Raw genomic sequence first — 85830 nt, forward strand, 5'->3', positions numbered from 1 at the left:
TATCTTGTTTCTTTTTCTTTAGAATAGGCAGCGTAGACCACAATCAAAGATGGAACGGGGGCATTACAATGTTCAAAAGATTTCTGGCACTGTCCGTCAGCTTAGTGCTGATTATCGGAATACTTGCTGCTTGCGGCAGCGACAAGAACAATACGACTGGCAACAACGAGGGCACGCCTGCCGAGGGCGGAGCATCCGATCAGCCGGTTACCATCAACATGTTTACCGCTTCTCCGGAATACACAGATGCTTTCAACGCATATATCGCAGAATACAAGAAGGTTAAACCTAACGTAACGATTAATCTTGAAATTATGCAAGCGGACTACAATACGGTCTTGAAATCGAAGATCGCATCAGGCAGCACGCCGGACGTGTTCCAGACGACAGCCGGCGGAGATATCGACACCTTCGCTGAATACAGCGCCGATCTGACAAACGAGCCGTTAGCGGCTGCGATGACCGATTCCGTCAAAATCAATATGAGCTCGAAAGACGGCAAGGTTCTGGGCTTCCCGGTCAAAGGCAACCTGATGAACATGGTTTATAACAAGAAGCTGCTTGCTGAAGCGGGCATTACAGAAGTGCCGAAAACAACTTCCCAAATGGCAGACGCTATTGCGAAGCTTGAAGCCAAAGGCATTACGTCATTCGCCAACGCTTATAAAGAGTGGTGGGTATGGAAGCATATTTTCCAAAACTTCGTGAATGCGGCTGCTGAGGATGCAGGAATTTCACCGAAGGAATTGGTTAATCAGTTTATCGCCGGCGAGACAACGTTCAAGGACCATCCTGTGCTGAATGACAACTTCTTCAGCTTTATCGACACAACGGTGAAGCATGGCACGAACAAGCCGCTTGAGCGCGACAGCAATGCAGAGGTAAGCGACTTCGCTACCGGCAAAGCAGCATTTATGACAGGCAAAGGCGCATGGGACGAAGAAGCGATCAAAAAAATTACCCCGGACTTTGAGCTTGGTATCGTAGGATATCCGGTAAGTGAAAAACCAGAGCAAACGCTGCTCGTAACAGGCGCTGACCAGGCGCTTCGCATCAACAAGGATTCCAAAGCGGCAAAGGAAACGATTGCATTTTTCAACTGGCTGTACACATCGGATTACGGTAAAGGCTGGTTCTCAAACGTAGCTAAGGTTATTCCTCCGATCAAGGATGCTCCGCTTCCTGAGCTGGATATGCCGAAGCAAATGGAAGAGATTTTGAAAACAGAAAAATCCGGTGATTTGTCGGTTAACTACTCCCTGGATACGTTCCACCAAAAGTTTGGTGAGTTGATGCAAGCTTACATCGGCGGCAGCAAAACGAAGGACCAAGCGATCGAAGAAATTCAGAAGGCTTGGGTTCAGTTCGGATCTGCAGAGTAAGCTTACCCATAAGCAATTTCTTAACTCAGCGCTTTTACAGTGCTGAGTTAAGTTTTTTTATAGACTAGAGAGCGCAAGCTCGTGATGCTGCCGCAAGAATAGCCGGGCTGCATTTAGGCAGCAATAAGGAGCAGTTAAAAACGAGATCATGTCGTTTTTTACTGCTCCTTTCCTTTTAAAGTTGCTGCCTCATCAAACGCTGCTTTAACAGTAAAGAAAGGAATCGTATTCGCCCGTTTGGCCTATCATAAGCAAGAAGATAGCAAAAACTTGGAGGAGGCCAATTTTATGAAAGTCATACAAACCTGTATCGTCTTCATTTGTGCTCTTGTCGGAATGATGTGCGGAGCAGCCCCCGCGGCGGCAATGAAGGAGAACAGCTCGCTCACGGCCGCTTTTGTGCGAAACGGCGACCTTTGGATGAAGACCGGAGAGCATGAGAAAAAACTGGCCGGCGGGCCGTTTGTCCGCAATCCTAAGTGGTCATCCGATGGAAAATGGATCGCGTATACGAAGGGTGAAGTGGAGCAGGAGCTATGGGCGCTGAATGTTCGCACGGGCCGAAGCAGCCTCGTATCCGCTCAAGGCGGGCGAAACTTTCAATGGGCGCCTAACGCAGAGATGCTGGCTTATCAAACGGCTGAGCTGCTGCAATATGCGGAGATGAGCAGGCCGGACAAGCCGCTCGGCGCTGCCAAAGGAATCGGCAATTATTCATGGCTGCCGGATGGGAAGGGCTTCTTTGCTTCATCACAATCGGAACTGCTGCCGGATGGCTGGACACCGGTAAGCCTATATCAAATCCCGCTCGAAGCGTTAGGCGATCCAAACAAATACGTAACCGTGCATGTGCTGCCGAAGCCGTCCGATGATTTTTTCGCAGTAGGCACAAGTCTATTCAAGTGGTCTGCCGACGGACGGTGGATCGCTTTCCTTGCTACGCCAACCGCTTCATTATCTGCAGATAGCAATACGCTATGCCTCTTAACGACAGATGGCGTCGTATTAAGAACCATTGATGAAATGGTCAATAATGATCAGTGGTTCGAATGGGCGGCGACCGGCGACCGGCTTGCGTACATTGCAGGCATTGGTCGCGAGGCTGGCCGCAATAAGCAGCTCAAGGTGATAGCCGCAGCCTCTGAAAAATCTGCCTCTTATACCCCTAAAGGTTATGCCGATCAAAGCTTTGCTTGGCAAGGGCTTGAGCATATTGCGGTATCTAGAGTGGCGGAATCAGAGCAGGGCAGCGACCAGGCTGCGCAACGGAAGCCCTTTTTGGCGAATGTGGAGCTGGGCAGCGGGAAGCAAACGAAACTGACAAAGCCGCCCGGCGCTTCCGGGGACTATAATCCGATTTCTCTTGTTTCCAAGCTGGCTTGGATTCGCTACGACCACAGGACGGCGAATGTAATCGTTGCAGATGTTAAAGGCCGTCATGCTGTGGAATGGATTAGAAATATCGATGCGGCCTCCAACTATTATGAGCAATGGAAGTGGGGCGAGGTGCTTCAGTTTTTTAAACAGGAACAATGAGCAGTTATTGGATCTGAATGAAATCATTTCCGTGAGGGATACTGGTAAGCAGGGGCATGCAAGGGAGTGTTTACGCACATGACATTCAATAAATCCGTACACGGTTCGGCAAATAGAAGCTCGCAAGCGACCTGCGTCTTGACAACAAATTTACGTGAAAATATAGAAATGATCAAAAAAGCGACGGGGAACAGCCCGGATATTATTATAAGAGAATGGCGTTTCGAGGGAGAAAACATACTCGAAGCGGTTGTTATTTACGCCTCGGGTCTGGCAGACGTTAAATTCATTAACCAGTTTATTATGGGACCCCTCTTGTCCAATCAGGATGAAGGGCATTTAAAAACAGAGAGGCTCCTGCTGGCAAATCCGTTGGATTTTTTCAAAAACAAGCTGCTGTCTGTCGGTGAGATTCAAGATGAAGCGAGCGCTGATACGCTTCTGAACGGTATTTTGTCCGGAGACACCGCTATCTTGTGTCAGGGCAACGACCTCGGATTGTTGATCGCATCGAAAGGCTGGGAGGAGCGCGGCGTGCAAGAGCCGACCTCTCAGACCGTTATTCGAGGCCCCAAAGAAGGCTTCTCCGAAAATATTGCAACCAATATTGCACTCGTACGGCGAAAAATCAAAGATCCTAATTTGTGGCTCGAGCATTTCCATGTAGGCCGGGTAACGAAAACAAGCGTCTCGATCATGTTCATTAACGGTATTGTAAAGGAAAATGTGATAAAAGAGGTTCGCGACCGAATCGAAGGCATTCAAATTGACGGGATATTGGAAAGCGGGTATATAGAAGAGCTTATTCAGGATAAAGGATTTACGATTTTCCCTACGATTGCTCATACCGAAAGACCTGATGTGATTGCTGCGGGACTGTTGGAGGGGCGAATCGCTATTCTTATCGATGGAACGCCGTTTACTCTCTTGGTGCCGGCATTGTTCACGCAGTTTATCCAATCGGCAGAAGATTATTACCAGCGTTCGGACATATCCACCCTTATACGCTTGCTTCGTTATGCAGCTTTGATAATCGCTTTATTAGCCCCATCCGTATACATTGCCGTGACTACTTATCATCAAGACATGCTGCCTTCGGGATTGTTGATAAGTTTAATCGCCCAGCGGGAAGGCATACCGTTTCCCGCTTTCGTCGAAGCGTTCTTAATGGAAGTGACCTTTGAGCTGCTGCGCGAGGCGGGCGTTCGCTTACCGAGAGCGGTCGGACAGTCGATCTCGATCGTAGGGGCGCTCGTTATCGGTCAGGCGGCCGTTCAAGCGGGCTTCGTTTCGGCGGCGATGGTTATTGTCGTTTCGATTACGGCGATCGCAAGCTTCGTCATTCCCGCCTACAATATGGGTATCCCCATTCGAATATTAAGATTCGGGATGATGGGGCTGGCTGCCTCCTTCGGATTGTTCGGCATTATCGCCGGAATCATATTAATTGTCCAGCACCTGTGTCATTTGCGTTCTTTCGGCGTTTATTACATGTCCCCCTACGCCCCCGTCATCGCGGATGATAAAAAAGATGCGGCCATACGCGTTCATTGGCGGAATATGATTTCACGTCCACAAAGCGTCAGCAGGCAAAATCCGATTCGAGAGAATCGTTCACCAGCTCAGTATCCAGAACCCGAAGAGAGGAATTAGTATGAAAAGAAAATGGTACGGAGTATTCATTTCCGTCCTTTGCATGGCGGTTGTCGCCGGCTGCTGGAATCGGCGAGAGTTGAATGATCTGGCCGTTTCCGTAGCCATTGGCGTAGATCAAAGAGCAGATAAAATATTGCTGTCCAATCAGATTCTTAATCCGGAAGCCATTTCGGGTGCCGCAGGAGGATCATCCTTTGCTCCCGTCACCATGTTTCAAGAAAAGGGCAGCGGATTTCAGGAGGCCGCCCGCAGGATGACAGCGCTCAGCACCAGAAAAATATATGTCGGTCAAATGCAGATGCTTGTTTTTGGGGAGGAATTTGCGAGAAAGGGTGTAGTCAATGTGCTGGACCACATTTCAAGAGACCATGAGTATCGTAAAGATTTTTATGTCGTGATCGCCCGGGGGGCCGAAGCGCAGGATATTCTCAAAGTGTACACACCTTTAGAAAAAACACCTGCTTCCAAAATGAATGCTTCCCTTGAAACCTCGTCAAAGGTATGGGGAGCAACCGCAGCGATAAAAATTAACGAGTTGATTTCCATGCTCACCAGTAAAGGGAAATCGGCGGTGTTAACGGGTATTGTAGTAAGCGGTGATACACAATTTGGCAATGATAAAAAAAATGCAGAGAAAATTTTTTCCCCTGCCCAGCTGAAATACTCCGGTTTAGCAGTTTTCAAGAAAGATAAGCTGCTGGGCTGGTTAACGGAGAAGGAAAGCAAGGGATACAACTATACGCAAGGAAAGATAAAGAGCACAGCCGTTCTTGCATCTTGTCCTAATGACAATAACAAAAAGATTACGGTTGAGCTGCTTGGCACTAAGAATAAAAAAAAGGTGAGCATAGTGGACGGTAAGCCTGTTATCGATCTCCAAATCAAAACGGAAGGGGTCGTTACCGATGCACAGTGCGAGTTGGATTTTACAAAAGCGGCAACGATATCTGAATTGGAGCATCTAATCGAAAGCGAAATTAAGGATACTATGATTTCCGTCATAAAAAAAATGCAAACTAAATACAAATCGGATATATTCGGATTCGGCGAGGAAGTCGAACGAGAGAACCCCCGTTACTGGGAATCGGCAAAAAATGATTGGAATCAGGTATTTTCAACGATGAAGGTGAATGTTCGGGTGAAAGTCAAAATTAAAAAAATGTTTAAAACGATAAAATCTCTAACCGAAAGAATGGAGGAGTAACTTTCCAATGTGGCCCGTGGCAGCTGTTTTGGCAGTCGGTACCCTCATATTTGCAATTGAAGCTCCAACTCTAATGAAAACGAGCAAGCGGAAGGAGCTTTGGGTTTTTTCTGTTCTGCTCCTTGCCGGGATTGCACTTTGTATAGCGGTGAATGCGGGGGTTAAAGTAATAAGCCCGCTTGAATGGATAAGATTCGTTTACGAACCAATAAGTAAATCGATTTTAGGCAAATAGAAGGGAGCGTTACCTGGGTGAAGGAAAATGACCATATCCAAGCGAATCAATTTAGAAAATTGGTATCCCTTTTCATCATTGGCCCATCCATCATATTGCTTCCGGGAGTACTTGCTTCAGAAGCCAAACAAGATGCATGGATCTCCTCTATTGTCGGTGTGATCGCCGCTCTTTTGCTCGTATGGTTGTACAACACATTAGCCAGTCGCTTCCCCGGCAAAACCTTGGTGGAGATCAGTAAGGAAATTTGCGGCAGATGGCTGGGTACTATCGTTTCTTTTCTATGGTTTGGCTACGTCTTTATCCTATCATCACTCGTCTTGCGAAACCTGGGCGACTTTCTTACCTCATCCATGCTGGTAGAAACGCCAATTAATGCGATACATTTCGTATATCTTAGCATAGTGGCAGTTGGGGTTTACTATGGCGTTTCCAATATAGCACGTACTGCGGACATTTTTTTTCCGTTCGTTATTGCTTTATTATGCGTATTCATCCTATTGCTTGTTCCTGATTTTGAATTCAAACGTGTTGAACCGGTGCTGGGGAAAGGAATAAAGCCTGTACTGAGTGCCGCATTGCCGTATATCGGTTTTCCTTTTCTGGAGCTTGTTTTATTGCTCATGATTTTTCCGAATGTTAAACAGCCCAAACAAGCTAAGAAAGCATTTTTATCGGGAACGCTGATAGGGGGGGCTGTCTTGTTCGTGATCACGCTGATGAACATTTTAGTGATGGGGGCGGGAAATACGGCCAGCGAGCTTTATTCCAGCTTTGAATTAGCCAAAATAATAGAAATCGGCGAATTTATTCAAAGGGTTGAGGTCATCATCACCGCAGTCTGGTTTATAACCATTTTCTTTAAGCTGATCCTCTGTTTTCATATATCGGTTTTAAGCCTTTCCCAGACTTTGAACCTTAATGATCATCGACCACTAACGCTGCCTCTAGGCATGATCCTTTACGCAGTGTCTTATATAATCATTCCTAATAGAGCCTACGTCATATCGTTCGATACAAGCGTACGGCCGTTTTACGCCCTAACGTTCGGGTTCCTGCTCCCCTTATTACTTCTGGGCATCGCGGCAGTTAGAAAAAAACGATAACAGCCTCACCTGGATAACACGAAATGACTATTCCCCCCGTTTTTCAGAATGCCTCCGGCTACTATCATATTAAAGGTTTTTATGCGCGGCGATCCTCTCGGGAAGCATCCTTCCTCGGATAAATGAATAAAGATAAGCAATCATTTTTTTTAATAACAGATATGATAGACATTTATTATATAGAGTAAAGGAGTGATAGATTTGAGGCTGGATTGTGCCATTATCGGGGGCGGGCCGGCGGGCTTAAATGCTGCGCTGGTGCTTGGAAGATCGCGGAGAGACGTTATTTTATTCGATCATAACAAGCCCAGAAACGCGGTGACGCATGAGTCGCACGGCTTCATCACGCGAGACGGCATCCCGCCGCGCGATTTCCGCAGACTTGCCCATGAGGATATTGCCAAATACCCTTCGGTGACGATCAAACCGGACAAGGTCACGGAGGTGGAGTCGAAGGGAGAAGGCTTTCAGCTGACGACGGGCAATGGCGTCATGTATCAGGCCCGCACCATTATTTTGGCTGCCGGGCTGAAGGAAGCATTGCCGGCAGTTCCTGGCATTCATGACTATTATGGCAAAAGCTTGTTCAGCTGTCCCTATTGTGACGGCTGGGAGCTGCGGGATAAACCGCTGGTCGTCATTTCAGAGGGCTCGAACATATTTCACCTGGTGAAAATTGTCTATAACTGGAGCAAGGATATGCTCGTATGCACGAATGGAGCGAATAGCTTGAGCGTGGAGCAAATAGGACAGCTGAGGCAGAAGGGCATTCAGATAAACCTGCACCGGATTAAAGCACTGCACGGGGAGAATGGACAGCTAAGCCGCATTGTTTTTGCAAATAACGCAGCGGTAAAGCGCGCAGGCGGCTTCATTACTCCGTCCTGGGATCAGGCGGTCCCCTTCGGCGAAGCGCTCGGCTGCGCGATGACGCAAGCAGGCGGTTTCATTACAGATGATTATGGCAGAACGAGTGTTAGAGGCGTGTATGCTGCCGGCGACTCCTCGATTATTGCACCCGCGCAGCTAATCATTGCCGCCGGCGAGGGCAGCAAGGCCGCAATTGGCGTTAATACCGATTTGACGGTTCAGGATTTTGGTTAATAGCGGGAGAGCGGCACATACTTTGCTCGATTTTGGAGGAAGAGAATAGAGAACCGATGCTGTATGCAGATACCAAAAATCCGGCCTCCAATAAAGTATATAAAAATGTAGGCTTCGTAGAGAGCGGACAGGTTGCCGAGATCCGATTTAGATAAACTAGAGCGTTCTATTTCATTATGTTTGTTAGACGAATGGATCAAGAAACAAAAAAACTCAGTCAGGGACTGAGTTGGTAAAATTGTCGACGACATCAACGACTGTTGAAAAAGCGTGCGAGATAGCTGCCTCCGGCAGCTATTCTTCGCGGTAATCCTGAATGAGAACCTCCAGCGCGCCCGTATTCGGGTCGATAATAAAACCGTGAACCGGGATATCCTTAGGGAAGAGCGGGTGCTTCCGAATTAACTTAACGCTCTGCATGACGCCTTCCGCTGGGCTTGAGAAGCCCCGCAAAAACTTCTCCATACGAATGCCTGAATTTTCGAGAGTCTCAATGGCGAGCGGATCGATGCCATGATCAATGAACTTGCTAACCATGCCCTCCGTATCAAGGTTCGTCATGCCGCAGCCATGATGGCCAATAACAAGCACCTCGCGCGCGCCAAGCTCATAGACAGCGACAAGAATGCTGCGCATCGCGCTGCCGAACGGTTGGGTCAGAATCGCGCCGGCATTTTTGATGAATTTAGCATCGCCATTTCTTAAATTTAATGCTTTAGGCAGCAGCTCCACGAGCCGTGTATCCATACACGTAAGGATGGCTACTTTTTTATCAGGATATTTGTCAGTCAAGTAGGCCTCGTATTGCTTCTCTTCGACAAACTGCTTATTAAACTCTAATAGACCTGGAACAATGGACATATGATTTCCTCCTAGCCAAAGTACTAGCTATCTATCTATTTACTTATATTATTCATAGAAAGAGGGAGCGAGTCAAATGATCATCTCATGAATGAACCCGCTATCCGTCGCTTTTTCCAGCATTTTGTCGTATAAGGGGTCAAAGCTGAGGAGATCTTTGGCGTAAATGGAAAATGCTTGTCTTAGTATAGCTTAATTAGCTCAAATCTGCACCACGGGTCGCGTACATAGAAAAAGGCAGCGGCTTAGGTGTTTTCCCTTGAGCGGCTGCCTCTTGTTTGTAAATCTTATTATTGCGGATTTGTCGTCCAAATGCCTGCAGTTCTGATAAATACGCGATCTGGAAGCTTTAAGGCCGCTATGACCAGCTCCGCTACATCTTCGGCCTGCATCATACGATCCTCGTCGCCGATTTTTAGGCCCGCATTCGATGCCAGCTCCGTGTTAACGGTGCTTGGCGTAAGGGCTGTGACGCGAATGTTCGATTTGCGAACCTCCTGCATAAGCGCCTCTGTCATGCCGATAACGGCGAACTTGGATGCGCAGTAAGCCGAGCCGGTTGCAAAACCGCGCTCGCCAGCCGTAGAAGCGATGTTAATGATGCTTCCGCTGCTTTGCTCAAGCATAGTTGGAAGCACGGCGCGGGTGGCATAGTAGGTTCCCATAACATTCGTTTGGATGATTCGCTTCCATTGCTCGGGGTCCATCTCCAGCAGCGTGCCGAATGTTCCAATCCCCGCATTGTTAATCAGAATATCAATGGAGCCAAGGCTTTCCTTCAGAGCTGATACAGCTTGATCGACATCTGATTTTACAGACACATCAGCTTTTGCAATCACAACTTTTACGCCGTATTTGTTCGCAAGCTCTGCTTGCAGTGCTTCCAGATCGGAGCTTGTCCGGGCGACTAAGCCGAGGTTTACGCCCTCTGCGGCCAGTGCGGCTGCGATCGCCTTGCCGATCCCTTTGCCGGCTCCTGTAATGATAGCTGATTTATTTTTTAATTCCATGCTGATCTCTCCTCTGCTAATTGCCGTTTTCTCGATTCGTAAGTAGCGACTCGGGTATGATATCCTTTTACTAAGGATCAAATACGTAATGTTAATTATTAGGCTAGACCATCCTTAATGCAAGAACCAACTTTTTAGTAGAATAGTATTATCTTTATGCAGTTACCCTGTAAGACTGCTGTTAAAGTAGTTTTTTTGGAAAAAAATAAGAAAAACGAGCCTTAGAAGTCTAGAGGCTCGTTTTTCTTTGGTTATGATCTTGTTTTGAAAAAGTAGATATTTGTAGGCGCTCCCTTGGGAATCTTCAAGGCATGGCGTCTGTTGTTAGTTGATAACTCGTCTTGCTGTAATAAATCTTTCCTTGTAGTAGCTGCTATTGATATTGGAAATGATAACATCGTTTTTGGAGCCGGCGTTATGAATCATTTTTCCTCCGCCAATGTAGATTCCTACATGGCCGACATTGGTCTTATCTTTAGCATTTAACCAAGTGAAAATCAAGTCGCCTTTTTCAAATTTACCCCAAGCGACCTTCTTGCCTACTTTAGCTTGATCGTCATCATCTTTATTGACTAGAAGGACACCAACTTTTGCAAGTCTGTACGCAAGGTACGTGAAGCCTGAGCAGTCCGTTTTATAGGGTGCGCGGGTTTCTTGTCTATTTTTCCAGTGAACATAATCGACCTTGTTTTTCAGAGATAGTGCCGTTTTTACAACCTTATTTCTTTTGGCTTCTACAGATGATGATGATGATGCAGGTTTAGGTGTAGGTTTAGGTGTAGATGTAGATGTAGATGTAGTCTGAACTGCCGCGCCAACAAGTTTTGTGTATTTGCTATTTGTCGTTATGTATCCTGTTTTTCCATTCAAACTAACCTTGTACCAATACTTGTTGTACTTAGAGACCAACTTTGCTCGTTGACCAAGCTGCAAACGCGACATGCTTCCTTGTGAAGTACTAGGTTTTTTGTAGATCGTAACCCATCCTTTGTTCGTCGCAACATACTGCCCGCTTGCTGCTGAAACCGAAGCCAAGGAACCTAACATCAACACAGCTACTACGATAAGTGAAATTATTTTTTTCATTTTTTCAACTCCTTTGGGTTAATTGTAGCCAGTGAGGAAATGAGTTTCAGCACATAAATAATGGAAGGAGCAAAATCTCCTGTAAAGATCTTCAAGTAAATCTGGACTCTGGCTTCGATCCCGGACTGTAGGAGGATCCGTTTTTCCCCCCAGCTTATGCATGTTTTGCATACTGCTAAGCGCGGCAAGCTGAATATAAGTTACTGGGATTATGTGGATTATCCACTCGTATATTAGGATTTTCTCAGACTGTTGATAATAGTCGGCTGGCTCTATGCAATTAAAGGAACAATTTCCATTTGGATGCGTTATTGCGAAGCGCGGAGCTTGCGCAATTCCCGGCATTTCAATATACAGCAGGTGCAATAGCATCGAGCTCGGGTAATAGGGAAGACTAGCGGATGCATCTGTTATTCCAATTGACTTGAAACCAAAGGGTGTCATATAATGACGATATGAAACCAAATGGTTTCATAATGGCGAAATAAACGGTGAGGCTATTCTTAATGGAGGTCATCAAATGGGAAACAACAATTCGCAAGGCACATTGCCGGATATTCGGCAAACGCTCGTACTTAACGCGCCGATTCAGAAGGTATGGGGCGCGGTTGCAACGTCGGATGGCATTGCCGCATGGTTTATGCCGAATGATTTTCGAGCCGAGCTTGGCTATGAGTTTCATTTAGAAGCGGGGCCCTTCGGAAAATCTCCTTGCAAGGTCACGGTGCTTGATCCGCCAAACCGCCTTTCTTTTGAATGGGGCAAGGACTGGTCATTGACATTTGAGCTTGTCGATCTGGAGGGCAAAACGGAATTTACGCTTGTTCATTCAGGCTGGGATGCGGATAAGGTTACCGAATTCGGTCAGCCGCATGAAGAGGTTCGCGACAGAATGTCGGGCGGTTGGATCGGTCTCGTGGCAAATTTGAGCAAGTATGTAGAGGCCTAAAATGGCTGAGTCCGCACCGAAGCATGATGTGTTTCAGGCGATTGCCGATCCAACGCGTCGTAAGCTGCTGCATTTGCTAGGCGACGAGGAAATGCCGGTCACCGTTATAAGCGGCCATTTTACGATGAGCCGTACGGCGGTTTCGAAGCATTTGCGTGTATTGGCGGATGCCGGACTTGTGAAGGATCGGAAGGTCGGACGGGAAACGCGCTATCGGCTGGACCCCGAGCCGCTCCTTGAGCTAAAGCGATGGCTGGCTTATTACGAACGCTATTGGGAAAATAAATTATCCGCGCTAAAACGTTTCGTCGAAGCCGATGATGATGACGCTGCTGCGGATGCGGATACTTTCGGTCCGCTTACGGTGGTGGAGCGGGAGCAAGGCAAATAAGCGGTTATCTTGAAGAAAGCCTCAAAAGTCTCAATTGAGGCTTTTTTCTTTGCTCATTTACTATAGGATGAATGGATGGGAATCCTCCCCATTTGTTCGATGTTTGTGTATATTTCCTGATGATAAAACAGGAAAAATGAAGAAGAAGCATAATCCGGCCGTTCGGGACTGTCGCCTAACCGCCCCCCACTGAATACATCTGAAGTATAAGATGATTCAGGAGAGGATGTTGGCCATGCAAGCTGTTCATCATGATCTCATTCATGGATGGATCGCCTACACGTCGGACCGCGTCGGAACGTTCGACATTTGGCTATACCGACCGCAGGACGGTCTTAATTTTCAACTTACAAAGGGGCTTGGTACGGAATTTTCCGTTCCCTATTGGTCTCCAGACAGCAGGAGAATCGCTTTCATCGGCATTGGAAATGTGGTCCACCTACTGGATACCGTTACACGCGCCATCGCCCGGATCGACCAAATCGATCCCTACACGCTGCTGGACTGGTCCCCGGACAGCCGGTTTCTCGCGTATGTCAAAAACGGGCGCATCGTCCTCTATGATACTTTCTCACATAGCAGCTATGCCATCCCGGAGCCGGGCGCCAGCGATGTCCAATGGTTCCCTTCGGGTACGGAGCTTCTGTTCGCGGCTCCGGATTCCACCGGCATTACCCAGCTCTTCCGCATCCGGACCGATGGCACAGACCGGAGACAAATCACTCAAAATACGGATGGGCCGCTCCATGACATTCGGCTTTCTCCGGACGGAACCTTCGCGCTTTATACGTTCCCCGGTGTCAGCATCTCCATCATTTCTACGGTGGATTTGGCCACCAGCACCATCTACACGCTGGAAGGAGGACCGCTCGCCAAAAACTATTTTCCGACATGGTCCCCGGACTCCCGGAGCATCGCATACAGCGCAACCGCCTATAAAGAGCCGAATTATTATTCTTTCATCCAAATCGACAGCCGCACCGGTCAGAATCAAAGGAGGTTGGCGGCGTCCGACTGTTTCGCCACTCCCGTCGGCTGGTCGCCAGACGGCGGCAAAATCGCGTATTTAACGGGATGCGCAGGTGTAGAAAGCGCAAGTCAGCTCTGGATTGTCGATATCAGGGATCCGAGGCCGATGAACGTCCTCAGCGGCGGCCGGATTACCGCCCTGCAGTGGTCTCCTCGCGTCAGAAGGGTTCCGGAAAATATCTACACAAGCTCCGTGTACCGGGTATCCTTTCCGTATCCCGCAAACTGGCGTTTGGTCAGCGAAGAGAGGTACGAAGGGCCCGGCGGTTTTTTCCAGGTATCCGCGATTTCAGCGGGCGACCGGATTGCTGATGTATGCAGCTCCGAAGCTTTTCATCCATTGATGCCTTACGGCTCTTCTCCTCGGATTGTCATGATGACGATACAAAACCGAGAGGCTTGCTTTATTTTTCCGTCGGCCGACCAACCAGCGGAGATGAACAAACAGGCCGCCCTCATCGTGAGATACCCCCGCCCTGTCCAAATCGGGGAAACGTTCTACAATTATTTTATCCTATGGGCCGACGTCAACCACATCCGTCAAATTGGCGGGCGGCTGTCGTTCCTTTAGCTTGTTTATTAAGCTATTGGCAGTAATGTTGAGCATAAGCGTTTTTTCGGTTGACCAAGTCTTTTCATAGCGATAGTCTTAATTTAATTCTGCTGAAAGCGAGTGAGTTTATGATTGCTCTAAGGTCAGAACGACAGACTGATGCGGATAGCGTGTTTCGTCTACATTTCGAAGCATTCGGAGGCAGGGAAGAGGAGTCCAAAATGGCAGAGCGTGTCCGCGCATCAGAGGGATATATAAGTTCCATACTCGTTCCAATCGAAAAAAATTTGTCTATCCTGCGATTTCAAACTTCATAGTAGAAAACAGCAGCGGCTGTCTAGGACTTTATTTTCTTGTCCTAGTTAGCCGCTGTTTCTTTTATCGTATCCGTCTAAAACTTTATTTTCTATGACAAGAAGCTTTTGCTCTGCCTTATCGCAGCAGGGAAAGGTCGAAGCCGGGCACGAGGCCTTCTTCGGCTGCGCGGCCAAGCAGAGCGGTTATCGCGGCGTAGCCATCCTCGCCTAAGTCGGCAGTAAATGCATTGACGTAAAGATCGATATGCGCCTCGGCGACATCCGGCGACAGCTCTTGGGCATGCGTCATAATATACGACTGGGATGCCTCCGGGTGAGTCCAAGCATAGTCGACGGATGCGCGAATCCAACCGGCAATAGCAGCTGTATCAAGTGAACGCTTGGCAATGATTGCCCCTAGCGGGATAGGAAGGCCCGTATCGGACTCCCACCAGCTGCCAAGATCAATCAGCATGCTGAGCCCGTAGGATGGATAAGTGAAGCGGGCTTCATGGATGACCAGCCCGGCATCGATATGACCGTCGCGAACGGCAGGCATGATTTCGTGGAAAGGCATAACGACGATTTCGCCAATTCCGCCGGGCACATTGCGGGCAGCCCACAACCGGAATAGAAGATAGGCGGTCGAACGCTCGCTTGGAACAGCCACTCGCTTGCCGGCGAGTGACGAGGGATTGCTCGTTTCTCCCCGGCTGCTGCCCGTTAATACGAGCGGACCGCAGCCTCTGCCAAGCGCGCCGCCGCAAGGCAGCAGCTTATAGTCGGATAATAACCAAGGTAGCGCCGCATAAGAAATTTTCATAACTTCGGGGCCTTCTGATTTTGCCGCCCAATTATTCGTAATATCGATGTCGGCATACGTCACATTCAATTCAGGCGCGCCGGGGATAAGCCCGTGCGTCCAAGCGTGGAAGACGAATGTATCGTTCGGGCATGGAGAGAAAGCGATATTCATGTTAATACCTCCCGTATAGCTTTGCTTGCTGCCTCTAAAGTGGCCAACGCCTCGCCAATGCGCCAGGCGGCGCGGTCACGCGGCCCGACCGCATTCGAGATGGCGCGTATTTCAGTAACCGGAATGCCGAGTCCGGAGGCGGCTACCGCAACGCCATGGCCTTCCATGCCTTCGGCCGCTGCGCCGCTAATCCGATCAGCTAGAACTGAGGTTGTCTCGGCGGTGCCGGTTGCCGTCGTGACCGTAAGAATAGGGCCGCTGCAAACCGGTAATCCAGCTGAATGAATGGCTTCAAACAGACGATTATTCCATTCGGCGCTAACGGCAATGCGAGCCGAGCCGAACCCGAGCTCGTCTAAGCTGAGAAAGCCGTCTTGCGTTTCTGCTCCTAGATCGGCAGCGACGATAAGATCGGCAACGACGAGCGAGCCGATTTCAGCTCTTCCGGCAAAACCGCCGCCAATGCCGGCGCTTATGACTAAGCGGTATGATGCAATCGCAGCGGCAAGCGCGGCCGCCGTACGAGCGGCCGCCGCCGCTGCGCCTACTCCCGCTGCGATGACGTCAACGCTCTTTATTCCTTGCAGGCCGCGAAGCACCGCATCGCGTTCGGCTTCGACAGCAGTTACGATCAGCACACGCTTCTTGGTTTTATGCAGCTCATCGTCAGATGCGTGAATAGTATCGGTATGTTGATGGGGTGTCATGAGGCAGTAATCTCCTTTAGTAAACCTATAGCTATCGTATCACTCGCTAGATTGCGGATGCAAACGGCTCCCTAGCCAATCGTGATTTTACCTTCAGGATAGCGGTACAGCTCCTTCTTCGAGCGCGTATTAAGCGCAAATGCCAGCGTGACCGGCCCTATCCGTCCTACAAACATAAGCAAAATGATGATGATCTTGCCGGGCTCGCTCAAATGGCTCGTTAATCCTGTCGACATGCCTACCGTACAATAAGCGGAAGTCGCTTCGAACAATATAGAGAGGAATGATCCGCTCTCCGTGATGGAGAGAAGCATCGATGCTCCGCAAATAATCGAGAACGCAATCATCGTAAACATAATGGCCTGATGAATTTGCTGCTTGGCAATGCGGTAACGGAACAGCACAACGTCGTCTCTTCCCCGTATCATCGTAACGATTGCCCCAATCAAGATCGCGAAGGTCGTCACTCGGATGCCGCCGCCTGTAGAGCCTGGGCCCGCGCCGATAAACATGAGCAGGATGAGGAAAAACTGTGTAACCTCCCTCAGCATGCTGGGATCGATGGTGCTCAGACCGGCAGAACGGGCTGTAATCGATTGAAATAATGCGCCAAGAAACTTGCCGAGGGCCGATAACGGCTGCAGAGTATGCGGATTGGAAAACTCAAGCGCAAAAATAACGATGGCTCCAATGATAGTGAGGATGCCTGTCACGGTTAAAACGACCTTGCTATGTAAGCTTAACTTTCTGTTTTTCGGATAGGTCACGAGCTCGGATATGACGATAAAGCCAATTCCGCCGAAAAAAATGAGCAGCATCGAGACGATATTGACGAATGGATCCTCAACATAATGGATGAGGCTGCTCGCCCTCTCCGGAAACTGGGAGAACAAATCAAAACCCGCATTATTGAAAAACGAAATACTATGGAATATGCCAAAATAAAGGGACTGCCCTACCGGCATTTCCAGCATGAAATAGCTGCTCAGCAATACCGCGCCCGACAATTCGATAACTAAGGCATAGAGCAACACTTTACGGATCATGCGCACGATGCCTTCCGTAGAGCCATAGTTCATTGATTCCTGAAGAACGAGCCGCTCGCGAAACGAAATGCGTTTGCGGAACAGCAAAGCGAATAATGTGGCCATCGTCATAAAGCCTAATCCGCCGATCTGGGCGAGCACTATAATGACCACCTGTCCGAATGTGGAAAAATGTGTGCCAGTGTTCAGGATGGTAAGTCCTGTAACGCAGATGGCGCTGGCAGACATAAATAAAGCATCAAGATAAGAAATCGATTTGTCGCTCGTGAAGGATACCGGTCTCGACAAGAGCTGTGCGCCAATCAATATGATTAAAATAAAGCCAGAGGCCATCACCTGCGGCGGACTGGGGCGAAAACGCAAAATTTTACGTAGGGCAGCTATTTTAAACATGGTGTCAACTCCACCTATCTCATCATGCTAATATCGTTATTTTACTTCATCGGTATGCACATATTCCGGGCTCGACAGATGGACCGCGTTCCGTCCGCTATGCTTGGAGCGGTAAAGGGCGATATCCGCCTCGCTGAGCAGCGCTTCCAGCGGCACGTCGGCCGTTCTCGCCTGCGTAACCCCGAAGCTGGCTGTGATTGTGATCGTTTTGGCTGCGCTATAAAGCGGATTGCCGACTATTTCATTACGGAGCCGCTCGGCAACTTGTCCGGCTTGCGCAAGCGGCGTATCCGGCAAGGCTATCGCAAATTCTTCGCCGCCATAACGTCCTAATAGTGCGTTATCGGGAAGGCATTGCTGACAAACCGCTATGACATGCTGAAGAGCAAAATCTCCCACGCTGTGGCCATAGCGGTCATTGATTTGCTTAAAATGATCGATATCGAACAATATAAACGAAATCGGCTGCTTCGTTTGATGGGCGGAGGTAAGCAGCCGTCTGCTTTTTTCCATAAAAAAAGTGCGGTTATAAATAGAGGTGAGCCCATCGATCTCGGCGAGATGGCGCAGCTTATTTTGAAGCAGCGTATGCTCCGTTACATCGATCATGACGATGGTTCTGCCTGCAAGCTGGCCATTCGGCTTAAATAGGCCGGAGGCTCTTATCCGGTAGTAGAACGTTTCTCCGCCGCGTATCCACTTGAGCTCCTGCTCATGCTCGCCTGAAGGGTCCACACCAAACGAGAAGGCACCGGATTCGGCGCCGCGCTTCCAGATGTGCTCCAGCTTCTGGCCGATCGCTGCAGGAGTGAGTGCCGGTATAATTTGCGAGGCCGCTCCATTAAAGTCCATAATTTGATTTTCCAGATTGAGCACGAGCACCCCGTCACGCATGCTCTCGAAAATATGGTCGCGCGCAATCGGGGCCACGGTGAGCAGTGACGTTGAGAAGATCGAAATGACATATAAGGCTGACGTTACGCACATGAGAATGGGAACGGGGTCCATCCCAAACGGAGTGAGCCCTAATACATACAAGAGCGCTCCCAGCATCGGGAGCGATATGCCGATAGCCATTGTCATCATTTGTTTGCGATAGATGGATTTTGTCTTCCTCCAATAGCGTGCCAAAATAAACAGGCTGGCAAACATAGACCCTGACGTGTAGATGCCGTGAATGTAATACCAAAGACCAGGCACAACATCAACCATTGTTGTAGGAACATGAGGCCGCAAATGTAGTGCTTTATAAAACAAATGATGATAATCATTTGTTTTGACCATCAGCAGAGTGATGGCTGGAATGACGAACAACCCCCAAGCTTTTTTGGGAGTGTTGAATTTCTCTAAGCCTATATAGTGCATCACCAGAAGAAGGCTGCAGGGAGCGATGAAAGGCATGCCAATGTACTCGATATTTAACCAGAAGCGAATTTCGCTCAGTGATTCGCTGGCAAGCTCGAAGGCAAAGGCAAAGGTGTACACGGCGGTTAAAATGGTCGACCACATAAATAATTTCATGCCTGTGAACTTTGACTTGTTGTAATAGGCATATATGGAAAGCAGCACGTTAAAAACACCGGAAATGATGACAATCATAATATACTGGGAAATAGGAGAATTCATAGGCATAGACAGCGGCTCCCAATGTTGCGGAATAGTAGATCGTTCTTAGCGTAACAATCGCTCGAAGCCTTGAAGGCTTGGACACATTTTACCATAGGAGTACTCTCTTCTTCAAAAAATAATATAAAAAAACGGACAGCCAGGGAATTTCCCTTAGCTATCCGTCGGTAACGAAATTTCAACGCAGGTTCCTTTGCCGAGCTCGCTATGGAATACAATGGATCCTTTGTGGGCGGTAATAATTTGCTGGCTGATCATAAGTCCCAGTCCGTTACCGTTCGCTTTTTTCGTAAAGAAGGGCTCTCCCAGCCGGAGCAGATCTTCCTCGGCAATACCACAGCCTTGATCGATAAACTGCAAAATGAGAGCATTATCGGCATTGCGCTCAAGCTTAATGGTGAGCACTCCTCCGCCAGGCATCGCTTCTATACCGTTTTTCATAATGTTCACGAAAACCTGTTTTAACTGGTTGGCTTCGCCGATAACCTCAGGAAGCTCGTCGTCAGCGAGCAAGGTAAGCTGAACGTTGCTCATTTTCGCTTCTGAATCAAGCAGCATCAAAATATTGCCGAAGAGATTGATTATAGTTATAGGCTGAAAACGGTTGGCCTGCGGCTTGGCAAACACGAGAAATTCGCTCACGATCATATTGATCTGATCGAGTTCTCCGAGCATAACCTCAAGATGAGCGGGAGACAACGAGCCGGTCTGCTGCTGCAGCTGCACGAAGCCCCGCAGCGTAGTCAGCGGATTACGGACCTCATGGGCGACGCCTGCCGCAATTTGGCCGACTACCGACAGCTTCTCTGACCGGCGGATCATTTCCTCCGATTGCTTCCGCGACGTAATGTTGCGGGAGATAGAAGCAATGGCAACAATTTCGCCAAGCTCATCACGGATAGAGGAGATCGTAATGCTTAAATCGATGAGCTCGCCTGACTTCGTAAACCGGACGGTCTCATAATCGGTTACAGAGCCACCCTCCAGCACAGTAGCCTCAAGCTGATGATGGATGCTTAAATATTCTTCAGGCACATTGTCTAACGGTTGGCCTAAAGCCTCTTGCTCGCTCCATCCGTACATCTTCTCGAAGGCTCTGTTAACCTGAATGACATTTCCCGTTAAATCTGCGACATGAATCGCATCGGACGTGTGGTTCACGAACGATTCTAAATACTGCTTCGTGCTTCGCAGCTCTTCGGCCGCATCCTTCAGCTGCGTTGTATAGCTGTACAAATTGCTGCCCATCGTATCGATGCGCGAAGCCAGCAATCCGAGCTCGTCCTTGCTGCGTATCGTTATGACTTCACCGAAATTGCCGTCTGCGATCGCATTTACTTTGTGTAAAATTTGATTCAAGCCGCGAATCATAAAGCCTGCAATGAAATAGCTCGCAATCATCGTTACGAGAACAAGCCCGAGTGAGATGAGAGATTGCATAAGAAGCTGCCGTTTGAGCGGGCTCAAAATAGAATTATGATCAAAGCTGATACAGATGACATACGTTTTGTCGATCGTAATTGGAATAAACGTTTTCATTACCCGCTTGCCCTTTAGGGTGCTTTTTGCGGTTACCGACTGGCCGCTTTTCAGTACATTTTGGATATGAATGGAATCATTGTCTTGATCAATATAGGTGTAATGTCCAAAAGGTATATCGCGAACATCCAAGTTGTACACCGGAATCCCTTTTTTCATCTTAATAATCGGACGTTTTCCGAAAAATTGCGGATCAAAGCCGGTAATTTCTAATATATCCTGCTGATCTGCAATGATTTTATTGACAATGGCATTCGTCCCGATCGAATAGTCGAAATCAAGCAGCACCTGAGCGTCAACGTAGGGATTGATCATATAGTTGGTCGTGCCGTCGTAATAGTCGCCCCACTTCTTAATTTGATTCGGGTCAGAGGTGGAGAAATTAAACGGCCCCGACCAAAAATTTTCAAGCTTTTGCCCTTGGGGAATGATGACATGGTGATGTTCAAAAAGCTGAAGGAACGCCCGGTGCCAATAATCCCATGTTTTGGAGCTCATATTAATTTCGTTCGGATCGGATGACTTTAGAGCGATGACGTCATCGCCGAACCTTTTCCACAGCGTAATATGATCGACGCCAAGCTTGTGGCTTAGCTCAACCAGCTGCTCGTTTTTGACTTTATCGATATCTGGATCAAGCTGCTGCTGCGCTGCAATGGCAGCGATTCGCAGCTTCTCGCCCATTGTATCCTCCATAGATTGTCTTGCACTCTCCGATGCTTCAATCGTCAGGCTGATTTGCTTTGCTATATTGTTAACCTGCTGCTCGAGATTAGCCTGTACCTCAGCTTTAGACGAAATATAATAAATGGTTAAGCTCAGCACCAAGATAATGGCTACAATAATTGAAATCGAAAAAGACAGTTTAGCTTTAATGGACAACAGATATCCCTCCAGAGTCTAAGGTGCACATACTACAATTAGACACGGGATGACAAAAATCCTGTAGGAAAGTTTATCTTCATTTCATAATTTTAATCTTTCCGATCACCGTCTAAACAAAAAAAGGGAGAAACAGGAATATGCTTCTCCACCAGTACGCGTATATCCGCTCACAGCTAAGCGGAAACGCGTCTTTTTATGCTGTTATGCTCGCGAGAACTGCTCTTCTTCCAAGTACTGCTCCGCTTCCTCATAGGTTTCGAAGGCGGATTCCAGATTCAGGCCGGCGTATAAATACCAGAGATCCTCTTCGAACAACAGCGTAAGTACGTCATTGTTAGGCCCGATCCAGCGCTCCTCCTGCGGAGGCTTGCGTTTTTTCTTTTTCCCCGTTTCCGGTTTCTCCGGCGGCGTGGTCGCAAGGGAGCTGATCGATTTCTCGATAAGCGAGCGAAGCTCTTCCTCGCTGTAGTCCCGAATATTGACTAGGCCCTTATTATCGGTAGCGATGCCGGGCACCAAACCGGCGAATACATAGCCGTTTCCGTTCGGATGCAGATGGTGCACGACCGTTTTTTTCTCATGCGCACTCTCTTCGTAATGGAAGTTTGTGCGGCCCAGAGAAACATCCTTTCGCTGCAATTCAGGAAAGCTTTCAATTATAGCCAGCTTTTGTTCAAAGGATAGCATCGGTTATTTTTTTCCTCCTAAAGGTTTGCGAAGCAAACCATCTTCGTAAGCGTGGACTTAGGTTTGCGAAGCAAACCATCTTCGTAAGCGTGGACTTAGGTTTGCGATGCAAACCATCTTCGTAAGTATGGGCTTAATTTTGCGAAGTAAACCATCTTCGTAAGCTGCTGTTGCGATGCTTGTGATTATACCATACAGAAGGAGGGAGCTGTTACATGTCTTTCTTCTTCATTAGAAGAATCATGGCGCCGGCTATAATGAATACGATGGCGAATATTGGCTGGCTAAGCACAAACTTGCTGTAGATGGAGCCAATCGAGAAGGCAACGAAGAAGAGAAGCGAGAGCGCGGTCAAAATGTTAATCGGAATAAGCAGCCATTTGTTACGGTTGCCAAACCAATAAAATTCGAACAGGCCAATGGCAACGGCGAGAATAAAACCCGGCCACATGTAAGCCCAGTTGTTGAAGAGCATGGCGATCTGACAAATGACGCCTGCGGTGAACAAGATGCCTCCGGGAATTAAGAGGCCAATCCCTTTTCTGCCGATCATAGCGAAGTACAGCCAGTGGAAAAACAGGCCAAGCGGGATCACGAATAACGATGGCCAGAAGTAGGTGAATATTTTGCCGGGACCAAATGCCTCGCCTTGGTTTAGAAATAAAAAAACGCCGAGCAGCAGGAGGACCAGTCCGCTAATTGTTCTTACATTCATTGTTTTGGAGCACCCCAATCCTTGTCATATTAGCTGGATTCAGCATAGCACACAAAGAAAATAGCTGTCCTCCTGCTGCAGGTAAAAAAGGGAACTAGACTAAAGTCCAGTTCCGCATGCGGGATACCATAATTTTATTGGTGTAAAAGAGCTATTCTAACGTGCAATAGACACCTTTATGTGCTAGGATACCTTGTGCTTTAATTTTCATATTTAGAAGAAGGTGACATGATGACAACGGCAGAGGCCGGTAATGGTCAAGGGCAGCAGGAGCAGAAAGGTTTGAATATATTTTTTCTGACTTGGCCTATATTTTTGGAGATTTTTTTGTTTATGCTCATGGGAATTGCAGATACGCTGATGTTGAGCGCGATTTCGGATAATGCGGTATCAGGCGTCGGGGCATCCAATCAATATTTGCATATTGCCATTTTGCTATTAGAGGTAATCGGCAACGGGGCATCGATTGTAGTCGCGCAGTATATCGGCTCCCGGAAGTTTATTGAAGCTGCGAAAATATCAGCGCTGGCGGTAACGCTCAATCTGCTCGTCGGGCTGATTATAAGCATGACGTTCGTGCTGTTCGGCGGCCAATTGCTGCAGACGTTGAATTTGCAGGGCGAGATACTGGCTTATGCCAAAAGCTATCTATCGATCGTAGGCGGGATGATCTTTTTGCAGGCGATTATTAATTCGATTGCCGCCATTATTCGCGTGCACGGCTTCACGAAGGAGGCGATGTACGTATCGCTTGGGATGAATGTCGTTCATATTATAGGTAATTACCTGTTTATTTTCGGGAAATTCGGCTTTCCGGAGATGGGCGTCCAAGGCGCGGCAATTTCATCGGTCATCAGCCGGGCGCTTGCGCTCGTTGTTTTCTTCTGGCTGCTGTACCGGATTATGTCGGTGAATGTAGAGCTTCGCTACTATTTCTCGATGTCCAAGGAATACATTTCCAAAATTTTAAAAATCGGCATCCCGTCTGCGCTTGAGCAGGTCATGTACCAATCATGCCAAATCGTGTTTTTGTATTATGCGACTTATCTTGGCGCAGCTTCCTTGGCCGCCAAAAATTATGCGAACAACATCTCGATGTTCACTTACTTATTTGCGTTCGCGATCGGCATGGGGACGTCGATTATCGTCGGCAGGCTGGTCGGTGCGGGAGATCAAACGTCAGCCTATTACCGGGTTTGGAAAAGCGTGCGCTGGGCAAGCGGCGTAACCTTGTTCGCGGTCTTACTCGTTATCGCTTTCCGGGAGCCGCTTATGGGCATGTTTACGGATGACGAGGAAATCATCCGGCTAGGGGTAAACGTCCTGCTGCTTAGTATCGTGCTGGAGACGGGTCGTACGATTAACATCGTGCTCGTCAACTCGCTACGGGCGTCAGGGGATGCCAAATTTCCGCTCTGGATCGGCATGGGCTCGATGGTGGCGATGAGCTTGCCGCTCGGTTACTTTTTTGTATTCCAGCTGAATTTAGGCTTGGCCGGCATTTGGCTGGCTATTGCGGCGGATGAATGGCTGCGCGCATTTATTATGTTTTTCCGCTGGAGAAGCAGAGCTTGGGAGAAGCATGCGCTGGTCAAGCGTGAGCATAAGGAGAAGGCAGCTGTTCTGCATACGTAATGCGGGGAGAACAGGCACCGGCATCATGGGTATGACGCATAATTGCAGCATGAAGTGAATACATTCATTAAAGCATTAGGGGTGTCCAAGAAGTAGTTAATTAAACTTCCAGGGCATCCCTTTTTAAAATAAAAAGCCGGCATTTTTACGCATAAAAACTTAAAAATACAATTGACAAAAATAGGAATGCACAATAAACTGTAATTGTACATAAGTTAAGTTAGTACATTGTAAAAAGTAAGTAAATGATGAATCAAGCACTATTAGGAGGGAATTTCATATGGCCAAATCACAATGGACGGTTGATCCCACGCACAGCAGCATTGATTTTTCAGTTAAGCATATGATGATCGCTAAGGTAAAAGGCACTTTCCATGCATTTGAAGCCAATATCGTGGCTGACGCGTTTGACCTGACATCGGCTGACATTCAGCTGACGGTTGACCTAAACAGCGTTGACACACGAAACAAGGACCGCGATGCGCATCTGCGCACCGCCGATTTCTTCGATATAGAGAAATTCCCATCCCTCGTATTCACTTCGACAGCCATTACGAAAACGGATGACGGCGAGTATTCTGTCGTTGGTGACGTGAACCTGCACGGCGTAACGCGTTCCGAGAAATTTACCGTGAGCTTCGAAGGCGCCGGCAAAGACCCTTGGGGCAATGAGAAGGTAGGCTTCAGCGCTGCCGGCAGTCTGAAACGCAGTGACTACGGCTTAACTTATAATGCTGTGCTCGAAACAGGCGGCGTTCTAATCAGCGACGAAGTGAAAATCTCGATCGAAATTGAAGCGATCCATCAAGGCTAATATGTATGATTAGCGTTTATATAAAGCGGCTTATCGGGCAATTGTCCCGGTGGGCCGTTTTTTGTTGCCGTTAAACGCTTTCAGAGTTACGATAAGGAAAGGAACAGCGGGTAAGGGAGACATGCGGGATGGAGCTTAACGATTCAAAACATATACGGAATATCGGAATTTTCGCTCATGTTGACGCGGGGAAGACGACAACGACTGAGCAAATTTTATACCATAGCGGGCGTATCCGGTCGCTTGGCAGCGTTGATGCAGGTACGGCGCAGACGGATTTTCTTGAAGTTGAACGCTCCAGAGGAATTTCGGTACGTGCGGCGGCGACGCGTTTTTCATGGCAGGGCGCGACGATTAACCTTGTAGATACTCCGGGACATGTCGATTTTCTTTCGGAGGTCGAGCGGTCGCTGCGCGTGATGGATGGAGCGGTGCTCATTATTTCGGCGGTCGAGGGCGTCCAGGCGCAGACGGAGGTCATTTGGCATGCCTTACGGGAACGAAGCATTCCAACGCTCATTTACGTGAACAAGATGGATAGAATTGGGGCCGATCCACTCGGAACGCTGCAGCAAATTCGGCGTTTGCTTTCGCCGCAGGCAGCACCGGTGCAGGCGCCGTTCGGTGTGGAGGACAGCTTTGGCGGCGCGGTGAGCTTACTGGGCGAGGAGGCAGGCGATTCGGAGGAGACGAAAGCCTACTTGCAGCTGCTGGAGGAAACGGTGGCTGAGCGGGAGTCGCTGCTGCTGCTTCACTATTTAGACTGCGGCGCGCTGCCGAAGGAGGAGCTGAAGCAAATGCTGCTTTCGCTAACGCGGGAGGGAGAGCTGTTTCCGGTCTTATTCGGCGCGTCGAACAGAGGAATCGGCATCGAGCCGCTCATGCAAGCGATGGTTACGCTGCTGCCTCCGCCGTCCACCGTCACGGATGGACCGGTGTCGGGCGTCGTCTTCCGCATTGAGCGTGATCCGGCGATGGGGCGGATCGCCTATGTGCGGCTATACAGCGGCGTTATCCGCAACCGTGATTCCGTTCGAAATGAGTCGCAGCAGATCGAGGAGAAGGTTACGCAAATCCGTAAAATCGACGGGCAGAAGGCCGAGGATGTCGGTCTGCTGGCGGCTGGCGATATTGCCGCCGTTTGCGGCTGGAATCAGGCGCGTATTGGCGATATTATCGGCTGCGCCAAATATGTTCCCGGAGAGACGCGGCTGGCCGTACCGCTCCTGACGGTCCAGGTGCGCTGGAACAATGAGGCCGAGTATCCGGCCGTCGTCGCGGCGCTGCATGAGCTGGCGGATGAGGATCCGCTGCTCGATTTGCAGTGGCTGCAGGAGCAGCGCGAGCTGCATCTTAAGGTGATGGGTCCGATTCAGATCGAGGTGCTGACGCATGTATTGCACAATCGCTATGGCTTGAAGGCTGAATTTGGCGAGCCGTCGGTTATTTATAAAGAGACACCTGCACAAACGGGCGAGGGCTTCATCGCGTATACGATGCCGAAGCCTTGCTGGGCGATTCTACGGTTTCATATCGAGCCCGGCGAACGCGGAAGCGGGATAACCTTTCGTTCCATCGTCCGCCCGGAGCGGCTGCTGGAACGCTATCAGAACGAGGTTGCTAGAAGTGTGCCTGAGGCGCTGCAGCAAGGTCTTTTTGGCTGGGAAGTAACGGATCTGAAGGTGACGCTTGTCGAAGGAGAGCATCATGTTTGGCATACACATCCGCTAGATTTTGCGGTGGCTGCGCCGATGGGGATTATGGATGGCTTATCCCGCATAGGGGTTAAATTGCTGGAACCGATGCTGTCATTCCGTCTCTCTGTTCCGGAGGAGACAGGCGGCAAGCTCATGAATGAGCTCATTCTGATGCGTGGAGAGTTCGATTCGCCGGTCGTCAGGCAGGAACGAATGGAAATCGAAGGGATGCTTCCGGTAGCGACGTCCCTCGCTTTTCCGGCGCGGTTTGGTTCACTCACGAAGGGGAGAGGGGTCTTATCGACCTTCTTCGCTGGCTATCGCGAATGTCCGCCGGATGTGAAGGCGGAACGGGTGCGCAGAGGCGTTAACCCGCTTGATCAATCCAGATATATTTTATCCGTTCGCAAAGCGCTTGCAGGCACGTAGCCGCAAGCGTTTTTTCTTGTGCGCCCATGCTTGCCGCACAAAAAGAGGACGCCAGTCGATGCTGGCGTCCTTTCTTTATCCATAGTAATCGGGAATACTCGGTAACACCGGGTGTGACGAGCTTATTGAAGAGCGGAACGCGGCTAAACTTGGCATACTAATTCCCTCTAACCAACGCAGCGAGCTCTATAAACGATAAGGCTGCGCGATGAATGCGGTCATTAATATCCTGTCCGCCGCCCTCATAGCCGGCATATCCTTCAACCAGCAGGCTGCGCTGGGCTCCTCCGATAGAGATCCATTCCGGCGAGTTGATCCCGTGCAGATTGCGCACAATGGCCTGAAGCTGCAGCAGCGAGCTTGTGCCGACGGCGCCTCCCGAGGAGCTCATGGACAGCACGGCTTTACCGCGAAAATGCTCCTGTCCCAGGTAGTCCAGCGCATTTTTGAGCACGCCCGAAATGCTGCCGTGGTACTCGGGCGATGCAAGCACGATCCCGTCGGCTTGCAGCATTGCTTGCCGCAATTGCTGGACTGACGCGTGATCCTGATCAACTCCATCGGGAGAGTAGAAGGGGAGCGGCGTTTGGAATAGATCAAACAGCTGTATGGTGTGCCCTTTTTGCGAAATCAGCTGCCCCACAATAGCTGCTAGACGCGTGCTGGTTGCAGACTTTCGGTTGCTTCCGGATAGGATTATGATTTTCATAGTATTCGTCCTTTCGTTTTACGTTTTGGATTGGTTATATCGTATCATTCCGGCTTGGATATGACGTCCGTAATTGGAATGATTTTAAACAAATAGAGCATTCAACCATTGGATGAATGCTCTACGACTTTAGTCTGATAAGCCCCTCTGCCAGCGGGCAGCCCCAGCCGTTACGCTTGATCGAGTCCATGCTTCACCGCATATATGGCAGCCTGTGTACGATCGGTCAAACCGAGCTTGCTTAAAATGCGGCTGACATGGCTTTTCACTGTTTTTTCCGAAATGAACAGCTCTTCCGCAATGGACCGGTTGCTCTTGCCCGATGCAATGAGCCTTAACACATCCTGCTCCCGAGCCGTTAACCCGGAAATGCCGTCATCGGCTATTACCGGCGAAGCTTGGTCTGACTCGGCATACTGGCTCATCAGCTGGCCGGCGACGTCGGGATGAAGCTCGACTTTGCCCTTATAGACGTTATGGATGGCGCGTACGAGCTCTTCCGGCTCGATATCCTTGAGCAAGTAGCCCTTGGCGCCGGCGCGGATGGCCGGAAGCACATGATCCTGATCGGAAAAGGAAGTAAGAATGATCACTTTTACATGAGGATGCAATTGCTTGATTCGTGCAGTCGCTTCAATGCCGCTCATTCCGGGCATGTTGATATCCATTAAAACGACATCAGGCTGCAGCGCCTCAACTTGGGCTAACGTTTCTTGCCCTGTAGCCGCTTCGCCAATAAGCCTGATCTCCGTTTGCGTCGATAAAAAAACCTGCAAGCCTCTCCGCACCACCCTGTGGTCATCGGCCAAAAGCAATTTAATCGTCATTTCTCCGGCCTCCCTCTTCGTTCAACTGAAAGAGGAAGCATAACCTCTATCGAGGTGCCTTTTCCAGTTTTGCTGTGCAGCCGAAAGCGGCCGCCAAGCATTTCGGCGCGCTCCCGCATATTGGACAAGCCGAATGATTCTTGACCCGCGGCTGCGCCTCTTCGCTTCATGCCGCGTCCAAAGTCAGTAATGGTTAGCAAAATATCGTCTGACTGCACGCCGAGCGTCACGTCGACCTTCGATGTGCCGGCATGCTTGGAGACGTTATTTAGCGCCTCTTGCCCAATGCGCCAGAGCGCCTCTTCAGCCGTATGCGTTAACGTCACCGTGCAGGTCATTTGTCCGTTAACCTGTAAGCCAAGCCGGGTGCCGTACTCGGCCAGAGCGGTAACGATCCCTCTTTCTACGCCCGCGGGCCGAAGCTGGACAATAAGCGCCCGCATTTCCTTTAAGGCGTCCCGGGACAAGGCTTGCATGTCCTTTACGGCGTTTTTGGCAGTATCCAGGTTTTGGCCCTCAAGTAAGGACTCAACGCCCTTGGCTGTCATGCTGATGGAAAATAGCATTTGGGATACGGAGTCGTGCAAGTCGCGTGCCAACCGGTTCCGTTCTTCAAGCCGGGCCAAATCGAGACGGACCTCCTCTAACCGGGCGTTCTCCATAGCGATTGCGATATGCTCCGCAACTGCCTCAAGTACCGCACCGTCCGCATGATTAAGCCCGCTGCTCTTGTGATGGCCAATGACTACTATACCGCATGCGGCGGTTCCGCCGAACGTGACGGGAGCGGCAATGACGGATTGAAGAGTCAATAGCCGAGCATGCTGCTCCGTGCTTCCGCTAAGCACGGAGGCGTGAGCGGACTCTATTCGTTGATGGCCGTGGGCGCGAATCGTTTGATCGAGCCAGGGCGCCTCAGCAATTGAAATGCGCGTATTAGGCGTTAGTAGTGTATCACCGTAATGCAGGCTGCGTACAAAAGAATATTCCCCTGAACGCTCCAGCAATGCGGCAAACGGCCAATCGAAGTGAGCTCCTATAAGCTGCATAGCACGCATATTCAATTGTCCGCGGGCATCCTCTCCGCTCAGGGCGATCGTTAAAGAACGGCTGAATCCGCCAAGCCGGGAAAAGAGCTCGGCTCTTCGCTGCTCGGTCTCATGAAGCCTCATTCTTTCGACGGCGACGCCAATCTGGAACGCGACCGCTTGCAGCAGCGCGAGCTCCTCGCCCGTAAAATGCTCTTTCCCGGGAGCCCCGACGTTCAATACGCCGAATTTCCGATCGCCGATGCGAAGGGGAACTGTGGCATGGTGAGTGAAGCCGCAGGTGTCCCCCGTATTTGCAGCCCGGGCATTTACGAGTCTTTTGCAGCTTAATATATTGACCGCGTTTTTTAGCCGTCCATCCTGATAACGGTCCAAGCACCAGCACGAACCGCACTGCATAAGCTTCTTCTCACCGTACAGCAAGGCGGGCGGCAAATTGCGGTCCGCAACGCATTCGTACTCATGATTGGATTCGACTAGAAAAATCCAACCGAAGGATAATCCGGTTACTTCAAGAAGCCTGCCCAGCACCGTATCCAGCATGTACGAAAGATCGTTGGATTGGTTTAAAGTTTCGGCTATTGCCTTGAGTGTAGTCAGCTCCTGTACATGAAGATCATCCGTCACGGTTTCCGTTCCTCCGATCTGTCCTTTTTCGTAACAGTACTATTCGTGAGCTGACGGACCAAAACCTTTTCACCTGGGAATGAATATACAAATGCACTTGTTTTCCTTATTATCAATATGTTATATTACTAAAAAATTAATGATCAGATCACGCCAGTGAAGAGAATCCAACTCGGAGGCGTTCTCGTCAAGGGGAGGGAAGCTCCTTCCCCCTAAGTTTACCGGACCCGCCCGTTACCGCGGAGCAAAGAGGATTGAACAGCCTGTCTGTTTGGTCAATTTGGGTGGCACCGCGAGTAAAAGCGCTCCTCGTCCCATAAGGGATGAGGAGCGTTTTTTGTATTTTCATAATGAAAAGGAGCGCGGTGGCATGTTAGACATGAGATGGATTAGGCAAAATCACGAGCAGGTTCAGACGGTGGCGAATCAGAAGGGAATTTCGGTTTCCATTGCCGACCTGCTGTCGCGGGATGAGAAGAAACGCCGGCTTTTGCAGGAGACCGAGGCTTTAAGGGAGAATCGCAACAAGCTGTCGCAGCACATCGGCACGCTTGTTATGCGCGGTGCCCGCGATGAAGCGGAACAAACCAAGCAAAAGGTAAAGGAAACGAACAAACAGCTGGCCGCTGCGGAAACGGAGCTTGCGAAGGCCGAGCGGCATACAGCAGAGCTGCTGGCTCTGGTACCCAATATCGTGTCGCCGGACACGCCGGACGGCCGTTCGGATGCAGACAATGTGGAGCTGAAACGGATCGGCGTTGCGCCGGACTTCACATTCGCGCAGAAGGATCATATGGCTCTGGGCGAGCTCCACGATATGATTGATGTGAAGCGGGGCGTTAAGGCGGCGGGCAGCCGCAACTACTACCTGAAGGGAGCGGGCGTGCTGCTCCACCGCGCCGTTCAGCAGCTGGCTATTGATTTGCTTTTGCGAAAAGGCTTTACGCTGCTTGAAGTCCCTTTAATGGTTCGTACCGATGCAATGAGCAATACCGGCTTTTTCCCGCTTGGCGAGGATCAAACCTATCGTATTGCAGGCGACGATAAATGGCTGGTCGGCACCTCGGAGGTGCCGCTGATTACCTGCTACGCCAATGAAATTGTAGATGCCGATGCTCCGATCAGGCTGGCCGCCGCATCGGTCTGCTTCCGCAGCGAGGTCGGCTCGGCAGGCAGAGACGTTCATGGGCTGTACCGCGTTCACCAGTTCGCCAAGGTCGAGCAGGTCATCCTGTGCAAAGCTGATCCCGAGCTGTCGGAGGCGCTGCTGCAGGAAATAACGGCGAATGCCGAGGAGCTGCTCCAATGCCTGGAGCTGCCTTACCGGGTCATGGCGGTTTGCACCGGCGACATGTCGCAAAAAACGTATAAGCAATACGATATCGAGACATGGATGCCGAGCCGCGAGGCTTATGGGGAGACGCATTCGTCGTCGAACCTGCATGATTTTCAAGCGCGCCGCTCGAATATACGTTACCGGGCCGAGGACGGCGAGTTAAGGTTCTGTCACACGCTCAACAACACGGCAGTGGCAAGCCCGCGCATACTCATTCCGCTCCTCGAGAATCACCAGGAAGAGGATGGCTCGATCCGGATACCGGCGGCGCTTCAACCTTATATGAATGGAATGGAACGTTTAAACATGAAGTAAACGCAATATGCGGCAAGGCGTTCATATTTCATTTGTAATATAATTAAAACATCACTTACTAAGGAACGGAATCCGTATGGCATATAAAAAAAGCTTATTTTTCAAATTGCTTGTCGGCATGCTTATTGCTGTGGTGGTGCCATTTACACTATCCAATCTGATCTCGTATAAAACCACATCGGATTCGGTAGAAGAGCAGGTTATCGCTCTCAACCAGAATACGCTGGATATCGGCATGGACAATGTGAAGCGTTACTTGCTTAACCTTACCCAATTGTCGGTTGCGTTCTATAATGATCAAACGCTGATGAGCCACTTGCGGTCCAGGGAAACGGCCCCCTTCCAAATGCTCTATATTACCGCTAAAATTTCAGACTTATTCAACAGCTATTCCGAATTAAAAGCGGTACGTTACGTCAGCGCGGCAAGCGGACGGACGTACATGAACTCGCATTCTACGCTGCTCGAGCCATCCCTTCAGCTGTCGCCTTCGGAAATTCCGAAGACGGAAGGGGAGAATTGGGATGTAACCCGGGGATATGAGGTGCTGATGCTCGGCGAGGAGCGGGTATTGGCTTTCCATAAGCCGCTCGTCGATTATCCGAGGCCTGACGTGCTCGGGCTCGTTTCCATTTATGCAGGACATACGGAAATTTCCGGCATCATTCGTCCGTTGTCCGATGCCCAAAGGGGAGAAGAGGTATTTCTTTATATTCAAAAGCAGTTCGCGCTGCTTTATGCATCCGGACGGGAACCGGGCGTGGAATTTGACGGACCGCAGTCTCAGCCGGAGCATTGGGGGGAACGCGGTTATGTAAATGGAAAGCTGGACGGGCGAAAAGGAGTGTTCGTGTACGTTCAGGACCGGTATCAGGATTTGCCGCTGTCTCTGGTCAAATTCGTGCCTGCCGAAGTCATCAATAAGGCGGCCGAGAAAACCTTGAACTTCACGCTGGTTCTTCAGCTCAGCTCACTCTTTTTTATAATCGTATTCGCTTCCATCTTGTCTTATCGCACGATCGTTCCAATCAAGCGGCTGCTGCGCAACATTGTGCAGCTGGAATCGGGAAATTTCCGCGTCAGGGAGACATCTGGGCGTACGGATGAGATCGGCGTGCTGGAGCAGCGATTCCAAACGATGGTCGGCAGGCTGGACGACTTGATCAACAACGAATACCGGAGCAGATTGGAGCTTACGACTGCAAGGCTCAAAATGCTGCAGGCGCAAATTAACCCGCATTTTCTATATAATGCATTGCAATCGATCGGAACGATGGCCCTTCGCCACCGTGCCGGCGAAATCAGCGATAAGATCGCCGAGCTCGGCGCAATTATGAGATACAGCATGGATTTGAAGTCGGAAACCGTGCTTCTGCAAAAGGAAATCGAGCATATCGAGCACTATTTGTCCCTACAAACGGGCAGGTTTAGAAACAAGCTCTCCTACACGCTTTCCTGCCCGAACGAGGCGCTGTCCATCAACGTTCCGAAGATGATCCTGCAGCCATTGGTGGAAAACAGCATTGTTCACGGCATAGAAAGGGGCAAGGGGACAGGCACGCTGCATATCGGCATTGAGCTTGGCCTTGGTCTCGTGATTCGGGTTATGGATACCGGGAAAGGAATCGAACCTAAAGTGCTGGAACGAATCAGAATGAGCTACGAAAAGCGTCAATTACAAGGATCGGATGAGGGCGGTATCGGGCTCCTCAATGTGCTGTACCGTTTGCATTTGTCCTACGGAGCGGATTTCGAATGGGACATTAGCAGCATTCCTTATGAAGCAACCGTTATTACGCTACGTTTTCCGGTTGAAGTTGGCATCGAAGGAGGGGAACGGCCTTGAAAGTATTGATCGTGGATGATGAAGAGCATGTGCGGGAAGGCATTGACCTAGCCGTTGAGTGGGAAAAATTCGGGATTTCCGAGCGGCTGCAGGCGGAGGATGGCCGGCAGGCGCTCGACTTACTGCGGCTGCATAAACCTGCCATTATGTTTTGCGACATGTGTATGCCGGGTATGGACGGTACGGAGCTTTTGCGCCAACTGCGGGAGGAAGCCTTTGATACACAAGTCATAGTAGTCAGCGGGCATGATGATTATCAGTACACGCGTGCTGCGATACGGGCGAATGGACTCGATTATTTGCTCAAACCTTTTTCCAAACGAGATCTGGAACAAGTTCTCGAACAAGCCGTAACGGCTTGGAAAAACCGGGAAATAAATCTGCTTGAAGAGCGGGAAACCGGCTTCAGGATCAAGCGGGCCGACGCCTTGGTCGATGAGCAGAAGCTGGCCGCTTATTTAAAAGGGGAATCCGCCTTTCATGAGGGGGTACGGGGACTGCTGTATAAAGTGGGTCTTTCCTCAGAACGGCTAAGAGTGGCGCTCATACTGCCTTGCAACCGCATGGATCTTGTGGACAGGCGTTTTAAGGGCGATAGGGAGCTGTTTGTTTTTGCGATCAACAATATTGCCCATGAAACGCTTAGAGCTTACGGCGCCCATTATTTATGCAGGTTCGATGACTATCAGTGGATTCTGCTAACGGACTTGGCCGGCAGCTACCGGTCAGCTTCAGAGCACCGGCGCTGCATGGAGAAGGTAACGAAAGCATGGCGGGACATTCTGGGGCTGGACACGCTTATAGGAATGAGCGATTCGGAAGCTGACCCTGCTGGTTTGCTTGGTGCGATTGGCGAAGCCCGCTCCGCCTTGTTAAAGTCCGATATAGGGGAAGTTTCCGCTGGAGCGGAAATCGCCCCGGGGGAGCTCCCGCGGCTGACGGATCAACAGTTTCTGCTGCAAACCACCCTTGATAACGGCAATAAGGCTTATGCGGCCGAGATTATTCGCTCTTTCGTACAAAGGCTCCGAAAGAGAGGAACGCTTCGGCTGAAGGATCTGCAGGCCTGCACGATCGAAGCCAATCTCCTTTTGGAGCGGGCAAGCCGGCTGATGCATTCAAGCAAGGTAGCGGCGGATCTTCTGATGCCGCTGTGGATTAGCAATTTGAACGAATGGGAGAGGACGTTCATCCAGCATTGGTGGACCCTCATGGAGGAACAAGGGCAGGGCGGCATGGGCAACCGCGGCATGGAGGCGATCCGGGAGTATATCGAACGGCATTTTCACGAGGATCTGTCGCTGTCGGTTCTGTCGGAACGATTCCATTTCAGTCCGCAGTATATCGCCAAAAAGTTCAAGGAGCTGTACAATACGACCGTGATGACTGCTTTAACCGAGCTTCGGATGGATAAGGCCAGGTCTTTGCTCCGATTTACGGACAAGCCGGTTTCGGAAATCGCCAATTCCCTCGGCTACGACGACGAGAATTACTTTGGTAAAGTGTTCAAGAAACAGCAAGGCGTCTCCCCTCTTCAGTTCCGGAAGCAGCACCGAGATTCATAGATTCCTTTTTTGGGCGAATATATTCCCTGCCCCTGAGTATGCGGAAAAGATACAATCGGAGTGTAAACAAGCTTCATTCTAATTCAAGGGGGATAAAACGAATGAAAAAGTTGATTTCTACGGTCTGCACCATGGCATTGCTTCTGATTTCCTTAGCGGGCTGCGCAGGCGGAGGGGATGCTCCGAAAAACAACGCCGCTTCTCCGAACAGCACGTCAAGTTCAGGCTCAGGGGAAAAAGTGACCCTTAAGCTGCTGCAGTTCAAAGCGGAAATCACAGATAAAGTAAAGGCGATGGCCGATGACTACATGAAGGAAAATCCGAATGTCGTCATTGAGTCTCAAGTGACAATGGATTACGACACGATTCTCAAAACCCGCTTTGCTTCCGGAGATGAACCGGATATCTTCATGACCAAAGCATTCACCGACATTACGGATTGGTCCGACAAGCTTGTCGACTTGTCTAACGAGCCTTGGATGAGCAAGGTATCCCCTTCCGCAGTGGCGGGTATGACGGTTGACGGCAAAAAACTGGGCTTCCCGATTGCCTTCGAAGGTTACGGATTCATCTACAACAAAGAACTCTTTGCCAAAGCGGGCATCGACAAGGTGCCGACAACGCTGACAGAGCTTAAGCAGCTGAACGAAAAACTGAAGGCGGCCGGCATATCGTCTTACGCTGAAGGCTACAAAGAATGGTGGATACTTGGACAGCATCTGTTTAATCTGCCGTTCGCCGCTGAAACAGACCCGGTAGCTTCCATTGAAAATATCAATAAAGGCCAGCTGAAAGTCAAAGATATCGCCAATATGAACGGGTTCTTCGATGTTCTTGACTTGACTGTAAAATACGGCAAAGGAGCGGAATCCGTCGGTGTCAGCTATGACAACCAGGTATCCGATTTCTCATCCGGCAAAACGGCCATGATGCAGCAGGGAGTATGGACTATTGATTCCATCATGAAAATCAATCCGGACATCCAAATGGGCATGTTCGCGATTCCGCTGAACGATAACGCCGCTGAAACGAAAATGCCGGTCGGCGTTCCAGGCTATTATGTCCTTAACAAAAATTCCAAGCACGTGGACGAAACGAAAAAATTCCTGACTTGGCTGCATCAAAACGGTCAAAAGTATCTGGTCGATTCCTTTAAGCTGATTCCTGCTTTCACCGATCTGAAGACGACGCCGGAGCTCGGACCTTTGGCGAACGATCTGAGCGCTTACGTAGAGAAAAATCAAACGCTTCCTTGGGCACACACGCTATGGCCGTCCGGTGCGAACCAAGAGTTCGCGAAGCCGCTGCAGGCATACGTCGGCGGTCAAATGACGAAAGGTCAGGCTATCAACGAAGTTCAGAACATGTGGAATGCCCGCATAAAACAGTAATCCATACTTCAACGTGACTATTCGATGTATGGTTTCCGTAGCAGGGGGTCATACATCGAATGGTTTATAGAAGATAAAGGAGACTTACAAGATGAAATCAGGAACTCGTAAGCTATGGACGTATGTGATATTTGTCGCGCCTGCTTTGTTCTTTTTCACGCTGATCATTCTGGTGCCGTTTCTGCGGGCCATTCTATATTCATTTCAGGATTGGAACGGAATAAGCAGCGATATCGCCTGGGCCGGCTCAGACAACTATGCGACGATTTTGAAGGACACCGGGTTCCACAAGTCGTTTGCTTTTACTCTTAAATTTGTGTTTGTCATTACCATTTTGTTAAATCTGTTCGGATTTTTACTTGCTTTGGTGCTGAACATGTCACTGAAAAGCCGTAATCTTCTCCGGACCGCTTTTTTCCTTCCGTACGTCATCGGACCTGTTATCATCGGCTTCATATGGCAGTTCATTTTCACGAATCTGTTCGCGGAAATCGGCAAAGCCACCGAATGGTCGATGTTTATGAAAAACTGGCTCAGCTTGCCAAGCTATGCTTTCTGGTCGTTAGTCATTGTCACCGTATGGCATTCCGTCGGATATTTCATGGTTATTTACCTGGCGGCGCTTCAGGGCGTTCCGACGGATTTGCTGGAGGCTGCGGAAATCGACGGGGCCGGAAGATGGAAGCGCATGCTGAACGTAGTGCTGCCGCTCATTCGTCCGGCGATGACGATCAACTTGTTTTTGGCGATTTCCTCCGGGTTCAAGGCTTTTGATTTGAACTTTGCCCTGACGAGAGGCGGACCGTTCGGATCGACGGAATCGATCGCGTATCACATTTACTTAGACGCATTTACGAAGAACTTGTTTACTCTTGCTTCGGCGAAAGCCGTCGTGTTCTTCCTGGTGCTGGCGGGTATCACTCTTGTGCAGGTGTCGGTAATGAAACGCAAGGAGGTAGAAATGTGAAAAACGGTCGCTACAACATAAGTACTCTCGGACTCGAACTGCTCATGATTGCGCTGGCGCTAATGTTCTTTTTTCCGCTGTACATGACGTTTATTAACGGGTTCAAATCCTATAACGAGGTCGTTACCTCCGTCGTAGCGCTTCCTGAGGTGTTCCAGCTTAAAAATTTCATCACGGTATGGAAGCAGCTCAATTTCTTCGGCGTGTTCATGAACTCTATCATCATCACTGTCATATCCGTAGTAGGCACTCTGCTTATCAGCTCGATGGCCGCTTACCAATTGGTCCGCCGTCCAGGTAAGGTAAGCAATGCGATATTTCTGGGTATTCTAGCGTCGTTGATCATTCCGTTCCAAACCCTGATGGTGCCGCTTGTGAAGGTAGCTAAGGATCTGGGCTTCATCAATTCGCTCCACGGAATTATCATTATGTACTGGGGCTTCGGCGTTCCGCTTGCGCTGTTCCTGTATCATGGCTTCATCAAAGGAATCCCGCGCGAATTAGAGGAAGCGGCTCACATTGACGGATGCGGCACGTTCGGTGTGTTTTTCAAGATCCTGCTTCCGCTGCTCAAGCCGATTACCACGACAATCGCCATTTTACATTCACTCTGGATCTGGAACGACTTCCTGCTTCCGCTAATTACGCTGAGCAGCAATAGCACCAGAACGATCCCGCTGGCGGCAAACATTTATTTCGGCCAATACACGAATGAATGGCATCTGGCGATGGCGGCTTTAACGATGGCAGTTGTGCCGATCATCTTGTTCTTCCTGTTTATGCAGCGGTACATTATCCAAGGTATTACGGCCGGTGCGGTGAAAGGCTAGAAGATCCTAATGTATGTGCAAAAAAAAGAGGTGTGATGAGTGGGTTATGTGCTGCTGTTCCTGGCGACGTTTTTATGGAGCTTCGTCGGTATTCTTGTAAAGAGTGCATCGGCTATGGCGGACAGCATGGTCATTACTTTCGCGCGCTTCGGTTTTGGCATCGTCTTTCTTGGTCTTTATATCAGATGGAAGGGTCCCGGCATAAAACTGCGGTTCAACTTAAATTGGATTTGGATAGGCGCGCTTGGGAAGAGCTGCAATTATTTTTTCGAAAATATGGCGATCTCCACCGGGTATTCTTACGGCAACATTCTTGTCAGTCCGATTACAACCATTCTGCTGTTGTTTATTTCGGCACTATTCCTTAAAGAGAAAATAGATTTTAGAGGATGGATTGCCGCTTTCTCATGCATACTCGGCGTGCTGCTGATCAGCTGGAACGGGATGTCCTTGTCCGATCTCCTGCAGGCCGGCGCCTTAACGACAGGGTTGTATGCCTTATCGGCTGTTGGTGTCGTGTTTCATGTGCTTAGCCAAAAGATGCTGATCAAGGAAATGGATGCCGGCAATATGAATTTTAACATTTTCATGCTGTGCACGATCATGATGGCTTTACCGCTTCCGATTGGTTCGTCGTGGCCGGAACTGGAACAAGTGAGCTTCTGGGCTATCGGCGCTCTGGTGGCACTCGGCTTGATCACCGGACTAAGCTTTTATTGGTTTTCACAAGCGCTTCAGACGGTTCCCTTTACTGTGGCGGTTCTAGTCAGCAATTGTTCCATACTTTTCACGGTATTGTGGTCACATTTGGTATACAAGGATCCGGTTACCGTTTATCTAATAGCGGGAGTGGCCATCTGCATGTCGGGTTTGTTGCTGTTAAATTTGCCGAGACGTCGAGAAAAAGTCAAAGTGATAGCAAATGTCATGACAGAGGCAGATGACAGCACTGTAACCCGATAGGGAAGCAGAGCTGTTTTTTAAAATATAAGAATTTATAAGTTTCACATTTATAAATAAGCTTTTATTTCACCGCGAAACGAGCTGTATCCGCCAAAGGACGGCGACAGCCGTTTACGCTTGTGGAATGATAGCTATTAGAATGGTCTTTCTCTCTTAAGCGCCTACCTTAGGCAGCGGCTTGCCCGCTTTAATCAGCCCTACACCATCCGCGCAAACGCCATACTTTTCCCAAGGACATGTCTGGCATAGATGACTGATGTCTTCGGGTACCATGGTTTCGGCAACTCGGCTGCAAAGAGACTGCCAGCTGCTCCTCTCGTTTACTTTAAGCCCGAGTTTCTTGAGTACCGCCTCATCCAAGCCGTAAACGGTTCCCTCGCAATGGTTGCTTTTGTCCTGCGGATAGGCTCTGCAAACGTCGTCTGGACCGGTTATAATCTCAACCTCGGTTTCGGGATTTGTGCGCAGCGTTTCATAGATGGCGGTCATATTTACGCAAAAATCAGCCGAATACCCCATACCCCGGTAGCCAAGCAAACAAAGCAGATGATGCCCGCGCAATCGAATCGTCATCGTTTTACCGCTCCTTATGCTTTAAACTTCCTTAAATACTTATTCTGAATCACCTGCAAATGATGCATCTCATGCCCTGCAATAATTCACCTTCTCATTTTGAAGATTATAGCATAGTGTCTTCTTCGAGTACTTCCTTTTTCTCATGTACAAACAAGAAAGCTCTACGGCTGTACCAGCCGCAGAGCTTTGTTTAGATGAAGGGAGAACACGCCGGGCTAAAGCACCTGCTCCAGAAACCGCGCCGCACGCTCACTCTGCGGCTTGGTGAAAAACTGCTCCGGCTTCGTCCGTTCGACAAGCTTGCCGTCGTCGAGGAAATAGATCGTATCCGCCGCTTCACGGGCGAATTTCATCTCATGCGTCACGATCAGCATCGTCATGCCGCTGTCCGCAAGACTGCGGATAACGGTCAGCACTTCCTTTACCATTTCGGGATCGAGAGCCGAGGTTGGCTCGTCGAAGAGCATAATGTCGGGCTCCATCGCAAGGCTTCGCGCGATAGCTACCCGCTGCTTCTGCCCGCCGGACAAGCGCGAGGGATAGCTGTCCGCTTTATCTGCGAGTCCCACGCGCGCTAGCAGCTCCTCCGCTTTGGCACGGGCTGCTGCAGCCGTCATTCCTTTAACCTGGGTCGGAGCGAACGTTATATTATCGATGACCGTCATATGCGGGAACAGGTGAAAATGCTGGAATACCATGCCGATCCGCTGCCGCACGCGGGCAATATCGGTTTTCGGATCGGTAATCGGCGTACCGTCAATCGTAATCGTGCCGGAAGTTGGCGTCTCCAGCATATTTAAGCAGCGAAGGAAGGTGGATTTGCCTGAGCCGGACGGTCCGATCAGTGCTACGACCTCCCCTCGTTCAACTGTGGTCGTAATGCCCTTCAGCACTTGATTTTTGCCGAAGGCTTTCGTTAAGTCGGTTACATTAATCACTGCGGCGCAGCCTCCTTTCAAGCTTACGGGCAAACGAGGTTAAGATAAGCACGAGAACATAATAAATAGCGGCAATAAACAATAATGCTTCTAACGAGCGGAACTCGATCGAGCGCACAACGTCTGCGCGGCGCATCAAATCGGTTACCCCGATGACGGATACGAGCGACGATTCCTTCAGCAAAGCAACGCATTCGTTCACGAGCGCCGGCAAAATATTGCGAAGCGCCTGCGGGAAAATGATGCGGATCATCATCGTCCGGTAAGGGATGCCGAGTGCGATTGCAGCCTCGCGCTGTCCTTTATCGACTGCCATGATGCCGCCGCGGATCGTTTCGGACAAATAAGCCGATGAATTAAGACCGAATGCCAGGCCGGCGGCCATCAGCGCAGGAATATCATAATGGAATATTTGCGGAGTTGCGTAATAAATAATAGTAAGCTGGACGAGCAGCGGCGTGCCGCGGAATACGGATGTATAGGCTGTGGCGAACCACTCCAGCGGCTTGACGCCGGATATTTTGAATAGCGACAAAACCGTACCCCACACCAGTCCGAACAGCGCCGAGACGAGCGTAAAGAGCAGCGTTACGTATACGCCTTTGAGAATATAGGGAATGTAGCCCTTGAGAACGCTAAAGTCGATGTTTAGGCCCAGCAGCGTATTCGACTTTTCCTTCTCGGAGGCAAACCATTTCTGCACGATTTTATCGAGCTCTCCGTTTTCTTTCATTTCCGCAAGAACGCCGTTAAATTCATTTACAATAGGGGATTGCTTAGGAAATGCAATCGCGTAGCCATTGTCCGCGGATTCGGCAGGAAGGAAATGCATGGCCAGCTCGGGGTTAGCGTTTGTCATCTCCACCGCCACAGCATCTTCCACGATAGCTGCATCGATGCGGCCGGAATTCAGCTCTTGAATGAGGTCGGGAATTTTATTCAGCTTTTTGAGCTCGGCGCCTTCAATTGTTTCTGCATAGAGATCCTGTGTGGAGCCCAGCTGAGTTCCGACTACTTTGCCGGAGAGTGAGGATTCCGTTTCCAGCGGTGCAGTCTTCTTGGATACAATCGTATTGCGGGCGGTGTAATAGTTATCGGAAAAATCAACGTTCTGCCTTCGCTCATCCGTAGCGGACATAGCGGACATAACGAAATCGACGCGGCCGGTTTGCAGCGCGGCAATGAGACCATTGAAATCCATGTTTGCGATTTCCAGTTCATAACCAAGCTGGCTGGTGATATACTTGGCTAAGTCGATGTCCATGCCTACGATTTCGCCGCTGTTTTTGGCATCTACGCTTTCATAGGGTGGATAATCGGCCGAAGTGCCCATCACAAGCTTCTTTTTCTGTCCGGCAGCCGGAGCGCCTGCTGCGCTTTCCGCACTTACGGAATATGAGCTGTCTTTGCCAGACGGAAAGACTTGTCCAAGCGCGAGAAACAGAACCGCAATAGTGATGAGCGATAAATAAATGACATTTAGCTTTTTTTGATTCATGGTATCCTCTTTCTTCAAAATTGATTGTCTTGGCGTTTTGCAACATTAGAAAGTATAGGGTGTTCGTTATCCATTTGTAAATAACCAACTAGTGGCGATTTGTAACAGATTTGTGATTTCGGCAGTCGAATCAAGGCGGGAATAACTGTTATAATATCCAGATAAGATAGAATGAAATCTATTTTTACGGTGGAAGAAGCTTTTGGGGTGAAACTGCACCCTGCGTAATCCGTATAGGAAGAATGCTTATGAGGAAGGGAGGTGAATACATTGTTTGAGCTTGAGCTGCATGACGTCATACCATATTTATTTTCAATCAGCCTGCTTTGTTCGTTGGCTTATGCTTACGCCTCGCATTTGCATTCGGGGGATTATGAGTATTGGGAACGAAATCGGGTTGTCACTACCTTGTACATTTCGCTGCCGCAGGTGCTTATTCGCGCCATCCCGCTGCATCACTGGCTAGCCAGGAAGGTGAAGCGCAAGGAATCGCCCGATGACGACATAGCAGACTGCTCCGCCTCGTTTGGTGCGCTATTTTCAAACAAACGAGGAGGATTTTTATGCAAAAGAGCAATGTATTCCCTTCATTAAAATATGGACGAGTGTTAATGGCCGGCATGCTGCTGGCAGGCTTGCTTCTGGTAAGCGGCTGCAGTACGGCAAGCGGAACGATTGACGGCAATACGCCAGGGGTATTCAACCACTATGTGATTTATCCGCTTTCTGCCGTTCTTCAATATTTAGCCGATATCTTTGGCGGCAATTACGGCTTTGCGATTATTGGCATTACGCTCATTATCAGGCTTGTTTTGCTGCCGCTCATGATGCGTCAATACCGCTCGCAAAATCAAATGAAACAGAAGATGGCGGTGCTTCAGCCGGAGCTTAAGAAGATTCAAGAAAAGTACAAGAACAAGCCGGATGCGGATTCCAAGCAGAAGCTGCAGCAGGAAACGATGCAGCTGTACCAGAAGCATCAGGTCAATCCGCTTGCCATCGGCTGCCTGCCGATGCTGATTCAGCTGCCGATCTTGACGGGCTTGTACTCGGCTATCAAGCTGACGCCTGAGCTGGCGGATCATTCCTTTCTCTGGTTTAAACTCGGCTCGCCGGATATCGTGCTTCCGATCGTCGCGGCGCTCGTCTATTTTGTACAGTTCAAGGTGTCGCAGACGGCGCAGCCGAACGCGGATGCTGCCCAGCAGAAGCAGCTTGCTTTCATGGGCTACTTATCTCCGGTTCTAATGGGCGTATTCGCTCTGTCGGCACCGGCGGCTATCTCGTTGTACTGGGTAACAGGCGGTTTGTTCATGATTGCGCAATCCTATCTAGCCAAAAAGGTATATGCGCCTAAGGTGGAGGCCGCACTGGAAGGCAGCGCCTAATAAGAAGGAGACGATTAAATGTCAGTCGGTGTACTAGCTCATTTATTCGGAAGCCTGCCATACAGAGAGCTTGCTCCTAAAGTGGCGGAAAGCGGCTTTAGCCATGTGCAGCTTGCTTTATGGAAGGCTATTAGCGATGTTGATTTCAGCAAGCCCGGCAGCATAAGTCCGGGACTTGCGAATGCGGTCGGCGAGCAATTCGATAAGCATGGCGTATCGATTTCGGTGCTCGGCTGTTATGTTCATTTGTTCGACCGCAACGAGGAGCTGCGCCGCAATAATGTGAACCGCTTCAAGGAGCTGCTGCGCTACGCCAAGTTTTTCGGAGCGCCGATGGTGGCCGCGGAAACCGGATGGAATGAAGGTGGAGATTACACCGACCGCGATTGGTCAGTCATGAAAGCGACGCTTGAAGAGCTCGTTGAGGAAGCGGAGAAATGGGGCGTATTTGTCGGCCTAGAGGCGGCAAACGGCCATTTGATCGGAACGGCTCCCGAGCTTGCGCGAATGCTTGCAGAGGTCCCATCCTCCAATATCGGCGTCGTAATCGATCCGGGCAACCTGCTGACGGCAGACAACTTTGCGAGACAAAATGAGATCATTGAGCAAGCGTTCGAGCTGCTCGGCGAACGTATTATCGCGGCTCATGCGAAGGATCGTTTTCTGCTGGAGAGCGGCGAGCTGGCAACGGTAACGGCCGGGCTGGGCGCGATGAATTATGAGCTGTATATGAAGCTTCTTAATCAATATAAGCCGCATGTGCATATCATCATGGAGGAAGCGAAGGAGCATCAGATGGCTCAGTCGAAGGCTTATATTGATGGGATTCGCGGGCGGGTGTAGCTGGATATACCAGAAGGCAGGTCAGAAGGAAACATTTCTGACATGCTTTTTTTTTATGTGTAATTGGTTTGATTGCGGCATGACGTACGGATTAGTCTATAGGGGATTCCATCTTCATATTCTAGAAAAGCGAGAATAGGGGGTTGGTAATGAGAATTCGAATCGCCAGCGAACATGATACGCTCAGCATCATCGCCGATGAGCAGCATGTTCCCATTGCAGATCTTCTTTCCTTCAATCCGCACATTAAAAGCCCGGATCAACCTATCGCCGGTTATACGGTTTATCTGCAAACGTCAAACGGCCGAACCATATCGGAAACAAGTCCCGGCAGCCTCCCCATTTGTCCTTCGGACAAGGAGGAGCCTCTTTATCATTGGCTTCCGTTGACGCCGCTTGCGGAAATGGAAAACGTCGAATACGATGTCCTGATTGTCGGAACAGGTGCCGGCGGAGGCGCCGCCCTATGGCGACTATGCGAGCATTGGAAAAGTCAAAATAAACGTATCGGCATAATAGATCGTGGAGACCTGCTGCTGCCTACGCATGCCCGTAACCTGCCGATGATGAATACGGACCGGCTTACGAGATATTTTATGACGGTATCGCAGCCGCTGCCGGGGTCTGAGACGGATTTTCCGGGAGCGAGACAGGTTTTTGCAGCGGGCGGTAGAACTTTATTTTGGTATACGTTTGCGATCCGAATGAACTTAGCTCTGCTGGAGGAGTGGCCCATTCCTATTCATGAGATGGAAAGCTACTACAACATGGCAGAGCAGCTCATGAATGTGACCAGGACCTTCACGGTGGATGCCACATTTACAGAGGTTTTGCTGGACCGGCTCTGGCGGGGAGGTTATTCAAATGCGACCCATATTCCGCTGGCGGCCGATCTGATGCCGAGTACTTATGGACGGATTCATACCGACGTATTCACCAGCTCCATTTCTTTCCTATCCATAGCGCTTAATTTAAAGGCTTTCGACCTGGCGGTGAATGCGCGTGCCGTGGAAATCACGAAGGATCAAGGGAAAGTGAATGGTGTGAAAGTAATATCTCCGGATAAAACCGCTTTTACGCTCAAAGCGAAAACCGTTATTTTGTCGGCGAGCACCTTCGAGACGCCGCGCCTGCTGCTTCATTCGGGAATTGGCAATCAGGCAGTAGGCCATTATTTGATGAATCATGCTTTTGTGCAGGCGACTGGAAGCATCAGCCGTCCCCAATTTCCTTTCCCGCTTGGAACGCTTGGCATTATGGTACCCTCTACCGTGCAAAGGCCCTATCTGCTGCTGATGGCCGGCCCAGACAGCTTCTATTGGCATCAAACAACCGAAGTAAGACCGCTCATGTTGGAAGAATCGGTCTTGTTTTTCGGCTACGGCAAAGTCAGTCCGCGGTACGAGAACAGGATAACTCTGCATCCTTCCCGGAAGGATGAATACGGCATACCGGAAATCGAGGTACAGTTTGCCTTGAGCGGGGAAGAGCAAGCCTTTGTGAGTCAGCTGGCAGAAGACATAAAGCATGTTGCGGAGGTGACGGGCATTCGGCTGGAATCGCGTAACGGCAGGCCGCCGATTTGTCTGACGCCTCTCGGAGATGTGAATCATGATTCGGGAACTTGCCGGATCGGGAATGATCCTGCCACTTCAGCGGCCGATCCTTACGGCCAAATTCGGGGCATTTCCGGTCTGTTCGTGGCCGATAACAGCGCCTTGCCGTACATTGGAGCTGAAAACCCGACCTTAACGACCGTAGCTCTGGCGATTCGTACAGCAGATTATATTGCCCGCATGCAGAGCTGAACAAATTCTCTCTCATTCCATCGCCGTTGATTTTGATTTTATCGGCGAATCGATTACGCAAAATTGGGATTTGCAAGTCTATTTCCGTTCACCAGGCAAGTGTTTATTATCAATCGCGGGATTTCCGGGGACATTTCAGACACCATGTTACGACGGTTTCCGGCAGACGTCATTCAGTTAAAGCCCAAATATGCTCATATTTTAGGGGGGACAAACAACACATGGAAGCTGGACGCCGTCGAAATGAACCAGAGAAGAACCTCCGAGCAAATCTATTATGACATTTTAAGAGATTTTACGATGATGGTACAGTTGTCCAAGGAAAACGGCATTATGCCGATAGTCGATTCTTGTCTTCCTACGGGCAGAAATATTCCTTGCTTTAACTTTAGAGTACTTACGGGCTACCCCAATTACAGCACCGGTACCCGCAACGAATTGCTCGCAGCTTCGAACAACGCGCTCAAAAAAATGGCTGTATACGAAAACGCGGTCTATATTGATTACCATGCCTATTTAGTGGGAGCTGACGGGAAAACATTGCGGCCTGAGCTGGCGGATGATTCCCTGCACCCTAATGTGCTTGGCTACAACATTATGGCAGATGTATTGTGCAATAGTTTGTCGCAATATGGAATTGTTATCTAATTGGCCGAGCAGGCGCATCCGCTATAGAGCAATGGCGTTTTTTTGTTTTTCATCACTCTCGTCTCATGAAATATGATATGAGCTGTTTCAAGAAATTAGTTTGTTCTATGCGGATGAAAGGACTCATGACTGGTGGTTGGAGGGTATAAAGCAAAAAGTTTTCTCTATTCTTGCGGATTGAGTTAGCTGCAGGCATATAGAGAAAAAAATTTTATCTAATTCTGCAGAAACGGCTCGTTAAAGGTCATTTGGTGCGATTTTGGGAGATATAGAGAAATAAACTTTGTCTATTTTTGCTAAATGGACAAGTTCGCGAATGATAGAGAAAGAAATTTTCTCTATTTCGTAAGAAGCAGCTTGTCGGCGGTACGGGGTTCGTTGTATCCAACCACTAAATAGGAGTGTCCTCCCGGTAAAAATCTAGCGGGAGGACAGTCCTGTTTCTGGCCTGTAAAATTACAGCACGTTCAAGTGAGGAATCACAAGTCCGCCGTACGCGAATGCGATAACGATTACGATTGCAGGATGAATCTTGCGGAACTGCATCGCCCAGAAGGCGACGGCTGCAATGATGAGCGATTGAATGATGCCGATCGATTCGACGGAGCTTTGAGCCATTTGCCATGTTAGGAGCAGCATCATGATGGCGATGACGGGCTGCACGAGCAGGGTCATCCCTTTCACAACCGGCGATTGACGATGCTTCTGCAGCACCTTAAGCAGCAGAATGAGCGCTGCTGCCGACGGCACGATCGTTGCCGCCAAAGCGGCAAGCATGCCGGCCCAGCCGCCGACGTCATAGCCGATAAACGCCGCGATTTTTGTCGCAATTGGTCCTGGGAGCGCGTTGCCTAATGCAAGAATGTTCGAGAATTCAACGGGTGTCGCCCACTTATGGTTCGATACGATTTCCCGGTACATGAGCGGAATGGAAGCGGGGCCGCCGCCGTAGCCGAGCACGTTGGCAATAAAGAAGCCGATTACTAAATTAATCCAATCCACGGGTCACGCCCTCCTTCTGCTGTGCGCTGCGCAGCTGCTTCTGTTGTTTTCTGCGCTGAAGGGCGGCGACCGTTCTCAAATGAAAGGCGCCGTAGCCAAGAAATAATAGAATGACGATAGCTGGGTGTATATGAATGCCCTGGAGCAAGCCGAACGCTAAAGCGAAAAAAACGAAGCCGGCGTATTTGCCGAGCCCTTTAATGGCCCGTTCGCCGAATTCATATGCCATCATACCAAGCATGACGGCTATAACGGGTGTTACCGCACCGATCATCCCCTGTATGAATGCGGCGCTGCTCAAAAACTGGACAGTCGTTAACAGCAAAATCATCGCTGCGCCGGAAGGGACGATGTGAGCAAGTACGGAAACGATTGCGCCTAAAGTTCCTTTTTCCCGATAGCCGAGATAAGCTGCGATCTTCGTTGCGATGGGCCCGGGCAACGCGTTGGCAAGCGCAAGAATTTCACCGAATTCCTCGTCTTCTATCCATTTGTAATGGGAAACCGCTTCGTATCGGATGAGCGGAATAACGGAGGGGCCGCCGCCGTAGCCGATAATGCCTGTCTTCATCATAGCCCATGACAGCTGCATATAACGGTTATTCATGATTTTACCCGCCATAAGCTACAGCCTCATTCCCATACGGCTCTTGTAACGATTAATAAGGATCTGGCAGTCGACGCTCATGATGCCGGGCAGCGTGTAAATTTTATCTCTTAGAAATTGTTCCATCTCCTGATTGTTGCGAAATAGACCGTGCATATGCAATTTGCTCGGTCCGGTCATGTGGTAAAGGCTTGTGACAAATGGCTCTGTCGACAGCTGATCTGCTACGGCATGCAAATGCTTAGGCTCAACCTCTACGTTAAAAAAAGCGGATACGTGAATGCCGATTCGTTCAGGGTTGATCACGGCCGTAAACCGTTCGATAACGCCGCCATCCATTAATGCATTGATTCGGGATTGGACGGCTACCCGCGATAAGCCGATTTCCTTCGCCAGATCAGTGTAAGATATTCTTCCATTCATATTAAGTTCAGCTATGATTTTGCGGTCGATATCATCAATTGTTATAGAAATAGTATCATCAAGCGGTTTCGGTTGCACTTGTTTACCAGCTCCTGTTCCATTTCATGGCGTTTCAAGGTGTCTTGTAATAACACGTTTCAATTACCATATGTATAAATATATACACATTTTCATACGTTTTCAACATAAAAAATCGAAAGTGATTACATTTTAGTTGCCTATCATCTGCTAGGGTGGTATTTTAATCTCATATACAATGTTATATTATCTATCATAAAAAATAAATGCTTTACGAGTTTTATTTTCGCTGAGAACTTTTTGGGAGTGGTAGCCGTGAATCAGTCTGTAATCGGAACAAAAACAATGGTCGTAAGTCCTCATTATTTAGCTACTGCGGCAGGAGCCCGTATTTTGGAGCAGGGCGGCAATGCTTTTGATGCCGCAGTTGCAGTCAGCGCATGCCTCGCCGTCGTCTACCCACATATGACGAGTCTAGGAGGCGATTCGTTTTGGCTCAGCTATCAGCAGTCGGAAGGCAAGGTGCGCGGCTACAATGCCAGCGGCCGGTCTGGCTACAACGCCAACATAAGCGCATATACAGGCTTGGCTGCCATTCCGAATCGGGGCATTGGCAGCATCGTGACCGTGCCCGGCATGGTAGACGGCTGGGATGCGGTTCACCGCGAGTACGGCCGCCTGGATTGGGCGCAGGTGCTCGCTCCCGCCATTACATATGCCGAAAACGGTTTTCCGATGTCGAAGGATCAATATCAGAATACCGTTCATAATGAAGCAGTGCTCGCAAGGACGCTTGAGACAGCAGATATCTACCTGCCAGGCGGGCAGGCGATCAAGACGGGCAAACGCTTTAAGCAGCCTGCGCTTGCGAAGACGCTGCGCCGCTTAGCGGAGTTTGGGCGGGATGAATTTTATAAGGGCGAGACTGCGAAGGAAATAACAAATTTCCTGGGCAATCATGATGGTTTTCTGACACCGGATGATTTTGCCGATCACCATGGCGATTGGGTGACGCCGGTCGAGGGCTCCTATCGGGGCTATACCCTGCATCAAATGCCTCCTAACTCGCAGGGCTTTACCGGTATTATGGCGCTGCAAATATTGGAGCAGTTTAAGCTGGGGGAAGTCGAGCATGGCTCGCATGATTACTATCAGCTGTGCGTTGAAGCGCTTAAGCTAAGCTTCCGCGACAGGAACAAATATTTATCCGATCCGGCATTTACGAATGTGCCGCTTGAGCAGCTTCTGGACAAAGGCTATGCAGCAAGGCTGGCTGCTTCGATCGAGCTTGACCGAGCCTCAACGGAAAAATCGGAGGTGCTCGGCAGCGACACCGCCTATGCGGCCGTTGTGGACGGGGAGGGAAATTCGGTTTCCTTTATTCAAAGCCTGTATTTTGAGTTCGGCTCAGGTGTCGTGGCAGGCAATACGGGTGTTTTGCTACAAAACCGCGGCTCGTTCTTCTCGCTGGACCCGAGTCATGTGAACTGCCTGAAGCCGGCCAAAAGGACGTTCCATACGCTAATGCCGGCGATGGCCTGTCGGGACGGAAAGCCTGCGGTGCTTTACGGAACGCAGGGCGGGGAAGGGCAGCCGCAGACGCAGACGGCGGTTTTTACCCGGATGATCGACTACGGGATGGACCCGCAGCAAGCGATTAACGAGCCTAGGTGGGTATGGGGCCGGACTTGGGGAGAGCCTACGCAGGAGCTGAAAATGGAAGGGCGCGTGTCCGCTGAAGTGTTGGAATCACTGGCAAAAGCGGGCCATCTCGTGCGGAAGGTGAATGATTTTGACGGCATTATGGGGCATGCCCATGCCATTATGCGCGACGAGCAGGGCTTCCTGCAGGGCGGCTCGGACCCGCGCTGCGATGGGGCGGCAATTGGTTGGTGACGCCGATTACGAGTGACTAGGAGGTCGGAATATAGATGAAGCAAAGCTGGAATGCGTATGCGAATGAACGGCTGGCTGTAGAGCCTCTGGCAGAAGGAAGCTTGAGCGGCAGGACGTTTGCGGTTAAGGATGTATTTGACATTGCCGGCCACACGCCGGGAGCGGGCAACCCGGATTGGCTGCGGACGCATGGACCGTCAGCTCATCATGCTGCGGTCATAGATAGGCTGCTTAGAAATGGCGCGAGGCTGGAGGGAACGACCATTACCGATGAATTGATGTACAGCATTAATGGCGAGAACGCTCATTATGGGACGCCGATGAATCCCAAAGCGCCGGGCCGCATTCCCGGAGGCTCATCCAGCGGTTCAGCGGTTGCGGTATCGGCGGGCTTGACAGACTTTGCTATTGGTACCGATACAGGAGGCTCGATTCGCGTACCGTCTGCGTATTGCGGCATTTACGGCATTCGGCCAACGCATGGGGCCGTTGATGCGAGCGGACTTATTCCGCTTGCGCCAAGCTTCGATACGGTGGGCTGGATGGCCAAAGGCGGACAGACGCTGCTTGATGTGGGACGTGTGCTGCTGGGTCCGCAAGAGAGCGGCGGAGCCGTTTTTCCGAGAATGATGTTCGCGCAGGATTTATGGACATTAACGGACGGACACTCATCTGCTGCTGCGTCGCGTTACTTTCAGGCGCTGCGCGAATTGGCAAAGAGTCATGAGGATGTTATTGTTGCTCCGAACGGTCTGCAGGAGTGGATGGACGCTTTTCGCATCATTCAAGGGCTGGAAATTTGGCGTGTGCATCAGGAATGGATTACGCGTGAGCAGCCTTCCTTCGGACCGGGCATTGCCGAGCGGTTTGCATGGGCCAGCACGCTTAAGTGGGAAGAAAGCGGCGCGGCGTACAGAGTGCGGGAAGAGGCGCGGAATACAATGAATGAGCTGCTCGGGAATGATGCCGTGCTTGTTGTGCCAACCGTACCTGCGATAGCGCCGCTGCTTCATTTGACGGGTCCAGAAATCGAGCAGCGCCGTGTGCAGACGCTCAAAATGAGCTGCGTGGCCGGACTTGCCGGGCTGCCTCAGGTGACGGTGCCGATTACAGGAGAGCTGGGCTGTCCGATCGGGATATCTTTTATTGCCGGCCAGGGCCAAGATTTGAGGCTGCTGGAATGGGTGGCTAACAGCGTGGAAGCGCGAATGAAACTGCTGAGCGATTGAGAGGAGGGGAAATCTGTGAAGCTATCGACTGTAAAAGTTAATGGGCAGGAGCTTGCCGCGCTTCCGTGCGTGAACGGGCTTGTTCTTATAGAAACAATTAATGAAGCGGAGGGGACGGGCTGGAGCAAGGAGCTGTTCGAGCTTATTCGTCTTGGCGAGCTGGAGGATGTAACCCATTGGTATGAAGAGGGCGGTAAGGGAAAGCTGGAGCAGCTGGCGGCTATCCCCCATGCTGAGGTGGAATACGCGCCTCTTTATCGTTATCCGCGCAAAATTTGGGGTATCGGCCTGAACTATATGAAGGATGCCGCCGAGCTTGCGGCAGCTGATCCGAATGACGAGCCTGTCAGCTTCATGAAGCCGGATACGACTATTATCGGACCAGGCGATGCGATTCGCATTCCGCAAGGTGCCGGGCAAATAACGGCGGAAGCTGAGCTAGGCATCATTATCGGCAAGACATGCAAAAACATAACAGAGGCCGAGGTATACGATGTCATTGCTGGCTATACGACGACGATCGACGTAACGGCATCGGACATTCACGCCAGAAATCAACGATACTTAACGAGAGCCAAAAGCTTTGACACCTTCTTCAGCTTTGGGCCTCAGCTGATTACGAAGGATGAATTTCCCGATCCGCTTGGGCTTCAAGTGGAGACGGCGCTTAACGGCAAGGTCGCGCACCGGAATATAGTGTTCAACATGAAATTCCGGCCTTGGTATGCCGTTGCCTTTCATTCGCAGGTGATGACCCTGCTGCCGGGCGATATTATTATGACAGGAACCCCGGGCGCTGTCGTGATCCGTGATGGAGATATGGTGGAATGCCATATCGATGGCTTCGAGCCGCTGCTTAATCCTGTCCGGGATTGAGGCTTGCGGATAGCTGCGCGGCCAAGAGGCAGGCGACTTCTCCTAAAAGAAATCGGCTGCCTTTTCAAGTTGTGCGCTAACCTGTAATTGCGGCTTGCTTGCCAGGTTGAAACCTGCTATAAATAAGTAAGTAAATAACGTTGTTTGGAGGAGAGACGATGATCAACGTATTTCCCGCTGCTGAGCGGCATTCGGCAGATCTCGGCTGGCTGCGCAGCCAGCCAAGCTTTTCATTCGGTGCCTATTATGATCCGAATCGAACGGGCTTTAGTGTTATGCGTGTATGCAATGACGATTATTTGGCTCCTGGAAAAGGCTTTGGCGCCCATCCCCATAGCGACATGGAAATTGTATCCATCGTATTAAACGGTCTGATCAGGCATGAAGACAATTTGGGCAACTCCGTCGTATCCTCGTTTGGCGAGGTGCAGCGTATGTCGGCGGGTACTGGCGTCATCCATACGGAATTTAACGCCTCGGAGGAAGAGGAGCTGCGCTTGCTGCAGCTGTGGTTCATGCCGAAGAAACGAGGCGTTGCGCCATCCTATGAAGCTAGCCGATTCGATCCTGCCAGGCTGCATAACGCGCTGCTCCCTGTCGTATCCGATCAAGCTCTGAAACAGACTGCTTCAATAGGTCAAAATTTGACGATCTATTTAAGCAAGCTGGAGCAGGGGAAGCAGCTCGATTACGCAGGGGAGCCCGGGCGCAAGCAATTTTTATATATCATCGAGGGCGAGCTTCGGGTGCATGGTGAAACGCTGGCGGCAGGCGATACAGCGCAGATTGAAGCTGCTGGCGAGCTCGCGCTTGCGGCCAAGGAACCGGCATTTTTTATGCTCATCGATTTGCCGTAAGCTTTCGAAGTAAGTTTGCATCCGCAAACTTTAAGCATACGCTTTCGAAGTAAGTTTGCATCCGCAAACTTTTAAGGAGGGGTTCAAAATGAAACAAACGTTTCTGGTTAAGCACGCGGTGGGCGGGCGGATGTTTATCGATTCGAGTAAGCAGGACGTTCCGTATACGATCGTTCCGCAAGGAGATGGCTGGAGGTTTACGGTCAGTGTGGCATGGAGCGAGAAGATCGAAGAGCTGCTTGCTTGCAAGGATGACCTAAATGTGTTTGTTTTCCAGGAATTTGACGATCAGCCCACGCTTAAAACCTGGTATTACGTCAAGGACGGACCGGTGGAATATGACGCAAAGCAGAACAGCTTGACGATAGTTGCGGATTCGCGTATTGAATACTACCCTCATCAATATTCCGTTTAAATAGGTAAAGTAAATCAGAGTTAGACTAATGGAGTCTAGAAACAGACCCCTTGGCAGCGAGGCTGCTAGGGGACTGTTTTGCAATACGAGCACTAACCGCCAATATACGTCTCAGCCGTTTACCTGAGTTCGATTTATTTATTCGTGCTGTGCTGTTTATTGGCGAGCATCTTGCCCGGGCTGTCATTGCCTCTGCGTCTCTTATTGATCTCGGCATTGTGCTGTGTAGCTTTCACCTTTGCAACAAATTCACTTGTACTTTCCAAATTAACCATCCTCCTCTGTTTTAGGCATTGCTTCACGACTCCATTAATTAGAATATCCAACAATCAAAAAATCAGGCGCTCAGGCCATATTTTTGTGAAATAGCGATTGAATATAACACTTGTCCTCCCTTATGATACCTTTATATGCCTCATGAACAGCATAGGCGTCGTACAACAAGCTGGGGTATGAATAAACCGGAAGGGATTGATTCATTTGTTGTAAACCATTGTGCTATTCATTCATATGGTGTTTCAGCCGTTTTGACAAGCCATACATAGATGCAGCACTACAATTGAACGATAAACGACCAAACGAGTGGAGCGAAGGGCGTTATGTTTAGAGTAATTGCGCGGGGACATATTAGAGAAGGTTTTGAAACGGAAGCGATAGAAGCAGTAAAACGTGAGACAGCCGTACATCGGCTTATCGAGCAAGGCGAAATTATGACGGCAGGCTGCTTTAAGTGGGAACGAAACGTCTTCATTTACTGCGAATGCGTAAACCGATTGATCGATCCGGAGGAGCTGCTGCCGGACACGGCACCCTATCTGGAACAATGGCCAGGTCAGCCGGACAAACGGAAGTGGATTCCAATGATCGACGTCTTTCATTTTAACGAGCCGGCGAGCATTGACCATTGGCTTCGCAAAGAGGCCGTAGAACGGCGTGTAGGCAGAGTGGCGCACTTAAAGCCGGAGATGGCTGCGAGCTACATTTATTATCATTACCAGCTGCAGGAAGAGCGGGCCTTCCACGGACCGAAATACGAAATCATTGCGCTGCATGAAAACCTGCTGTTTGGATACCAGGAATTCCCTGCTGTCATTGAGGAACCGGTACTTCCTGGAAAATTAAGCACGACAGGCACACCCGCCAATTGGAGCGATTCCCGAATGGACCTGCATTTTCAACCTTGGGAGGACGGATATTTGTTTTTTAAGCCCGTGGAGCAGCTGTTTGCCTACTACTGTGATTTTCCGAAAAAAAGGCTCTAAAGCATAGGCTGATATTTGCCTTTATTGGATGAAATATGGTACAATAATATTAATTGCAAGTTTGAAGCAAATATTCAAAATACTCTGCTGTTTATAAATGATAACTGCCCCTTACTTTTTAAGTTCGAGGCAGTTTTTCCTTTTTTAGCGCGAAGGGGGCTGACCATGTACAATCGTAAAAAACCGCTTGAAGAAATTCCGGAAGAAAACACGAAAGTATGGACATGCGAGTCGGAAGGGTGCAACAGTTGGATGCGCGATAACTTTGCGTTTGATCACGTGCCTACTTGTTTGATATGCCATCAACCAATGGTCAGCGGCTTGAAGATGCTGCCAGCGCTCAATAACTCCAATAACGACATGAAGGCGATCAAGAAGGGCACACCGATTGGGTAGGTGGTCTTCATTGCAGAAAGAAGCCGGGCTTCGTACGAAAGGCTAATGCCTTCCGTACAGAGCTTGGCTTTTTTTCTGTTTCTGTGCGGCCAGGCGGTTCGCTCGCCGCATGTCACTAATTCTGTTTGCGGTACTGATTAGGTGATTGCTCCACCATTTTCTTAAACACCTTGCTGAAATATTTCTCGTCGGCGTAACCGACCATTTGGGCAATTTGAGAGATCTTTAAATTCGGGTTTAGCAGCAGCAGCTTCGCTTTTTCAATACGGATTCGTACAAGATAATCGGACAGGTTCTCGCCGGTAACCTGTTTGAATTTGCGTGAAATATATTCCCTGCTTAAAAAAAACTGATTGGCGATATCCTGCAGCGTAATTTCCTGCTGATAGCGGTTTTCAATATATTGGATAACATCGTAGATGACATTTTTCTCGCGGTGCTGTTGTTTGGTAATCAAATTGGAGAGTGCAAGCAGGCTTTCCTCCAGCTCCTTCTGCCAAAGCTCGATGGAGAACCGCCCTTGGTCATCCATAAGAACGGTAAAAAAACGGTCTTTCTCGCTTGTCAGCTCCAGTTCAGAATTGTCCGAGGAGAGCGACCGCAACCATTTGGAACGGAGCACCGTATATTCATGCCACCACAAATCCAATTGCTCAATATTAATGACCGGAATTTGCTTGACGGCACGGATCCATTCTTCGACGGCTGCATGTATCTCATCTGCGTTGCTGCTCCATACGGCAAGCCGGAATTTTTCGCTGTAGTCGGTCAAATGCAGGTTGATTGGCAAGGGTGAATCTTTAGCTTCATACCCATGCAGCCATGTCGTTTTCTTCAGCATATTACGCTGCTTTAAAGCGGTTTGGGCTTCCCGGTACGACTGCTGAATCCCTTTTGGGAAAAGCTGCACGGTACCGACGCCAAAATCGAACCGTCCGTGCAGCGCGGCATAAATGCCCTCGTTGATTTGGGTAAGCAGCGCATTCAATTTATCAAAGCCTTGCCAGCATAGGAGAATGATTTCGTGATCGCTGTTCCAATACCGGAAGGCAAAACCGATATTTTTTTTACGCAAAAACTCGTTGCAAATATTCGTAAGCGAGAAAAATAACAAAACCCGGTGATTAGCAAATTTGTTCATGACAACGCGTTCCATCATATCGATGCTTAATATGACGATTTGACACTGCTTCATTTCTTCGGTGATCCCGAATTCGCTGCGCAAATCGTCTTGGATGGAGCTGTAGTAGTTCGGTTCCGACACCATATTGGATAATACTTTATCCCAATAAACCGGCTTAGATTGATTGATTTGAATATTTTGTTTGCATCGTTCATGCCTGGAAAGTTCCTCTTTCTCCCAGCAGTCCTTTGCGTTGGCCAATGCTTCGTTTAGTTGGTCCGGATCAATCGGTTTTAACAAATAATCCATGCCGCCGAATTTAATCGTATTCCGTACAAGCTCGAAATCGTCGTGGCCGCTGATCACGATTTTTTTGCTGCATGGCGAATAGTTTTGCAGCCACTCGAGCAAATCAACCCCGTTTTTGATCGGCATCATCATATCCGTCATTATAATTTCCGGCTTGTATTGCTCGACTATGGCGATCGCGGCTTGGCCGTTTTCCGCTTCCAAGACCGTATTTATGCCGAGGGAGTCCCAATCAACAAGCAGCTTGATTGCATCACGCACATGCTGCTCATCATCCACAATCAATACGTTCATGAGGTTGTCTCTCCTTTGTCATTGGTATCATTCGGTATCCATAAGGTTACTTTGAAGCCGGCCGGCTGCAGATTATCGACTTCCATTTTTGCCGATTCGTTGAAATACAGGCGCAGTCTCATGAGAACGTTGCTGAGTCCAATGCTTTTTTGCCCCTGCAGCAGCATATTCAACGGCTTGTTTAATTGATGACGCAGCTGCTCGAGCTGATCAACCGGCATCCCGCTGCCGTTATCCTCTACGGAAATGACTAAAAATCCGCTGTTATAGATGGAAGACAGAATCCGGATTTGTCCATGGCTGCTTCGTTTCTCATAGCTGTGTTTGAAATAATTTTCGGCGAGCGGCTGCAGCAGCATTTTAGGCACTACAATCGAATTTGTCGACTCTTCAATGTCAAATGAAAACTCCAGCTTATCCCCAAAGCGCTGCTGCTGCAAGTCCAAATAGTCTTTCACATGTTGAATTTCAAGAGATAACGGTACGACCGTATCGTTCGTATTCATGTTATACCGCATAATCCGTCCCAGAGACGCCACCAGCGAGTAAATTTTTGGAGCCTTTAGCTGCAAGGCAAGCGTCCCGATCGATTGCAGCGTATTGTTCATAAAATGCGGATTAATTTGGGCCTGCATCGCTTTCAGCTGATTCGTTTTGTTGGCAATTTCAAGCCGGTATTCCCGGTTTATTAAATCGTTGACCGTATGAATCATAGCATCGAACCGCCGGGTCAGGATGCCGATTTCATCATTTCCTTTAACTTCAATATCCATGTTCAAATTGCCGGATTGCACTTTGTTCATATAGCTTATCAGTTTTTTAATCGGTTCTGTAAAATGCACGGATATAAACAAGGTTGCGATCACAACAATGACTAGAAATACGGCTACGATCATGCTGTTGAGGCGGGTAATTTGACTGGAGCTTTTATACAGATGAGAATACGGCTGCAGCTTGACGATCGTCCAGTCCAAATAATTGGTTTTCATTTTATCGTACATGATAATGCCGGCAAAGCTGTCGTCTTTCCATTCAAAATGCCCTGCTTCTTCGTGCTTTTGGAAGATCGTATTGAGCCATTCCTCGCTAAGCTTCTTTCCCGATAAATCCGGCTGCGCGGGATAAACCATATTTCCGTGTGCATCGAAAATGTACAAGTTTTCCTCGCTTTCGACATAAAGCTGCTTGCTAATATCAAACAGCGCTTTAGTGGACACATCGATAGACAAATACCCGATAACCTTATCGCTTGGCGTATTAATAACGGGGCGATGAAAGGTAAACACCATCTCTTTGGGATCGGAATTATTCCTTTGCATCTTGTAGCTATGGCTTTGGTGTGTTGCTTCCAAAAACGGTTGGGCATTTCCGGCAGGGGCACTCTGAGGAATCGTGTATGCCGCCCGTTCCGGACCGCGGAAAAACCTGCGGGTCAATAAATAGGATTGGTCCCGGTTTGAAAGCTGCAGATGGATTTGATGAATATCTTTAAACGATTGATACATATTTAAAAGGTGGGAATTGATGATCGTGCGGTCCGCAAAATCAACTTCTCCTGCTGGCGTGTTTCTCTTACGCTCGATAATACGAAACAAGGAGCCCGGTGTATTTAATGCGTTATAAACCCCAAGCGAGGTTTGATTAATAATGTCCATGTAGTTCATAATATTGCTTTTTCCCAAGGAGAGAAGGTTCATATTTTCCCGTATGGACTCATCCGTTACTGAATTTTTAATGTAGATGTTAGTAATAATAATGGATGTTGTAATCGGGATGATGGTAACCGTAAGCAGCAGCACCATTAATTTGTTGCGGATACTCATTTTAAACATGGCAATCCCCTTATTTTCGGAATGATTCAAATCACATGGTTGCAACAAAGATCAATATATTCCACCTTGTTCGACATCATTATCGGTGTTTTTGCACAATCATACAACCTATACTTAAACCATAGAGCGATCAAAGAAAACATAGTTCATTTTGAAAGGGGAGTCAATATGTACAAGAGCAACAGACTCAGTCAATGGTTTCAGCAAACGGTATTTGTCGGACCAGGACTATTATTTTTCACTGTTATTGTATTAATCCCATTTTTACTCGGGTTTTACTATTCGTTTACCGATTGGAACGGTCTGGACATGGATAAAGCGACCTGGACAGGCATGGCAAACTTGGAGAGAATCATGTCGGACGATAAGTTTTGGGAGTCCTTCTGGTTTACGATCAAATTTACGCTTATTACGGTAGTTGCTATCAATGGTTTGGCGTTTGTGCTTGCTGTTATATTAGTAAAGCCGCTCAAAACAAAAAATGCGCTGCGCACCATTTTCTTTATGCCGAACGTTATCGGGGGCATATTATTAGGCTTTATATGGCAGTTTATATTTACAAAAGGGTTCAGCACAGTCGGAGATATAACCCACATTCCGTTTTTTGAGCTGCCTTGGTTAGGGACGCCGAATACCGCATTTTGGGGGATTGTCATCGTCTTCATCTGGCAGACAGTCGGATACATGATGGTCATTTATATCGCGGCATTAGCGGGGGTGCCGAAAGATTTAATTGAAGCGGCTCATATCGACGGTGCAAATTACTGGCAAATGCTTAAAAGCGTGTTAGTTCCGTTAATTATGCCGGCGGTTACCATCTGCTTGTTCTTGACGATATCCAATGCTTTCAAAACCTTTGATTTGAATCTCTCGTTAACAAAGGGCGGACCGGGTACATCCACTCAATCGCTTGCCTACAACATATATGCGGAAGCGTTGAATAACAACCGCTATGGACTAGGTACCGCCAAAGCGATGCTGTTTTTCATAGGCGTATCCATCATTACCATTGTGCAAGTATGGGTAACTAAGCGTAAGGAGGTTGAAGCGTAATGGAACGGGCCGAAAAGTATAATGTCGGATTATTGGTTCTGGAAATTATTATCGTTATCATCGGACTGCTGTTTTTGTCCCCGTTTTATTTCGTCTTGGTCAATTCGGTAAAAACGCTGGGCGAAATTTTGGTTGATGCAGCTTCAATGCCGCTAACGTACCACTGGAATAACTACGTTAAAGTGTGGGATATTATCGAATTTCCGAAAGTCATGTTTAACTCGTTTCAAATTACCGTCATCAGCGTGGCTGGCATTGTTTTGATCAGCTCCATGACCGCTTACCGCTTAGTGCGCAGGCCTACGTTATTTAATAAAATTTTGTTCAACGTGTTCGTGGCCTCCATGATTATTCCGTTTCAATCGGTCATGCTTCAATTGGTGCGCATCACCAGCTTGCTGGAATTACGGGGCAATTTGCTCGGGATCGTCGTTTGTTACCTCGGCTTCGGTTTGGCATTATCCGTATTTTTATTCCATGGATTTATTAAAACGGTGCCGCTGGAAATTGAAGAAGCTGCGGTGGTGGACGGCTGCACGCCGTACGGCGTATTTTTTAAAATCGTATTTCCGCTGCTTCGTCCCATTATGGCGACCATTATCATCCTCAACAGCTTGTGGATTTGGAACGATTATTTGCTGCCGGTATTGGTTATAGGCGGCAATAAAGAATTGTTGACGATTCCGCTAGCGATCACCAGATTTTTCGGGCAGTACACGAAGCAATGGGATATGGCTTTGGCCGGACTTACGATCGGGATTGCTCCGATCATCGTGTTTTTCCTAGCTTTGCAAAAATATATTGTAGAGGGAATTACAGCAGGCTCCGTCAAAGGCTAAACAACATGTTCCACTTTTTTGTTCAACATCGTCTGTGTTTAAGGTCCTGGCTTCGTAATATAATGGGCCTTGTAAATACAAAAAGACAAGAAATGGGAGGTCTTTAAATGAAAAGGTTTACATCGATTGCTCTGGCTGTTGTTTTGATGACTTCGATATTGGCAGGATGCGGTAAAGCGGATAATAGCAACATGCCTGCAGCAGACAACACGAAAACTGAAAAAGTTTCGATTAAGGTTTTCCAATTCAAGGTGGAAATTGCCGATGCATTGAACAGAATGGCGGAAGAATATGAGAAAGAAACCGGCGTACATGTCGATATCGAGACGCATGGCGGCGGCGAAGATTACGGCGCATTGCTGAAAGCGGAATTTGCGGCTGGCTCCGAACCTGAAATTTACACGAACGGCGGTTTTACGGCGCTTGTTCCTTACATGGACCGGGCAACCGACCTGAGCAACGAACCGTGGGCAAAAGACGTGTTGGAGATGGCCAAAGTCCCTACAACCGTGGATGGCAAGCTTTACGGCATGCCGATGAACACGGAAGGGTACGGTTTGATTTACAACAAAGACTTGTTCGCAAAAGCAGGTATTACCGAGACTCCGAAAACACTTTCCCAATTAACGGATGCGGTGAAAAAACTGCAGGCTGCAGGCATTACTCCTTTTGAAACGACAAACGAATGGTGGTCCTTGGGTATTCACTTGGTCAACGTCGCGATTGCCAGCCAACCGGATCCTGCAAAGTTTGCCGAGGATTTGAAAGCAGGCAAGACGACGATTAAAGGAAACAAGCAGTTCCAGGAATGGCTGGATCTTGTTGATCTGATCATCAACAATGCGCAGAAGAAGAAGCTAACAACAGACTATGCAACACAAGTTGCGGAATTTGCGGCAGGAAAAGCGGCTATGATGCAGCAAGGCAACTGGACGCAGCCTGACATCGACAAAGTGAATCCGGAATTGAACCTGGGCGTTCTGCCTCTTCCGATTAATGATTCCGAAAGTCATGTATTTGTAGGCGTTCCGAGCAACTGGATCGTCAACAGCAAGTCCGAGCATCCGGAAGAAGCGAAAGCATTCTTGAACTGGCTCGTTTCATCTGAAAGCGGGAAAACGTTTCTGACTAAGGAATTCAAATTTATGCCGGCTCTGACTAACATTACGGCTACAGCGGATGAAATCGGACCCATTGCGGTTTCCCTTCAAGAGCAAGCTTCCACCGCGCTTGGCTGGCAATGGGACCGTTTCCCGGATGGAACGATTCAAGGGTTTGGAGCAGCTATGCAGGAATATTTAGGCGCTCAAATCAACAGAGATCAATTGCTGGATAAACTTGATACAACCGTGAAAGATATTATGAGCAAGTAATTCAATACCGCTTCGCGTTATTCACGAATAAGAAAATCCTCCTGCCACACAAGTTATTGTGAATGGCGGGAGGATTTTTTGCGTTAATACCAACCCGATAACGCAATGCGAGTATAGTGGCATAAATCGAAGGCTTCGCAAATAAAAATGATTATATTGCAGATGCTGTGTTTTTTTCTTTGGCAGCTATAAGCTCAGACGAGGCAGGGGATCGTATGGTCAAAAAAGGGATGATCGATGGCTTGTCGATTGTTTTTTTGCTGCTCGTTATCGCCTATATCGGATTAGTCGTTATTCCGGCCGAGCAGCTTGAGAAGGTATGGTCGAAGCAGCAAGTTGATTTTATCGAAACGGTGCTCATGTGGTGCACGATCAGTCTCGGCATATTGCTTACGGTATATTTTGAAATCAGACATTTCGTTACTCAAAAACGCACGATCTATTTTTTAACCGAGGTCATACCAGGTAGTGCTCAGCATATCGGAGCGCGCGAGGAGCAGCAGGACGCCTTTGGTTTCCCGGCTTTGCACGATCCGGAGGCCGTTAAGCGCTATGGTATGCTGGCCGTGCTTGCCGATGGAATGGGCGGACTCGCTATGGGCAAGGAGGCAAGCCAGCTTGCCGTGCAAACCTTGTTGAATGAATATTTGAAAAAAACGGCCGGGGAATCCGTTCCCGAGGCGCTGAAGAAGGCGCTGCATAAGGCGAATAAAGCGGTGTATGAGCTGGCGCTGCAGCATGAGCTGGAATGGAACGTAGGAACGACGCTCGTTGCTGCCGTTATTAAGGAAGGGATGCTGCATTGGATCTCGGTAGGGGACAGCCGTATCTATTTGTACCGGGGGGGCGTACTTGTTCCTTTGACGCGGGATCATGTTTACGCGAATGTTTTGGATATGCGGGTTAAGGAAGGCAAGTTGACGAGAGGGGAAGCGGAGTCGCATCCGGAACGCCATTTATTAACCAGCTATTTGGGTATTCCTAAGCTGGATGAGATCGATGCCAGCCGAAAGCCGTTTCGTGTAGCTGAGGGCGATTGGATTTTATTGTGTAGCGACGGGGTATATGACGAATTGTCGGAGCCATTGCTGGAGGTTGCGGTTCGCATGCCGCCGCAGCAAGCCGCCGAGTTTATTTTGCAGCATGTCCTTGCGCTGGAGAATCCGTATCAGGACAATGCGACCATTGCGATATTAGCCTGCTCACAGCGGTAAGTAGGAAGGACAGGTGAAGGCGAAGCCGGGCGGCATGGGCGATCTTTTGCCGCCGACGCCGGCGCCGCATTATTTTGAATCATTTATTGCATTAGGCGGAAGAAGCATGATTTGGAACGGGGTCACTCCGCGGATGCATCAGGTGGATATCGCGCAATGGCCCGTTTCTCCGGCGGAAATTGACAGTTATTACACGATAGCCGAGCAGGTCATGGCGGTGAAAGCCCGCGAATTAAAGCCGATGCTTGAGCAAGTGAACGTCGGATACGGCGCTTCCTGAGCAGTTGAATCCCGGTATGAGAATTACGTCGCGCTGAACCCGCGCAGAGTGGACGATTACGGCGTTCCCGAATTGGAGGTTGAGTTCTCGTACAGCGCCAAAGACAAGGAGGTATTTCGGCGGATGGGCGAAGGCGTTAAGCGGGCGCTTGAGGCTTCGCAAGTAACGCAAACATCGCTTAGTTCGCTTACTGCCGGACTGGTGTACCATGATATGGGAACTTGCAGGATGGGCTATTTCCCAGCAACCTCCGCAACCGATCCATACGGCCAGATTCACGGCGTGCAGGGCCTTTACGTAGCGGATAACAGCGTCATCCCGACGAGCGGTGCGGCGAATCCTACGCTCACCACCGTCGCACTTGCCATCCGCACAGCGGACTATTTGATGAAACAGCTTCGCTAGAAGCGGATCGGCATGTCTTTTATAAGATAATGGAGGTGATGACGCTGAAATTTTCCGTTTCCATTGAAGCAGTGTATGCAGGCAAAGATTTTGTCCAAAGCATGGTGGAGGTTAAACGGGCAGGCTTTAACGCATTTGAGTTTTGGATCTGGTGGGAAAAAGATTTGTATGCGATTAAAGCTGCGAAGGAGGCGCTGCAGCTTACGCTTGCAAGTATTGTTACAAAATTTATCAGCTTGACCGACCCTTCTAAAAGGCAGGAATATGTGGAAGGCCTCAAGCAAACGATTGCCGTTGCTCAGATGCTGGGATGCAGCCACATTATTTCGCAGGTCGGTCAAGAAATACCGGGCGTCCCCCGGGAGGAACAGCACCGCAGTATTGTAGAAGGGCTGAGAGTATGCGTGCCCCTGCTGAGGCAGGCGGGAATGATGCTGGTAATTGAACCGCTTAATACACAGGTCGACCATCCGGGCTATTATTTATACCACTCCGATGAGGCGTTTCAGATTGTCGACGAAGTCGGCAGTCCTTATGTCAAAGTGCTGTACGACATTTATCATATGCAGGTTATGGAAGGGAATATTATATCCGCCATTACTCGAAATATCGATAAAATCGGGTATTTCCACGTAGCGGGGGCTCCAGGAAGACACGAGCCGTATACAGGTGAGCTTTATTATTTGAACATCTTTAAAGCGATTGAGGCAACCGGGTTTAGAGGATATGTAGGACTGGAATATTTTCCAATTGAAGACGCTGCGCTGGGTCTTACAAAGTTTCTCAGCTGGGTCACGTCCGGAGGCATTCAGTTGGACTAGTACGGAAATGAAAGATGAACGCTGGATGTGCGGTTACGGCGGTTTATTTCGACAAATATTGTTTTGGTTAGAACAGCCCAGTTCTTGGGTATTATAGGGAAGAAACGATTGAGGAGGTAATGAAATGGAAGATGAGAGCGATCGCGATAGACACCAGTCTAACAGCTTAGTGACGGAGAAAGATATAGACCCTGAATTCGGTTTATTTACGGAGGAGGCGCGAGACGGCGCGGTGTATGATGCAGCTGCGCTGCTGCAAAAACAGCATCCGGATGAGAATGCGCATGTGCATGAGTCTCATATTCCAGCTGCTCTGGAGGCTGGTGATGAGCTGGACCAGGAGATAGATACCGCAGAGGAAATATCGGAGGAGCTGGCTGCCGTTCCCGATGCGGATATCCTTGCAAAGGACAGCCCTATTGATCCTGCATCCCCGGGCGAGGAGTTCCACGGTACTGACTTACTGAATGGCGTCGGCAATCATCCGGAGGAAGAGACGGAAGAGCTCTAAATTTTGCAACATATAAAGTTGAACGAATTATAAAGCTATATTGTATTGTCGCAGGATAGAAGCTCGTTTTTAGGGAGGATAAGCGTCTAAGTTGTACTCCGTACAACATAGACGCTTATTTTGTTAGCCGAATATGCAGGATAGAGTAGGGTTCGGCTCTAAAAAGGAACATGTTACTGCAAATGTGCAGGATAGCGACGCGTGATTGTGACTGGATTAGTCAGCAGTGGCATTATGCTGCTGAAGTTCGGAGCCGTGTACGGTTGGTGCGCCGCTTATGGTACAATTGAGGAACAAATGTTCTTTATGGGAGCGGTTGATCAGACGTTATGCTAATGAATGATACGGTCACGATATCGGTGAGACATTTAGTCGAATATGTATTTCTTAGCGGAAGCATCGATGCAAGGCTTAATGCGATCGACACGATGCACGAGGGGACGAGGGCGCATCAGAGAGTGCAGCGGACATACGGCGAGCAGGATCTTAAGGAGGTCTACGTTAAAGCGGATATCGCGGTGGATGATCTGCTGTTTGCTGTGGATGGACGCTGTGACGGGCTGCTGGGAACGGAGCCGCTGTTGACCGTAGATGAGATTAAATCGACGGGTGGCGATCTGGAGCAAATAACCGGGGACGGTTATCCCGTACACTGGGCGCAGGCACTGTTCTATGCATACATGTACGCTAAAGAGCATGGGCAGGCAGCGATGCGTGTACAGCTAACCTATGTGCAGACGGAGACGGAGGAGGAGCGGCGGTTTGTGCGGGAGGCCAGCTTCACGGAGCTGGAGCAATATGTCCATGAGATCGCCCTGCGGTATGCACCTTACGCGCAGCAGCGCCGCAAGCATGAGCAGGCTAGAAACGAGAGCATTCGCGGGCTTGCATTCCCATTTGAGACTTACCGCGCAGGACAGCGCAAGCTGGCAGGAGCGGTCTACAAATCGATCGAGGAAGGCGTTCGCCTGTTTGCGAAAGCGCCAACCGGCATCGGGAAGACGATTTCGACGACCTTTCCGGCCATCAAAGCGATGGGTGCGGGCATGCTGCAGCGATTTTATTATTTGACGGCGCGAACGACGACGAGAGCGGCGGCTGAGGATGCGCTGCTTTTTATGCGCGAGAAGGGTTTGAACCTGCATGCCGTTACGATAACGGCTAAGGAAAAGATATGCTTTCAAGAGGAAGTGCGCTGCGAGAAGGAGCATTGTCCCTATGCGGACGGCTATTATGATCGGATTAATGGAGCGGTGCTTGATATATTGGAGCACGAAACGGTCATGACCAGGCCGGTCATTGAAGCGTATGCGCGAAAGCATCTGGTATGCCCGTTCGAATTTTCGCTTGATTTGGCCTATGCGGCTGATGCAGTCGTGTGCGATTACAATTATATTTTTGACCCGCGTATTTCATTTAAGCGTCAATATGCGGAGATGAAGAAGCGGACGGCGCTGCTTGTGGACGAGGCGCATAACCTCGTCGACCGGGCGCGGGAGATGTTCTCGGCGGAGCTGACGAAAGCTCCGTTTCTTGCGATGCAGCGTAAGCTGAAGGGCTTGCACGGCGAGGGCTACCGCACGGCTAAGGCAATCAATGATTATTTTATCGCATTGCGCAAACAGAGCGACGGGGCGCCGCATTTGACGCTGCGGCAGCTGCCAGAGGAGCTTGTTGCGCTGGCGGAAGCATTCGCTTCGGCTGCCGAACAAGCGCTGGCGGCCGGCAATAGCGGAAGCGGCGGCGGATTGCTGCTCGATACGTATTTTGCAGCGCAAAATTTTATCCGCACGTCTAAGCTGTTCGATGATCGCTATGTTGTCTATATCGAGCTCTCGAAAAACGACGTGCGGCTCAAGCTGTATTGTCTTGATCCGTCGCTATTGCTGCGGCAGATGGGCAAGGGCTATCGCTCGCATGTCTATTTTTCTGCAACCCTCTCGCCGGTGTCGTATTATATGGACATGCTGGGAGCGGGAGAAGATGATTATACGCTCGCGGTGCCGTCGCCTTTTTCGAAGGAGCAGCTGGATGTCGTTATAAAATCGCTTTCGACCAGATATCATGACCGCGATGAGTCTAAGCTGCCGATTGCGAAGCTGATTATAGAGCTGATGGACAAGCGGCCGGGCAATTACTTCGCCTTCTTTCCGTCCTACGCCTATATGAATGCGGTTTATGAGACGTATATGGAGCTTAAGGAATGGTCGGTTCCCGCCGGCACTGCCTCTGATGCAGAGGTGCTGCTGCAAAGACCCGATATGTCGGAGGAGGAGCGGGACCGTTTCTTGGAGACGTTTCAGGGTGGAAGCGGGAAGTCCTTGCTTGGCTTTGCGGTGATGGGCGGCGTGTTCTCGGAGGGCGTCGATCTGGCGGGAGACCGGTTAATCGGCGTAATCGTTGTGGGCGTTGGATTGCCGCAGCTCGGCGTGGAGCGGAATATGCTGAAGGATTATTTTAACGGGCAGGGGAAGAGCGGCTATGATTATGCTTACGTCTTCCCGGGCATGAACAAGGTGCTGCAGGCGGGAGGACGGTTAATCCGCTCGGAAACCGATCGCGGGACGCTTGTGCTCATAGACGACCGGTATTTACAAGGCCATTACCAGCGGCTGCTGCCGGAGGAGTGGCGGGGATAATTACATCGCGGAATCGGATTCCGCTTTGGCTGTTCTTTTTAGAAACAACGGCAGTGTGCCGACTCTCTTCTCGAAGTAAGCGGCAGCGGATAAAGTAAGCAGCAGGCCGAGCAGCGATCCGCAAACGGATAACGGAATGACCCATAAAAGCGGCGGCTGCGTAAAAAAGGGAATAAGCGATACGGCCAATATCGGCGGAGCGTTCCATTTGAACTTATTGATTAAAGCTATGACAATCACTAGCGTTAAAAGCAGCGACAGTACGCCAGCATTCCAATAAACGAAGAAAGACCCGATAAATGAGGCTAGTACGGCGCCGAAGGCGATTTTGCCAACCTCCGTATTATCGAACGGACGCGAGATGAAGAGCAGGCTGAAAGCGCCCAGGGTAGGGAAAAACAAGGAATGCATATGCGGGATATGTAAGGAAATCCAGTAGATCAGGATGATATATAAGCAGATTGCATAAGTTCGGATACGCATGCTGCGGGCTCGCCTTCTTTCATAGTCGGATGCAACGGATAACGTTACGTAGCATGTAATATTTTACGCTTCTTTTTCTCGTACCGTCAATCACCTTTATATGTCATTTTTAAACAGGACACAGATTCACTTGCTGCTCGAAAATAATAAAAGCTCTGACGGTAAACCGGTTGAGCTAATAGAAAGGGGGGGTATCATGCTGCTTCATAAAGGGCAAACGTTGTTTCATCAAGGGGAAAGCGGCTCGCTCTTTCACTTAAGGAGCGGCTTGCTGAAGATCGTTCGCACTCATGAGGATGGCAATCCATTCCTGGTCAATATTATCGTTCCAGACGAAATGATTCCGCATCATTCGCTGATCAGCCCAATGCCGTATCATGGCACGGCGGTAGCGCTCGTTACCTGTGAGGTCGATCAGGTATCGCCGCAGCAATGGTACGAGGAGCTTAAGCACAATTCGGAGAAAAGCCGCGAAGTTGCTCTGCTCCTTCAGAGCAAGCTGCGTATGATGCAGCAGCGAATCGACCAATTAACGCAAGTCACGCCTGCCGATAAGCTGAGCAAGCTGCAGCAATGGTTTGCGGCTTATATTGGTCCTGCTGCGATAACCGATGTGCTGACACAGGATGAAATCGGACAGCTCATCGGCCTTCGCCGCGAAACGGTCAATCGGCTGCTGCGCGCACAGCCGAAGGAAAAACAGATACCTGGTGACTAGCTTACTGCGGCAGGCTCCAGGCTGGCTGCAGGACCAAAAAATTCGAAATGGATATCCGCATCCGGAACGCCCCATTGCTTAAGCGAACGATTGATCTCTGCCATAAATGGCGTCGGGCCGCAGAAATAAAAGTGGGCGTCCGCATTCTTGATCACAGATTGCAGCCAAGGCAGATCGACATAGCCTTCCTTATGGAAAAGCTGCAGCTCCCGGTCTCTTTCCGTCGGCTTCTCGTAGCAGTAGTAGACAGAAAGCTGCGGATGCTTGCCCGCAAGTGCGTTCATATGCTGCCTCATGGCGTGAACATCTCCGTTTTGAGCGGCATGGATGAAGGTAACCGGGCGCTCCGGATATTTGCCGGTGAGCGTATTCACCATGCTGAGCATTGGCGTCAAGCCTACTCCTCCGCTAATCAGCACGACAGGACGCTCATCCGCGGTATTCAGGATGAAATCACCCGCAGGAGCCGATAGCCACAGGGTGGAGCCTTCCTCCATATGCTGGTGCAAATAGGTGGACACGTTGCCTGCGGAACGGTCCTGATCGGCATCCTCGCGTTTTACCGTGATGCGGTAATAGGGCTTTCCGGGAGCGTCGGATAAGCTGTACTGGCGGATTTGCGTGTACTCTGCGCCTTCCTTGTCGATTTTGACGCTTAGGTATTGACCGGGCTCAAAGCTTGCGATTGCTCCGCCATCCTCCGGAACCAGGTAAAAAGAAGCGATCACATCGCTCTCCTTCTCCTTCCGCTGCACTCTAAACGGGCGAAAGCCCTCCCATCCGCCAGCCTGCGAATGCGTCTCCTCATACATTTCGGCCTCAATGCTGATAAAAGCATCCGCGATCATACCGTAGGCCTCAGCCCACGCATTTAAAATGTCATCCGTAGCCGCTTCTCCCAGCACATCCTTGATCGCCATCAGCAGGTATTTGCCGACAACCGGATAATGCTCCGGCTTCACGCCGAGACTGCGGTGCTTATGCCCAATTTGTTTCACGACCGGGATGATGGCCGCGAGGTTCTCGATATGCAGCGCTGCTGCATAGACGGCGTTGGCCAGCGCGGCTTGTTGTCTGCCTTGCTTCTGATTAGCCTGATTGAATATGTTCAGGAGCTCAGGATGATTAGTGAACAGCAGCTGGTAGAAGCGCTTCGTAATCGTCACGCCGTGCACCTCTAATACGGGAACCGTTGACTTAATGATTTGGATCGATTGCGCGCTTAACATAGTTAATCCCTCCGATGTTTATTAGGTTGTTTAGTCCGTTTCGATAAGCACAGTATAGACTTTGTTGAGTGCCCGGCTGTGTGATTATAATCACAGTAATCCGCAACGATTTGTGACGAAGGAGTGATACAGGGCAGTGGGGCTAAACAATTGAAGGCAGAGGGGGGCTGTCGGCGGCTGCGAAAAAGAATGCGCTTTCGGGTATTGACAGTATTTTCAACGAATGGTAAAGTGACTAATATATTTTCACGAGAGGAGGATTGCGTTCCATGAACAATCACATTCATTTTCATTTAACTGCAGCAATGAACGATCGTTTGATCATGAATAACGTAATCCATCCGCGCGTCGTTTCTCTTTGATTAAGGGTATTCCCGTCATCAGAGGCGCATGGTTACGTAACCGTAACCATGCGCCTTTTTCTGTGTCCTGCAAGACTCGGCTGTTTTTTTAAGTCGCGTTAAGCGGGGAGAAGGAAGCGTGTCGTTACGGCGACATGCTTCTTTTTTTGTAAATATAGGTGTTTATTGGATTTGTATAATGTATAAAATACCTATATTTCAACGTGAAACGGGCTATTGCCGTCATCGTGCGGCGACAGTCGTTTACGTTTGTTTCGGGAATAAATGAAGATCAGCGATGCTTGGATGGTAAACGGAAGGTGTGGTAGAGAAGCATGTTTAGTGTACTCAAAAAATTAGACTGGTTTTTCAAAATGAATTGGAAGCGTTATACCGTCGCCGTTTCACTCCTTATTTTAACGGGCTTTATTGATGTTATTCCGCCATGGCTTATTGGCTATACGATTGACGGCATTTATCAGGATCTGCTTGGGCAGGCCGAGTTTAATCGCGTGTTGTACAGCTGGATCGCACTTACGGTTGTCGGCTATGCCATCACCTACATATGGCATTATAAGCTGTTTGGCGGGGCATTCGTGCTGGAGAAGCTGCTTAGATCGCGGTTAATGGGCCATTTTTTAAGGATGACTCCGACCTTCTATGAGCGCAATCGGACGGGCGATCTTATGGCGCGCTCTACGAATGATCTGGGAGCGGTGGCGACGACAGCGGGCTTCGGCATATTGACGTTAATCGACTCGACCCTGTTCATGATTACGATACTGATCGTTATGGCGGGCCTCATTAGCGTGAAGCTCACGCTTGCCGCGTTACTGCCGCTGCCGCTTATGGCGCTGGCGATGAAGCATTATGGCAAAAAAATTCACGAGCGGTTCATGGATGCGCAGGATGCATTCGGCGATTTGAACGATCAGGTGCTGGAATCGGTATCCGGCGTTCGGGTTATACGGGCCTTCGTGCAGGAAGAAGCAAGCGAGGCGCGCTTTAGCGCGATGACAAGCGATGTCCTAAACAAAAATATCGCCGTAGCGCGCATCGACGCATTGTTCGAGCCTACCATGAAAATTCTCGTTGGAACGAGCTATTTGATCGGCCTTTGCTACGGCGGCTACTTAGTGTTCCATAACGAAATCACGCTGGGCGAATTGGTATCCTTCAACGTATTCCTCGGGATGCTGATTTGGCCGATGTTCGCGATCGGCGAGCTCATTAACATTATGCAGCGCGGCAATGCTTCGCTGGACCGCGTCAATGAGACGCTCGGCTACAAACCGGACGTTGAAGATGCGAGTGCGCCGGAACAGGTCGAGGAGCCTTCATCGCTGCAATTCCGGGATGTTACGTTCCGTTATCCTTCTTCTGCGGTCGATAACCTTCGGGACGTATCCTTTACGCTGCGCCAAGGACAAACGCTCGGTATCGTAGGGAGAACCGGCAGCGGGAAGACGACGCTCCTGAAGCAGCTGCTGCGGGAGTACCCGCTTGGCCGGGGCGCAATCAGCATATCTGGTACACCGCTAAGCAGCTTGAAAATCGATGATTTGCTCGGATGGATCGGCTATGTGCCGCAGCAGCCTTTTCTTTTTTCGAAATCGATACGCGAAAATATTTTCTTCGGCCTGAAAGAAGGCACGGACGAGGATTTGCAGCGGGCGCTTTCGCGCGCTTCGTTCGCCAAGGATATTAAGTTTCTGCCGGATGGGCTGGAGACAATGGTTGGCGAGAGGGGCGTTGCGTTGTCCGGGGGTCAGAAGCAGCGTGTCAGCATTGCGCGCGCGCTCATCGCCGACCCGGAAATATTGCTGATGGACGATGCTTTGTCGGCAGTCGACGGAAAGACGGAGGCTGAAATCATTGAAGGCATCCGTACGGAAAGAGCGGGCAAAACAACGCTCATTACGACGCATCGCTTATCGGCGGTGCAGCATGCCGACTGGATTCTTGTCCTGGACGAAGGACGAATCGTGCAGGAAGGCACGCATGAGCAATTGCTGGAAAGCGGCGGCTGGTATCGCGAGCAGTATGACCGCCAGCAGCTGGAGGCTATTATTGAATCGTAATAAATGGGAGGCATGAAGGACAGTGGGCAACACAGGAAAACGATTGTTTCAATACGCCATGCTTTATAAAAAACCGATCCTGCTTGCGCTGCTTCTGCTCGTGCTTGCCGTATGCGCGGAGCTTGCAGGACCGTTTATAGCGAAACGGATGATCGACCAGAACATTCTCGGCATCGAGAAAAAGTGGCATGAGGTCGAAGCGGAGCAAGACTTTGCGGTTCTCTATAAAGATAAATGGTATAAGCGCGAGGATCATTTCGCCGCTGACGCTTCGGAGCAGAAGGGCAAAGAGGTGCGTGTGCTGCAGGTTGGACGCCAATTTTATTGGCTGGAGGACGCGCTTAAATTCGAAGAAGGCAGGCGCGCGATCGAAGGAAATACCCTCACCGTTACGAGCTTGGATAAGAGAGAGAGCGTCTCGTACCCGGTAAAGAGGCTTACGTCGCAAGAGCTTTATTCCTTCTATAAGCCGGAGTTTCCATCGTTGCTGAGGCTGGCGGTTATGTATTTTGGATTTCTGCTGCTGGTTGCGGTATTCACTTATGGGCAGCGGCTCATGCTGCAAACGTCGGCAAACCGGATCGTGCGCAAGCTGCGTACAGATATTTTCGCGCATACGCAGCGGCTGCCTGTGAACTATTATGATAATTTGGCGGCAGGCCAGGTCGTCTCGCGTGTGACGAACGATACGGAAGCCATTCGCGAGCTTTATGTGGCGGTGCTGGCGAATTTTTTTACAGGCATTATTTATATGGTTGCCATTTACGGAGCTTTGTTTCTATTAGACACGCGATTAGCGCTTGTGGCGCTGCCGCTTGTGCCTATTCTGATCGTCTGGATTATCGTGTACCGGAGATTTGCAGCTCGTTATAACCGCATTATCCGATCGAAGCTGAGCGAAATTAATGGCATGATTAATGAGTCGATTCAAGGAATGACTATTATTCAGGCGTTCCGCCGCCAGAAGGAGACGACAAAGGAATTCGAGGAAATGAATGAGTATTATTACAAGTATCAAAATAAGCTGCTCAGCCTCAATTCGATTACGTCGCATAATCTGGTTAACGTCGTTCGCAACGTTTTATTTTTAATTGTCATTTGGATGTTCTGGGGCGATTCGCTCCGTGCGGCCGTGTCGGTCGGCGTCCTTTACGCATTTGTCGATTATATGAACCGGATGTTTGCGCCGATTGTCGGTATCGTAAACCAGCTGTCGAATTTGGAGACGGCGCGCGTATCCGCAGAGCGTGTATTCAAGCTGATGGATGAGGAAGGAATCGATGTCGTTCCCGGCAAAATGGAGCGATACAAAGGCGATGTGAAGTTTGAGGATGTTTCGTTCGCCTACAAAAAGGATGAGTACGTGCTGAAGCATATCTCCTTCCACGCTCGTCAAGGCCAGACGGTAGCGCTGGTAGGCCACACCGGCTCCGGGAAGAGCTCGATTCTAAATCTGCTGTTCCGTTTTTATGATTCGAGTGAAGGCAGGATCGCAGTGGATGGCACCGACGTGCGCGATATTCCGAAGCAGCTGCTCCGTCAGCATATGGGTATCGTGCTGCAGGATCCGTTCCTGTTCACCGGAACGATCGCATCAAACATCAGTCTGGATAATCCGGCGATTAGCCGGGACATGATTGAGCAGTCGCTCCGCGACGTGGGAGCTTACGACATGTTCAGCCAGCTGCCGGGCGGCATCGATGCGCCGGTCATTGAGAAGGGCAGCACGCTGTCAGCCGGTCAACGGCAGCTGATCTCGTTCGCGAGGGCGCTGGCTTATGATCCAGCTATCCTTATTCTCGATGAGGCGACGGCAAGCATCGATACCGAGACGGAGGCGATCATTCAAGAGGCGCTGGATGTGCTGAAGAAAGGCCGTACGACGTTCGTCATCGCGCATCGTCTGTCGACGATTCGAAATGCGGATCAAATTCTGGTGCTCGACCGGGGCGTCATCGTGGAGCGCGGCAGTCATGATGAGCTTATGGAGCATCGCGGCAAGTATCATGCGATGTATCAGCTGCAATTGGGCGCAGATTTACCGGCATAGCATGGGTGAAAGATATAACTAAACGGCTAAGCGGAAGTCATTTCCGTTTAGCCGTATTTTTTTTGCCACGCAAACCCTGGATTTCGACTATCCATATTCAGCCAACTTTCAGCAGGCTTTAAAGGAGGCTTAAGTTTCGGCGGTTATGATAGGTGTTGTAACAACAAATCGAATGCGAAAGGTGGAAAATACAATGATGAAAGCAAAAGCGATTACGGCAGGTGCAATCGCACTGACGCTGGTGCTCGGAGGCGGAGGCCTGCTTGTGGGCCAATATGTAAATGCGGCGACGGCTGGCAGCGGCGATAAGCAGCTGGAGCAAAGCACCCAGGCAGGGAACCGCACAGCTATGAAGGGCCATGCGGGTAAACGCGGAGGATTCGGACGCGGCTTTGAACAAATACAGGAACAGCTTCTAACGTACTTAGGATTAGAGGAAGCCGCGCTTCAGACGAAGCTGGAAAATTCAACGCTGGCGGAGGTTGCAGTCGAACAAGGGAAAACGCGGGCCGAGCTGAAGGAGAAGCTCGTAGGGTGGCTGGAAGCGGCAGCGGCTCCGGCTGCGACGGAGGATGATGCAGCTGCAAATGCGGACAAGCAGACGGGTACCGGTAAGCTGCTAACAAAGCCGGATGCGGCTGCAATGGCAGAAAAGCTGCTTGATTCTAAAGGCTTTGGCTTCGGGAAGCATGGTTTTGGCGGCGATAGGGGCTTTGGCGGCAACCTCGATGCTGTGGCAACGGCTCTCGGCTTGACTGCGGATGAGCTGAAGACTGAGCTTGAGGCAGGCAAGACGATTGCCGCTATTGCAGCCGGGAAAAGCGTTGACGTGCAAACGGTCATTGATGTGCTGGTAAGCGACCGGAAAACGAAGCTTGCCGAGGAGCTGGCAGCCGGAACGATCACGCAGGAGCAGTACGATACGAAGCTTGCAGAGGCAGTCGAGCATGCGACTCAGCATGTGAACGGTGTTCTGCCGCTGCGCGTTGAAGGCGGCAAAGGCTTTGGCAAAAACCTTGATGCGATTGCTGAGGCGCTGGGCTTGACAGCGGATGAGCTGAAGGCAGAACTGGCTGCGGGTAAGACGCTTGCAGCAATCGCGGCCGAGAAGAACGTAGCGGTTCAAACGCTTATCGACTTGCAAGTTAATGACCGGAAAACGAAGCTGGCCGAGCAATTAGCAGCGGGAACGATTACGCAGGAGCAGTACGATGCGAAGCTTGCAGAGGCAGCCCGGCATGCGACTCAGCATGTGAATGGCGAGCTGCCTGCGCGAGGCATGGGCGGTCATGGCGGTAAAGGGCCGCGCGGCGAACGTCCGGACGGAGCTGCTTCAAAGGAGCAATCGACAACTGACGCTGCAGCGACGGCAACACCAACGGCATAGCTGTCCGTTTGACGTAAAGCAAGCGTTGTCCCCATGGATATGACGAACGAAGGAGCTGTCTCTTATGGTCATTTTGACCAGGAGACAGCTTCTTTTTTGTTATCGGACCGGTCATCTATGTTATGCAACTAAGCATCCTTCAGGTCTCCAAAATTTGTTCACGATACGTTCAAATTTGCAGCGTTGATTTGAGTAAATTCATTTGATATAGTTCTATTATCGAACAGTTTCATAATAGAATAATTTTACCGGAGTTGCACAGCACAGCATGATAGGGAGGACAACAGTGTGGATCAAGTGTTATTGCATCAAATTATTGAACGTTACGAGCAGGCTAATTTTATCATCAATCGGAGATTAAATGTGTTGTTCCGCGAGCAAATGCCGGAAGGATTAACGGTTGACCAATTCGCGATCCTGAGGTATTTGTGTACGCGTGAAATGAGCACATCTTCTGAGCTGGCTGACATTTTTTGTGTTGGAAAAAGCTCAATTACCGCCATTGTTACACGATTAACAGACAAAAAACTTATTAAACGGCTGCCTGACGAAAAGGATCGGAGAGTCATTTATCTGGCGTTAACGGATGAGGGCGTAAAGATGTGCGAAACGATGCTGGAGAGGATTCAACCGATGCTTGCGGGCTATTTGAAGCATTTTGACGAGCAGGAAGCGCTAAAGTTTATCGAGACGTTTGAGAAGCTGGCGAAGGAAATGATGCAAACGTAGGAGAGGAGTACTTAGAGATGAGAACCGTACTGAAGTTCAGATGGCTGGTTCTGGCGCTGTGGCTGGCTGCTGCAGCCGGCCTGATGCTTAGCGCGCCGAACATGGAGGAGCTTGTTCGAACGAAGGGGCAGGTCAATGTGCCTGACGGCTATTCGTCGACTGTCGCGAGTGGATTGGAGGAGGCAATCGGAAGGAACGAGGACGCAGGCGCGGGCAGCGGCATGGCCACCGTCCTTGTGTTCCATAAGGATGGCGGTTTAGCAGACGCCGATTTAGCTGAAGTGAAGAGCGGCGTCGATAAGCTGAAGAACGAAGGGAAAGCCATTGGCGTTCTTTCTGTAACGACTCACTTTGATACGAAAGAGCTGGAGGAGCAAATGGTGTCGGAGGATGGAAGCACCGTCCTTGCGCTCGTCAATGTCGAGGCGGGCGACCGTACGCTTGCCGAGCTGCGCGATGGTCTCTATGAAGCGATTGAAGGTGTGCCTGTGGAGCATTATTACACTGGCAACTGGCTGATCTCCGAGGACGTTGTGCAAAGCTCGCAGGAAGGGCTCAAGAAAACGGAGTTCATTACGCTTGGCTTTATATTAATCATCCTATTCGTCGTATTCCGGTCGGCGATTGCACCCATTGTGCCGCTTGTGGCGGTAGGCTTCACCTATTTAATATCGCAATCCATCATTGCATACTTAGTTGAATATTTAGACTTTCCGCTCTCTAATTTTACGCAGATCTTTCTCGTTGCGGTATTGTTCGGGATCGGCACGGACTATTGCATTTTGCTCATCAGCCGTTTTAAGGAAGAGCTTACCCATAGTGGCGGCGACAAGACGGAAGCGATTATCCAGACCTACCGCACAGCGGGCAGAACCGTATTATTTTCCGGTCTCGCGGTGCTAGTCGGTTTTGCAGCTATCGGTTTCTCGACCTTTATGCTGTACCGCTCGGCGGTTGCCGTTGCAGTCGGGGTAGCGGTTTTGCTTATCGCGTTGTTTACGATCGTACCGTTTTTTATGGCGGTGCTTGGCACGAAGCTGTTTTGGCCGGCAAAAGGCTCCCTAGAGCATAAGCCGAGCAGGCTATGGGGCACAGTCGGTAACTTTTCATTAAAGCGGCCGTTATGGGCGCTCATGATTTTGGCGGTCATCATCGTACCGTTCCTGACTGCTTACAAAGGCTCTATTTCCTTTAATTCACTTGATGAGATCGGCGACAAATACGATTCGGTTAAAGCATTTAATATGATTTCGGACAGCTTTGGGCCCGGCGATTCACTGCCGACAACGGTCATTGTCAAAACCGGCAAGCCGATGGATACGCCTGAGGGGCTGGCTGTCTTGGAGCAAGTCAGCCGCGAGCTGGCGAATACGGGAGGCGTCAAGGCCGTTCGCAGCGCGACTCGTCCGACTGGCGACGTGATGGAGCAATTTCTCGTAGCAGGTCAAGTCGTCACCCTGGAGGATGGACTTGGCAAGAGCGGCGAAGGCTTAGGCAAAATCGGGGACGGACTCTCCGAGGCGAGCAGCGCGCTAAGCGAAAATGCGCCGAAGCTGAATGATGCGGCTGCCGGGGCAGGACAGCTCGTTGATGGCACGAATGAGCTGAAGGCAGGCATCGTGCAGCTTGGCGCGGGTTTGAAACGAATTCAGCAGGGGCTGGAGGATGGTTCAGCGGGTGCGGGAGAGCTGGGCGAAGGACTGAAGCGGGCCCGGGCGAGCGCGGAGCAGCTGGCGGATGCCAGCCGGCAATTGCTGAGCAGCTATGAGCAGCTGGGCGGCGGCCTAGGACAGTTGACTGGCGCATATAGCGCGATTGCTGAAGAGCAAGCGAATCTGGCAGACGGTTTAACAAGCGCTCAGCAAAGCCTGACCGGTCTGCAAGACAGCTATCCGGAGCTGCAAAACGATGAGAATTTCAAGGAAGCGCTCAGTACATTAAGCCAGCTTCAAGAGGGAGCTGCTGGCATCAACGGGCAATTGTCGCAGCTGAATGAGCAGCTTAACGGCATCACGGCAGGCATGACGCAAGCGAATGCTGGCTTCCTGCAGGCATCGGAAGGACAATCGGCGCTTGCGTCGGGCCTTGGCAAGCTGGCGGCAGGACTTGCCGATCTGCAAAGCGGCATTGCGCAGGCGGCGGAAGGCCAAGGTCAGATCGTCTCAAAGCTGCCGGGCGTAACGCAAGGCTTTAATGAGCTGGCGGAGGGGCAGAAGGAGCTGCAAGCTGGCTTTGCTTCTTTAAATGATCAGTTAGGAGAGCTAACGAGCGGACTTGATCAAAGCGTGGATGGCTTGTCGCAGGTAAAGGGCGGGCTCGCTTCTGCAGGCGGCTACCTGAACGGTCTTGCCGAATCACCCAATAAGCAAATGACGGGCTGGTATATTCCGGAGGAAGCGATAGCGAACGAGGATTTCCAGACTGCTCTGGGCGTGTATATGTCGGAGGACCGTCAAACGGCGAAATTCGATGTCGTATTTAGCGGCAATCCATATTCGCAGGAAACGATGGCTCAAATCGACGGGCTTGAAGCAGCTGTGAATCGCGGCATAAAAGGCACGGATTACAGTGGAGCCCAGATTGCTATCGGCGGCGTTACAAGCATGAACCACGATCTCAGCAACATTTCGGAAGCCGATTACTCGCGTACGGTCATTCTGATGCTGATCGGCATTTCGATCATCCTGATCATCCTGTTCAGTTCGATCGTCATGCCGCTCTATATGATCGCATCGCTTCTCGTTACGTTCTACACCTCGATGGCGATTGCAGAGGTTATATTCGTAAGGCTGCTCGGACAGTCGGGCATGAGCTGGGCGGTGCCGTTCTTCGGCTTCGTTATGCTGGTGGCGCTTGGAATCGACTACAGTATTTTCTTGATGGACCGCTTCAAGGAATACCGTCACCTGCCGCCGCAGGAGGCCATTCTGAACGCGATGAAAAACATGGGTACGGTCATTATGTCGGCAGCTGTCATTCTTGGCGGAACGTTCGCGGCGATGCTTCCTTCAGGGGTTATGTCGCTCTTGCAAATCGCGACGATCGTGCTTTGCGGGCTATTCATGTACGCGCTGCTGATGCTTCCGTTGTTTATTCCGGTCATGGTGCGCACATTCGGAGCTGCCAACTGGTGGCCGTTCATGGGACGCAGCGAGGATGCTGAGCCAGCGGGAAGCCCCAACGATCGCCTTCAAGGCGGTCAAAGCCTTAATGGCCGTCAAGTCTCGCATGAAACAACGCATTAATAGATGAAAAAAAGGGGTTGCCTCTGGTCTTAGCATAGACCGTGGGCAATTCCTTTTTGTCGTTTTTCAGTATTTTAAGCAAAAGATCCGATTGTTAGTCCCCGCACCAGCATACGATGCTGCTTGTTAGGCGCTGAATGGCTTACTCGCTAATCAACCATTAAGTTGTTTTTCTCGCTTGTCGCAGCCGCGTTTTGCATGCGTCCAGCTAAAAATTCGTTAATCTGCTGCTGCTGCTCGTTTAACAAGCGCTGCAGACTCTCCGAACGCGCCTTGCTGACAGAGGCTTCATGCTCGGCTTGTGTCACCAGCCTTAGCAGATCGAAGGATGCATGCGACAGCCCGAACTTTCGGCGCAGCTTCTCATTCCGAAACGACTCGGCCTCCGACGGGTAACGGCCACTCTCTGCTGTATCGTTTCTGGATTTAGCTGGAAGAAGCAGTAAGGCTGAACGGCCTTGCCCGGTAATCCGATAGACCTTCTTGCCGCCATCCTCGTCCTTAACGGCAACAAAACCGCTTTCCTCAAGCATTTGCAGTGTCGGATAAATGGAGCCTGCGCTTGGCATGTACAGACCGCCGGATTGCTCCTCCAAAGCCTTCATCATTTGATAGCCGTGCATCGGCTCGCCATCGAGCAGCTTCAGCAGGGCAATCTTTACGCCGCCTCGGCCAAAATACCGCTTGCCGCAGCCGCGGCGCTCATTTGCGCCTGATTCTTGAGCGCTATACTGTCGATTCTCCTCAAAAACATCGTTTTTTTGATCCGTCATCTATCGTCACCCCGGTCATTGTCATTTGGCATACCGCAGCTTCGTTCGTTCCTGCCCGGCAAATCTTATTTTAGCGGTTTACCCGATTGCGCTTGTGGTATAAATCTTTCTTCTCTTATAGCATTGACAATGATAATTATTATTATTTATGCTTTTTTAAATAATTGTGTTTATTAAGGAAGAACGGGCAAAGAGAAACGAAAAATAATGAGTGAGAGGAGGGTGCCGAAGGCGGCGGGAAGAGCCGGGGCCATCCTCCTTTTGTATGGATGATGCCATCGTATGAAGCGAGCTTCACGGGGTAACCTGTTAATAGGGCAGGTGCGTCTTGACCTGGATGCAGCGCCGCATATACGATATTAGCAATCATCGATAATTTATCGCGGGTGATGTGATAGCAGGATAGCAAGGAGGAAAATGAGTGAAGCAGCTGTTAGTCGTATTTACCGGAGGAACCATCGGAAGCAGAAAGCAGGGAGCCGGCATTGATGTCAATCTGTCAGGCTCTTACGCGCTTATTGATGAATACAGCAATAGTCCGCAGCAGCGAGACGACGTTACGCTTCATGCGATACAGCCTCTTAATTTGCTTAGCGAAAATATGACGACAAACGATTGGCATGTGCTGGCCGAAGCGATTCACAGCATAGATTTAACTTTGTATGACGGTCTCGTCATCACGCATGGATCGGATACGCTGGCGTATAGCGCAGCGATGCTCAGCTATTTGTTTGCGGATTCGAGCATACCGATCGTCCTGACGGCAAGCAATTACCCGCTCGCCGATGAACGGAGCAATGGCCTCCGCAACTTTGCCAATACGGTCGATTTCATTGCGGATGCGCAGCTGCCGGGCGTATTTGTTGTGTATGAGGATGACAAGGGCGCTCCGCTAGTTTATCTCGGAACGAGAATAACGCAAGCCGTATCCTTTACCGATCAATTTGGAAGCCCATACGGAGTGCCGTTTGGCATGATGGCAGACCGGGCTTTCAGCTGGCTCGAGCATGAGCGCAATCCGAAGCCGGAGGCGCTGCGTCCTGCGCCTGCTGCCCCGTTTGTATGGGAGCCGAAGACGCTCCGTCTCGATTCCAGCATCGTCTATATTAGGCCGTATCCCGGCTTGAACTACTCCTATTATGATTTTACGTCGCAGCGTCCGAAGGCTGTGCTCCATGATCTTCATCATTCCGGTACGGCATGCGCGATAGAGAATGGGCCTTACTCTTTATTGCAATTTATCACGCGCTGCAAAGGGCTTGGCATCGACGTCTACATATGTCCGATTAGAGACCGTTCGGACGCGCTCTATTCGTCCTCGCTCCGCCTTATTGAAGCGGGCGCAATCGTGATTGAGAAGCTGTCGGTGGAGGCGGCCGTCACGAAGCTCATGCTGGCGTACGGCTTATACGATGATCCTGCTCAGGCCAAAGCTTTCGTATCCGAAAGCTCTTTGTATTATGAGCATAATGAGGTGTAAAATGATTAATAAGCAGTTGCGAGAGTGAGCAAGGTTTGTCGATTGAAAATATAACATAGAGGAGCATGAACAGTGGGAGAACAGTTGAAGATTGGAGACAAGGTTCCGAATTTCAAGCTGCAGGCGTCGAATGGCAAGGACGTGGAGCTGGCAGACTATTCAGGCAAGAAGCTCGTCATTTATTTTTATCCGCGGGATATGACGCCTGGCTGCACGACCGAATCATGTGATTTCCGTGATTTTAACGGGCAATTTGGAGCGAACAACGCGGAGGTTATTGGAATCAGCCCGGATGATTTGGCTTCCCATGAACAATTCGCAGGTCTGCATGAGCTGCCATTCCTGCTGCTGTCGGATACGGAGCTTACGGTATCCAAGCTGTTTGGCGTATGGAAGCTGCGGAGCCGTGACGGCGAGGAGTTTATGGGAATGGAGCGCTCTACTTTCCTGCTTGATGAGCAGGGCACGCTCGTTAAGGAATGGCGCAGCGTATCCGTTGACGGTCACGTCAAGGAAGTGCTTGAGGCGGTAAAAAGCATCTAGAGCTGCGTATGCATAAAAAAGAAGACTCACCTTGAAGCAGGGGACTGACCCCCATTTGTGAGACAGGGATCAAAACACCTTACAAGTTTAAGCAGCCAGTCGTCGGAAATCAACCGGCGACTGGTTGTTTAGTTTCGTCGGGACTGACCCCCATTTGTGAGACAGGGATCAAAACACCTTACAAGTTTAAGCAGCCAGTCGTCGGAAATCAACCGGCGACTGGTTGTTTAGTTTCGTCTGAATGCGAATTGCGTTATAGTAAGTAATGTAGTCTCGAACGGTCTGTTCAACGATGGCGGTCGTTGTACGGGTCAACCCTTCGAGGTAGAACGTTTCAGACTTAAGTGTGGAATGAAACGATTCGATGGGGGCATTATCAGCGGGCGTTCCCTTGCGGGACATGCTCATGGTAATGCCTTTTCCTTTGACAGCTTCCTGATACGCATGCGACGTGTAGACGCTGCCTTGGTCGCTATGGAGGATCGCACCGGGCACAGCTGGCAATTGATTGAGCGTGTCCAGCACAAAGGCAGTGTCTTGCTGATCCGATATACTACTAGCTACAATCTCTCCATTATATAAATCCAGAATGCTCGACAGGTACAACATTTTTTCGCCAAACGGTAAGTACGTAATATCCGTAACAAATTTATGCATCGGAGCCTCAGCTTGAAATTGACGCTTTAACAGGTATTCGGCTACATAGGCTGGCTGTCCCGTGTTCTTCCGTTTCTTGACTTTGACACGACATTGCAGCTGCTCACGTTGCATAATTCGTTGTACACGTTTGTGATTGATCGTATGCTCCGTTCGTAGCAACGCTGTAATCTTCCGGTATCCATAACGAAATTTATGCCATATACAGAGTTCCCGGATGTTCTGAACCATGCAGTCGAGCTTTTCGATCTTACACGCTGCTTTCCAACGATAGTAGGTAGCACGAGGGAYTCCCAGCCATGCACATGMTTGCGTGACACTGACTTCCCCTTGAATCGAATCGATCAGCTCCACTACGATCTTTGGCGACACCTCCTTTTCATCTCCTTGTACTTTTTTAGCACATCTAATTGCTGTTTCAAAAACCGATTCTCCACTTTCAATTGCTCCAGTTCTGATGTATACTCCGGCCCTTTGCCGTAGGCGTATTGTTTGCCGACAGGTTGCTCCAACCGATTCAATTGGCCATTACGGTACCATCTCATCCAGGTTTTCACTTGTGTCTTATTCCGTATGTGGAGTTGCTCCATAACCTCCTTTACCGGGACTCCTGCCAATCTCATTTCAATGGCCTTCATTTTTGTTTCCACTGGGTAACTTACTCTTGTTGTCAATGCAAAAACACCTCCAAGGTTATCCCCACATCTTACGACATGGATGCATTTTCTTGAAGGTGTTTTAATTTGTCTCACGTTAGGGGGTCAGTCCC

75 protein-coding genes and 1 pseudogene are annotated in these 85830 nt (G+C 49.8%); 50 read left to right on the top strand and 26 right to left on the bottom strand.

Going from position 1 to position 85830, the window contains the following annotated elements:
- Positions 1-68 precede the first annotated feature (68 nt).
- From ASG81_RS02360 to ASG81_RS02390, 7 genes are all read left to right on the top strand, one after another.
- On the top strand, positions 69-1382 hold the full coding sequence (locus ASG81_RS02360; protein ID WP_056628626.1) for an ABC transporter substrate-binding protein: 1314 nt from the start codon (positions 69-71) through the stop codon (positions 1380-1382).
- A gap of 288 nt (positions 1383-1670) precedes the next feature.
- Positions 1671-2918 (top strand): TolB family protein, encoded by a 1248-nt coding sequence (locus tag ASG81_RS02365; RefSeq protein WP_056628630.1) that lies wholly within the window; start codon positions 1671-1673, stop codon positions 2916-2918.
- Positions 2919-2996: 78 nt separating this feature from the next.
- On the top strand, positions 2997-4571 hold the full coding sequence (locus ASG81_RS02370; RefSeq protein ID WP_056628633.1) for a spore germination protein: 1575 nt from the start codon (positions 2997-2999) through the stop codon (positions 4569-4571).
- A 1-nt stretch (position 4572) separates the two neighbouring features.
- Positions 4573-5778 carry a Ger(x)C family spore germination protein gene (locus ASG81_RS02375; RefSeq protein ID WP_056628636.1) on the top strand — a complete coding sequence of 402 codons (1206 nt, stop codon included), beginning with the start codon at positions 4573-4575 and terminating at the stop codon, positions 5776-5778.
- A gap of 7 nt (positions 5779-5785) precedes the next feature.
- Positions 5786-6013 (top strand): hypothetical protein, encoded by a 228-nt coding sequence (locus ASG81_RS02380; RefSeq protein ID WP_056628640.1) that lies wholly within the window; start codon positions 5786-5788, stop codon positions 6011-6013.
- 17 nt (positions 6014-6030) lie between these two features.
- Entirely contained in the window at positions 6031-7119 is a 1089-nt protein-coding gene (locus ASG81_RS02385) for a GerAB/ArcD/ProY family transporter (RefSeq protein WP_056628647.1), read from the top strand.
- 201 nt (positions 7120-7320) lie between these two features.
- Complete coding sequence (locus ASG81_RS02390; protein ID WP_056628649.1) at positions 7321-8223, top strand: NAD(P)/FAD-dependent oxidoreductase; 903 nt, start codon at positions 7321-7323, stop codon at positions 8221-8223.
- Between the two features lie 294 nt (positions 8224-8517).
- Here the strand turns inward: ASG81_RS02390 and ASG81_RS02395 are convergent, their stop codons facing one another.
- The 3 genes from ASG81_RS02395 to ASG81_RS02405 all read right to left on the bottom strand — a co-directional run bounded on the left by ASG81_RS02395 (position 8518) and on the right by ASG81_RS02405 (position 11180).
- Entirely contained in the window at positions 8518-9084 is a 567-nt protein-coding gene (locus tag ASG81_RS02395; protein ID WP_056628652.1) for a beta-class carbonic anhydrase, read from the bottom strand.
- A gap of 290 nt (positions 9085-9374) precedes the next feature.
- Complete coding sequence (locus ASG81_RS02400) at positions 9375-10094, bottom strand: 3-ketoacyl-ACP reductase (RefSeq protein ID WP_056628655.1); 720 nt, start codon at positions 10092-10094, stop codon at positions 9375-9377.
- Positions 10095-10418: 324 nt separating this feature from the next.
- Positions 10419-11180: a C40 family peptidase gene (locus ASG81_RS02405; protein ID WP_056628656.1), complete on the bottom strand. Its 762-nt coding sequence runs from the start codon at positions 11178-11180 to the stop codon at positions 10419-10421.
- A 520-nt stretch (positions 11181-11700) separates the two neighbouring features.
- On the opposite strand from ASG81_RS02405, the gene ASG81_RS02410 reads away from it, so the two are divergent.
- The 3 genes from ASG81_RS02410 (at position 11701) to ASG81_RS02420 (ending at position 14120) form a co-directional block, all read left to right on the top strand.
- Positions 11701-12129, top strand: coding sequence for an SRPBCC family protein (locus ASG81_RS02410; RefSeq protein ID WP_056628659.1), 429 nt, complete (start codon positions 11701-11703; stop codon positions 12127-12129).
- Position 12130: 1 nt separating this feature from the next.
- The gene (locus ASG81_RS02415; protein WP_056628663.1) at positions 12131-12520 is read left to right on the top strand and encodes an ArsR/SmtB family transcription factor; all 390 of its coding nucleotides are present in this window, start codon (positions 12131-12133) and stop codon (positions 12518-12520) included.
- A 235-nt stretch (positions 12521-12755) separates the two neighbouring features.
- Entirely contained in the window at positions 12756-14120 is a 1365-nt protein-coding gene (locus ASG81_RS02420) for a WD40 repeat domain-containing protein (protein ID WP_056628666.1), read from the top strand.
- A 414-nt stretch (positions 14121-14534) separates the two neighbouring features.
- Here ASG81_RS02420 and ASG81_RS02425 read toward each other — a convergent pair whose 3' ends face one another.
- From ASG81_RS02425 to ASG81_RS02455, 7 genes are all read right to left on the bottom strand, one after another.
- Positions 14535-15374, bottom strand: coding sequence for a 1,4-dihydroxy-6-naphthoate synthase (locus ASG81_RS02425; protein WP_056628669.1), 840 nt, complete (start codon positions 15372-15374; stop codon positions 14535-14537).
- Positions 15371-16081, bottom strand: coding sequence for a futalosine hydrolase (locus ASG81_RS02430; protein ID WP_081417075.1), 711 nt, complete (start codon positions 16079-16081; stop codon positions 15371-15373). The genes ASG81_RS02425 and ASG81_RS02430 overlap by 4 nt, the downstream gene beginning before the upstream one ends.
- 71 nt (positions 16082-16152) lie before the next feature.
- Positions 16153-17520, bottom strand: coding sequence for a TrkH family potassium uptake protein (locus tag ASG81_RS02435; protein ID WP_056628672.1), 1368 nt, complete (start codon positions 17518-17520; stop codon positions 16153-16155).
- A 36-nt stretch (positions 17521-17556) separates the two neighbouring features.
- Positions 17557-19152: a histidine kinase N-terminal 7TM domain-containing diguanylate cyclase gene (locus ASG81_RS02440; RefSeq protein ID WP_056628675.1), complete on the bottom strand. Its 1596-nt coding sequence runs from the start codon at positions 19150-19152 to the stop codon at positions 17557-17559.
- A 147-nt stretch (positions 19153-19299) separates the two neighbouring features.
- The gene (locus ASG81_RS02445) at positions 19300-21567 is read right to left on the bottom strand and encodes a PAS domain S-box protein (RefSeq protein WP_056628677.1); all 2268 of its coding nucleotides are present in this window, start codon (positions 21565-21567) and stop codon (positions 19300-19302) included.
- Between the two features lie 204 nt (positions 21568-21771).
- Positions 21772-22257, bottom strand: coding sequence for a hypothetical protein (locus ASG81_RS02450; RefSeq protein WP_056628680.1), 486 nt, complete (start codon positions 22255-22257; stop codon positions 21772-21774).
- Positions 22258-22468: 211 nt separating this feature from the next.
- The gene (locus tag ASG81_RS02455) at positions 22469-22972 is read right to left on the bottom strand and encodes a hypothetical protein (protein WP_056628684.1); all 504 of its coding nucleotides are present in this window, start codon (positions 22970-22972) and stop codon (positions 22469-22471) included.
- A 231-nt stretch (positions 22973-23203) separates the two neighbouring features.
- Between ASG81_RS02455 and ASG81_RS02460 the strand changes: the two genes are divergently transcribed.
- The 3 genes from ASG81_RS02460 to ASG81_RS02470 all read left to right on the top strand — a co-directional run bounded on the left by ASG81_RS02460 (position 23204) and on the right by ASG81_RS02470 (position 27547).
- The gene (locus ASG81_RS02460; RefSeq protein WP_056628687.1) at positions 23204-24607 is read left to right on the top strand and encodes an MATE family efflux transporter; all 1404 of its coding nucleotides are present in this window, start codon (positions 23204-23206) and stop codon (positions 24605-24607) included.
- Between the two features lie 280 nt (positions 24608-24887).
- Entirely contained in the window at positions 24888-25421 is a 534-nt protein-coding gene (locus ASG81_RS02465; protein WP_056628690.1) for a YceI family protein, read from the top strand.
- 128 nt (positions 25422-25549) lie between these two features.
- The gene (locus ASG81_RS02470; RefSeq protein ID WP_056628693.1) at positions 25550-27547 is read left to right on the top strand and encodes a GTP-binding protein; all 1998 of its coding nucleotides are present in this window, start codon (positions 25550-25552) and stop codon (positions 27545-27547) included.
- Between the two features lie 157 nt (positions 27548-27704).
- On the opposite strand, the gene ASG81_RS02475 is transcribed toward ASG81_RS02470, so the two are convergent.
- The 3 genes from ASG81_RS02475 to ASG81_RS02485 all read right to left on the bottom strand — a co-directional run bounded on the left by ASG81_RS02475 (position 27705) and on the right by ASG81_RS02485 (position 30759).
- Complete coding sequence (locus ASG81_RS02475) at positions 27705-28256, bottom strand: NADPH-dependent FMN reductase (protein ID WP_056628695.1); 552 nt, start codon at positions 28254-28256, stop codon at positions 27705-27707.
- A gap of 170 nt (positions 28257-28426) precedes the next feature.
- Positions 28427-29083 (bottom strand): response regulator, encoded by a 657-nt coding sequence (locus ASG81_RS02480; protein ID WP_056628698.1) that lies wholly within the window; start codon positions 29081-29083, stop codon positions 28427-28429.
- Entirely contained in the window at positions 29080-30759 is a 1680-nt protein-coding gene (locus ASG81_RS02485) for a GAF domain-containing sensor histidine kinase (RefSeq protein ID WP_056628702.1), read from the bottom strand. The genes ASG81_RS02480 and ASG81_RS02485 overlap by 4 nt, the downstream gene beginning before the upstream one ends.
- A gap of 370 nt (positions 30760-31129) precedes the next feature.
- Between ASG81_RS02485 and serS the strand changes: the two genes are divergently transcribed.
- From serS to ASG81_RS02520, 7 genes are all read left to right on the top strand, one after another.
- The gene (gene serS / locus ASG81_RS02490) at positions 31130-32410 is read left to right on the top strand and encodes a serine--tRNA ligase (RefSeq protein WP_056628865.1); all 1281 of its coding nucleotides are present in this window, start codon (positions 31130-31132) and stop codon (positions 32408-32410) included.
- Positions 32411-32486: 76 nt separating this feature from the next.
- Positions 32487-34256, top strand: coding sequence for a sensor histidine kinase (locus ASG81_RS02495; protein WP_056628705.1), 1770 nt, complete (start codon positions 32487-32489; stop codon positions 34254-34256).
- Entirely contained in the window at positions 34253-35821 is a 1569-nt protein-coding gene (locus ASG81_RS02500) for a response regulator transcription factor (protein ID WP_056628708.1), read from the top strand. Before ASG81_RS02495 ends, ASG81_RS02500 begins: the two co-directional genes overlap by 4 nt.
- A 101-nt stretch (positions 35822-35922) precedes the next feature.
- Positions 35923-37212 (top strand): ABC transporter substrate-binding protein, encoded by a 1290-nt coding sequence (locus ASG81_RS02505; RefSeq protein ID WP_056628711.1) that lies wholly within the window; start codon positions 35923-35925, stop codon positions 37210-37212.
- Positions 37213-37303: 91 nt separating this feature from the next.
- Positions 37304-38179: a carbohydrate ABC transporter permease gene (locus tag ASG81_RS02510; protein WP_056628713.1), complete on the top strand. Its 876-nt coding sequence runs from the start codon at positions 37304-37306 to the stop codon at positions 38177-38179.
- Positions 38176-39009 carry a carbohydrate ABC transporter permease gene (locus ASG81_RS02515; RefSeq protein WP_235548702.1) on the top strand — a complete coding sequence of 278 codons (834 nt, stop codon included), beginning with the start codon at positions 38176-38178 and terminating at the stop codon, positions 39007-39009. The genes ASG81_RS02510 and ASG81_RS02515 overlap by 4 nt, the downstream gene beginning before the upstream one ends.
- Positions 39010-39048: 39 nt before the next feature.
- Positions 39049-39972: a DMT family transporter gene (locus tag ASG81_RS02520; RefSeq protein ID WP_056628719.1), complete on the top strand. Its 924-nt coding sequence runs from the start codon at positions 39049-39051 to the stop codon at positions 39970-39972.
- Positions 39973-40125: 153 nt separating this feature from the next.
- On the opposite strand, the gene ASG81_RS02525 is transcribed toward ASG81_RS02520, so the two are convergent.
- The 3 genes from ASG81_RS02525 to ASG81_RS02535 all read right to left on the bottom strand — a co-directional run bounded on the left by ASG81_RS02525 (position 40126) and on the right by ASG81_RS02535 (position 42984).
- Positions 40126-40545: a DUF1284 domain-containing protein gene (locus ASG81_RS02525; protein ID WP_056628722.1), complete on the bottom strand. Its 420-nt coding sequence runs from the start codon at positions 40543-40545 to the stop codon at positions 40126-40128.
- 218 nt (positions 40546-40763) lie between these two features.
- Positions 40764-41486: an amino acid ABC transporter ATP-binding protein gene (locus ASG81_RS02530; protein WP_056628725.1), complete on the bottom strand. Its 723-nt coding sequence runs from the start codon at positions 41484-41486 to the stop codon at positions 40764-40766.
- Positions 41479-42984 (bottom strand): ABC transporter substrate-binding protein/permease, encoded by a 1506-nt coding sequence (locus ASG81_RS02535; RefSeq protein WP_056628728.1) that lies wholly within the window; start codon positions 42982-42984, stop codon positions 41479-41481. Before ASG81_RS02535 ends, ASG81_RS02530 begins: the two co-directional genes overlap by 8 nt.
- 261 nt (positions 42985-43245) lie before the next feature.
- Between ASG81_RS02535 and ASG81_RS02540 the strand changes: the two genes are divergently transcribed.
- From ASG81_RS02540 to ASG81_RS02560, 5 genes are all read left to right on the top strand, one after another.
- Entirely contained in the window at positions 43246-43578 is a 333-nt protein-coding gene (locus tag ASG81_RS02540) for a hypothetical protein (protein WP_155971117.1), read from the top strand.
- Positions 43548-44372 carry a membrane protein insertase YidC gene (gene yidC, locus ASG81_RS02545; RefSeq protein ID WP_056628732.1) on the top strand — a complete coding sequence of 275 codons (825 nt, stop codon included), beginning with the start codon at positions 43548-43550 and terminating at the stop codon, positions 44370-44372. The genes ASG81_RS02540 and yidC overlap by 31 nt, the downstream gene beginning before the upstream one ends.
- Positions 44373-44390: 18 nt before the next feature.
- Positions 44391-45215, top strand: coding sequence for a sugar phosphate isomerase/epimerase family protein (locus ASG81_RS02550; protein WP_056628735.1), 825 nt, complete (start codon positions 44391-44393; stop codon positions 45213-45215).
- 149 nt (positions 45216-45364) lie between these two features.
- Complete coding sequence (locus ASG81_RS02555; protein WP_056628738.1) at positions 45365-47023, top strand: GMC oxidoreductase; 1659 nt, start codon at positions 45365-45367, stop codon at positions 47021-47023.
- Between the two features lie 99 nt (positions 47024-47122).
- A complete protein-coding gene (locus ASG81_RS02560) occupies positions 47123-47671 on the top strand; it encodes a GDSL-type esterase/lipase family protein (RefSeq protein WP_200961406.1) in 549 nt (182 codons plus the stop codon).
- Between the two features lie 456 nt (positions 47672-48127).
- Here the strand turns inward: ASG81_RS02560 and ASG81_RS02565 are convergent, their stop codons facing one another.
- From ASG81_RS02565 to ASG81_RS02575, 3 genes are read right to left on the bottom strand one after another with little or no spacing between them, the layout of a single operon-like run.
- Positions 48128-48673, bottom strand: coding sequence for a chromate transporter (locus ASG81_RS02565; RefSeq protein WP_056628745.1), 546 nt, complete (start codon positions 48671-48673; stop codon positions 48128-48130).
- A complete protein-coding gene (locus tag ASG81_RS02570; protein WP_327205137.1) occupies positions 48660-49295 on the bottom strand; it encodes a chromate transporter in 636 nt (211 codons plus the stop codon). The genes ASG81_RS02565 and ASG81_RS02570 overlap by 14 nt, the downstream gene beginning before the upstream one ends.
- Before the next feature lie 3 nt (positions 49296-49298).
- On the bottom strand, positions 49299-49781 hold the full coding sequence (locus tag ASG81_RS02575; RefSeq protein WP_056628748.1) for an Lrp/AsnC family transcriptional regulator: 483 nt from the start codon (positions 49779-49781) through the stop codon (positions 49299-49301).
- Positions 49782-50036: 255 nt separating this feature from the next.
- Between ASG81_RS02575 and ggt the strand changes: the two genes are divergently transcribed.
- The 5 genes from ggt (at position 50037) to ASG81_RS02600 (ending at position 54994) form a co-directional block, all read left to right on the top strand.
- Positions 50037-51617, top strand: a complete 1581-nt coding sequence (gene ggt, locus ASG81_RS02580) for a gamma-glutamyltransferase (protein ID WP_235548703.1) — start codon at positions 50037-50039, stop codon at positions 51615-51617.
- Positions 51618-51652: 35 nt separating this feature from the next.
- A complete protein-coding gene (locus tag ASG81_RS02585; RefSeq protein ID WP_056628751.1) occupies positions 51653-52846 on the top strand; it encodes an amidase in 1194 nt (397 codons plus the stop codon).
- A gap of 15 nt (positions 52847-52861) precedes the next feature.
- Complete coding sequence (locus ASG81_RS02590; RefSeq protein WP_056628755.1) at positions 52862-53722, top strand: fumarylacetoacetate hydrolase family protein; 861 nt, start codon at positions 52862-52864, stop codon at positions 53720-53722.
- Positions 53723-53880: 158 nt separating this feature from the next.
- Positions 53881-54579, top strand: coding sequence for a pirin family protein (locus tag ASG81_RS02595; protein WP_056628758.1), 699 nt, complete (start codon positions 53881-53883; stop codon positions 54577-54579).
- A gap of 88 nt (positions 54580-54667) precedes the next feature.
- Entirely contained in the window at positions 54668-54994 is a 327-nt protein-coding gene (locus tag ASG81_RS02600; protein WP_056628761.1) for a hypothetical protein, read from the top strand.
- A 134-nt stretch (positions 54995-55128) separates the two neighbouring features.
- Here ASG81_RS02600 and ASG81_RS29550 read toward each other — a convergent pair whose 3' ends face one another.
- Positions 55129-55269, bottom strand: coding sequence for a DUF4023 family protein (locus tag ASG81_RS29550; RefSeq protein WP_327205138.1), 141 nt, complete (start codon positions 55267-55269; stop codon positions 55129-55131).
- Between the two features lie 324 nt (positions 55270-55593).
- Between ASG81_RS29550 and ASG81_RS02605 the strand changes: the two genes are divergently transcribed.
- Positions 55594-56256: a hypothetical protein gene (locus tag ASG81_RS02605; protein WP_056628764.1), complete on the top strand. Its 663-nt coding sequence runs from the start codon at positions 55594-55596 to the stop codon at positions 56254-56256.
- Between the two features lie 165 nt (positions 56257-56421).
- The gene (locus ASG81_RS02610) at positions 56422-56652 is read left to right on the top strand and encodes a cold-shock protein (RefSeq protein ID WP_056628767.1); all 231 of its coding nucleotides are present in this window, start codon (positions 56422-56424) and stop codon (positions 56650-56652) included.
- Positions 56653-56767: 115 nt separating this feature from the next.
- Here ASG81_RS02610 and ASG81_RS02615 read toward each other — a convergent pair whose 3' ends face one another.
- Together ASG81_RS02615 and ASG81_RS02620 are read right to left on the bottom strand one after the other, a co-directional pair.
- Positions 56768-58378, bottom strand: a complete 1611-nt coding sequence (locus tag ASG81_RS02615; protein WP_056628770.1) for a response regulator transcription factor — start codon at positions 58376-58378, stop codon at positions 56768-56770.
- Positions 58375-60210 (bottom strand): cache domain-containing sensor histidine kinase, encoded by a 1836-nt coding sequence (locus ASG81_RS02620; protein ID WP_056628773.1) that lies wholly within the window; start codon positions 60208-60210, stop codon positions 58375-58377. Before ASG81_RS02620 ends, ASG81_RS02615 begins: the two co-directional genes overlap by 4 nt.
- Positions 60211-60378: 168 nt before the next feature.
- Between ASG81_RS02620 and ASG81_RS02625 the strand changes: the two genes are divergently transcribed.
- From ASG81_RS02625 to ASG81_RS02665, 10 genes and pseudogenes are all read left to right on the top strand, one after another.
- Positions 60379-61263 (top strand): carbohydrate ABC transporter permease, encoded by an 885-nt coding sequence (locus ASG81_RS02625; protein WP_056628776.1) that lies wholly within the window; start codon positions 60379-60381, stop codon positions 61261-61263.
- Positions 61263-62102, top strand: coding sequence for a carbohydrate ABC transporter permease (locus ASG81_RS02630; RefSeq protein ID WP_056628779.1), 840 nt, complete (start codon positions 61263-61265; stop codon positions 62100-62102). The genes ASG81_RS02625 and ASG81_RS02630 overlap by 1 nt, the downstream gene beginning before the upstream one ends.
- A 107-nt stretch (positions 62103-62209) precedes the next feature.
- Positions 62210-63475, top strand: a complete 1266-nt coding sequence (locus ASG81_RS02635) for an ABC transporter substrate-binding protein (protein WP_056628782.1) — start codon at positions 62210-62212, stop codon at positions 63473-63475.
- A gap of 215 nt (positions 63476-63690) precedes the next feature.
- Positions 63691-64689, top strand: coding sequence for a PP2C family protein-serine/threonine phosphatase (locus ASG81_RS02640; protein WP_056628785.1), 999 nt, complete (start codon positions 63691-63693; stop codon positions 64687-64689).
- Positions 64690-64702: 13 nt separating this feature from the next.
- Positions 64703-64969 carry a hypothetical protein gene (locus ASG81_RS02645; protein ID WP_056628789.1) on the top strand — a complete coding sequence of 89 codons (267 nt, stop codon included), beginning with the start codon at positions 64703-64705 and terminating at the stop codon, positions 64967-64969.
- A gap of 30 nt (positions 64970-64999) precedes the next feature.
- Positions 65000-65374 (top strand): annotated as a pseudogene (locus ASG81_RS02650) (GMC family oxidoreductase); the annotation flags it as partial.
- Positions 65375-65412: 38 nt separating this feature from the next.
- Positions 65413-66195, top strand: coding sequence for a hydroxypyruvate isomerase family protein (locus ASG81_RS02655; RefSeq protein ID WP_235548704.1), 783 nt, complete (start codon positions 65413-65415; stop codon positions 66193-66195).
- Between the two features lie 124 nt (positions 66196-66319).
- Complete coding sequence (locus ASG81_RS30565) at positions 66320-66706, top strand: hypothetical protein (protein ID WP_155971124.1); 387 nt, start codon at positions 66320-66322, stop codon at positions 66704-66706.
- Positions 66707-66907: 201 nt separating this feature from the next.
- Entirely contained in the window at positions 66908-67042 is a 135-nt protein-coding gene (locus ASG81_RS33465) for a hypothetical protein (RefSeq protein ID WP_268795749.1), read from the top strand.
- Positions 67042-69345, top strand: a complete 2304-nt coding sequence (locus ASG81_RS02665; protein ID WP_056628880.1) for an ATP-dependent DNA helicase — start codon at positions 67042-67044, stop codon at positions 69343-69345. The genes ASG81_RS33465 and ASG81_RS02665 overlap by 1 nt, the downstream gene beginning before the upstream one ends.
- Here the strand turns inward: ASG81_RS02665 and ASG81_RS02670 are convergent, their stop codons facing one another.
- Positions 69346-69828 carry a hypothetical protein gene (locus ASG81_RS02670; RefSeq protein ID WP_056628796.1) on the bottom strand — a complete coding sequence of 161 codons (483 nt, stop codon included), beginning with the start codon at positions 69826-69828 and terminating at the stop codon, positions 69346-69348.
- Positions 69829-70024: 196 nt separating this feature from the next.
- On the opposite strand from ASG81_RS02670, the gene ASG81_RS02675 reads away from it, so the two are divergent.
- Positions 70025-70546, top strand: a complete 522-nt coding sequence (locus ASG81_RS02675) for a Crp/Fnr family transcriptional regulator (RefSeq protein ID WP_056628798.1) — start codon at positions 70025-70027, stop codon at positions 70544-70546.
- Here the strand turns inward: ASG81_RS02675 and hmpA are convergent.
- Positions 70543-71775, bottom strand: coding sequence for an NO-inducible flavohemoprotein (hmpA, locus tag ASG81_RS02680; RefSeq protein ID WP_056628800.1), 1233 nt, complete (start codon positions 71773-71775; stop codon positions 70543-70545). The two genes, ASG81_RS02675 and hmpA, sit on opposite strands and share 4 nt — an antisense overlap.
- 676 nt (positions 71776-72451) lie before the next feature.
- Between hmpA and ASG81_RS02685 the strand changes: the two genes are divergently transcribed.
- The 5 genes from ASG81_RS02685 to ASG81_RS02705 all read left to right on the top strand — a co-directional run bounded on the left by ASG81_RS02685 (position 72452) and on the right by ASG81_RS02705 (position 81608).
- Entirely contained in the window at positions 72452-74197 is a 1746-nt protein-coding gene (locus tag ASG81_RS02685; protein ID WP_056628802.1) for an ABC transporter ATP-binding protein, read from the top strand.
- Positions 74198-74219: 22 nt separating this feature from the next.
- A complete protein-coding gene (locus ASG81_RS02690) occupies positions 74220-76247 on the top strand; it encodes an ABC transporter ATP-binding protein (protein ID WP_056628805.1) in 2028 nt (675 codons plus the stop codon).
- Positions 76248-76440: 193 nt separating this feature from the next.
- Positions 76441-77634: an SHOCT domain-containing protein gene (locus ASG81_RS02695; RefSeq protein ID WP_056628808.1), complete on the top strand. Its 1194-nt coding sequence runs from the start codon at positions 76441-76443 to the stop codon at positions 77632-77634.
- 288 nt (positions 77635-77922) lie between these two features.
- Positions 77923-78363 carry a MarR family winged helix-turn-helix transcriptional regulator gene (locus ASG81_RS02700; protein WP_056628813.1) on the top strand — a complete coding sequence of 147 codons (441 nt, stop codon included), beginning with the start codon at positions 77923-77925 and terminating at the stop codon, positions 78361-78363.
- Positions 78364-78380: 17 nt separating this feature from the next.
- On the top strand, positions 78381-81608 hold the full coding sequence (locus ASG81_RS02705; RefSeq protein WP_056628816.1) for an MMPL family transporter: 3228 nt from the start codon (positions 78381-78383) through the stop codon (positions 81606-81608).
- Between the two features lie 149 nt (positions 81609-81757).
- Here the strand turns inward: ASG81_RS02705 and ASG81_RS02710 are convergent, their stop codons facing one another.
- On the bottom strand, positions 81758-82381 hold the full coding sequence (locus ASG81_RS02710; RefSeq protein ID WP_056628818.1) for a PadR family transcriptional regulator: 624 nt from the start codon (positions 82379-82381) through the stop codon (positions 81758-81760).
- Between the two features lie 421 nt (positions 82382-82802).
- Between ASG81_RS02710 and ASG81_RS02715 the strand changes: the two genes are divergently transcribed.
- Positions 82803-83861, top strand: coding sequence for an asparaginase (locus tag ASG81_RS02715; RefSeq protein WP_056628820.1), 1059 nt, complete (start codon positions 82803-82805; stop codon positions 83859-83861).
- 72 nt (positions 83862-83933) lie between these two features.
- Positions 83934-84404 carry a peroxiredoxin gene (locus ASG81_RS02720; protein ID WP_081417080.1) on the top strand — a complete coding sequence of 157 codons (471 nt, stop codon included), beginning with the start codon at positions 83934-83936 and terminating at the stop codon, positions 84402-84404.
- Between the two features lie 186 nt (positions 84405-84590).
- On the opposite strand, the gene ASG81_RS02725 is transcribed toward ASG81_RS02720, so the two are convergent.
- Positions 84591-85735, bottom strand: a protein-coding gene (locus ASG81_RS02725) for an IS3 family transposase (protein WP_442952798.1) whose coding sequence is annotated in 2 segments (ribosomal slippage) — positions 84591-85441 and positions 85441-85735 — 1146 coding nt in all. Because the reading frame shifts where the segments join, the coding sequence is not laid out codon by codon here.
- Positions 85736-85830 lie beyond the last annotated feature (95 nt).

The organism is Paenibacillus sp. Soil522 (assembly GCF_001428245.1).
Classification (GTDB): Bacteria; Bacillota; Bacilli; order Paenibacillales; family Paenibacillaceae; genus Pristimantibacillus.

Bases quoted from the DNA above. Each gene is read 5' to 3' on its own strand.
- ASG81_RS02360 (WP_056628626.1), top strand. From the start codon at position 69: ATGTTCAAAAGATTTCTGGCACTGTCCGTCAGCTTAGTGCTGATTATC.
- ASG81_RS02365 (WP_056628630.1), top strand. From the start codon at position 1,671: ATGAAAGTCATACAAACCTGTATCGTCTTCATTTGTGCTCTTGTCGGA.
- ASG81_RS02370 (WP_056628633.1), top strand. From the start codon at position 2,997: ATGACATTCAATAAATCCGTACACGGTTCGGCAAATAGAAGCTCGCAA.
- ASG81_RS02375 (WP_056628636.1), top strand. From the start codon at position 4,573: ATGAAAAGAAAATGGTACGGAGTATTCATTTCCGTCCTTTGCATGGCG.
- ASG81_RS02380 (WP_056628640.1), top strand. From the start codon at position 5,786: ATGTGGCCCGTGGCAGCTGTTTTGGCAGTCGGTACCCTCATATTTGCA.
- ASG81_RS02395 (WP_056628652.1), bottom strand. From the start codon at position 9,084: ATGTCCATTGTTCCAGGTCTATTAGAGTTTAATAAGCAGTTTGTCGAA.
- ASG81_RS02400 (WP_056628655.1), bottom strand. From the start codon at position 10,094: ATGGAATTAAAAAATAAATCAGCTATCATTACAGGAGCCGGCAAAGGG.
- ASG81_RS02405 (WP_056628656.1), bottom strand. From the start codon at position 11,180: ATGAAAAAAATAATTTCACTTATCGTAGTAGCTGTGTTGATGTTAGGT.
- ASG81_RS02410 (WP_056628659.1), top strand. From the start codon at position 11,701: ATGGGAAACAACAATTCGCAAGGCACATTGCCGGATATTCGGCAAACG.
- ASG81_RS02415 (WP_056628663.1), top strand. From the start codon at position 12,131: ATGGCTGAGTCCGCACCGAAGCATGATGTGTTTCAGGCGATTGCCGAT.
- ASG81_RS02420 (WP_056628666.1), top strand. From the start codon at position 12,756: ATGCAAGCTGTTCATCATGATCTCATTCATGGATGGATCGCCTACACG.
- ASG81_RS02425 (WP_056628669.1), bottom strand. From the start codon at position 15,374: ATGAATATCGCTTTCTCTCCATGCCCGAACGATACATTCGTCTTCCAC.
- ASG81_RS02430 (WP_081417075.1), bottom strand. From the start codon at position 16,081: ATGACACCCCATCAACATACCGATACTATTCACGCATCTGACGATGAG.
- ASG81_RS02435 (WP_056628672.1), bottom strand. From the start codon at position 17,520: ATGTTTAAAATAGCTGCCCTACGTAAAATTTTGCGTTTTCGCCCCAGT.
- ASG81_RS02440 (WP_056628675.1), bottom strand. From the start codon at position 19,152: ATGCCTATGAATTCTCCTATTTCCCAGTATATTATGATTGTCATCATT.
- ASG81_RS02450 (WP_056628680.1), bottom strand. From the start codon at position 22,257: ATGCTATCCTTTGAACAAAAGCTGGCTATAATTGAAAGCTTTCCTGAA.
- ASG81_RS02455 (WP_056628684.1), bottom strand. From the start codon at position 22,972: ATGAATGTAAGAACAATTAGCGGACTGGTCCTCCTGCTGCTCGGCGTT.
- ASG81_RS02460 (WP_056628687.1), top strand. From the start codon at position 23,204: ATGACAACGGCAGAGGCCGGTAATGGTCAAGGGCAGCAGGAGCAGAAA.
- ASG81_RS02465 (WP_056628690.1), top strand. From the start codon at position 24,888: ATGGCCAAATCACAATGGACGGTTGATCCCACGCACAGCAGCATTGAT.
- ASG81_RS02470 (WP_056628693.1), top strand. From the start codon at position 25,550: ATGGAGCTTAACGATTCAAAACATATACGGAATATCGGAATTTTCGCT.
- ASG81_RS02475 (WP_056628695.1), bottom strand. From the start codon at position 28,256: ATGAAAATCATAATCCTATCCGGAAGCAACCGAAAGTCTGCAACCAGC.
- ASG81_RS02480 (WP_056628698.1), bottom strand. From the start codon at position 29,083: ATGACGATTAAATTGCTTTTGGCCGATGACCACAGGGTGGTGCGGAGA.
- serS (WP_056628865.1), top strand. From the start codon at position 31,130: ATGTTAGACATGAGATGGATTAGGCAAAATCACGAGCAGGTTCAGACG.
- ASG81_RS02495 (WP_056628705.1), top strand. From the start codon at position 32,487: ATGGCATATAAAAAAAGCTTATTTTTCAAATTGCTTGTCGGCATGCTT.
- ASG81_RS02505 (WP_056628711.1), top strand. From the start codon at position 35,923: ATGAAAAAGTTGATTTCTACGGTCTGCACCATGGCATTGCTTCTGATT.
- ASG81_RS02510 (WP_056628713.1), top strand. From the start codon at position 37,304: ATGAAATCAGGAACTCGTAAGCTATGGACGTATGTGATATTTGTCGCG.
- ASG81_RS02525 (WP_056628722.1), bottom strand. From the start codon at position 40,545: ATGACGATTCGATTGCGCGGGCATCATCTGCTTTGTTTGCTTGGCTAC.
- ASG81_RS02535 (WP_056628728.1), bottom strand. From the start codon at position 42,984: ATGAATCAAAAAAAGCTAAATGTCATTTATTTATCGCTCATCACTATT.
- yidC (WP_056628732.1), top strand. From the start codon at position 43,548: ATGCAAAAGAGCAATGTATTCCCTTCATTAAAATATGGACGAGTGTTA.
- ASG81_RS02550 (WP_056628735.1), top strand. From the start codon at position 44,391: ATGTCAGTCGGTGTACTAGCTCATTTATTCGGAAGCCTGCCATACAGA.
- ASG81_RS02555 (WP_056628738.1), top strand. From the start codon at position 45,365: ATGAGAATTCGAATCGCCAGCGAACATGATACGCTCAGCATCATCGCC.
- ASG81_RS02570 (WP_327205137.1), bottom strand. From the start codon at position 49,295: ATGGCGGGTAAAATCATGAATAACCGTTATATGCAGCTGTCATGGGCT.
- ASG81_RS02585 (WP_056628751.1), top strand. From the start codon at position 51,653: ATGAAGCAAAGCTGGAATGCGTATGCGAATGAACGGCTGGCTGTAGAG.
- ASG81_RS02595 (WP_056628758.1), top strand. From the start codon at position 53,881: ATGATCAACGTATTTCCCGCTGCTGAGCGGCATTCGGCAGATCTCGGC.
- ASG81_RS02600 (WP_056628761.1), top strand. From the start codon at position 54,668: ATGAAACAAACGTTTCTGGTTAAGCACGCGGTGGGCGGGCGGATGTTT.
- ASG81_RS29550 (WP_327205138.1), bottom strand. From the start codon at position 55,269: ATGGTTAATTTGGAAAGTACAAGTGAATTTGTTGCAAAGGTGAAAGCT.
- ASG81_RS02605 (WP_056628764.1), top strand. From the start codon at position 55,594: ATGTTTAGAGTAATTGCGCGGGGACATATTAGAGAAGGTTTTGAAACG.
- ASG81_RS02610 (WP_056628767.1), top strand. From the start codon at position 56,422: ATGTACAATCGTAAAAAACCGCTTGAAGAAATTCCGGAAGAAAACACG.
- ASG81_RS02615 (WP_056628770.1), bottom strand. From the start codon at position 58,378: ATGAACGTATTGATTGTGGATGATGAGCAGCATGTGCGTGATGCAATC.
- ASG81_RS02620 (WP_056628773.1), bottom strand. From the start codon at position 60,210: ATGTTTAAAATGAGTATCCGCAACAAATTAATGGTGCTGCTGCTTACG.
- ASG81_RS02625 (WP_056628776.1), top strand. From the start codon at position 60,379: ATGTACAAGAGCAACAGACTCAGTCAATGGTTTCAGCAAACGGTATTT.
- ASG81_RS02630 (WP_056628779.1), top strand. From the start codon at position 61,263: ATGGAACGGGCCGAAAAGTATAATGTCGGATTATTGGTTCTGGAAATT.
- ASG81_RS02635 (WP_056628782.1), top strand. From the start codon at position 62,210: ATGAAAAGGTTTACATCGATTGCTCTGGCTGTTGTTTTGATGACTTCG.
- ASG81_RS02640 (WP_056628785.1), top strand. From the start codon at position 63,691: ATGGTCAAAAAAGGGATGATCGATGGCTTGTCGATTGTTTTTTTGCTG.
- ASG81_RS02655 (WP_235548704.1), top strand. From the start codon at position 65,413: ATGACGCTGAAATTTTCCGTTTCCATTGAAGCAGTGTATGCAGGCAAA.
- ASG81_RS30565 (WP_155971124.1), top strand. From the start codon at position 66,320: ATGGAAGATGAGAGCGATCGCGATAGACACCAGTCTAACAGCTTAGTG.
- ASG81_RS02665 (WP_056628880.1), top strand. From the start codon at position 67,042: ATGAATGATACGGTCACGATATCGGTGAGACATTTAGTCGAATATGTA.
- ASG81_RS02670 (WP_056628796.1), bottom strand. From the start codon at position 69,828: ATGCGTATCCGAACTTATGCAATCTGCTTATATATCATCCTGATCTAC.
- ASG81_RS02675 (WP_056628798.1), top strand. From the start codon at position 70,025: ATGCTGCTTCATAAAGGGCAAACGTTGTTTCATCAAGGGGAAAGCGGC.
- hmpA (WP_056628800.1), bottom strand. From the start codon at position 71,775: ATGTTAAGCGCGCAATCGATCCAAATCATTAAGTCAACGGTTCCCGTA.
- ASG81_RS02685 (WP_056628802.1), top strand. From the start codon at position 72,452: ATGTTTAGTGTACTCAAAAAATTAGACTGGTTTTTCAAAATGAATTGG.
- ASG81_RS02695 (WP_056628808.1), top strand. From the start codon at position 76,441: ATGATGAAAGCAAAAGCGATTACGGCAGGTGCAATCGCACTGACGCTG.
- ASG81_RS02705 (WP_056628816.1), top strand. From the start codon at position 78,381: ATGAGAACCGTACTGAAGTTCAGATGGCTGGTTCTGGCGCTGTGGCTG.
- ASG81_RS02710 (WP_056628818.1), bottom strand. From the start codon at position 82,381: ATGACGGATCAAAAAAACGATGTTTTTGAGGAGAATCGACAGTATAGC.